We start from the raw sequence: 99,695 nt of genomic DNA, 5'->3' as shown, positions 1-99,695 counted from the left end.
AATCGGTAGACACAAGGGATTTAAAATCCCTCGGCTGTAAGGCTGTGCGGGTTCAAGTCCCGCCCTGGGCACCACCGATATTGATAATTGTACATTGTGCAATATCGAATCAGCGCGAAAGCGAAAGTCAGTAAACAGTACTCCCCGCTTGGGAGTCTGTAGTTTTAAAGCATTATCTTTTCTCATTCTTGATAATGTAAAAGAATTTGCCCAGGTGGTGAAATCGGTAGACACAAGGGATTTAAAATCCCTCGGCTGTAAGGCTGTGCGGGTTCAAGTCCCGCCCTGGGCACCACCGGTTCTAATGTATAAAAATGAGCACTTTGTGCAAATTTGCTTAACCGCCGAAAGGCGGTTTTTCTTTTCTAGTCTCCCATCACTGTTTCATTATCTCTTCTATAACCCGACAATAAGATACCCCCCTAGAGTAATGCTAAAAACTCCTTCACTTTTCGCTCGCCTTACTATTTTACCTTGTAGGCTGACGATAACTCTTACTGCGACAGTTTTACGCCCCGAAGCAATATTCCCCAAGCACGTCATCTTCTGCTTGAGAGTCATTGAGACATATTTTTTAACCCTATGATAAATAATGGATAGTGGCTCAGTGATGGCATAAAGCGTTATATCAGCGATCTCGCTTCGTCAGCCAATCATAAATGAAACGTTACCCTATGGTGCAAGAATAAACAGCTTGCATGATTTTGGTTCGTTTTATTCACACTTGCGTGCTTCTCCCTTTACTCCTTTTTTCCAGATTTCGAGAAAAACATTTTCTCGGCATAAAATTTTTTCATGGCGACTTAAAACGCATTTAATTTTTTTTCATCTTGTTGGCACATATCCTGCTTTATAAGCATCAGTAATGCTTTTTTCTCTTAAGTTCTTAATTATTTCATCCCCTTGATATGGTGGACTTATGCTAAGTTTTGAGCCGGATAGCGTTTCTTTTAGTACCGGAAATTTTATAGATGGTCAGCACTGTGTACCGACTGAGCGCGACATTGAGGTACGCCGTCCGTCTGACGGTAAAGTCTATGCAGCTATTCCTGATAGCAGCGCTGAACTCGTGTCACAGGCAGTGGAAAACGCAGAGGCAACACGTATAAGTAGCGGCTGGTCGACCTGCTCGCCACGTCAGCGGGGTGCTATCCTTAATCGCTGGGCGGATCTTATTGAGAACGACGCCCCCTATCTTGGCCAACTTGAAGCCTTAGGATCGACACGTCCCATCTCGGATGTTATTAACCACGAAATTCCCTTCACGGCTGAAGCCATCCGTTTTTATGCGGAATGTGCAGACAAATACAGTGGTGACTTACTGCCTACCCGTCAAGGCAGTTTAGGGATGTTAGTTCCTGAACCTTATGGTGTCGTCGGCGCAATTACACCCTGGAATTTTCCATTATCGATGGCGTCGTGGAAATGTGGTCCAGCACTGGCGGCGGGTAACGCGGTTGTGCTGAAACCTTCTGAGCTGACTCCTTTCTCGACCTTACGTATGGCTGAACTCGCTGTACAAGCAGGGTTACCTGCCGGGGTACTTAATATTGTTCAAGGCAGTGGTCTGACAACGGGAAGTGCACTGGTTAAGCATCCACTCGTACGTAAAATCTCCTTCACAGGATCTACGGCCACCGGGGCGCGGATTATGAGTGATGCCGGTTATAACGGTATGAAACCTGTGACTCTTGAGTTGGGTGGAAAGAGTCCACAATTGGTATTTGACGATGCAGGCGATCCTGTAGAAGTTGCTAAGCGCATTGTACGCGGCTTTACGGCAAATGGCGGTCAGGCATGCGTCGCAGGCACACGTCTTATTGTGCAGCGCGGTATTGCTCCCGCATTAATTGACCAGCTTATTGCTCTTTGCCAGCAGTTTCAGCCAGGCAATACTTGGTTAGCCTCCACCTCTTACTCACCGTTAATCGATCAACGCCAAGGTGAAAAGGTGCAAAGCGTTATTCATCATGCCTGCCAACAAGGTGCGGAAATAGTTGTGGGAGGAGAGCGTTTTGACCATACCGAGGATGGCTTGTTCTGGCAACCGACCCTATTGACTGGTGTTAGCGCTGATAATTGTGCTGTTCAAGAAGAGATCTTTGGCCCCGTGCTGACCGTGCAATATTTCGATGATGAAGATGAAGGGATATCTCTCGCCCAGCATAACATTTATGGCCTTTGCGCGGGTGTTCATACCCAAAACCTCGCCGTAGCGTTACGCGCCATGCAAGCCTTGAATGCAGGAACGGTATGGATTAACCGCTACGGACGGAGTGGCGATTTTATTATCCCTACCGGAGGCTTTATGGGCTCGGGTATTGGTAAAGATTTAGGCCGTCAGGCATTCCAAGCCTGTCAGCGTCAAAAAAGCGTGCTTATCGATTTTTAATTTCTGTCAGTCGAACGGAGACAATTTCATGGCTGTGTGGACCCCAAAATTCATTACTTTTGACTGTTACGGTACCCTGATTAACTTTGATATGGCAGGGGCTGCCCGCCGCTGTTATACCGATAGGGTGGGTGCCGATATTATGCCGGCTTTTATTACCGATTTTGCCCGTTTTCGGCTTGATGAAGTCCTCGGTGCGTGGAAACCCTATTACGATATTGTCAGCAGTGCGCTGCAAAGAACTTGTCGTAAATGGCAAGTGGAATGGCAACCGCAAGATAGCGATTTTATTTATGCCGATTGCAAAACCTGGACGGCTCATCCAGATGTCCCTGAAGGGTTGCGTAAAATTGCGCCATCAATCCCCTTAGTATTATTAACAAACTCGATGAATGATCTGATCCCTCATCATGTACCACGCCTAGGTGCGCCGATCCATATGACCATCACCGCGGAAGAAACGGGTGCTTATAAACCTGCAATGCGTGGGTTTGAATACATGCTCAATAAACTGGAATGTGGACCTGACGAGATCCTGCACGTCTCTTCAAGCCTACGTTATGACCTGATGACAGCGCATGATCTGGGGATAAAAAATAAAGTTTTCGTTAATCGTGGGCATGAACCGGGTTGTCCGGCATATGGCTATACCGAGATTAACGATATAAGTGAATTGCCGGCTGTTGTGGGTCTCTGATGGGGGAAAGCCGCATGAAATTGGAATCATTTTGGCAACATACCGCACCGGTCTTTACCGGTGAGTGCCAGAACCCCCTACCACAAAGCGCCTCGGTAGTGATTATTGGTGGCGGATTTAGTGGGATCTCGGCAGCGCGGCACTTGGCACGTCAAGGGATCGAGGTGGTAGTGCTGGAAAAAGAAACCGTGATGAGTCAGGCTTCAGCCCGCAACGGCGGGCACTGCAATACCGGTGTTGCTCAAAACTTTGCCAGTTTAGTGGCGAGTAAAGGATTAGAAAAGGCCACCGCATTCTATCGTGCCTATGATCAAGCGGTAAGCTACGTCGAATCAGTGATCGATGAAGAGGCGATTGACTGCGATTTTCGGTTGTGTGGCAAAATTAAGTTAGCCAGCAAGCCCGGCCATTTTGCCTCCTTACAGGCGGCGGCTGAACTGATGCGTAAAACGGTCGATCCTGACGTAGTGCTTCTCTCTGCCAGTGAAATTCGTCACGAAGCGAATAGCGAGGCTTTTCATGGCGGCTTGTTGCAACAGCGCGGCGGCCAGATGCATATGGGTAAATTTGGGATAGGTCTGGCTGAATCGGCAGCACGAGCAGGAGCAAAAATTTATCAGCATCATGCGGTCACTGGGCTATCGCGCTTATCAGGGTACCAGCATCGTATTGAGACAGATAAAGGCAGCATCATTGCTGATAAAGTTCTGCTTGCCACTGGCTGTTCAAACAGCGGGCCATTCCCTTGGTTTCAGCGTCGAATTGTACCGGTAGGCAGTTTCATTATCACCACGGCCCCCATTCCCAAAAAGCTACTCACCGAACTGTTGCCTCATGACCGGACCTATGTGACCTCAATGAATGTCGGTAACTATTTTCGGACCACCGTGGATAACCGCTTAGTGTTTGGGGGAAGAGCACGTTTTTCTATGAGTAATCCGACGCAAGACAGCCGCAGTGGTGCAATTTTACGTAACACCTTACATCAACTTTTCCCAGCGCTAGCTCATACACCGATTGACTACTGCTGGGGCGGCTTAGTTGATATGAGTGCTGACCGACTCCCGCATGCAGGAGAACAAAATGGGTTGTTCTACACCCTAGGCTATAGCGGTCATGGCACTCAAATGTCCGTGTTTATGGGGCGGGTAATGGCTGACTTAATAAGTGAAAAGGGCGACGACAACCCCTGGGAAAATACGTCTTGGCCTGCGGTACCGGGTTACTTCGGCAAACCGTGGTTCCTTCCTTTGACAGGGCTGTATTACAAAACAAAAGACCGGCTGTTCTGATAACAACAACAAGTATTGGGAGAGAAGTGGATGAAAAAAGATGATGAACAGTATCTGAATAGTGCTCAACTTAGTACCCTACTAAAACAAGGTGCGATGTCGCGTCGCAACGTGTTAAAGATGTTATCTGCCGGTGCGGTAATGTCGACCGGTATCATCGGTTTCCCCGATCTTGCCCTGGCTGACTCAGTACCGGTAAAGGGTGGGAAAATGCGAGCGGCTATGTCTAACGCTTCAGCGACCGATACCCTTGATCCGGCGAAAGCGAATAACAGTGCCGACTATGCCCGTCAATTTCTCTTCTACAACGCCCTGATGGAAATCGATGATACGCTGGTTGCCACACCGGCCTTAGCCTCCTCGATCCACTCTGATGATGGGATCACTTGGCAGGTCAAACTGCGCCAAGGCGTGACCTTCCATAATGGTAAAAATTTAGTCGCCGACGATGTCGTATGGTCGCTGTTACGCCATCAAGATCCGGCGGTTGCTTCTAACGTCTTCTCCTTAGCGCAGCAGTTTAAAAGTATCACAGCCGTTAATGCACAAGAAGTCGCCATTGTACTCAGTGGCGCTAATTTCGATCTGCCATTAATGTTGGCATTACCCGCATTTTTAATCATCCCGGCCAAAACAACTGACTTTACCAAAGGCATTGGCACCGGACCATTTACATGCCAAACCTTCGTTCCGGGAATGCATACTATTGGTGTTCGTAATCCGAACTATTGGAAACCGGGATTACCACACCTTGACGAAATTGAGTTACTCGGCGTCACTGACCAAGCCGCTCGCGTCAACGGACTACTATCTGGTGACCTGCATATCTGTTCTGCCATTAACCCCGGTTATGCTAAACAACTGGAGGCTTCTGGTGGACGTTGCAAGATTTTAGAGAGTAAATCGGGCATGTATACGGATCTTATCATTCGTACCGATATTGCTCCCGGTAACAACGCGGATTTTGTCATGGCAATGAAGTACTTGCAGCCTCGTGAAATGATGGTCAAAACGGCATTACAAGGATATGGTACCGTAGCCAACGATACACCAGTCCCCCCTTGGCACCCGTTATACAATGCTGAGCTCAAACCCCGGCCGATCGATCTCGATAAAGCCCGTTTCCATCTGAAAAAAGCAGGAATGCAAGGCGCTAAGGTTGAGGTGATCACTACCACAACGTTAGATGGTGCGATTGAAGGGGGCTTGATGATGCAAAATATCGCGCAACAAGCAGGGTTGAATATTAATTTACGTCGCGTCCCTTATGAAGGCTACTGGTCAGCACACTGGATGAAAGATCCCATCGGCTATGGCTCAATCAACCCGCGACCCACCTTAGATTTATCATTTTCTCAATTTTACTTATCCAACTCAGCCAACAATGAGTCGAAATGGCATAACCCTCAGTTTGACCAACTGGTCGTTGCCGCTCGCGGTGTCCAAGATCCGACAAAACGTAAACAGATGTATGACGACATGCAGAAGTTAATTTATGACGATTGTGGAACCTTAATCCCGATGTTTGTCAGCTCATTAGATGGTTACAGCAACAAAGTACAGGGGCTGAAATCTTGGCCAGCAGGCATGATGATGGGCTATCGCTTTAGTGAGAATGTCTGGTTATCGGCATAAGTGAGAGTAAGGAGTGAGCGATGAATCGTTTTATGTTGTTGCTGATTGCCCGACGTATCGGGGCGGGAATACTAACGCTGGTGATTGTCTCAGCAGTAGTATTTTTTATCACCAGCTTATTACCGGGGGATGCTGCTCAGATGATCCTTGGGCAAAATGCGACACCTGAAACGGTTGCTGCATTACGTCATGAGTTAGGATTGGACCAGCCGCTGCTGGTCCGTTATTACCAATGGTTTATTGCACTTTTCTCCGGCAACTTTGGAACCTCCTTTGTCAGTCATCTTCCGGTTGCCCAGTTGATAGCCTCTCGTATTCCTGCCAGCCTTGAATTGGCGGCCGTGACCACTGTCGTATCGGTACCTCTAGCGCTGGTGATTGGTATTACCGCTGCGATGAATAGAGATAAGTGGTTGGATAACACGCTGATGGTATGCACGATGGCCACCGTAGCCGTTCCAGAATTTTTAATCGCCACCGTAGCAGTTATGATTTTTGCGGTGCGGCTACATTGGGTCTCTGCCATGTCTTTTGGCGATCCAAACCTCGATATTCTCAGTTTTATCAAAGCCTATGCCTTGCCAGTATTAACCTTATGCTGCGTCCTAACCGCGCAGATGGCACGAATGACGCGTTCTGCAATCATTAACCAGCTAAATAGCCCATACATTGAAATGGCTGTACTCAAAGGCGTTTCGCCTATGCGTGCGGTACTGCGCCATGCGCTACCCAACGCGGCGGGGGCTATTGCTAACGCGATGTCTTTAAGCCTTTCTTATTTGTTTGGTGGGGTCATTATTATCGAAACCATCTTCAACTATCCGGGCTTGGCAAGCCAACTGGTCGATGCGGTCAGTAACCGAGATTTACCGGTGGTACAGATTTGCGTGATGCTTTTTGCAGGATGTTACTTGGTGCTTTTACTGCTTGCTGATGTCGTCACCATTGCTTTTAACCCAAAATGGAGAGGCTAATGAAATATTTACGCTCACCTTGGTACTTCTTTCTCGCTCTGACCCCAACCGGGCGTTTAGGACTGCTCATTTCTCTATTCTGGGTCGTGATTGCCCTTTTCGGACAGTATGTTGCGCCGTATTCAATTAATGATATTGGGGCTGGGCCAATGTTCGAGGGGATTTCAGCTCACTATTGGTTAGGCACTGACTATCTAGGAAGAGATATTTTAACGCGCATTATTTATGGGAGCCGCTACTCCATTGGCCTAGCTCTCACCGCGGCAATACTCGCCAGTATGGTCGGGGTGCTACTGGCACTGTTGGCGGCGGTAACGGGACGTTGGGTCGAAGAAGTTTTGGGTCGAATTAACGATGCGTTACTGGTTCTGCCCGGCAAAGTACTGTCATTAATGATTGTCGCGGTATTTGGTTCTTCATTGCCGATGTTAATCATCACGGCGGTCTTTACCTACTGGCCCGGTGCCTACCGGATTGCGTTCTCTTTAGCCAGTCAACTACGCAATATGGATTATGTTCGCGCCTCAAAACTGCGGGGAGAAAGCCGCTGGTATCTGGCGGTTCAGGATATTTTACCGAACATGATCCACTCAATGCTGACTGATTTTGGTTTGCGCTTTGTTTACATCGTCCTATTGCTCAGCGGTTTAAGTTTCTTAGGGCTGGGGGTGCAGCCACCGCAAGCGGATTGGGGCAGTCTCGTGCGCGAGAATTTACAAGGATTATTTGATGGGTCGCCAGCTATTTTAATGCCAGCCATCGCGATTGCCAGTCTGACGATTGGCGTCAACCTCTTTATCGATAGTCTACAAAACATGCGTCCATTATCACGCGCTGAGGAGGGGGTATGATTGTTAATTTTACGCCAGTGACGCCGGTCGTTGTGGTAGATAATCTACAAGTTAGTGCGATTAATCGTGGGCGAGAAACCGTTCTGGTGAGCGATATTCGCTTTTCAGTTAACAAGGGTGAAGTGCTTGCCCTTATTGGCGAATCGGGTTCAGGTAAAACCACAATTGCTATGGCCTTAATGGGCTATGCTCGCCACGGATGTCAAATCACCGATGGGCGTATTACGGTTGCGGGCCAGGATGTTCGAGCTATGACGCCTTCCGCGCTGCGTCAGTTTCGTGGCAATAAGATTGCCTACATCGCACAGAGTGCGGCATCATCATTTAATCCCGGTATCAAAATTATGGATCAGGTTATCGAACCTGTCGTGATCCATCATTTGATGTCACGGGCTGATGCCAAAGCGAAAGCCATCGACCTTTTTCGAGAATTAGCCTTACCGTCACCGGAAACGATTGGCGACCGTTATCCTCACCAAGTCTCGGGTGGACAGCTACAACGCTTAATGACCGCAATGGCATTGATGGGCGACCCGCAAGTCATTATTTTGGACGAGCCGACCACTGCACTGGATGTCACAACGCAAGTTGAAGTGCTTAAGGCCTTCCGCCGTGTCGTGACACAACGGGGCATGACGGCCATCTATGTCAGTCACGACCTCGCCGTTGTCGCTCAAATGGCCGATCAGATCATGGTATTGCAACAGGGTAAAATCGTCGAGCATGGAGCGACCAGTGAATTACTCCACCATGCTCGAGAACCTTATACTCATCAGCTAATGAATGCCGCGCAGCATCAATCTCGCCCATCGAGTTGGAATCGTCATAACGACGATGTACAACCATTACTGGAGGTCCGTGATCTGGCCGTCGGCTATGGGCCGCGCAACCCAGAAGGGATACCGAAAATTCGGATTGTTGAAGCGATCAATTTACAGCTTTGGCGTGGGCAAGCGATTGGCATTATTGGCGAGTCTGGATCTGGGAAAACGACGTTAGCCCATGCCATCGCAGGACTCAACCCAGCTTGGTGTGGCCACCTATTATTCGATGATCACTATATTTCCAACGATCTTGCCGCACGGCGGCCGAAAGAGATGCAACAGATCCAGTACGTCTTCCAAATGGCAGATACGGCACTTAACCCCGCCCATACCATTCGCGATATTTTAAGTCGCCCGCTGAAACATTTTCATCAACTGCAAGGTGCGGCGTTAGACAAAGAGATTCTCGATTTACTGGCACTGGTCAAATTGCCAACCAGTCTGTTGCATCGTAAACCTGCCTCATTATCTGGCGGCCAAAAACAACGGGTGAATCTCGCTCGTGCTCTCGCGGCTCGTCCTGACTTGATTATTTGTGATGAAGTCACTTCTGCACTGGATACCGTCGTTGCGGCGGCAATTCTCGATTTAATTGCTGAATTACGACGTAAATTGCACTTATCTGTTCTGTTTATTAGTCACGACATGCATGCCATTCGTGCAGTCTGTGATGACATTATCGTGATGAAACAGGGCCGAGTGATGACCCAAATTGCCACAGAAGATTACAACAAACCTTCAAGTCATCTCTATTTTGAACGTCTAAAACGCGCTGTTCCTGAATTACGTCAGGGGTGGCTCGATGAACACCAGGAAACGCTAAAAGCGGAATTATATAATTAGTTGAGGATGATAACGTTATGCCGGCACTTATTCAGTATGTTCAGGACAGCCTATATCTGCCCGAGTCGGCAGATGTCGTGATTATTGGCGGAGGCATTGCGGGAGCTTCTGCCTGTTGGGAACTGGCTCGTCAAGGTGTCAGCGTTGTGCTAGTGGAAAAAGGATTAATTGGTGCAGAACAATCAAGCCGTAATTGGGGCTGGTGCCGTCAACAAAATCGTGATGAGCGTGAGTTACCGCTAATTATTCATGCATTACAGCGTTGGCAAACGTTGAATGAAGAAACGGGTGAAGAACTCGGTTTTCGTCGTACCGGCTTGGTTTATGCGACCCGTAATGAGCAAGATATTGCCGCTTGGGATAAATGGAACCAGATGGCAAAAAATTACCATATCCGCAGCAATATTCTTAATGCTGAACAGGCAAAGCAGATGACACCGGGCAGCACTACCTCGTGGAAAGGGGGAGTACATTCTCCTGACGATGGCCATGCTGAACCCTCAATGGCTGCACCGGGTCTGGTTCGCGCAGCGATGCGAAAAGGCGCCCAAGTATTTCAGCAGTGTGCCGTACGTGGACTGGATATCAGTGCAGGGCGGGTCAGCGGTGTGGTGACTGAACGTGGCACGATTAAGACGTCGCGGGTCATATGCGCCGCTGGGGTATGGACGTCTATGTTTTGCCGCCGACATGGTATAGAACTCCCGCTAGGTAATGTTATCGGCACAGCATTTCGTACCTTACCCATTAAACAAGCTATTGCCTTACCTTTCTATACCGAGCAGTTTGCTGTTCGTCCACAAATGGATGGCGGCTATACCGTATCAGTATCCGGTCGTGGTCGACTGGAAGCGGGTTTTCAAGGGCTTAAATATAGCCGCCAATTCTATTCCACCTTTAAAGCGCGTCGTAAAAACTTAACGATTGTCCCTTCCTTAAAACCTTTTATTAGCGGCCCTGAAGCGCTCGCAAACTGGTCTATGGATGGCCTGTCACCCTTTGAAAAAATACGTATTCTCGACCCGGCAGCTGACCAACAGATGGTACAAGAAGGACTTGCGGCGATGGTCCGTGAATTCCCTGAATTACAAGGGGTTCGCGTTGCCCAGTCCTGGGGGGGAATGATCGATAGCACGCCGGATGCTATTCCTGTCATTTCTGAAGTCGCTCAGCTTCCGGGGTTAATTCTTTCTGCTGGCTATAGCGGGCACGGTTTTGGCATCGGTCCTGGCGCTGGCCGGCTAGCTGCTGATTTAGCGACCAATAACCCGCCGATCGTAGACCCTACACCGTACCGTTACGCACGTTTAATTGATGGTAGTGGACTTGATACACCTGGAATGATGTAAGGATAAAGCATGACAATTGAATTACGCGCAATGCAACCCGCTGATCTTGAGCAAGGTTACCGTTTAAGCCAGCAAGTCAGTTGGCCACATCGTCGGGAAGATTGGCAACAAGCCTTAGCCCATGGAGCAGGGCTCGTTGCTGAAAATGAACAACAGATCGTCGGATGCGCGATTCTTTGGCCTTGGGGTGACACTCGTAGCACATTGGGGCTAGTCATTGTCGATCCCGCCTGCCAAGGCAAGGGAATTGGTAAAAAGTTAATCGACGCGCTATTGGCGAAAGTACCTAATGGTAATGTGCGTCTTCATGCCACCGAAATGGGGCAGGGACTGTATGAAAAATACGGTTTTATCGCGCAGGGCGCTATTTTTCAGCATCAAATTGCACAACTTCCTGAGTGTGAAGTGCTTGAACTGGCAGAGGATGAAACGATACGTCCGCTTCGTGAGGATGAACTGCCGACCCTGATTGATAAGGATAATCAATCCCACGGTTTGTATCGTCCCACATTGTGGAAAGACTTATTCGTGAGTGCTGAGTCGCTGCTTGTCTTGGATAAGGCCGGAGAGATACAGGGCTATATGACATTACGTAAATTTGGTCGAGGCAATGTTATCGGCCCGCTGTTAGCTAAAGATGAACAGTGCGCCCGGAAATTATTTTGTTATGCCGCGGCCCTTTTACAAGGTCAGTTTGTCCGAATGGATACCTATGGCCATACCCCTTTTTCTGATTGGCTAGTGACACAAGGCCTCCCGGTTATTGATGCCCCAGTCATGATGGTACGAGGTCTTCCGTGGCAACGCTCACCTGAGGCGATGATCGATTTTAGTTTTATGTCACAGGCGATGGGCTAATGAGTATCGTTTATTGGTCGAGCCGTCAACGTGGCGACATCTGGCAAGCGTGGTTAGCGGCCAATGCCCCTGACCTCCCTTTTTATCAATGGCCTGAAACCGGTGATCCTTGCGAAGTTCGTTACTTAGTGACTTGGGAGATCCCTGAGGATCTTCATAAACGATTTCCAAACCTCGCGGTTATTTTTTCCGTAGGGGCGGGAGCTGACCAGTTTATGACGGCACAAATTCCTGACGGCGTCACAGTCGTAAGAATGATTGAACCAGGATTGGTCGATGATATGGCCGCTTATATTACCTTTTCAGTGGTGAGTCTACATCGCGGCATACCGCGCTATCTTCGTCAACAACAGCAGCAAGTATGGCAAAAACAGGATGTTCCGCCAGCTTCGCGCTGTCGTGTCGGCCTACTTGGGCTGGGTAACTTAGGTCAGGCCTCTGCCCGGGTACTAATGTCACTGGGTTATTCATGCTCGGGATGGAGCCGTACGCCAAAATCGATCGCTGGGATGACGAGTTATGTTGGGGATAACCAATTGGCTGAGTTTCTTAAAGCGTGTGACATTCTTGTTTGTCTACTGCCATTAACGGATCGAACACGGGGCATTCTTAATCGACAACTATTTGATCAGTTACCGCACGGTGCGGGCTTGGTGCATGCTGGACGTGGTCAACACCTGGATCATCAAGCACTGATTGATGCCTTAGAGAGCGGCAAAATCAGTCACGCGGTCGTCGATGTCACCGATCCGGAACCGCTACCAGAAGGTCATCCCTTCTGGACACAGGCAAATCTCTGGTTAACGCCACATATTGCCAGTGAAACACATGCTGAAAGCTCAGTCAGCGTATTACTCGACAACATTCGCCGTCATCAGCAAGGTAAAGCAATGAACGGTGTCGTTGATCTTAATCGGGGGTACTAGTGGACGATTTAAAATGGTTAACATTGCGTCATCAATTACATCAACATCCTGAAACTGGGTTTCAAGAAATCCAAACTTCAGCCTTGATCGCTCAGTATCTTATTGAGTTGGGACTAGAGGTTGAACAAAATGTAGGTAAAACGGGGGTTGTAGGTGTATTGCAGGGGCGACAACCGGGGGAGCGGCTAATCGGTTTACGGGCAGATATGGACGCATTACCGATGGCGGATCAAGGAGAGAGTGCTTGGCGAAGCTGTCATCCAGGAATATCTCATGCTTGCGGGCACGATGGCCACACGGTGATGTTATTGGCAGCGGCTGAACAGTTAGCCCATAACCCCAATTTTGCCGGTCGGGTCTGTTTCATTTTCCAGCCGGCAGAAGAAGGGCTAGCTGGGGCAAAAGCGATGATTGAAGAGGGGTTATTCGAGCGTTATCCGTGCGACGCTCTCTATGCGATTCATAATTGGCCTGAACTGCCGGTGGGGGAATTACGCACGCGATCTGGCCCGATCATGGCGGCGGCAGATCGCTTTGATATTAGGCTGTCTGGAGGCGGAGGACATGCTGCACAACCTCATCTAACCGCTGATACTCTGCTGGCGGCCAGCGAGTTGGTGGTGGCTCTCAATACATTGGTCTCTCGTAAAATTACGCCTCATGAATCGGCACTATTGACGGTGACGCAAATTCACGGCGGTTCTTCCCATAATATGATCCCGGGCGAGGCATCGATCACCGGTACGGTACGTACCTTCACAGCTGCGGCACGAGATATCCTTGAGCAACAAGTACGCATCAAGACTAAACAGATTGGTGAGTCTTACGGATTACAGGCGGATATTCGCTATCATCGCTATTATCCGGCGACCTGTAACACTCCTCGTGAAGCACGACTGGCATTAGAGGCTGCAGAGCAGGCTGGATTGACGGCACAGCCTGCCGAATACCCGGCACTTACTTCTGAAGATTTTTCTTTTATGTTGCAGGAAAAACCTGGAGCTTATGTTTGGTTAGGCTCCGGGCCAAGCCACCCCTTACACCACCCCTGTTTTGATTTTAATGACAAGGTCATTCCCTATGGTGTCCGCTGGTTATGTGCCATCGTGCATAAAGAACTGGGGGAAATATAGGACTTCTTTTTTTAATAAAGCATTTTAACGTCATAAATATTAGCGCCACAGAACAGCGTGATGAACGGCGTAAATAGTGACAGCCCTTACCCTTAATTGAGAGCAGGTATCGATAATGAGTGATATGGTCATGGTAACAGAAGACGATCTCTGGCTGGATCGTCGCACAAAGAGCGTCCCTCGAGGTGTGGTAACCGCCCATCCTTTAGTCATCGAAAAAGCAAAAGGGAGTGAGGTCTGGGATACTGAAGGTAACCGGTACCTGGATTTTGTTGGAGGCATTGGTGTACTTAATGTCGGCCATAACCACCCGGCGATCGTTGCAGCGATAACGCGTCAGTTATCCAACGTCTCGCATGCTTGTTTTCAGGTTGCGGCTTATCCAGGGTATATCAGTCTCGCTGAACGATTAAATCAGTTAGTGGGCAAAGAGGTTGAATGCCAAAGTGTCTTTTTCACCAGTGGTGCCGAAGCGGTAGAAAATGCAGTAAAAATTGCTCGTGGATATACACAGCGTCCAGGAATTATTGCGTTTGATGGGGCCTTTCATGGTCGAACATTATTGGCCTCGACCTTGACGGGAATGAGTAGTCCTTATAAACAAAATTTTGGCCCGTTTGCGGGGGGCGTTTATCGTCTGCCATACCCTAATGAATACCGTAATATTACTGAACAACATTGCCTACACGCGCTTGAAACATTGTTTGCCGCCCAAATTACGCCAGACCAAGTGGCCGCGATCATTATTGAGCCAGTACAGGGGGATGGTGGCTTTCTTCCGGCCCCCCCTACCTTCATGCGGGCATTACGTCAGATCACCGAACAACATGGTATTTTGCTTATTTGTGATGAAGTTCAAACAGGGTTTGGTCGAACAGGTACGCTCTTTGCTTTTGAGCAATCGGAAATTATGCCGGACTTGGTGACCGTCGCCAAAAGTCTCGGCGGCGGGCTACCGATTTCAGGTGTCGTTGGACGCACTGAGATAATGAATGGCCCACTACCGGGCGGGCTAGGCGGAACCTATGGGGGTAATGCGCTGGCATGCGCTGCGGCACTCGCCGTGCTCGATGTGATTGAGGAAGAGAACTTACTCGCCCGCAGTGTACAAGCTGGGCATAAACTTCATCAGCGATTAAACCAGCTTGCAGAAAAATATCCCTGCATCGGGACAGTACGCGGTGTAGGCTTTATGCAGGCGGTTGAGATTGTCGATCCTGATACGGGTAAAGAAGATGCGCCCTTAACGGCTGAGATCCTCAGTGCAGCGTTTCATAAAGGACTGTTGCTGATAAAATGCGGCCTACATCGTAATGTGGTGCGGTTTCTTGCCCCATTGGTAACAACCGACTCTCAATTGGAAGAAGCCTTACACATTTTCGATATGGCCCTTGCTAAAGCCACCGGGCGAGTTTGAGCCTCATTATTACTTAATATTATATCTGGTACTCACAGTATTGCTTTACTGTTAGTATCGGGTATATCAGTATAAAGAAAAGTGACGGCTCTAGAACAGAGGTACTATGAACGGTTTATTAAAACTGGATCGCTTAGATATTGCTATTCTCTCCCACCTTCAAAAAGATGGACGTATTAGTAATGTTAATTTGGCTGATGCGGTCGGCCTCTCGCCAAGTCCCTGTTTACAGCGTGTAAAAAGACTCGAAGCCTCAGGCTTAATTTCCGGTTATCAGGCACATATTAATCTTCCCAAAATTACGCAATTCATTAATGTCTTCACTGAAGTGACTCTCAAAGGTCACCGCCGCGAAGATTTCCAGTGTTTTGAACAAGGGCTTAGTCAGGTCGATGAATTGATGGAATGTCATCTAATCACTGGAGGCTACGACTATCTACTTCGATTCGTCACTCGTACTATCGAGCATTATCAAGAAGTGATTGAAAACCTACTCGATGCAGGGCTAGGCATCGAAAAATATTTTAGTTATATCGTGATTAAATCACCCATAATCAAAAACAGTGTTCCATTGGAAAGCCTCTTGAACAATGCCCTACGTGGTCGAGATATTATTCTCACCGATTAAATACCCTTAACAGGGAAATCCTCAGCGCCGTATTGGCGGACGGTAGTTTTCCCATTTTGTTGGCAAAGAAAACGCCGAAAACCTTGCCGAAACGCAAGGTTTTAGCAATTTTTTGCTCTGCAAAACGGATAACTAATACGCAATACCGTGCGGCCTGATCATTAATGGCTACTCATTCCCACCATAAACTGTGAACAATTTGATGAGCTGGATGCGGATTGGATTTGCTGTTCGTCTAATTGAAAAGCATCACCCGCTGCACTATTCAACAAGTTTTTTTGTGAGACTTCCCCGAGGAGTCGGACTTGATCAGTAGCCAGCAAATGATTATCAACCGCTGCGTTAATCACACTGCAAGTCGCATTAATAATATTGTATTTACCGACGGTAGCGGAATGCGTTAACCAACCCGTTATGCCACCTAGTACCAGCCACATACCGATTACGACAAGTTTTTTAAAAGACATCAATATTCCTTTATTAATTATTAATCACGCGTGCTTCATTCAGCAAGATGAGTGATAAGTATAAGACGTCTCACTCAATGAGGTGAAAAATTTTCTTATCACAACACACGTAGTGATAGGCAGAATCTTCTCATTAAGCAGACAAGGCCGAGATGAAAAGCCTTGAGTTTTCCCGTTAAGGGCTTCGAGTATCTGAAATTAAGGGGTGATGAGCTAAAAATTTTTCTGCATCATCTTGTTGCAACCAAAGTTGTGTTTGCTGGCGTAACAACTCAATAAATTGATTAGCGACACTGCTATTTCGCCCCATACTGGCAGAGACAATACCGACTTGAGTGATAGGAAGCGTTTCTTTAAGATTTAGTTTTTTTAGTGTTTGGCTTTTTTCCAGTAGGGGTAAGCCCGCGGTAGACCACATACTCAACATGGTGGAGTGCTCCAAAAGATATTGCATCACTTCCGGTGATGGACAGTGCAGGACTTTTTGAGGTAACGATAAATTATAGCGAGCGCAAAGCTGGGCGAGGAGTGAGTCTTGATGTGGTTCGTCCCAATCGATCCAAGGATAGGATAGCAAATGTTTGAGTGACGTCGTATGGCGTATGGGATGATTGTTGCTGGCTATAATAAAGTTACCTAGGGAATAAAGTAGCTCACACTCCAAGCCATCTTCGACCACATGATTGCAAAGAGTGATTACCGCAATATCGAGTTCTTTTTGTAGTAACTGGCGTTGTAAATAACGTGGGCGATGTTGTTGCGTAATAATTTTTACTTCAGGATATTGTTGCTGAAAAAGAAGTAAACTTTTCGCTAAGGGTCCATAACTCGCCGCGGCAGTAAAGCCAATACGTAATTGCCGCATGGCACTCCCCAATAAGTCATCAATATCCTCCCTCGCTTGGAGTAGAGCTAGATCAATGTTTTTCGCATGCCGCACTAAAACCTGCCCATATTCATTCAATTCAATCCCTCGCGAATGACGGACTAAAATCGGCATACCAATTTCTGCCTCAAGCTCGGCGATAGTTTGGCTAATGGCCGGTTGCGTCAATCCTAGAGATTTGGCCGCCTTACCAAAACTCCCTTGTACGGCAACCTCTAGCAATACCTTTAATTGCGTTAATTTCATTTTCACGACGAGCTGGCTCCTCTTTTTTAGTGCACTATTGCACAGATTTAGCTCAGTCTTAATAACTAAAGCCATAAAAAATAATTATGATTGAAGTCATTTTTGATTATGGCAGAGTGAAGTTCCTTCTCCTCAAAACGGAATTTGTTTATGACTGACAAATTACATCGAAAATCGTTATTGGCGGTGACATTAGGCAATGGTTTAGAGATCTATGACTTTGCCGTGTATAGTTTTTTTTCCGTTATTATTGGGCACCTCTTTTTTCCAGTAGGAAATGCTACCCTCTCGCTGTTACTCTCAGTGGCAACCTTTGGGATTGGGTTTTTAGTCCGTCCCCTCGGTAGCATTGTCTTAGGACAATATGCTGATCGTCATGGTCGTAAACCGGCACTACAACTTATTTTATTACTGATGGGACTGGGCGGTTTATTTGTCGCAGCAGCACCCACATGGCAACAAGTCGGGATTTGGGGGCCGGTGATACTCATTATCGGGCGGCTGATTCAGGGGTTCTCTGCCGGGGGGGAGATTGGGACTGCGACGAGCTGGTTACTCGAAGCAGGAGAAGGGCAGTCTCGTGGTCAGCGGGTAAGCTGGCAGATGGTCAGTCAAGGCGCCGCCGCCTTAGCCGGGGCGATTATCGGTTTTGTGCTAACACACTCGCTTTCGATGCAAGCACTGTATAGTTGGGGATGGCGCGTCCCTTTTATTATCGGGCTCCTCATTATTCCCCTTGGGCTGATTATCCGAAAAACGCTCCCTGAAACACAACTCACTAATGCTTCAGAAGTGCAAGCAACTTCATCCTTAGGATTGTTACTTAAACAGCATCGACGTCGATTATTTCTCGGTATTTTGCTGGTGATGAAAAGCACGACCAGTTTCTATATTATCGTTTATTATCTGCCAGCCTATATGGTCAATACGTTAGCCTATTCACCCGGTGATTCCTATTGGCTCAGTATTGGTGCGGCAGTGATTACCTTACTTGCGCCACTATTTTTAGGTCGACTTATCGATCGCGTCGCTCATTTGCGTGGCTTAATGCTCAGTAGTTTATGCGTATCAACTTTACTCACATTTCCGATCTTCTTAGCGATCATGCATCACCTTCCACTGTCGATCACCCTTAGCATTGTGGTCGTGGATCAGGTCATGGCAAACTTATACGCGATTGCGTTCTTTGTGCTGGTATTAGAATCCTTTCCTTCTGTCCTGCGTGCCTCGGCGTTATCGATTATTTATGCTTTTGGCGTCACCCTTTTTGGCGGGTTCGCACAGTTTAACGTCACCTTTTTGTTGAATATTTCGCACAACCCCCTCGCTCCGGCAGCCTATTTATTATTTTGCGGTCTGATCTCACTCGCTGCGACCTATTTCTGGAAATCCACACCATTACCACAAGGGGAGAATATTTATGTTAATTAAGGAAATTCTCGACCATGAAGCGGAAATGATAGCCCTGCGTCATGATTTTCATGCTCACCCTGAATTAGGATTTGAAGAGCATCGCACCAGCTCGATCATTGCCAAATTACTGACCGAATGGGGATATCAAGTAGATCGTGGATTGGGGCAAACCGGTGTAGTGGCGACGCTCACTCAAGGGGATGGGCGTAAACGGCTCGGCATTCGTGCGGATATGGATGCATTACCGATGCAAGAGCTGACGGATTTACCTTACGCTAGCCAATATCCGGGGAAAATGCATGCCTGTGGTCACGATGGCCATTGTGCAATACTGCTTTCCGCCGCAAAGTATTTGGCGCAGACACGTCGATTTTCCGGCACATTACATCTGATTTTTCAACCTTCAGAAGAGTCGATTGGCGGCGCGCGGGTCATGATTGAGGAGGGACTCTTTCAGCGTTTTCCCTGTGATGCGGTATTTGGTCTGCATAACTTTCCTCTGTACCCTGCTGGGCAGTTCTTTACAAAACCAGGCCCTTTGATGGCTTCCTCCGATAGCTTTACGGTAACTTTATACGGCAAAGGGGGGCATGGTTCTGCGCCGGAACATTGTCTCGATCCGCTACCTTGTGCTGCCACCATCGTTCTTGCCCTACAAACTATCGTAAGCCGAAATGTTGACCCACAAATCCCCGCGGTGGTGACTGTGGGGAGTCTTCAAGCGGGTACAACGCATAATATTATTCCTGACAGCGTAGTGATGAAAATTAATACTCGCTCGTTTTGTCCTGCTACTCGTCAAAAAATTGAGGAAAGTATCCGTCATATCGTGGCGACACAAGCAGAAAGTTACCATCTCACGGCGAAAATAGAGAAAATCTTCGGTTATCCGGCGACAATTAATCATCCGACTGAAACGGCGTTCGCGTTACAGATTGCAAGACAAACGGTCGGGGACGAACATGTCGGTGATCCAGAGGGGTTAACACCGTTAATGGGCAGCGAAGATTTTGCTTTTATGCTACAGGAAGTTCCTGGTTGTTACCTGTTACTGGGTACTGGGAATGACGACCGGGAAAACTTCTCGGTTCATCATCCTCGTTACCAGTTTAACGACCAGTGTCTTTCGATAGGAGCCAGTTATTGGGCAAACCTTGTTGAAGCCTATTTAGTCTAAGAGCCTACAGCGACCTGCGTCTTTTTGGTCGCTGTGCTTTTACGCCTTCTCGTCGCTGAGTGCGGGAGTGGCGTCAATGGAAGGATGACCGGTAATATCACGACCAGAAGGGCGTTGAAAAATACCTAACTGAAAAAAACCTGCGGTGGCATACATAAATTCAAAGATCTGAGATTGTGTCTCTTCGTATTCGTTCCAAAATACGTTGGAGGTAAAACAGTAAATTTCAATAGGAAGTCCTTCGGCAGTAGGACTCAACTGCCTGACCACAACATACATATCATTACAGATATCTTCGCGCTGACGTAAATAGCTCAAAATATAGCCGCGATAAAGCCCTAAATTGGTGATGCCATGATTCACAGAAAGTGCCAAATTTTGGCGAATGTAATCAGCAATTTTACCCTCAATGAGTGAGGGGTGATTATCGAGTCTTTCTGCTAGCGCAAGCGTAGCAAACCCAATACTGGATTGGTCAATAAAAAAGCTACGCTTAATGCGCCTACCTCCCGAGGCAAACATTGGCTGCCAATTCGTATAGGTCTCGGTAATAAAATTCTTAGTAGGAACTTGTGACAACGTGTTATCCCAATTACGAACCGTAATGGTATGTAACGCAATATCGGTAACTTCACCGCTAATATTGGCGACGGGCATTTCAATCCAATCCCCTAGCTGAATAACATGTGATGACGAAACTTGAATGTTCGCAACCAACGAGATCAGTGTGTGCTGGAACACTAGCATCAATACCGCTGCAATAGCTCCTAAACTGGAAATGATGATGCCCGGTGATTTATTGGAAAGGGTGGCGATCACTAAAATCGTGGCAATCGAGGAAACCACTATTTTGCCGATTTGTACATAACCCTTGATCGAACCCGCTTTAGACCCATGTTTCCGAAAATAAACGTCTTTGGTCGTATCCAGCAACTCATTGATCAGCATGGTAATATTGACAATAAATAATACACCGCAAAGAGTTCTAATTCCTTCAACCAAACCACTTGATAAATCAGGGATCAGTTGTGAAAGAAAGTAAACGGTGATCACTGGAATAACATTAGCCAGCCGCCGGGTAATACGTAAATCTTTCTTCTGCGTATCACGCTGAGCATGAGTATGCAGAATAAAACGTCGAACAATACCGAGTAAAAAAAACTTACAGATAACCGAGGATATAAATCCAGCCAATAACATCGATACGATGGCCAGCAACGAGTAGGTCACAGGGTTATTAAGTACCCAATGCCACAGAGAAATAAGGTCTTGCATAACAGCACTCAACGATGAACAAACGACCGGCGATCATCAATTTTTTTTAAACTTATTTCTAGTCTAAAAATGGGTTAACTTCTTTTCAGGGCGAAAACTGTGGGAAATTTGAGAAAAAGAGGGGGGTAGACAGTTAATTTAAATGAGAAGGGCACCACAATATTTCTCTTCTTGGCCTATCCACCAAATAGTCAGCGAATGATTGGTGCCAGATTCAATAATCAATAGTTCACTATCCTTAAGTATTACTATCCGTTAAGGTTACTCAGTGGTGAGGCAGTTGCCCATCCTGACTCTAGTGCTAATCATCACTTAACTGAACTATCACGGTCATTGTCATGAGTTTGTCATGATCAATTATTATGATTTTCCCCTTCTAACAATAAGGAAAACTAACGGTGAAGTTACGTTCGACACTCTTCTTACTTTTGATGCCAGCTCTCAGCCTCACGACTTATGCCGCTGAACCGACAAGTTGTACGCCAAAATCTTATGAGATGGCGCTGAAATATCAGCAACAATCGGCGGAGATCATGGCATTACAGTTACAAACCTACCGTCTTGCCACTGAACGTTTAGCACAAAAAATTGCCAAAGCCTCCCCGGCGTCTAAGCCGGCGGTAGTGCTTGATCTTGATGAAACTGTGCTGGATAACTCAGCCTTGTTAGTCCGTGATATGCAGCAATGCCATGACTTTACGACTTGGGACACTTGGGGAGAATGGGAAAAGAAAGGTCAGCCTAAGCTAATCCCGGGCGCGAAAGCCTTTCTCGACTTCGCCAATCAGCATCGGGTTAGTCTCTACTATGTGTCTGATCGCAGCCAGGATAATAAATCCTACACACTCTCTACCCTTAAAGCGTTAGGATTACCCCAAGTGAGCGAAGAGAGTGTGTTGCTTGATACTGGGAGTAAAGTGCAACGCCGTGAGTCAATCGAGAAGCATCATCAGATCATTATGTTGCTAGGGGATAGTCTCGCCGATTTCGCCGGAATATTTAAAAATCATAAACCGTCGACGGAACAACGGCAATTAGTACAAGCGCAGCAGAAACATTTTGGCGATGATTGGTTTATCCTACCGAATGCCTCTTATGGATCATGGTCAAGCGCATCCCTCGATAGCGGTAATTTAGGTAAGATTGCACGCTAACGACGCATCATTGAGTCGATCTGGCCACTGCGCAAGCGATACAAACTCTCTTGTCGCATGTGGCTAGATGTCTTATGCCCCAATGTAGGACATCTGCTAACAAGTGATGACCTTAGTAAACTTTGCGAGCGCCTCAAGGCCATCTTTATCAGCAATAGTATTGGTAATGAGCGCGGTGATTTCTGACCAATCACAAATCTTAAACAGGCTACTGCGTTGAAACTTCGTGTAGCCACCCAAGACATATTTCTTCTCGGAGTGTGCAATGATCGCCCGGTCAAGAAAGGCATCCGACGATGAAGGCGTGGAAGGCCCACTCATATTATGAAAACCATCGGTACCGATAAAACAGAGATCAACATTAATATCATTGATCATCGAAACGGCCCAGCCGCCAAATACGGATGCACTTTTTTTCCAGAGTTCGCAGCCTAATCCACTGTGAATATTCGAGTATGCCTCCGACTAGATAGGGCTCCGTAGATAATCACCCATTTGGTAACGATAGTGTTCAGCCTGCCAGTAAGGGGAGGAGGTATCTTGATAGCGGTCATCCTTGACCGAAAGCACCGACATTAATGCAGTGTTTTACATAAAGAGCAGATAATACCGTTGTGCGCGGCAGAAAACATAACATCAGGACGTTCATACTGCTGTTGACAAGCTACGCAATGGTAAACCGTACCGATCGGGGCATCATGCTGATCGTAACGAGGTTCTGTGATCCCATCCTCTTTAGCTTTTAGATAATATCTTCCCCCTGTGACGACGCCCATTATTGGGGTTAATACCGCAGCAACCACCAAGGCAATTAAGGGTGAATAAGGCATTAAGAAGTGGCCGAGCAATCCGAAAAATGCCGCAATCGACAAACCGGCTGCGGCTAAGAATGCCACCATTCCCACCGGATTAAACGCGTAGAGCATATCCTTACGGTATTCAGGATGTTTTGGTGAGAGTTTTAACAGATATTTATTCACTGCAATATCAATGGCTACGACGGTGACCCAAGCGATGGCGAAGTTGGAGTAAAACCCTAGGATATTGCCAAGCACAGAAAACATATCGCCTTCCATCAACGCCAGAGCAATCGCTAAATTCACCAGAACAAATACAATTCTGCCTGGATAATGGCGGCGTAGCCGGGTATAGGCGCTGGTCCATGATAGCGAACCGGAATACGCATTGGTCACATTGATCTTTATTTGTGAAATAACCACCAATACCACAGCGAGTGCTAAGGCCAGCCAGCCAGGTAGCATTTGGTGAAACGCAGCGCTAAATTGTTGCACGGGTTCTGTGCTATTAATGCCCGGTGTTAACGTCAGCAAATAAAAGCCAAGGAATGCACCAATTGCTTGTTTCAATGCCCCTAAAATCACCCAACCTGGACCGGCTGCGATCACCGCTGACCACCAAGCGCGATTATTGTCTGCCGTTTTGGCAGGCATAAAACGCAGGTAATCAATCTGCTCACCAATTTGCATAATCAGTGAGAGACAAATACCTGCACCAAGCATCACCGACGCAATATCGACCCCTTCTTTACCTTGTTGGCCAGTGAAACTGAAAAAATGCTCAGTGATTGAAGGCTGCTGCCAGACCAAATAGACGACGGGGCCTATCATCAAGACTAGCCACAGAGGGGTGGTCCAAATTTGTAACTGACTAAGCGCTTTCATGCCGTAAATCACCAGTGGGATCACCATTAATGTTGACACTAGGTAGCCGAGCCATAAGGGAATATGTAAGCCTAGCTGTAGCCCTTGCGCCATAATGGAGCCTTCGAGCGCGAAGAAAATAAAGGTAAAACTGGCGAAGATAATACTGGTGATCACCGAACCATAATATCCAAAACCGGCACCTCGGGTAATCAAGTCCAGATCGATATTATAACGGGCGGCATAATAGGCAAGCGGAATACCGGTAAGAAAAATAATGATTGCTGCGAAAAGAATAGCCAGTAATGCGTTAGTCGTCCCATAGGCAAAGCTGATGCTGGCCCCGATTGAGAAGTCAGCTAAGTAGGCGATACCCCCTAATGCGGTTATAGCGACGGTGGCTGCGCCCCATCGGCGAAAACTATAGGGAGCATAGCGTAGGGTATAGTCTTCTAACGTCTCATTGACCGACGATGAAGCCTGATTGGCGGGGGTAGTACCGGGTAAAGTGTGATCGCTCATAGTCAACGCCATCCTGTTAGTCATTAATAATACTGCAATTTTTACCCATTACGCTGGATCGCGACGAGAACCGATTCAAGCGTAACGGGTTGCTAAAGGGTGCTGAGTGTTTCGCTGTTCAGTCAGTAGTGGGTACCTGTGCTGTGCGGCGAGCTTGTTGCAAACGGTGTAAGGTAATATTTCTGACGGCGGCTTTACTCTCCGTAATATGGTCAGTTAGCAGGCTGAGTGCCTGCTCCGACTGTTGATGAAAAATTGCGTGAAGAATCGCGCGATGTTGTTGGTAGGTCGCAGTGATTCGATCATCGCGGGTAAAATCTAAACGCCGAATAATGCTGATTTTTTCAGTTAACTCCCGGTGGAGTAAGGTAAATTGTTTATTCTCTGTGGCCGCGACAAGTGCGTGATGAAAGGCTTCATCTTGCAACGCTACTTGTTGCCCCGTGCTAAGCACGGGAGCCTCTATCCAAAAGGCTTTTTCTGCAGCTAAGGCGTGAGAGCTACGCGAGGGGGATAGCGCGCAGAGTCGCTTGACGGCTTCACACTCCAGCAAGATCCGTAAATCGTAAAGCTCCTCGAAATAATCAAAATCGAAGGCTTTGACTTGCCAACCACTGCGAAAAATAACCTCGGCGTAGCCTTCTCGCGCCAAGCGAAATAACGCTTGGCGTACTGGTGTGCGACTGACGTTTAGGCGTTCAGCAAGTTCATTTTCACTAAATCGATCGCCGGGCAGCAGACGAAAGTCGAAAATATCTTGTTTTACCGCGTAATAGACTTTATCGGCCAAGGCCTCGCGTCGCTGTGTGTTAGACGGATGGCTCATGGTTTTCGCCCTCCAGCCACAATAATTTATCACCGGGATTAACCTGACGGCCCGGTTGTGCGGCAATGCGACTGACTTTCCCTGCTTGTGTTGCAGTGATTGTCAGTTCCATCTTCATGGCTTCAACAATGACCAGGGTTTGTCCAATCTCAACAGTGTCGCCCTCCTTGACTAAGACCTTCCAAATATTGCCGCTCATCTCTGCACAAATCGCGTTATCACTTGAGTGCATCTCGTCAGTCTCTGCCGTGACGGTAGGTATGAATGGGGCATCTACCTGTTCTTCCCATCGTGCGACTTCTTGGTCAAAGGCCGCCTGTTGCCGTTGACGAAATGCACTGATCGATGCATCGTTATCAGCCAAGAATTGCCGGTACTCACCAAAATCAAAGGTTGTCTGTTCAATGTTGACCGTCGCGCGCCCCTCGCGAAAATCATCGCGTAACTGGTGTAATGCCTCTTCGGAAACAGGATAAAAACGGACTTGATCAAAAAAATGCAGGAGCCAAGGCTGCTGGTCGGCGAATTGCGGGTTCTTGAGAAATTTATTCCAAATGGGGAGTGTGCGGCCGACTAACTGGTAGCCGCCGGGAGAGTCCATGCCATAGATGCACATGTACATACCGCCAATACCCACCGTTCCCTCGGCGGTAAAAGTCCGTGCCGGGTTATATTTAGAGCTCAATAGTCGATGGCGCGGATCTATCGGTACAGCACAAGGTGCACCGAGGTAAACATCCCCGAGGCCAAGGATCAGGTAGCTGGCGGAAAATAGCGTATCACGAACCGCTTCGCGATCACTCAGTCCATTGATACGTTGAATAAAATCGACATTATTTGGTAACCAAGGCGCTTGTGCGCAAACAGTTTCTTGGTAACGTTCGACGGCACCCAGGGTGGCGCTATCTTCAAAAGCCATTGGTAACCAAACGATGCGTGATGGAACGCTCAAGTTACTGACATCGCCCAGCTCTTCCTCTATATCGAGTAATTGCGAGATAAGGTCGGATTGATTAAGTCGTAAGCTGTCATAGCGGATTTGCAGTGATCGAACCCCCGGTGAAAGCTCCTCGATGCCATCAATGGCACGGCTATTCAGGCTGTTCATCAGCAGATGGACACGTAAACGCAAGGCAATATCGAGCACGTTATCGCCATATTCGATCAATATATAATGGTCGCCGGCTTGACGGTAATCGACCTTTGGGGTGGTCGCGGTCGCAGGGCGTAATGCCAATAGCGTAGCAGAGCCCTGTTCGTCAGCCGTCAATGTGGCAGGAGGGAAGGTTGCCGCGCTTGTTGCTCGCAGTTCATCGATGGCCGTAGATTGTGCGTGTTCACGGGCGACGGCTTCTTGTTGGCTGATCGGATAAAAGCGAATGCTATCGCCCGGTTTGAGTTGCCCCACCTTCCAGAGTTCGGCTTTCGCGATGGTCACAGGACAAACAAATCCACCTAAACTTGGGCCGTCATGGGTGAGGATCACGGGGAAATCGCCCGTAAAATTAATTGCCCCAATGGCGTATTCACAATCGTGGACATTGGAGGGGTGTAATCCAGCCTCGCCGCCATTCGGTCGGCTCCACGTTGGGGTAGGCCCAATCAGTCGGATACCTAAGCGGTTCGAGTTGTAGTGCACTTGCCATGCGCTGGCAAAGAATGCCTCAATACTCTCTTCGGTAAAAAAGTCGGGTGCGCCATGTGGTCCGTACAAGACACCAATCGCCCATTCTGTACCGTAGTGGGGGATCATTGCGGGATCCAGTGCGGTAGGTGGACTGATGGGCGCCGGTGTCGTGCACGCACTGAGCATCGGCTGTGAGAGTGGTAACATATCGGCGACGCGTAACGTGCGTCCCGCGTGGCCGCCAAATTGCCCAAGCACAAAGGTTGAACGACTGCCCAGATAGTGAGGAACATCGATGCCATTACGCACGGCAAGATAGGTCCGACAGCCGCTTTGCGCCCGCCCTAGCGTTAGAGTTTGTCCCGCTTTAACATTGATGGGCTGCCAGTAATCAACAGGGTCGTTATCGAGTCGTGCCGGGCAATTCGCGCCAGTGAGTGCGATGACTACATCGCGGTGAAAGCGCAGCGTCGGGCCTTGTAACGTAAACTCTAGCCCTGCAGCATCGGGATGATTTCCTACAATTCGATTGGCGAGGCGAAAGGCATAATCATCCATCGGCCCTGAAGGGGGAACGCCAATGTGCCAGTAACCAAGTCGTCCTGGATAATCTTGAACACTGCTGTAGGTGCCCGGTTGCAGGACTTCGATAACATTTGCATGAAAAGTAAAACTATCGAGAAAACCTGTCCATACTTGCCCCTCACGGAACACGTCCGTGGCGATGACTTGGCGTAAATAATCGAGGTTGGTGGTAATTCCCTGTAGCTGGGTCGCGGCGAGGGCACACTGTAATTTTTCCAGCGCCGCGTGACGGGTATCGGCCTGGACAATAAGTTTAGCGATCATTGGATCATAGAAGGCAGAGACTTCACTGCCTTGCTCAATGCCACTTTCAATCCGTACCCCCTCAGGGAATACCACCTCGGTTAGTACACCCGGGCTGGGTTGAAAGTTTTTTAACGGGTCTTCGGCATAGAGTCGTACCTCAATAGCGGCGCCTTGTGGCGGACGGCTTAGCCGCTGCCAATCCAATGTATCCCCTGCGGCAACTTTTGCCATACACTCCACTAAATCAACCCCGGTAACGGCTTCCGTGACGGGGTGTTCAACCTGTAGGCGCGTATTGACTTCTAAAAAATAAAAGGCATCTTGCTGGGCATCATAAATATACTCAACCGTACCTGCGCTGCGGTAGTTGACAAGCTCGCCTAAGCGCACGGCAGAAGCGAGCAGCGCCTCACGCGTGCGGGTCGGAAGATGAGGAGCGGGTGTCTCTTCTACCACCTTTTGATTTCGGCGTTGCAATGAGCAATCGCGCTCGCCCAAGGCAATGACTTTTCCTTGGCCATCCCCAAATATCTGTACTTCAACATGGCGCGCATGGGCAATGTAGCGTTCTAAAAACACGCCAGCATCACTAAAAAACTGTTCGCCAAGACGACGTACACTTTCCCAAGCCTCGCTCAGTGCCTTAGCATCATTACATAAAGTTAAGCCGATACCGCCACCGCCTGCGGTACTTTTTAGCATGACCGGATAACCAATTTCTGCCGCCGCGGCGAGGGCATGTTCGAGCGAGTCAAGGAGGGGGGTTCCCGGTGTCATGGGAACTCCTGCTTGGGCAGCGAGTTCGCGGGCACGATGTTTCAGGCCAAACTCTCCGATCTGCTGTGCGGTGGGGCCGATGAAAACAATGCCATGTTCTTCACAGGCGGCGGCGAAAGGTAAACTTTCCGACAGAAAGCCATAACCGGGCCAGATCGCTTGGGCACCACTGCGCTTAGCCGCATCGATAATTTTATCGATGCGTAAATAACTGTCACTGGCTTTATCGCCGCCAAGCGGGAGAGCGACATCGGCTAACTTGACATGCCGAGCATTACGATCGGCATCTGAATAGACGGCAACACTGGTAACGCCCAGACGCTTAAATGTCTGAATCGCTCGACAGGCTATTTCGCCTCGATTCGCAATCAGTACGGTAGAAAACATCTTATTTTTCCTCCTGAGCGGTGAGCCAATGACGCCAACCGCCAAAGGCGGTGATCTCTAGCGCATCGGTTAATTCGGCGGGCTCACAAATAAAGCCTTTCACGATCCTTCCATCCCTTAGCGTTAGGCTACCTATCCCTAATGGGGCAGGAATTTCTGCCACAAACTCCCCAAAGCGAGCGAGTGGAATGTCCCATAGCTCTACGATAATGGCTTTTCCGCTATCGCTGCGCAGTAATCCGGGTTTTTTGATGGGGCCATTAAGCAGGGCAAACAGACGGTAATTTTCAGCAGTTTGGGTCTCTTCAATGAATACCGCATTACGTGTGGTTAATTGATAATTTAAAGGCATACCGGTCAGATGTGCGCCGACAACTGCAACACGGACATGATCAGGGGATGGCGGTAATCCTGCCGCGCTGTGTGGATAAGGTTGACTTGTTGCTCCAAGTGGGAGAGCGAGCTGTTTCTGCCAGCGGCACCCAAATTCAGCTAAGGCACGGTCGTGCCAAGCGCCAGCCAGTAAGGTGATCCCCGCAGGCAGCCCATCATCGCGAAAAGGGGCTGGGAGGGCGAGGGCACTGAGGTCGGCGAGATTGGTAAAGTTGGTATAAAAACCGAGTTGCGAATTTAGCCCAATCGGATCATCGGGCATGGCGGCTAAGCGATGAATAGTCGGTGAAGTCGGCACGATCAATGCATCGAACGGCAGTAAGGTTTGTTGGATCTGACGACTTAATTCCGCACGAAGATATTCGGCACGATAGGCATCCACGGCAGAGTATTGTAAGCCTTGGCGAATCACTTGATAGACCACGGGGTCCATTTTTTCGGGTTGGTCAATCATCTCGCCAATGGCAGCGGTTCGTTCTGCTACCCAAGGACCGGCATAGAGTTGCTCGGCTAGTTGCTGAAAAGGTGAGAAATCGATAGGTTCTAGCTGTGCACCACTCAACTGTAATGCCTCTACGGCTTTCTGCCAAGCACGCTCTGCGTGGCTATCGCCAAAAAAATTCAGGGTATCGGGAATGGCAAAAATGGGTTGAGTACGAAATTGTGCGGGCGCTTTTTGTAAGGGCTGCCGGGAATAGGCCTCCTGTTCATCGTAGCCTCCCGCGATAGTGGCAACATGATAAGCCTCTGCAACGGTGAGTGCGAACAGCGAGATCGTATCATTTAGGCGGCAAGCGGGAATAACACCGCGGGCAGAAAGCCAGCCTTTGGTCGGTTTTAGCCCGACAATATTATTGAATCCTGCCGGTATTCGGCCTGAACCTGCGGTGTCAGTCCCCAAAGAGAAGGCAACTAAACCACGAGCGAGTACTGAAGCTGAACCTGAGCTTGAACCGCCACTAATATAAGCACTATCGAAACTATTACAGACCGCCCCATATGGCGAGCGCGTGCCAACTAATCCGGTGGCATATTGGTCAAGATTGGTTTTACCGATCACAATTGCCCCAGCGGCCTTAAGACGTGCGACAACTTCCGCGTCTTGGGTAGGGGTAACAATTGCCGCCGGACAAGCCGCACTCGTCGGCCATCCAGCGACATCAATATTATCCTTAATAGCAAAAGGGACCCCCCATAGCGGTAGCGAGGGGGAGAGTGTCTGCAATGTGGACAGCTGTTCATCCAACTGCTGCGGTGTAGCAAGCGTTATCCAGGCCGTGTCTTGGCGATCGATCGCGGCAAGGTGCGTATGCAGTAACTGAGCGAGATGGGGTAGACCCTGTGAAGCCTGTTCACGCCATTCTTGAATCGTGTAGCCAAAGGTTGCCGGCATAATTGAATCCCATGTTGTATACAAGATGGGATTCAACAGAGCAATAACTATGCCAAATCGCTATTTCGCTGTTTTAGTTGAGTTTCTCTTATATGGTTGTGGGCGATGCCCCTTAAACCCTCTTGAGCTTGCACTGTAAACTATCATGCTGCCACAGCAATAGTGCAGGGCTGTTCGGTTGCGATCTCCGCAGCCCCGTCAAGGTCAGAACAGCATAACAAGTTAACCCTTAAAAATGGTACGTCAACGTTAGCCAGTAACTTCTCCCTGGTTCATTAATACGGGTTGTAGAGGGGTAACCGAAGCGACTATTACCGGCAAGGTTAAGATGTTCGCTATATGTCTTATTCAGCAAATTATCGATACCGATAGTCAGGGCGAATTTATCGGTAAATTGATAGCGACTGTTGGCCGCGAGGGTGACGAATCCGGCACTGGATCCAAAATCTTTACCCACCACATTACCGTCGTTTTTCGCAACGCGATGCTGGGCACTGACAACGCGAATCAGCCCAGTGGCACTCAATGCGCCTTGCTGCCATGTTGCTCCCCAGCGTGTTTCTAACGGTGGTATTTGTGGTAAGGGACGATGCTGTTGACGGTTTTCGGCTTGGGCATAGCTGACACTAGCCTCAAGTTTCCACTGCTCCGTCCACTGATAGTCGGCACCTAATTCACCACCGAAAATCAAGGCATCAACATTCTTAACATCAGAAATACGTGTTGCAGCCGGGTGATAGCGGAAGAGGATAAAGTCCTCAACCCAACCGATATAGGCGGAGATCCAGGTATTGAGTTGTTTATCGTGATACTTTGCACCGATATCAAGCTGCATGGTTTTTTCTGGTTTCACTTGGCGAAACGCGCCAGAGCGTCCATCCGCGCCATAAGTTGGCGAGAATAATTCCCAGTAATCGGGAAAGCGTTGGGTATAACCCAGTCCGGCATAAAGCATCATTGCGGATTGAGCGGGGCTGTGCTCAACCCGTAAAAAACCGGCAGGTAACCACGTATGGCGCTCTACGGCAGTTGTTGTGCGCCTATCTTTTGCCTGTGCGAAATCAATCCGTGCACCACTGATTAACGAATTGGAGGGATTGAGTGTATACCGTAATTCACTAAACATCCCATAGTCACTAAACTGTGCATCATTACGCCATCCCTGAATCCGCTTACGGCGATGATGATTAGTTTGCATATCTGCACCGCTTTGGAGTTGAGTCTCTCCCCATTGCCAAGTTCCCATCATCCGCCCACCCATGGTTTTACGGCCGACTTCGCTACGCATTGGCATCACCATTCCTATTTGGGGATGGCGGAGTGAGAAATTATCCATGACATGGTCAGCATTATTAACGTAAACATTACTGGTGAATTCGGTGAAGGTTTCGCTGATATTCTGTTTTTGTATTTTAGCGCCGAGACTTTGGCGCTTAAACTGGGACCCATCCATACCTCTACCGGCGTAACGGGCGTTACCATTCCCTTGCCCAGCAGTCACTTCTATTAACGTTGTGGCATCGGGAGTCCAACCCAGCGTTATATCGCTGTTCCATTTTCGCCATTGTGAAGGCACCGTATTACCCTTGCCATCATGATAATCATTGGATCGAGCATGATTGCCCGTGACGCGTAAATAGCCATCTTGATGACCAAGTGTGATATCTGCATTTTGATCGTTGCGTTGGCGTGATGCGCTCAGAAGACTCGCCGTACCCTGTATCCCGGATTGAGTGAAGCTGGGGGGGAGGCGTTCAAAACGTAACGTACCCGCTGAATTCCCGGGTCCCCAAAGGACAGTCTGTGGTCCTTTTATCAGGGTCATTAGGTCAAGGTTCTCTGGTGAAATATAGGAAGAAGGGGCATCCATACGACTGCCACAGGCCCCTAACATCTCGCCATCATTGATTAACATGCGTAAGCGCGAGCCGAACATACCGCGAAAAATGGGGTCGCCGTTGGTGCCGCCATTTCTAATTTGTGAAAAGCCAGGAATAGTGTGTAAATAGTCTGACCCATCACTGGCCGGGAGAGGTTGGCGAGGGGTCTTCGTCGAGACGACAACTTCTAAAGGCGATGTGAGGGGCGCAGAAACAATCAGGGTAGATGGTTGTGTTGCTGCACGAGAAACCCAAGGCAGAGCAACGCTCAGTAATGCAAACGCGAGAGACAAAGAAAAAAAGAGGTGTTGAGACATAAAACGTCCTTTTATGCAGGCGTGAGGATGCCTAGCAAAATGAGCACTAAACGGTCACCTTCAACAGAAGGGGCTAAAGATCAGTATTTCAGGCGTTTAAGAAAAGGGGGGTGCACGAGCATGGCTTGGTAACCAGTAACCGTTGCAGCATAGGCCAATAAATCGCGGGAAGTGGCGAACCACAATAGGCGCGTAATGATGTAAAAGTGTCAGGAGAATAAGTAAGGGGATAACCGGAATATGCGCCCACAGCGAACAATATCCGCATGCTAGAGTGTCGAGCTGCTGACCTTCAATAGTTTCGGCTAATGGTTTCCCTGAGGTCGTTTCGTTAAGGCAGTGGTCACTGATCATGACAGCGAGGGGGGCCGACGAAGGAACAGGCGAAATGTTACGAGTAATGTGGCTCGAAACGGTTGGTCCCATAAAAAGCAACGCGAGGGTTAGCATCGCGAGTTGAGCGGTCCAACGCTGAACAAGAGAAGGTAGGTGCAAATTGGTCATCCTTTAACATATTGCCCGGCCATAGTACGGCAAAACAGGAAGGGTGACTACCTCTCTTAACCTGTTATCGAATTTATCGTGGTGATTCACGAGCTTAATGAATGAATTAATGATAAGTTTATTTTGATACATTTATTAACCTGTCTACTTAATAAGAAATAAAACGTTATGCAACATGCTGTATTTGCCATTTTTATGCTGCTCGCTGTATTGCTTATCGGTTGGGGAGTCGGTACGCAACTGCCCCTTTCTCTACGTCAACTGGCGATAAAGTCGTTAAGCTCGATTGTCCTGCTACTCCTTCTAAGCATGGGGCTGGATTTTGCGGAGGTTTTCAGTCAAAGCCAAATAGGGGGCACGATTATTTATCATGCTGCACTGCTCGCGGGCTTAACTACGCTGATTACCGGTGGACTGTTATTTCGCAAACCGAACGTTGTGAAAAACCAAACAGAATTACCCTCTTTACTGTCGGCATTTGGAGGGTGTTTGAAGGCGATCTCAGCGTTTATTCTGGGATTGGCAATCGGTCATTTTACCCATTTCACGTTAGGCGTAATTGGATTATCGAGTAACAGTATCCTTTATCTTATGCTGTTTTGTGTGGGGATCGATTTAGTCGGCTTTAGAGTGACAACGTTAACTCGTCAATTAGTTACCGTACCACTGCTCGCGCTACTCGGTTACGTAATAGCGGCACTTCTTTTTAGTTCTATCACTAATTTTACCTGGCAGCAGTCATTGCTCGTCGCCAGTGGATTGGGATGGTTTTCCCTGTCTGGGCCAATGGTTCATCAGTTAGTGGATGTGCAAATGGGAGCCTTAGCCTTTATGACGGATTTTTTTCGTGAATTATTGAGTATCGTCTTTCTTTATTTTTTTGGACGACGTCAACCCCTTGCCGCCGTAGGCTTAAGCGGCGCCGCAGCGATGGATTCAGCATTACCCTTTATCAAGCAAAATTGTGATGCCGCCTATATTCCTTATGCCATCTTTAGTGGGCTAGTACTGACATTAACCGCTCCCTTTTTGATCACTTTGGTCGCGACCTTACTATGAGAATCTGGCATCGTTATTGCTTGACTGTCGTGCTGATCCTGCTGGCGAGTCCCGTTTGTGCAGCACTTAACGGTCTGTTGCTGACACCTCAAAATGGTCAGCCAGCACGCCATTTACTGGTACTCCTGCACGGTTATGGCAGTAACGAACAAGACCTATTACCCATCGCCGACTTCCTGGCCGCGGATTACGCGGTCGTGAGCTTAAGGGCTCCAATTGCGCTGGGGGGTGATCATTACGCTTGGTATCGGGCAGGGGATCTTAGTCAGTCAGATATTGACGCGGCAAGCGGTCAGGTGATCGTGAGAGTCAGGCAATTACAACAACAATTGGCGATAAGCCCGGCACGAACACTCTTAGCGGGCTTTAGTCAAGGCGCAGTGATGGGGTGGAATATTGCGTTTCACTATCCGACTTCTGTTGGGGCGATAGCCATCTTTAGTGGGCATCTTCCCCCCAGCCTACCGCATACCGCACCTTTAGGTCTGTTGCCCAGTGTATTTGTCGGTCATGGGCGAGCTGACGAGAGGATACCCTTAGCACTGGACGAACAAGCAGTAGCGAGTGCTCAAAGATGGGGGTATAGCGTGGCTTTTCATCGTTATGCCCAACAAGGCCATACCATTAGCTCCCCAGAGTTAGAGGATTTCAAGCACTGGGCGCAGGCCTTTACGCCTCAAACATCTGATTGATGGAAGAAGATGGGTATGAGCCGTTGAGTAGCTGTACAAATTCGTGCTCTGCGCGCTCTACCGCTATTAAAAACTGCTCAGGGCTGAAATTTTTTTGTTGTTGTGTCACGTAAGCAATCGCTAATTCTTTGCTAGTAAAGCGTTGAGTAGAAAACATAGCCAAGCTCCTTAAGTTATTCTCAGCAGTGTAGAAGGGGTTATTGAAGAAAGAAAATGGCTTTTGAAAATGAATATAATTGGTAAAACCTTATAAATTTTATCGTCCTTCAGTCTATAAACAGTTAGGCAGCCCTTTTAATCAAAGAATCTGCATTGAAAGTCGACTATAGTCAGCGGTTTGAATAAGATTTACTACTTAGCGGGGTGCTTTTTCTTACTTGGTACATTACGCTTAGTTTTGGAGAAGAGGGAAATCAGTCTTTTGCTGATTAATTCTGGAGTCAGTTGATGAGTAAAAAAATTATTTTTACTGTGTTAGTCATGATAGCAATTGTTTCATTGGCGGTTTTTTTCCGGGTACAGAATCAAGACTTATTACTGCAAGGTGAAGTGGATGCCCCCGAAGTCATTGTTGCCTCTAAAGCAAAAGGCCGAGTGGTTGAGCGTTTGGTCGAGCGAGGGGATGATGTTAAAGCGGGACAGGTGATTATTCGCCTTGATGCTCCTGAGCTGATTGCAGAATTAAAAGCGGCAGAAGCAGCGCGTGATCAAGCTAAATACACTCTTGAAATGTCACAAAATGGCACACGTAAGGAGAGTATTCGTCAACTCACGGCTGCACTTGAGGGTGCGCGGGCTGATTATCAGAATGCAGAAGAAAACTATCGTCGTAACCAAAGCGTTGCGGCAAAAGGGTATATTTCTGCACAAGATCTTGATAATGCCCGTAACTCAAGGGATACCGCGCTACATAATATGCAAAGTGCTCAAGCCAACCTCGATGAGGGCTTGCATGGCGATCGTTGGGAGCAGCGCGATGTTTACAGCGCACAACTACAACAAGCGGAACAACAATTAGCGGAAGTCCAAGCTCAGACTGATGATCTAAATGTTAAAGCGCCTGTTGATGGTGAAGTCGGGCCTATCCCCGCAGAAGTGGGTGATTTATTAAGTGCAGGCAGTCCGCTGGTGACCTTAGTTCGATTACCGCAAGCCTATTTTATTTTTAACCTACGCGAAGACATCCTTGCCCATGTTCGCAAGGGCGATGTGATCCACCTTCGTGTTCCGGCGCTTAATAATCAGATCATTGAAGCCCGTGTCCATTACATTGCGCCATTGGGTGACTTCTCAACCAAAAGTGCCACGCGGGCAACCGGGGATTTTGATCTAAAAACCTTTGAAGTACGTTTATGGCCAACTAAACCCGTTAGCGGCTTACGTCAGGGAATGAGTGCGTTATGGCAGTGGAAACATTAAAGAAAGGCTTTCGAGCCTTTCGTCGAGCCTTCAATAGAGAAATTCGCATTAGTGCGCGAAAACCAGCGATACACTGGTTAACCTGGTGTTTCCCGTTGCTACTTTTTTGGTTACTGAGCAGTAATTTTTCAGAAGGCACTTTAATGAATTTACCGGTGGCGGTGATCGACAACGACCATAGCCAATTGTCTCGGGAATTGATTAGAAAACTTGATGCCAGTCCGCATGCAAAGCTGACCGAGTGGCAAGGGGGACTTGCTGAGTCCTTACATAAACTGCGTACCGCGCAGGATTATGGACTGCTTTACATCCCGCCCGACTTTGAAAAAAATGTACTCTCAGCGCAACAACCGAAGGTCGCTTTTTATTACAATGCGTTGTATTACGGAGCGGGGCTATACTCCACCCAAGACTTTTCCGGGTTGATTACTGCATTGAACAGCGAGTACCGTAGTGCTGTTGAGGCAAAGATTGGTAAAACGGTTCCGAGCTTACCTTCCGTTTCGTTGGTTTATCGTAGCTTATTTAACGCCAGCGGCAGTTATATTTACTATCAACAATTCGCTGCGACGATTCACTTAATTCAGCTGTTTGTCGTGACCACCATGATTTATGTCTTGTCACGCAGTAAGCCGCTTATCTATTCTGATCGTTTTGGTTGGACTTTACTGGGGAAACTCGCGCCTTACACTCTGGTCTATACCACGATTTTAATGGGGGAGATTGCGCTTTTGGTATGGGTATTTTCAGCGCGCTTTGTCGGTAATCCTTACTATATGTTTGCTGTAGCGTTCTTCTACATAATGGCGGCACAGAGCTTGGGGTTGATGCTATTCACCTTCACGCGCACGGCGATCAGCGCGTATACATTGATGGCTATTTTTGTCACCATCGCGTTGGCTTTTTCGGGGTTAGGGATGCCGGAACTGTCAATGCCTCTGCCCGCGCAGTTTATTGCGAATCTCGAACCTCTTACACATGCCTTATATGCCATGTTTGATTTGTTCATTCGTAAAGTGCCCGCTCGACCGGTGATCAGTGTTTGTGCACTGCTTGCGGTGTATCCGATTGTGGTCGGATTACTGGTGTTTCGTCGCTTACCGAAGCGGTTACGGGAACAAGAGGCGATGGTATGAGTAGCTATTGGAGTACCTTTAAAAAGGTATTGGCAGGGATGCTGGAAAAGCCAATGTGGGCGATGCTATTACTGTCTTTATGTATTATTAGTATGGTCTATGCTAAGGGGTCGGTATGGGAAATGCCGATCGGGGTGGTTGATTTAGACCATAGCTCGGCAAGCCATCTACTGATTCGTAACTTAAATGCCAGCCCCAAGCTCAGTATTGTTAGTTATGATCAATTGGACCAAGCTCAGCATGATATGGGCTATCGCAAATTATTTGCGGTGATTGAGATCCCTGTTGATTTTGAAAAGAAGATGCTGTCCGGGATTAGTGTTGCTATTCCTGTGTTTGGTGATGCCACTAACCGTCTCCCTAATGGTCAGATCCAACAGAACGTACTGGCTGCGTACCAGCAAATGCTGACCCAATATGAAGTTGAATTGATGATGAAAAATCAATTTACGCCTTCACAAGCCAGTGTGGTGCTAAGCCCAATGACCGGCTTAACTTTGCCGTTATTTAACCCAGGGATCAGTTTCGCGGCGATTATCTTTCCAGGGCTTCTGGTTATGTTATTGCAACACTCACTGCTTATTGCGAGTGTGCGGGTCTGTTTAATGATGAGCAGTGGCGGACGACCTAAAGTCTCTGTCGTGCTAGGCGCACTCTCTGCCCTTGTGCCAATCTGGTTATTTTTATCCATCGTTTTATTCGCGTTATGGCCGTGGGTGTTAGGCTATAAGCAGGCAGCATCTATTCCTGAAATTTTACTGATGACGTTCCCTTTTCTTCTAGCCGTTCTGGGGCTGGGGAGACTACTCACCGAATGTATTCGCCGTGTGGAAATGGTTTACTTGACCCTATCCTTTATCACCACGCCAGTATTTTACATCTCCGGAACGATTTGGCCGTTACAAGCAATGCCGGCACCCGTTCGCTTTATTTCGAGTATGTTTCCTTCAACGTGGGCGATCAAAGCTATTGCCGGGGTTAACCAGATGGGGCTTTCGTTGCGTGAAGCATTGCCTGATATCTGTATGCTACTGCTGCTTTTCGTTTTTTATAGCTTGCTCAGTCTTATTCTGACCGTTTTACGCGATAGACGCCTGCTCAGTAAATTAGTTCATCGCGGTACGCATCATTAATAGCAATATCTCGCAGATGGCGCGCCGTCTGCAAGATACAGGCATTGCTCTGGCTATTAACCATCAATCAGTGGTGCTTTATGATGTTCCAATAATTGTTGAAGATCTTCCACCACAATAGTTAACTTTTCGGGGGTCGGGAGTTGACTAATTTCCAGACAATAACGTTGTAATAATCCCTGTAACTGTAAAAAGGCGCGCTCTCGTTGGAGTGCCAGCTTGCTGGTGGACAACAACGTTGCACAATCTCTAATTTCTTGGTGAAACTCCGTTAAGCCTGGGAAATTATGGATAGTGATGGCATTAATCCGTCGATAAATAATAATCAAATTAATCGCCAGCTGGTAGCGAACCAAATGACGGTTATCGAGAGTGATGAGCTGTAGCAGTTGATCATACAGCGCACTAAGATGATTTCTTTTACGCCGTTGTGGATTGGTGGTCAGTGTCTGCAATGCAGTCACTAAAATATTTCTGATAAGCGCATTGGCAATATGCATTTTATGGAGATCAGGAATGATGGCGATGATCACCAGCGAGACGATGGCGCCGACAATTTGTCCCAGCCCGCTGTCTAGCGTATGGCTGAAGTTGAAGACTTCAGGGTTATTAATCGGAATCAGATTAAAAATAAACATTAATGATGCCCCACTGCCCACTATTTTATATTGAACCGCGAGGGCGAGAATAAAGACGACAAGGCCCAGTGCTATAATCAATAGCAGAAAACTCTGTTGGGTCGCAGGTAAGATCACTAAATAAAAGAGCATGCTAATCGGCAAAATGTAAATCATACCGTAGACAAAATCGAGACCTAAGGCTTTGGGACTCTCCGCCCGCATCGCTAGAGTGGTGACGATACTGGCAATAATCAAAAAGCCACTGATCGCGTTCGGGTCCATCACCAACCAAAGGATACAGCCACTGGCAGTGGTGATAAAGGTCCGCACGGCGTTGATAAAAGCATGCTTACGCTGCGCGCTACGTGCGGTAGAAATGGCATACCGCTCAATAATCTCTATTTCGATCTGATGTAACGGTTGATGAGAATGCAGACCACGTAACAAAATACGTAGCTCTTTCATTGCTTTAAGCCAAGCACTTACTGAATAAGGTGTCTGTTCGGCAGGAAGCTGATGAATGAGAAACGTGAATTGGTGTAATTTTTTATTTAACTGTTCCACAGTCTGAACATCATCTTGGAAAAGCAGATACCAATGACTACTGTATTTATCCGGACGTTGTTGGAAGTATTGATGTGTTTCATAGGTTAGGGTACAGAGGTGAAACAGAATACCGTTGATGCCTTTTAACCGACGATGCAACATGCTCGAATAATGTGAGGACTCCATGCGTAATGTTTGGCGCATGGCTTGCAGGGCCTTAGCTTGAGTAAGACGTTCACGAAAATGACTTTCAAAGCTATTTGCCTCGTCTTGGGTAAAGCATTGTGTGAGCAACTGATAGCAATTGAGGGGTAACTCTGCGACGCGTTGGTCGATGGTGCGTTTTATCGACCGCGGGAGGAAAAGTAGATCAGAAAAGATCAAACAGAGTAGGCCCAAGGTAATTTCAAAAAAACGATAAAGGGCGATTTGTACTACATCATCCGGTGTCTGCCAGGCGGTTATTAAAATAATAAATACACTGTAGCCGGCTAAGCCAAATGCATAACTGATTTCTTGTTTAACAATGGTAAATAGCCATGAAAAAAAACCGGCCCATAGACAACAGGCGAGCAGGAGCAGCACGGGTGATCGGCTAAACAATATCATAATGACGACACCGCCAACACAGCCAACTGCGGTACCAATTAACCGTAAAAAACCACGAAAACGCAGTACACCACTCATTGGCTCACCGCCACTGGCAAAAGCGGGAGATGCCGCAATAATCGCCACGGTCATCATTGACCATTTTGGCGTATCTAATTGCAGTATAAAACTCAATGCGAGTGCGAGGAGCAGCGCACAGGTTGTCTTACAGGCAAAGCGCAGCCGGTAAAAAAGTGAATTATGCATTATTTTGTAATCTAAAAAATTTTAGAAAATAGGGTTTTTGCCTGCTGGCAAGGGTAATGGTAATTAAGAAGAGGCTTAGCGGTTTGACAACATGGTGGCGTTTCCACGAGTTAATGTGGGAGCTATATTACGCATTTCCAAAAAAAGTGAAAGTATGACGCTGATCAAAAAATAGATATTTTTTTGTGGCGATTTAATTTATTTATCGTTGTTCGGGAAATATCAGCCTAGATCGCTCCTTTGCTCCTTTATCTGTAAACTGAGTGGCAAGGATGGGAAGACTCATTTCAGCAGTAAAAAACAAATATTGCATCGATATGAAGGTTCTACCTTCCCATTATTTTTTCGCCGCGAGTCCAACGCCCCTGTCGCGATATAAAAGAAATTGCTCTGACGGCGCTATTATCTCCCCTTATTGATGGCTGAAACCCTAGATATTGGCTTTTCTGAGTGAATCAATGGACTGAAAATCCTGCTAATTAGTGATTATCTAATTGATAATTATATGGAATTATTTTTTTGCAGCGTGTCTACAACATTACCCTTCGATAGACTGGCAGAACTCGCAGGGTATTAAGCCGATAAAGATGTGTTGATTGAGTCGTGATTTGTGTTGAAAAGAAGATCAAGTCATCACTCTGTGGGGAAGGTGTAAAGTAAGTGGAGTCAGTCACGACAATTTGGCGATACGCAGAGTAAAAAAAACGCTGACGGGAAATACAGTCGCCTTTATTGATAAGAATTTTTCACTATCGTAGGGTGTCGCGTGCGACACCCTGAGGGCGAACGTCGCTGTCGAGCAACAACGCATAAGGTGATGCCTTATTCGGCGACGTTTCGCCGCCGGAAATAAAATCTTATCGATTGAGATTGAGTCAGCGACTTTTATAATTAGGCTAAACACTCGGCAAAAGGACCGCTGATCCCTTTATTGCGCGGGAAATCTAAATCCCCCCATTTGCTGGTGGTGATACCTAAATTTAATAGTGATTCCAGTAAAGTCACCGCAGCACTGACGCCATCAATAACCGGTATTTCAAGCGTTTCACTTAATTCTGCGGCAAGATCCGCCATTCCCCCACAACCTAAAATAATCGCGCCGACGTTGTCTTCCTGTTTTGCCTTGAGACAATAGTCACGTACTTTTTGCTGTGCGGTACCACTACCATCTTCTAAGCTCAACACCGGTAAGTCGATGGCATGAATTGCGGCACATTGCTCATAAAAACCGTAGCGGTGCAATAGGTGGCGCGCAATAATCACGGTGCGCGGGAGTGTCGTGACAATCGAAAAGCGTGTCGCCACTAGGGTAGCAACGTGCATGGCTGCTTCAGCAATACCGATGACCGGTCCTTTAGCTAATTCACGAGCGGCTAATAACCCCGGATCGCCAAAACAGGCGATAATATGGCCTTGTACGCCTCGCGCTTCTCCCGCACGGATCTGCTGTAAAATTCCAAGGGTGGCGACCGCTTCATCGAAATGCCCTTCAATTGACGGTACCCCTTGGTGGGGACAGACAGCATCAATGTCAAGGCGATCTCCAGCAATGTGACGAGCAGTTATCGCCATTGTGTCAGTCATGGCTTGGCTGGTGTTAGGGTTTATCAATTGAATCCGATGGCGGGGCATAATGTCTCCAAAGTGAGCAGGGGGATGCTAGCTAAATGTGCAAAAAAGGCTGCATTGCACTGTAATGAATCTTAAGGGGTGACTGCAAGTTGTAATTTTTGCTCAAACTAGGTGCCTTTTTTTCCATTTTTTACTTGTGTAGGGCGGTGGGATAAGCGATTGAAATTTTTATTTCAATAAAAGCAGTATTGGTATGTTCTTTGCAAATTTGAGTCATCAGATCGATTTCGTTCACGAGGATTGCATAATGGCTCACCCAGATTCGGTATCACAACAGCATTATCCTGCCAGTTACAGCCCGAAATTGACCAATGAAGATTTGGCTCCGGTCAAAAATCCCCACTGGTCTTGGTATAATATTTTTTCATTTTGGATGTCCGATATTCACAGCATGGGTGGCTATGTCGTTGCGGCCAGTTTTTTTGCTCTAGGTTTAGCTGGCTGGCAGGTTTTACTCTGCCTGCTGGTGGGGATCTGTATTGTGCAGATTGCAGCAAATCTCATTGCGCGCCCTAGCCAAATGACGGGCGTACCTTATGCGGTGGTGTGTCGCCAAGCATTCGGTGTATTTGGGGCGAATATCCCAGCGGTGATCCGTGGACTCATTGCGTTTGCTTGGTATGGTATCCAAACGTGGTTAGCCTCAAATGCCTTATTACTGGTTCTCCTCAAATTCTGGCCAACGTTAACGCCGTTAACCGTGCCGCATTTTGTTGGTCTTTCAGCGTTAGGCTGGATCTGTTTTGCGGTGATGTGGTGTGTGCAAGCCCTAGTGTTTTGGCGTGGCATGAGAACGATTCAACACTTTATCGATATTGCTGGGCCAGCGGTTTACATTGTGATGTTAGCCCTCGCGGTCTGGATCGTCTCGCAGACGGGCTGGACAGGTATTTCACTAACACTGTCTGATAAAACCTTGACTGTTTCACAGCAGACTTGGCAGATGATCACCGCAATCTCTTTGGTCGTTTCCTATTTCTCAGGGCCGTTACTGAATTTTGGTGATTTCGCGCGTTACGGTAAATCAATGAAAGAAGTGCGCCGTGGCAACCGTTGGGGTCTACCTTTTAACTTTTTGCTCTTTTCTGTCATTACTGTAGTGATTGTGTCGGGGACTAAAAATCTGTATGGCCAGATGATCACCGACCCGATCGAAACGGTAGCACACACCGGCAATGGTTTAGTTATGGCGCTAGCACTGTTAACGATGATTGTCGCCACGGTCGGTATAAATATTGTTGCCAACTTCGTATCACCGGCGTTTGACTTCTCAAACTGTGCGCCGCAAAAAATCAGTTTCCGTATGGGAGGGATGATTGCAGCCGTTGGTTCAGTGTTATTAACGCCTTGGAATCTTTTCCAATCTCCAGAATTAATCCACTATAGTTTGGATGTGCTGGGAGCGTTTATCGGGCCATTGTTTGGTATTTTGCTTTGTGACTTTTATCTGATCAAACGTGGAAAAATTGAGGTTGATGAGTTGTTTAATGCGACAGCACAAGGGCGTTACTGGTATCAAGGTGGTATTAATGTGCGGGCGGTGCTGGCGTTAGTCCCGGCAGTGACCATTGGGCTTATCATTAGCTTTATTCCGAGCTTACATGAAGTGGCGAATTTCAGTTGGTTTATCGGTGTCGGGATTGCCTCAGCCGCGCACTATCTTCTCCATGCTCGTGAGGCAGTGGAACATCCCGCGACACCGCAATCTCTTGCGCGGTTAGTGACAGGTAAAGAATCCTAAACCTGATGTTTATCGCATAGTCGCTACACAAAACTAGCGTTATACTGCGCATCCCTTATTTTGTGGATGTCGCAGTTAATCATGATCAACACAAGCGATTTTATTGAGCAGTTATGTGAGCAGGGGTGGTACTCCCAGCAACAAGTTATCCCGGGTGAATGGGTGACTGCCTTGGCCGATCTCTGCCATAAACGGACTTTTTTACAAGCGGGTATTGGCCAAGGAATAAAGAATCTTATTAATGAAGCCATCCGCTCAGATAGCATTAGTTGGATTGATGCAAGTGAAACGGACCCTGCCGTAAAATATTATCTGTCGCTGGTCGACGAAATACAGCAACTGCTCAACCGTGAATTCTATTTAGGATTAAATGGTTTTGAAGGGCACTTTTCTCGTTACCCACAGGGTGCTTTTTATAAACCGCACTATGACTGCTTTGCTCAAGATAAGCGGCGTGCAGTGACTCTGATCTTCTATATTAATCAGAACTGGCGTCCCGATAATGGTGGCGAGCTCTGCTTACATCTTCCTGAAGGCCAAAAAATTATTGAGCCGGTTGCCGGAAGCATGGTCTGCTTTCTTTCTGAACAAATTCTCCATGAAGTCTTGCCGACCCACGTAGAAAGGATGGCGTTGACCGGTTGGTTTGTTCGTCATCAAGGGCAAGATTACTTTTACAGCTAGTAAAATACTGGAAAACGCTCTGGTAATTTTCCGAACCGTGATCAGCGTGCCATAATAGTGACTTGATTTTTTTATGTGGCGAATTTGCCTCGATCTTTTCACTTAGAAATTTTATGGAGTCGTTGTGTCACAAACGAAAACTGAACATCTCGGATTAGCTCAGCTTGCCTTAGCCATTGGTGGTTTTGCCATTGGTACGGGTGAATTTGCGATTATGGGATTATTGCCCGATGTGGCACATGGCTTAAACAGTTCAATTACCCGGGTAGGGGATGCAATTAGTAGCTATGCCTTAGGGGTTGTCGTCGGTGCGCCATTGATTGCGGTTATCTTCTCCCGTGTTTCACGCCAGCGTTTACTCATAGCATTAATGTGTCTTTTTACTTTGGGGAATGTGGCCAGTGCCTTAGCACCTGGTTATCTCTCTTTTGTTCTAATGCGGTTTATTACCGGGTTACCCCACGGTGCCTATTTTGGTGTGGCCGCTTTAGTCGCTGCATCGATGGTTCCTGCACACCAACGTGGTAAAGCCATTAGTCGGATGATGTTGGGCTTGACGGTGGCCACGCTACTCGGTGTACCGGTGGTATCGTGGATTGGCCATCATCTGAGCTGGCAATGGGCATTTTGGCTAGTGGGTGGCTGTGCGGTCCTTTCATTACTAATGATTATTCGCTATGTCCCGTTTAGCCAAGGCGATAGCGCGGCTCATCCACTGCGTGAACTAACAGCGCTAAAAAAACCTCAGGTTTTATTAACATTACTGACGGGCGCGACCGGTTTTGGCGGTATGTTTGCTGTATTTAGTTATATTACACCGACGATGATTCACCATGCGGGCATGAGTGAAGCACAAATTCCTTGGGTCATGGCCGCTTTTGGATTGGGGATGATTGTGGGTAGCTCGCTAGGCGGTAAATTTGCTGATTTAGGGGTCAAGAAAACAATTGGTTTTTCCTTATTATGGAATATCGCCATTATGGTGCTCTTCTGTTTCCTTTCACAATACGTTATCACCGGCTTCTTCGCGGCCTTCTTGATTGGTACAGCAGGGCTATTGATCCCTTCCTTACAAATTCGTTTGATGGATGTTGCCGGTGAAGCGCAGACGTTAGCCGCGGCGATGAATCATTCTGCGCTTAATTTGGCTAATGCTCTTGGTGCATTTTTAGGGGGACTAGTTATAGATGCGGGCTTTGGCTGGATTTCAACGGCATGGGTCGGTACGATCCTTGCTGTGATGGGGTTAGTGATTTTCTTACTGTCACTTCGGGTGAAAGAGTAACGATCATCCCGGTCCCCATAGGGGCCGGGAAATCATCGGACTACAACTTATGTTTTTGACGGCTACGACGTAACCGGACACCAATCACTATCAGAATAAGGATAACGATACCGACGGCAATACCCGGTACCATGTAAGGTTGTGCTGCAGCTAAAAACGGTAATCGTCCGCCTTTACGTATCCATGCGACGTCTCCGGCTTGTACCGTCACCTGTGGATTACCGTAATTATGCAAAACATAATTACTGATATCGGCCACTTGTTGGTCGGTCAATTTATCCACGTAAGACGGCGAACTGAATCCCGGCATTAAGACATCGTGATCTTGGGTGGTGCGTCTGACCCCAAAAAGAATCGCAGAGATAAGGTTATCCGGGTGGATCATGCCGGTTGCCGTATTATGGAACAGGGAAGGGTAGTCTTGATTTTGACTGCCCGCGCCGTCCGGTTGGTGGCAGCTAGCACAGTTACCACTAAACAGCTTGGCTCCGCTATCTAAGGCATTATAAGCATTATTTGGAGCATCCCCACGCACTTCGCCTTCCACACTGACCGGTTTACCATAACTATAAGCCGGGGTGCTTTCGCCAGGGGTACGGATCGGGGTGGTTTGTTTTAAATAAACGGCAATAGCGTGCAAATCGCTGTCTGGGAGATACTGTAAGCTATGCTCCACCGCTTCGGCCATTCCTGCGGCTGCTTGGTTTTTACCTACGGCACGACCCGTTTTCAGGTAACTCACTAGCTCATCTTCACGCCAGCCACCGATACCACTGATAGGATCAGATGTAATATTGGGAGCATACCAACTGCCTAATGGCGCACCCGCTAAGGCTTGATCCTGTTTTTCTGACATCAAAAAGTTACGAGGAGTATGGCAGGTATCACAGTGTTCAAGGCCATTTACCAAATAATTACCCCGATTCCATTCGGCACTTTGATTATTATCGGCTTTAAACTGCGCTGTACTTCCAAAAATGGCATTCCACGCCCCCATACTAAAACGTAAATTGAAAGGGAAAGGAAGTTTGGTTTCAATATTGGGCTGATCAACCGGTTTAACGTCATGCATAAAGTAGGCATAGAGCGCATGGACGTCTTCATCGGTCATTAAGTGGTAGGAGGTATAAGGCATGGCAGGATAGAGATGTTGACCATCAGCCCTGATACCTTCACGTATTGCTCTGGCGAACTGAGCTTCAGTATAGTGACCAATCCCTTGTGGTGACGGAGTAATGTTGGTCGAATAGATAGCCCCCATTGGCGAGGCAATCGCGTAGCCGCCAGAAAATGCTGTCTTGCTGCCAGGCGCTGTGTGACAGGCTTGACAGTCTGAGGCAATCGCCACTTGTTCACCGTGGGCAATTAAGGCCGCACCGTTATCTTGCTGGGCATCCGCGTAAGCCAACGGGGTGGTGAGTAAAGCCAGTAAGCAGGTCAGTGTTTTATTAAGACGAAAAATCATACTGTCCCCTTAAGGCGTTGAGCCATATCATGTGCCGCTTTTAAACCTAAGGCAGCCATTGTTAGTGTACTGTTGACAACACTTGCTGAGGGAATCGCGCCGCCACCGGGTAACCAGAGGTTTTCGTGATCAAAGCTACGACAGTTACCATCGACAACGGCATCCTTTGCCGATGCGCCCATGATGGTGCCACCCATAATATGGTTATTGGCATTAAGGCTAGTCGTGATAGTGAATTCTTTACCGTTAAATAATGTGCCGATATGGCGTAATTGCTCATGGGCTGCATCAGCGCCTTTGCGAACATAATCACCGACATCATAGTGGATATCTGGGCAAGCTAGGCCATGTGCATCTTTACGATCTGCGCTGAGCGTTAATCGATTTTCAGGGTCTGGTAAAGGCTCAAGACTAATTGAGAGGTCAACGCCGTGGGTTGCACGGTAGCGGATCTCCTCGTCTAACGCTTTGCCAACTAAGCCTTTTGCTAAGGCTTGTTTTGTCGCAGGCACTACGCGCGAGATATTATTGAGGATCATTTTATTCGCGGAGTAGTCACGACGGAAATCGCCATCACGGGGTCCAACCATGCAACTACTTTGTGCCGGACCTCGACCTAACCACATTGGTTCTTCGGTGAGGAAACTACAGTGAAAGCCGGAGTGATCCATCATATTGCGGCCAACCATATCCGAGCTGTTCGCAATACCGGTTGGGTTGGCCTTATTTGCCGCCAGTAGTAGCAAGCGAGGCGTTTCAATCCCGTTACAGGCGAGTGCAAACATCTTCGCAGTGGCTTTATGAGAGGCTTTTTGATTGTCCAGCCAATGCACCGCAGTAATACGGTTATTATCATCAGTATCAATTTTGTAGACCACGGATTCTGATAACACAACTGCACCTTGACGTTCGGCACGCTCAACGTGATGGATACCGTTATACATTGCCCCAATAGGACAAATTGGTTGGCAGTTATTATTGCCGCAGCACACCGGACGACCTTCCCAAGGACGGGTACTTCGCCCTTGTGGGATAGGAACTAGGTTATAACCGTGTGGGTTCACTACGCTGGCAAAATAATTATCACCGTGGGCAAAAGGAACCATATTCATCGGGTAAGGACGACTACGCTCAGAAGGTGACTGCATTTGGGGATCTTGAGGCCCTGCCACGCCAATTTCATATTCGGCTTCGCAATACCAAGGCTCTAATTCTTGATAGGAAATAGGCCAGTCACGCCCGACATTATATTTACTCTTCATCACGAAATCGCTCGGATGATGGCGCCAGCATGAGGCCGCCCAGTGCCAAGTCGTTCCCCCAACGGTACGTAAATAACCTTGTTGGAAACTTCCGGCACTCGGCCCTGTGACATTAATATAATTATTTGGCGGAAAGTAAAGAGGCGCTGGGGCAAGAGGCGATTGGGGATAAAGACCTTGGAAGTCAGAGCCAGCACGGTTAGCAAAAGGCATATTTCGCCAATTCTCGACGGCCTGAGCGCGGGTAATACGTAAGCCAGCTTCAAGAATTAGCACCGAGTAGCCCTGTGCGACCAATCGGTCAGCAATCATGCCGCCGACAATACCCGATCCAACGATGACAATATCGGCGCTCACATCGCCACTTGCAGTAAATTCTGGTTTTTTCATAGTTGTTTTTATCGTTATTTGTAGTGTGAAAAAAGGGATTACAGCGCGTCGATGACTGCGGTGCTATCAGCATCGGGCACGGGGGCTGTCCACCATAGTGGACCATTGCCGCAGTAGGTCGGCACGACCAGTCCATCACTGACCGTGCGATACATTAAGGCTTGTTGATAGCTGACCAATGTACCGTGATAATCATCACCCACCGTTCCGGTATACCATGCGGTGACAATCTGTTGCAGCAGTGTCTGTACGCCAGCCGCTTGGGCTTGACTCACCAACGCTTGCGCACTCATATCCGTCGTGATTAGTTGGGCAAGGGGCTGTAGCTGCTGAGCAAATGTCGCGTCCCGTTTAACGAAAGCGTTATAAAAATGCGCGGCTAATTCAGCATTAATCTGTTTATGTTCGGTAATGGTTTGCGTAATGCGGATAAAGGCGAGGATTGGGTCGCCCTGAGAAGCCGTATTTTGTGCAAGGGCCGATAGGGGTAAGGCAGTGACAAAGCAACCTGCTGTAACGATAAGCGAATTTTTGAGAAATTGACGGCGATTGGTATCGGTACCAATTGAATCATTGTCCGAGTGTGGCGTAGTAGGTGTCATAGTCTTCACAACATAATGTGATAAAGTTCACATAATATAGTGAAATGCGTCGTAGATGTAAAAACATTATAATCAATGAGGATAAAAAAAGCAGAGGCAAACGGGGTCGCTTACCTCCGTTATATTACTGCCTGTGGGAAGAGACCTTTTGATGTATCGCTTCGCTGGATCCTGCCAAACCAACCAAGGTGACTGTACACTGATAACGCTGGTAACGATGCTCAATTGAATCTAATACATTAACACTCGACGCATCCCAAACTTGCGCCGCAGACAGATCGATAATGACCTCTTTTGGATCATTGGCATAATCGAAGTGTTCATATAAATCATTACTACTGGCGAAAAAAAGCGGTCCTGTGACATGATAAGTGACCCGCTCTCCCCCTGTAGAGAGAACACGCTGTGCAACCGTTAGATGGCTAATACGCCGGGTAAACAGTAGCGTAGCAAAAATAGTGCCTACCACAACTCCCAAGGCAAGGTTACTTGTCCAGATGGTGATAACCACGGTGACCGCCATTATTAGGGTCTCGGTAACGGGTAAACGGCGCAGGGTGTTAGGGTGCAGGCTATGCCAGTTAAGGGTTTTTAATGCGACAATCACCATAATTGCGGCCAGCACTACCATGGGGATTTTAGCCATGACTTGACTCAATACACTGACTAATAGTAGAAGAACTGCGGCGGCGACAATGGTGGAGACTCGACTCCGTGCCTTCCCCAATTCAACATTGACGATGGTTTGACCGATCATTGCACAGCCGGCAATCCCACCATAAAAGGCGGCAAAAATATTCGCGATTCCTAGTCCCCAGGATTCACGATGTTTATTTGATCGGCTATCGGTCAGTTCATCCACCAACTTAGCGGTAAGCAGAGATTCCATTAATCCGACTAATGCAACACTGACGGCAGCAGGCCAAATAATATTAAGCGTGTGCCAATTTAATGGAACTTGTAGAGCGTTAATACCGGGTAAACCGGGAGTCATCGACCCTTCATCCCCAACATTAGGTAAGGTGATGCCGCCATAAACGCTAATCGCCGTTAATAGCACAATAGCGATCAGGGGAGCGGGAATGGCTGTAAAGAGGCGTGGCAATCCAAGCACGATAAGCAGAGTAATCGCGAAGAATACCCATACCATCGCCCCATGTCCTAGAATATGCGGCATTTGAGCCATAAAAATTAAGATGCCTAAGGCATTAACAAAACCCGTCATTACAGCCTGCGGGATATAACGCATCATCCTTGCAAGTCCGAGCACTCCGAAGAGGATTTGCAGCCCACCGGCTAGCACCACCGTCGGTAAAATATAGTTAACCCCTTGTGCGGCCACCATTGGACCTATCACTAAAGCCACTGACCCCGCAGCGGCACTCACCATAGCAGGGCGTCCACCAATCAATGATAACGTAAAGCAGATCACTACCGAGGCGATTAAACTGACTTTAGGGTCCACCCCAGAGACCACAGAGAACGAGATAACCTCGGGAATTAGCGCGAGGGCAGTCACAATCCCCGCCAGACTTTCATTGACCAGTAATACCGGGGATGACAACACTGATTTGACACGATCTGCTTTACATATAGAACTGGGTTCCATTTATTTAACCTTGTTAAAAACGGATGATTTTTTACGGATAGGCGCTATTTGTCATGCTTACCTGAAAAGAGGAACCTTAGAACAGGGATCCTCAAGTGAATTTCATAGAGTATAAACGATACGCCAAAAACCATCACTAGGCCTGTAAAAAATCCCAGTATATTGTTATGAATACTTGGGCCGATAAATAAGCCGTAAATTAAGGTTAATGGGTGATGCACAAGGTAAATAAAAAGCGAAGCATTCACTAAATAGCGGATAAAAGGTGAAGGAGTATTGAGTAAACGAAAGCCGCTACTAAAACAAAAATTAAGCATGCAGATGCCCATAAACATTGAAATGATGGCATCGAGTTCGTAGAGCCATCCATCACCCGAGCTGTATTGTTGATTTAAGTGATAAGCAGAAAATGCGACGATAGTTCCTAGCCAGAGTAGGGGATGGGGCTTGAGAAAAAGAGCTTTTATTGAATGGATCTGCCATGCCAACGCACCTAGCATAAAGAAAGGGAGATAAAATAATACCTGCATCACGACGATATTCATCAAGGCATCTTTCATGGCTAACGGAAAAGTGAGTAACAGTAAGCGACGCAGTAGGCACCATATCAGAACGCAGCTACTTAATCCGCCAATCACCTTGGTCCAGCCAATCTGCTTATTTTCCCAGCGTTCAGTATGCGTTGCTAAAAAACGGAATAATTGATAACCGATCAGCGTTAATAAACAGAGGATTAATAAGAACCATAAATGAGAGATAAGCTCCCAACAAAGGATATTGTATTTTTGGTAGAGGGTAAATTGTGACCAATGGGGAAACTTTGCCGAGACATTTTTTATTAAAAAAAATTGTGGAACGGTAATTAACGGAATCGCTGCTAAAAAAGGGATACCCACACGTTCTAGGCGTACTTTTAACCAACGTTTAGGCGAGTATCGTAAATAAAGCATATAAGAAAAATAGCCCGAAATAACGAAAAATACCTCCATACGAAAAGAGTGAATAAATTCGTTTAATAAGGTCAATCCAAACGAAGAGGTTGGGCTATTTACCGTCCAATGCTGCGTTGAATAGATGAGCGATATATGAAAAGGAACGCCAAGTAACATTAGAATGGCGCGGATCGAATCAAGGAAATATTCACGTTGCTGCGGTTGGGTAGACATCATCTATACTCATCGTCAAAGAGTGCAAAGGGCACGATTTCGGCTAAGATTACGTTAAGTATATCAGACAACCTTGTGTCGCACTGGGTTTCGTAAAACAATCCTAAAAACGCACTGATACGATTAAAAAGAAACTATAACGAGAAGATGACTGTCGCAAAGTTAAGGAATCAATTATTATAAGGATAGTCAGTTTAGGAACACATTTTTAAGGGGGCGATGTGCTCATCAAGAAAGATTCTACATATACAGGACGGCAACTCAAATGGGTTGGCGCAGCAATACTTGTCGCACTCTACACTAGCAACAGTTGGGCATTTAATCTCGATGATGTTGCTCAACAAGCGAAGTCGCTCGCACAAAAAGGTTATCAAGCACCGAATAGCAATCTGCCGTCGCAGCTGCGGGAATTGAAATACGCAGATTATCAACAAATTCAGTATAAACGTGATAAAGCCTATTGGTCGCAGCTTCACACTCCGTTTAAGCTCGAATTTTACCATGAAGGTATGTATTTTGACCAACCTGTCAAAATAAATGAAGTGACCGCCTCTACGGTACATGAAATTAAGTATGATCCTGCCGATTTTGATTTTGGTAATGCTCCTCATGATCCGGCAATTCTGAAAAACTTAGGTTTTGCAGGATTTAAAGTCCTTTATCCACTAAATAGCCGTAAAAAAGAAGATGAAATTAGTAGCTTCTTAGGGGCGAGTTATTTCCGTGTTATCGGAGCGGGACAAACCTACGGGTTATCAGCACGTGGGCTAGCGATTGATACCGCAGTACCTGCGGGTGAAGAGTTTCCTCGTTTCAAAGAGTTTTGGATTGAACGTCCAAATGCTAATGATAAGCAATTGACGATTTTTGCCTTATTAGATTCGCCACGGGCAACCGGCGCTTATCGTTTTATTATCCACCCTGGTAAAGAGAGCACTGTCGATGTGCAATCTCGCGTCTATTTACGTGACAACGTCACAAAGTTAGGGATCGCGCCCTTAACCAGTATGTATCTTTTCGGGGCTAACCAACCCTCGCCAATCGTCAATTACCGTAATGAACTGCATGATTCTGATGGTTTATCAATCCATAACGGCAATGGTGAATGGATTTGGCGTCCAATCAATAATCCTCGTCGTTTAGGTGTCAGTATTTATCAAGTCGATAACGTTAAGGGTTTTGGATTATTACAACGTAATCGTGACTTTAGCCATTACCAAGATCTCGATGATCGCTATGACCTACGTCCGAGTGGCTGGGTTGAGCCGATGGGTGATTGGGGTAAAGGGCATATCGAATTAGTTGAAATTCCGACTAACGATGAAACCAATGACAATATTGTCGCTTTCTGGAGCCCAGATACGCTTCCGGCACCCGGTAAAGAGCTGGCATTCGATTATCGCCTGCATTTTACTCGCGATGAATCTGCGCTGCATGATAATAATGTCGCGTGGGTACAAGACACGCTGCGTTCGACTGGTGATGTTAAACAATCGAATCTTGTTCGCCAACCTGATGGTTCCATTGCTTTCTTAGTTGATTTTGTCGGTAAAAATTTGAGCAAGCTACCGAGCGATGCGAAGATAGCGCCACAAGTGAGTATTGGGAACAACGGCGATATCGTCGAGCAAAGTGTCCGCTATAATCCAGTGACAAAAGGCTGGCGCTTGACCCTTCGTTTACGTGTGAAAGATCCTAAACAAGTCACGGAAATGCGTGCAGCCTTAACGACTAACGATAAACCATTGACCGAAACCTGGAGCTATCAGCTACCTGCCAATGAATAAATCAACGTTTAATCCCAAACAGTATGTTGACACTCTGCCGCTTGATGCGGCAGAGCAGTCCTCACTGATCGCTTCTTCTACTATGGAAGAGAGTTTTTCTCAGTTCCATCACCAGCTTGGGCAGGATCACACTGCTAGCGAGCGTGAGGAAGACGCGGCATTATCCTCGGTCTCTTCACGAGTGAAAATGGCATGGCCAGGCGCGACTAACCACGATGCGCAGTTTGCTGAAGATTCGCTGCAACGCACGACGTTAAAGGCGATGCCAAAGGTTAAACGAGCTCTCATGTCACCGGATATTTGGGAAACTAACCCGATTACCCGTGCATGGCGCTCACTGCGGGGAAAATCACGCAAGCATCGTGAACAACTACAAGATGCCCCCACACGCAATTCCGAAGAAAAATGGCGATTTGTTGGCATGCTACGCCGCTATATTTTACTGTTTCTGACGCTAGCACAAACCGTCGTCGCAACGTGGTATATGAAAACCATTTTGCCTTACCAAGGGTGGACATTTGTCGATCCTACTCGGCTTTTTACTGCGGATTGGAAAATATCGATTTTGCAGGTGCTGCCTTATGTCTTACAGACCGGCATTTTATTTTTATTTGCGATACTTTTCTGCTGGGTTTCCGCGGGCTTTTGGACTGCCTTGATGGGCTTCTTACAGTTGCTGATCGGTAAGGACAAATACAGTATCTCTTACAGTACTGTTGGCGATGAACCCTTGAATCCCGAGAACCGCACTGCGCTTATCATGCCGATTTGTAATGAAGATGTTCAGCGTGTATTTGCTGGATTACGTGCCACATGGGAGTCAGTCGTTCGCAGTGGTAATAGCGAGCATTTCGACGTCTATATCCTCAGTGACAGTTATGATGCGGATATTGCGATTGCCGAACAGAAAGCCTGGATGGAACTGGTGCGTGATGTCGGTGGCGCAGGGCAGATCTTCTACCGCCGCCGCCGCCGCCGGGTTAAACGTAAGAGTGGTAATATCGACGATTTTTGTCGCCGATGGGGCCAAAACTATGCCTATATGGTGGTACTCGATGCCGATAGCGTCATGAGCGGTGAGTGTCTCTCCGGCTTAGTGCGCATGATGGAAGCCAACCCTAATGCTGGGATTATTCAATCCTCGCCTAAGGCTTCTGGAATGGATACGCTTTACGCGCGTTGCCAACAGTTTGCGACGCGGGTGTATGGTCCATTATTTACTGCCGGTTTGCATTTTTGGCAATTGGGCGAATCCCACTACTGGGGACACAATGCTATTATTCGTGTGAAGCCGTTTATTAAGCACTGTGCGTTGGCACCCTTGCCGGGCGAGGGATCTTTCGCAGGCTCGATCATGTCCCACGACTTTGTAGAAGCTGCTTTGATGCGTCGCGCCGGATGGGGGGTGTGGATTGCCTACGATCTACCGGGTTCTTATGAAGAGCTTCCACCAAACTTACTGGATGAGTTGAAGCGTGACCGCCGCTGGTGTCACGGCAACTTAATGAACTTCCGGTTATTTATGGTAAAAGGAATGCACCCGGTTCACCGTGCGGTATTCTTAACAGGGGTTATGTCATACCTCTCAGCCCCCCTTTGGTTTATGTTTTTGGCGCTATCTACGGCGCTACAAGTTGTTCACTCGTTGGTGGAACCGACTTACTTCTTACAACCACGACAGCTCTTCCCTGTTTGGCCGCATTGGCGTCCGGAACTGGCGATTGCACTGTTTTCAACCACACTGGTTCTCCTGTTCTTACCGAAGATGCTTAGTGTGTTATTGATCTGGTGTAAGGGGGCTAAACCTTATGGCGGCGCTTTCCGTGTTTTTCTGTCGTTAATTTTAGAAATGCTATTCTCGGTATTGCTTGCACCGGTGCGAATGTTGTTCCATACCGTGTTTGTGGTGAGTGCATTTTTAGGATTGAAAGCCGTTTGGGTCTCACCTCAGCGTGATGATGACTCTACACCTTGGAGTGAAGCATTCCGCCGTCACGGTTCACAGATGCTGTTGGGTATCGTATGGGCTGCTGGTATGGGGTACTTAGATCTTAACTTCCTATGGTGGTTGGCACCGATTGTTGTATCGCTGATTTTATCTCCGTTAGTCTCGGTGATCTCGAGTCGTGCAACGATAGGGATGGCATCCCGCCGGGCTAAGCTCTTCTTAATTCCTGAAGAGTACCAACCGCCGCAAGAACTGGTCGACACCGACAATTATGTACTGCTTAATCGTCAACGTGTCTTAGACGATGGCTTTATGCATGCGTTATTCCATCCTTCGTTTAATGCACTGGCCACGGCGTTGGCGACTGCCCGACATCGACACAGCGATTTGTTGGAGCATGCGCGTGAACGTCAGATCGACCAGTTACTGAGTGAATCGCCTGAGAAAAGTAACGCCAATCAGCGTTTGTTAGCAATTAGCGATCCGGTTGTGCTTGCACGACTACACTATCGTTTATGGCAACAGCAGGATAAATATCGTCAATGGCACGAAAGTTATGCCAAAGTAAAATTTAATCCTGACGCACTGCAAGTCAACTGAAATCAAGGCGGCTAAGGCCGCCTTGATAAACAGTGAACAAGGCTCACACTATGCATTTATGGCAACGGAAACTACTGATCGGAGCATCCATAGTGATGCTGACGGGCTGTGGTAGCATTATTAGTCGAAGTGTTTCTGGACAAGGGCAGGGACATCAATATTATCCGGGAGTACAGTGGGATTTGCGCCAAGGGTATTGGCGCTTTCTCACTATTCTTGATTTGCCGCTTTCTCTGATTGTCGACACCTTTATGTTACCCATCGATGCCAAACACGGTGATTACCCTTAATTACCAGCGCTCAGAGTCGCTATTGTCGTCTTCCCACTCATCGGCAGCGACTCTTCCTTCCTCGGTATCGGTAGACGGGGCTAGCTGAAATTCGCCTTCATCCCATTCATGAAGCGTATTTTCTGGCTGCCATTCAGCAAGGATTTCGTCTTCGTCGTATTCATTATCCCAAATAGCTTGTGCAGCTTCGTCGAAATAGAGCGGCAGGCATTCGCTAGGTTCATCATTGTGATCGGAAAATGCAGCTTGCCACATAATATCGCCATCTTGCATAACATACTTTTGTAATGAAAACTGGCTAACCGCGGCACTGAGTTCATCAACCTCAGGGTGATCAGCTAAAAAAGTCTCTTTCGCAACACTGATTGCTTCGTCTAATGTGGTGAATAAATCCATGACCTTAACCTCAATCTCAATAGGAATAGATGAAGCATAGATCATATTTTTCGCTGTGAAGGGTTCGGCAGAAAATTTTATTTATTAGCGATTTATCCTTTAAGAATGTAGGGGTAGGGCTTGGGGTAGCTCGGTCTATCGGGTATGATAAGCGCCGTTTTCATTTCCCTAAATAAAAAGGACGAACACCATGCCAGTGTTACATAACCTTGTTTCTAATAAAGAACTTAAACAGCGTTTAATGGAAGAGACTGAGCCGCGTACGACGGTTTCTTTTTATAAATACTTCACTATTGACGATCCTAAGGATTTTCGTGACCGTCTGTACCAGACTTTTTTGGCACTTAAAGTGTTTGGTCGTGTCTACATTGCTGCTGAAGGGATCAATGCACAAATTAGTGTTCCAGCCAGTCGATTTGAGGCGATGAAGCAGCAAATATTTGACTTTGACCCGGCATTACAGGGGCTGCGCATGAATATCGCGTTGGACGATGATGGTAAATCGTTCTGGGTATTGCGGATGAAGGTTCGTGAACGTATCGTTGCGGACGGTATCGACGACCCAAGTTTCGATGCCAGTAACGTCGGGGCCTATCTTAAAGCCGATCAAGTTAATGCCATGCTTGACGATCCTGATGCAGTCTTTGTCGATATGCGGAATCACTATGAGTATGAAGTCGGACACTTCGATAACGCGATGGAGATCCCCGCAGACACATTCCGCGACCAGTTACCGATGGCTGTTGATATGCTTACTGAGCAAAAAGACAAAAAAATCGTGATGTATTGTACCGGTGGGATCCGTTGCGAGAAAGCGAGTGCGTGGATGAAACACCAAGGGTTCGATAATATTTACCATATCGAAGGGGGTATTATTGAATATACTCGCAAAGCCCGCGAGCAAGGCTTACCTGTGCGCTTTAAAGGCAAGAACTTTGTGTTTGATGAGCGGATGGGAGAGCGGATCTCTGATGACGTTCTCGCCCATTGCCACCAATGTGGGGCCTCTTGTGATACTCATGTCAACTGTTTAAATGATGGCTGTCATTTACTTTTCATTCAGTGTGAAGCCTGTGCCGTGAAATATCGTGGCTGTTGTAGTCCAGAATGTTTGGAAGAGTCAGCATTGACGCCAGAAGAACAGCGCCAGCGTAGAGCGGGGCGTGAAACCAGTAATAAAATTTTCAATAAGTCTCGGGGATTATTGCGAATGACATTACCGACTCCGTTAGGCAAAGACGACGCATAATTAATCGCCCCTGCCAGCAGGGGCGATAGCATATCGTTGTGTTAAAACTGTAATGCCGCGGTTAAATCACCCATCTTGGCATGTCCATTCTTCACTAATGCTTGATCCCGAGTTTTTACTCCCGGCAGGGGAGGAAGATCGTACACTCGAGTAATGAAGCGTAGAATCGATGCCGTATCATATTGGGTATGATCAACATGCCCGCGCCGTGCGAAAGGTGAGATGACGAGAGCCGGGATCCGCGAACCCGGTCCCCAACGGTCACCTTTCGGTGGTGCTACTGGATCCCACCAGCCGCCATTTTCATCAAAAGTGATGATCACGACGCTATTTTTCCACTGTGGACTCGCTTTAAGCTGATTAATAATGTGGGCAATATGACGGTCGCCAGCCTCAACATCAGAGTAGCCTGCATGCATATTCAGGTTACCTTGAGGTTTGTAGAAAGTCACAGGCGGTAATTGACCCGCCGCCATATCGGCAAGGAAACGGTTGGTAGCTGCCGAATCCCCTAAACCGCCATCACGTAAATGTTGTTTTCTGGCCTCAGGATGTGCAGGGCCAAGATTTTCAAAATAGTTGAAAGGCTGATGATGTAGCTGAAAATCAGGACGAGGTGGAAACTCCGTACTGTCTTTTTTATCATCAATGGCAAACTGCCAGCCACCAGCGTACCACGCCCAGTCTATTCCTTTCTCGGTCAGTCTGTCGCCAATATGGGCATGTTTTTGTGCTGGAAGCACATTGGGCTTATTGGGATCCGCATAATCAGGACGTTGTGGGTCTCGACTAGCAGAAGGCCAAAAAGGGGGTTGCATTGTGTTAACGGCATAACCATCCGGCGTGATTTGGCTTGGTCCAAATTTGGGGATACCGGTTAGAGCGCTGGTCGGCGAGTCGGCTAAGGGTTTTAAGCGACTATCGGTCGGATCATCGCTCATCAATTCTGCAATTAATCCTTTTGCCGGTGAGTGTGTCACATCGGGATAGAAAGGCGCTTCGGCACACACAAGGTATTGATGGTTCAAAAATGACCCGCCAAACGCGCCTTGGAAGAAATTATCACATAATGTGTATTCGCTGGCTAACGACCATAACCGTAGATTATATGCGCTGTCGCCGTAGTAGCCCATGGTTAACGCGCCTGAGTCAGCCCATGCAACAAAACGGTCATTCTTCCCACCATTAATTTGCATTTGATTTTGGTAGAAAACATGCCATAAGTCACGAGTCACAACACCTTGCGGTAAGGCTTCTTGATCATCGCCCTGCAGAGCAAACGGCTTGTTTGGCAAATTATTGAGATAAGCAGCATCTTGCTCTATTTGATAGTTTTGGTGATTGACGACCTGAGGATTCGGTACCATGCCTTTCCAAATAGGGGGCAAGTGAGATAATGGGGTACCGTCCCGATCGTTTTGCAGGGTAGCTTGTTCGCTCAACTGATTCAGCGGCTGTTGTGTTCCCGGGAAGTTAGCAAATAAGTTATTAAAACTACGGTTTTCAGCATAGATCACGATAACGTTTTTGATATTGTCGCGTAGCAGTTGTGACTGCTGTGATTCGCTGTAATCGGCGAGAGGACGCACTGAAGCCGTTTTTTGTGTGCTCGCCTGTGCCCCCGCAAGAGGGAGAAGTGTTGAACTGACGCCTAAGGCCGAAGCGCCGGCTAATAAGCGTCTCCGTTGCGGATTTTCAGGTGCTTGCGTTTTTTTTGATTCAGGCGTGGAGGAGGTTGTAGTCTTCGACTTCATGCAGTGCCCTTGTTGTCGTCATAAGTATTAGCGTCACCATACTGCGGGTCAGTGACGCTTTTATGACAAAGCTGTGCTGCTAACAGTTTTTTTCAAAACGCTTTAAACGAAAAGGTTCAATCACGGTATCCACTTCGTTGCCAAGTGCAAACTGGCTCGCAATTTCACCGAGTGCCGGCGCACATTTAAAACCATGTCCACTCAAGCCGCTGATGATTAATCCTGTTTTGTCGTTATCTAAATAATCGATAATAAAGTGGCCATCTGGCGAGTTGTCGTAGCTACAGGCCAAGCCGTATAAGCAGGCACTTTGTCCCGGTAAAAATTGTTTTAAGAAGGAAAAACATTCGCTACCGTCGGTGGGGTATTGGCCAAAGGGTAAGCACTCTGCGGCATCATTTAAAGGCTGTCCGCCGTCATGCCGAGCGACTTTTAGCTGATCATCTTCAGCGGGAAAGCCGTAATACTGACTACCATCGGTTAACTGGGCAGTAAAAGCCGGGAAATTCGCATGCTGGCTAAATCGACCATCGGATTGAAACCAAGTCATCACTTTACGTACCGGTGAAATAGGGATGTTGGGGTGGAGTTTTTTCACCCAGCTCCCAGCGGTTACTATTATTTTACGTGCAGTGTATTCACCGTCTGCGGTCGAGACACGGTAGAGGTCATCATAATGGCTGATTTCATTAACCGAGCAGTTAAAAAGCTGAGCACAACCCTGTTCTTGAGCTAAACGTATCCACTGTTCAACCGCTTTTTCACTATAGAGGTACCCGGCATTTTTATCCAATACCCCATGATAATTTTCCGGGACGACGAAAGTCGCCCAGCGCTGCATAATCTCGCTGGCACTAAGAGGTTCAACGTCAACAGACCAGGTTTTTGCACATTCAATAAGGGTGGGGATTAAGGGGGAATCGACGGGAGCTAAGGAGAGTACACCGCAAGGTGTGAGAAGTGAAGTCCCCGTGGTTTTTTCAAGCGCCTCCCAGAGCACTTTACTGCGTTGAAGCAACGGTAAGTATTGATCACCTTCGGCGTAAGCATAGCGGATAAGGCGGGTTTTACCGTGGTGGGAGCCATGATGATGGGGCGGGTGGTGAGCGTCGATCATTAACACATTAAGGTTATTAATTGTTGCGTAACAGCCTGCTGCAGCCCCAACTGAACCGCTTCCCACAATAATGACATCATAAATCATTGCATTGCTCCGCTATTTTTTTTGCAGCATAGCAGAGTCAACAGGGGAGGACAAAAAAAAGGCACCTTGTCGGTGCCTTTGAGAATTAATGCTTAGATCTGACTGGCTGAGTCTCTGATTCTTCAATACGGGCAATGCCGGCTTCGAGCAGAGAAATAAACTGTCTGGCAACATCTGTTGTTATCCAATACGCTGGACCTATATCGGCATCTTGTTCTGTTTGTTGGGCTGACGAGACTGAGTGTAGGCGGATCATCATCGCATCATAATCTTCAACAGTACTGATATCCCAACCGACTAACGGATGTGTTTGGATCACATTATTTTCTTTTTCCATCTTAACCTCCATAATCGTCAAACATTGGTGAAGACTGAGGTCACAAGTGTCCCGTTAGTTACACAGGAAAAAGAAGTATAGCATGAATTTTCCGCCTTGCAGATTATTCGTTAATCACTTGCCAGCCCAAGGTTTCTCCGGCTAAGAAAGGGATCAATTGCTCATTTCCTACTGGAATATGGGAAGGTACGGTCCACGTTGTGCGTTGTAAAGTTATTGTCTGCTCATTAACCGGCAGTTGGTAGAACGTTGGGCCGTTGATTGAGCAGAAGGCCTCAAGATGCTCAAGGGCCCCTAATTCGTCAAATACAGTGGTATAGGCGGCTAAGGCAGTCGGAGCATTAAAGACACCGGCACAACCGCAACTTGATTCTTTGCGCGACTGGATATGCGGTGCGGTGTCCGTCCCTAAAAAGAATCGACGATCGCCTGAGGTGACAACGTCACGCAGTGCTTGTTGATGGACATTACGTTTAAGGATTGGTAAGCAGTACAGATGAGGACGAATGCCACCGCTGAGCATATGGTTACGATTGAACATTAAATGTTGAGGGGTGATGGTTGCGGCCAGTGCACCTTCACTCTCTTGAATATACTGCGCCGCATCACGTGTCGTAATATGCTCCATCACTACGCGCAGTGCGGGAAAACGCTGACGTAAGGGAATTAATACTTGGTCGATAAATTTTGCTTCACGGTCAAAAATATCGACATGTTGATCAGTAACTTCTCCGTGGATCAGGAGTGGCATACCGATTTCTTCCATACGTGATAGTACGCCAGCGATGTGATCAATACTGGTCACTCCATGACTGGAGTTGGTGGTGGCATGTGCGGGATACAGTTTGGCCGCGGTAAAGACCTGACGAGTGAAACCCAGTTCAATTTCATCGGCGGATAAGCTATCAGTTAAATAGCACGTCATTAACGGTGTAAAGGTGTCAGAGGTCGGCAGCGCCTCAAGGATACGTTGACGATACTGTTCGGCGGCATGAACAGTCGTGACCGGCGGAACTAAATTTGGCATAACAATCGCTCGCCCAAAATGTGCACTGGTATAAGGTAAGACCGTATGCAACATTTCGTCATCACGAAGATGGATATGCCAGTCATCGGGACGGCGAAGGGTTAGCGTGTCAATAGGGGATTTCATTGGTGTAAGCTCCGGCTAATAGGTCGACGATTGGGGCGTTCAGGCCGGGAACAAAGCATAAAGGCCGCTGCGGAATATTGCACTCTTTTTTTATTAATTTATCGAGAACATCAAGGCCATTGACCGATGCTTCGTCACGAAACTGGGAAATTACCTGGCCATATAGCCAGGCGTAAATCATAGCGTCATGCATTGACAGGACAAATTAAGGCGCGAGGGGGATCACCAGCTGACCCGGCTTAACTTCAATACCGGTGGCAAACTTCTTCGCTAACGACTCAGCTTTTGAACGGTCATCACTCAGTACCCACGCAGGTTGCTTGTTAAAGTAATCGCGCAGGGATGTTGCTAATATAGGCCTTAGACTTTCAACAATCCCTTCGACTTTCTGTGGTTCAGCCTGTATGTCGATAATGGTGATATCGTGCAGATATACCGCCCCTTGTTCACGGTTAAACACGGGGACAGCGCTCATTTTGATTTGTAAATCGGCATCTTGTTGGCCGAATAGAGAGGCAAAATGAATTTTAGCATGCCCCGATAGCACAACCTGATTGGCGATAGCACGGCCTACTTCAGCATGTAGAGTATCCAGGATAATATGAGCGTTAGCCAATCCATTGATACCAATATCCTTTTCGTAAGACGCGTGTTTACTTAGGCTATGGTTAATTTCTTGTTCAGTGAGCGTATACGCCGCAAAATGATCACAACCTGCTAAGAGCAGGCTACATCCGATAACAACCGCAGAAAAACACTTACGCATAAAAACCAACCTCTAATGGGCTAAATCAAACAGTAATGGAATTGCCGTCTGGGTTGAAAGCGCATCACGCCATTCAGCAACGGCCTTTGGCCAACGAATCTCTTTGACTAAGGTCAGATTACGCAGTAAAGGGAAGAGGTGAATATCGTCATAAGAGAGCGTGCCATTTACTGCATGTGGCGCGACGATGATTTCTGCTAAACGTAGCAAATCTTGATTAATTTTTTCAACCAGTGTTGCTCGTTGCGCGATTAGGGCTGCAAAATCACCCACATAGGCTTGTTTTTTTTCTGTGAAATAGTCACGAGAGGATGCAGTCAAAAACTCAGCAAAATCCGTGGTAGGCATAATCGGCAGTAATAGTTTATTGACGTAGACGCCGACATCGGAGAGCCACTGAGCCAGTGCGGGCGATTGTTGTTCGGACAACATAGGCGTAGCAGACCGTGATTCGATATAGTCAACAATATCCAGGCTTTCACCCATCGCGCTATTATCATCTTTGACTAAAATGGGTAACATTTTTTTCCCAATCAATTGATGGGGGATGATTTCATCATCATTAAGCAGAAAGGAGAGTTCTACCGGCTGCTGATGTAAGCCAAAAATCATTCGTGCTTTTACACAGAACGGGCAGTGGTCATAAACATAGAGATGCATAATCGATCCTAGTGTTGAGAGTTTAATGTTTTATCGTTGATAATTGTACGTCAGGACAAGACTTCACCAAAGCATGAAATTATTCTCACCGTCTTTACGGGTGGCATTAATTAGCAAATAATCACCCCCTTGTTAGAGTATTGCGGGAGATATCATGTTTGGCTATCGTTCACCGAGCCCAAGAATATCGCTGACATCTGAGCGGATGCGTATCAGAACTGTCGGAGAAAGAGACAGCTGGTTATTGACGGATTACTATCAGGAAAATAGGGATTTTCTTATTCCTTGGGAACCATTACGCGATGAGAGCTATTTTCATCATCATGGTTGGGAGGCGAGATTATCGCTAATGTGCCTCCAACAAAAGCAGGGGGAAGCCTTCTATTTCCTGATGATGGATAAGGATGAGCGGCAAGTATGGGGGGTAGCGAACTTTACGCAACTGATCCACGGTTGTTTTCAGGCCTGCTATCTCGGGTACTCACTGGCAGCCACCCAGCAAGGTAAGGGATTGATGTTTGAAGGGTTATCAACGATGATCCCCGCGTTACAAAAACAGCAGCATCTTCATCGTATCATGGCCAACTACATGCCTCATAATCACCGTAGTGGTGCGCTTTTACAGCGACTGGGTTTTGAAAAAGAGGGGTATGCCAAGGATTACCTTAAAATTAACGGTCGGTGGGAAGACCATGTGCTAACAGCACTGATTACAGCTTCAAAAAATTAAGGGGTGATAGTCATGCCTTGTAACAATCTGAACTGATTATTTTAAGGAATGGCAGTACACTAGCCACAATTTCAATGTGATACCTCGATTATTGTTGATTATTCAGGATGCTTTTTTTTTATGAATTTACTTAAATCACTGGCGGCCGTGAGTTCGATGACACTCTTTTCACGGGTGCTGGGTTTCGCACGTGATGCCATTGTTGCCCGAGTCTTTGGGGCTGGAATGGCAACGGATGCGTTCTTCGTCGCCTTTAAGTTACCGAATTTATTACGCCGTATTTTTGCTGAGGGCGCGTTCTCTCAAGCATTCGTTCCCATTTTGGCGGAATATAAAAGTAAGCAGGGCGAAGAGGCGACACGTATATTTGTCTCTTACGTCGCCGGGCTCTTAACATTAGTTTTAGCTTTAGTGACCCTTGCAGGGATTATTGCCGCCCCTTGGGTGATTTACGTCACTGCGCCGGGTTTTGCTGATACCGCGGATAAATTTGCCCTCACGACTGCATTATTACGTGTTACTTTTCCTTATATTTTATTGATCTCGATTGCCTCGTTGCTAGGGGCTATTCTGAATACTTGGAACCGTTTTTCGGTACCGGCCTTTGCGCCAACACTGCTAAATGTCAGTATGATCGGTTTTGCATTAATGGGGTCACGCTATTTCCATCCGCCGGTGATGGCATTGGCATGGGCTGTGGTCGTGGGAGGCGTATTACAGCTTGGTTATCAGCTTCCTCATCTTAAGAAGATAGGTATGTTGGTGCTACCGCGTATTAATCTTAAAGATGCCGGGGTCTGGCGTGTCTTACGTCAAATGGGGCCAGCGATCTTGGGCGTATCGGTCAGCCAAATTTCATTGATTATTAATACGATTTTTGCCTCTTTTTTGGTTTCAGGTTCAGTGTCTTGGATGTATTATGCCGACCGCTTGATGGAGTTCCCATCAGGGGTGCTCGGTGTCGCGTTAGGGACTATCTTGCTGCCATCGCTCTCCCGTAGTTTCTCTAGTGGTAATTTCGACGAATACTCCCGGTTAATGGATTGGGGCCTTCGCTTATGCTTATTGCTGGCACTACCCAGTGCAGTTGCCTTGGGGATCTTGGCCGGTCCATTAACCTCAGCACTATTTCAATATGGTAAATTCTCTGCCTTTGACGCCGCCATGACTGAGCGTGCATTAGTCGCGTATTCGATTGGTTTAGTGGGACTGATTGTGGTGAAGGTACTTGCCCCGGGGTTTTACTCTCGCCAAGATATTAAAACACCAGTAAAAATCGCAATCGTCACATTGATCATGACACAAGTGATGAACCTTGCGTTTATCGGGCCACTTAAGCATGCGGGCCTCTCTTTATCTATCGGTTTGGCGGCTTGTTTAAATGCAGCATTACTTTATTGGCAATTGCGTAAGAAAAAATTCTTTATTCCACAGGCCGGGTGGGGAGTCTTTTTGGTCCGGCTCATTATTGCCGTTGTTGTGATGGCCGCCGTGCTGATCGGGGTCTTACAGCTTATGCCAGCGTGGGGCCAAGGATTAATGGTTGAACGCTTGTTGCGTCTTACTGTTGTGTGTGTGGCAGGGGGTCTTAGTTTCTTTGTGACCCTTGCACTACTTGGATTTCGCGTTAAAGATTTCTCTCGTCGCAGTCTCTCTTAACCTTAACGCTGGGTGACCGGATGTCCATCCGGTCCATAAAAATGTTGGGTTTGTAGGGGGTGTAAGACCGTTAACACCTGTTCTGTCCAGGCCAGTTGTTGGTGCAGCATTAATGCCGTATGTTGATTTTGTTCGGCAAGATGTTGCGCCAACGGCGCAATTCTCTGCCAAAGGGTTGCTAAACTAGGGTAAGCTGAATAGGGCGATGCTAGATCTAGTTGTGTTTCGACCTCTGCTCGACGTTTCTCGACAAAGGCAAGCGTAACAAGGAGTGATTGTTTGTCCTCGCTTAAACTCACTAATTGGCGACTATCTGGCATTGCGGCCATTAACTGTTTTTGTTCTTCTTCCATAATGCAGCGTAACGAGGCCAATACTTGGTAAAGGCTGTTTAAAATCGCGACTAATGGAGTGCTACGCTCAGGCATCATCGTTCTCCTCAGCGGCTGCCATCAGTGCATCGGCAATTTTGCCCGCATCCATTTTGTAACGTCCTTCCGTAATTGCTTGTTGTAATCGTTGTACTTTCTTAAGGTCAATATCTGCGTAGCTATCTTGAATAAGGTGCGATAACGAGGGGCTTAAATCAATGCGAGTGCTCTGTTTAGTTGAGCGTTGCGCAGGGGGGCTTTGTTGTTCTGTTCCTATGGTACGGTTTCGCATTTGACCTTGAAGGCCATCATGGTTAATTCCCGTAATCCCCGACATTTTTTCGATTGTCATACTCTGTCCTTGCATAAAAATAGCAATAATAAAAAAAGCTTACTCTGACTATCGGATCGAAAATGAAAAACTTGATTAATTTTATTCGGTGATTATTTCATTATTACCTCATGGTTAGCGTTAACCGTTGCGGTCACTGGTTGTCCATTATCAAGACGTACACGAATTGACTGATTTACGCCGGCATTTTGTAGCGCCGTCCCACGTGTTGTAATCTGAAACCCACGCCCCGCTAATGTTATCGGAATGTATTGGCCTTTTTTAATCACCCAAGGCTGCCGGAATTGATGTTCGGTCAATATGTCGCCTGCTGAAATAGTTCGTAAGGCGACCAATGGTAAAGGGAGTGGTGTCAACCAAGCCTGAGCCGGTAATTTGTCGATCCGTCCGAATTCAGGGCGGACATTATGAGCGGTGAGAAGCTCTCCCTGTTTGACGAGCGTTCGGCTACGGTAGTATTGACCACACACTTTAACCTCTACACGTAATACCGAGACATGTTGTCCACAATGGGCACTTAGCGTCAGGATCCCCCAGCGACGGCTTTGAGCGGGTAAACGTAATAGAGGTTGCGAGCATGGGGGTTGAGGGGGACTTACTTTAAGTACGTTGACACTCAGGGTTTGAGCGTATTCTGGCTCTCGTTGTTTGAAAAACGTTAGCACCTGTGTAGACAGAGTGTCTGCGTAAGCATTGACGGTGAGTAATCCACTTAGTGCTATCCAGCAATGTTTCACATGACTCTTCCCATAAAAAATAAGAAGTGTACTGATCGACGGCACGCATCAACCTTGGAATTACTCGACGTTTTAGAGGTTATTCTGACGATTCAATCTGTAATCATTAATGTATTCTGCAAAATATTCAGTGAGTAAGGATACCATAATGAATAATCGTCTCGATCAATCGTTTCACTTTGCCAGTACGGCATTGTCGCTGCGAACTCAGCGACAAGCGATATTGGCAGCTAATATCGCTAATGCAGATACTCCCGGCTATCAAGCCAGAGATATTCCTTTTTCCTCCTCGCTTAAACGTGCATTACGTGGTGAACGCTCAGCGTCACAAAGCGTCAGTCTGTACCTCACGGCGCGGGGGCATATCGCCGCAAACGCCTCCGTAACGCCACCATTACCCCTGATGTACCGCGTTCCCGATCAGCCTTCAGCTGATGGAAATACGGTGGATATGGACAGAGAAAGAGTAACCTTTGCTGAAAACAGTTTGAAATACCAGACAGACCTCACTTACCTCTCGAATCAAATAAAATGGATGAGTAGTGCTATCCAAGGATAAGGAACAGTAGGATGCTCTCAATATTTGATATTTCCGGCTCAGCATTACGCGCGCAATCTCAACGACTCAACGTCAGTGCCAGTAACTTGGCGAATGCAGATAGTGTCACGGGGCCTGACGACCAACCTTATGTTGCTAAACAGGTTATTTTTCAAACCGAACCTCTTATTGGTCAGGCTATTGGCGGTGTAAAGGTATCGGGCGTTGTGGAGGATCCCTCGCCCATGAAGCTGGTTTACCAGCCGGAGCACCCCCTTGCTGACGATAAGGGCTATGTGAAAATGCCGAATGTCGATGTTGTCGCGGAAACGGTTAATAGCATTTCCGCATCACGTAGTTATCAAGCCAATGTTGAGGTGCTCAATACAGTAAAAAGCCTCATGCTAAAAACATTAACACTTGGCCAATAGAGGAGCGCTTTATCATGTTATCCTCCTTACCCCAAACAAAGACTCTCACTACTGCGCCACTATTAGGGGCGACACGGTCTGAAAGTTCAAGTGCGGACTTACAGAACCAATTTCTTACTCTACTTATCGCTCAACTCAAAAATCAAGATCCCACCAACCCGATGGACAACAGCCAATTAACGACACAATTGGCGCAAATCAATACTTTAGCGGGTATTGAAAACTTAAATACCACACTGTCTTCCATTTCAGGGCAAATCAATGCCAACCAGTCGATACAAAATACGCTGTTGATTGGTCATGGCGTTATGGTTCCTGGTGATGCGTTATTGGTGGGTGAAGAGGTTACGACCCCTTTTGGTTTTGAAACTAATGCCGCTGCCACGGCGGTAACCGCCACAATTAAGGATAGCGGGGGGAACGTTGTTGCCCAACTAGAGCTAGGGGGCATGAATGCGGGGGTTCATACCTTCCAATGGGATGGCACGCTGGAAGATGGCAGTACTGCAGCCTCTGGTCAATATACTGTCTCTATTGATGCATCCAATGAATCCGGAGCGCTGACCGCGACACCTCTAAGTTATGCCATGGTTTATGGCGTAACCCCCACAGCGAGTGGAGTGGTGCTTAATCTTGGGACTTATGGCTCAGCGAGCTTGGATCAGATCAAACAAATTCTTTAACCAGTAGGAGAGTATTATGTCTTTTTCTCAAGCAGTGAGTGGATTAAATGCCGCCTCAAGTAATTTGGATGTGATTGGCAACAATATCGCTAACTCCGCCACCAGTGGCTTTAAAAGTTCGAGTGCAGCGTTCGCCGATATGTTCGCCGGCGGCCAAACGGGGCTTGGTACTAAGGTTTCAGCCGTTATTCAAAATTTTAGTGATGGTTCGATTAATTCGACCGGTCGTAATTTAGATATTGCGCTTTCTGGAAATGGGTTCTTTCGCTTGGAAGACAGCAATGGGTCGATAGCGTATTCACGAAATGGCCAGTTACAACGTAACGCTGATGGTTATTTAGTCAATACTGAAGGGTTATATGTCACAGGGTACCCGGCGACTGGGACACCGGCAACCGTACAAACCGGTGCGAATCCCGTTCCTCTTGTTATTCCTACGACTCAACTTCCGGCTAATGCGACGACACAAGCCTCTCTTCAAGCAAATCTGAATTCAGCAGATGCTCTTCCAAGCATCGTACCTTTTGATGCCAAAGACGTGAACAGTTATAACGCGAAAAGCAGTATGACCGTATACGATAGCCAAGGTAATGAGCATCAACTGGATCTCTATTTTGTAAAAACCGCCGATAACCAATGGCAAGTCTACCCATTAGATAGCAGTACGGGAAACTCATCGGCAGATTTTACGATGACCTTTGATCAAAATGGACAATTGACCAGCGATGCACTGCAATCTATTACGATACAGGGGTCGAATGGTGCCGCGCCTAATCAAGTATTCACTCTTAATTTTGCCGGCACCAGTCAGCAAAATAGCGGTGAAAGCCAATTTGGTAACCCAAAACAAGATGGATATGCCCCCGGTGATCTAACAGGATTTACTATTAATAATGACGGTACGATTATTGGTAGTTATTCCAATCAACGAACGCAAGTGATGGGACAAATTGTACTCAGCAGCTTTACTAATAGTGAAGGGCTTGAGCCGATGGGAAACAATGTGTGGAGGGAGAGCGCGGCTTCAGGCCAACCCGCCGTAGGCACTCCGGGCAGCGGTAACTTCGGTACGATGACAGCGGGTGCGCTTGAGGCCTCTAATGTCGACTTAAGTAAAGAGCTGGTGAATATGATTGTGGCCCAGCGAAATTATCAGTCCAACGCGCAGACCATAAAGACCCAAGATCAGATATTAAACACCCTGGTTAACCTTCGTTAATGGACGACATCATTCATGGATAGGATGATCTATACCGCCCTGAGTGGCGCAAACCAAACCCTTGCTTTACAAGCGGTTACTGCTAATAACCTTGCCAATGTCTCAACTACAGGGTTTAAGGCGCAGCTGGCCAATTTCCGTTCTGTGCCCATTGCAGGAACATCACTGGCCACACGAAGTTTTGTCAGTGCTTCTACTCCAGGAGCTGATTTCACCCCCGGTCGGTTGATCAGCACTGAACGAACCTTAGATGTGGCCTTATCGCAAAATAATTGGTTAGCAGTCACCTTACCGGATGGGGGGGAAGCGTATACCCGAAATGGAAGTCTGCAAATTTCCGCACAGGGGAACTTAACCTTACAGGGCTATCCGGTGGTCGGCGAAGGGGGGGCGATTACGATTCCTGAACATGCACAGCTCAGTTTAGCCCCTGATGGAACGATTACCGCCTTAAACGCTGGCGACTCGCCAAATGCGACGGTATCCATTGGCCGTCTGAAAATTGCCCATGCTGAACCGAGTGAGATCGCGCGTGGAGAGGACGGCTTATTTCGACTTTCCGCCAAGAAAATCGCAGAAAGCGGTGGTGGGCCACTGCCTAATGATCCGCAAGGTCGAGTCATGGCTGGCATGCTTGAGGAGAGTAATGTCAATCCTGTACAAGCAATGGTGACGATGATCAACCATGCACGTCGCTTTGAAATGCAAATGAAGGAAATTAGCCATGCTGAGCAAAATGAGCAGAAGGCTAACCAATTGCTATCCCTGACCAGTTGATAAGGATTGATCATGATTCGCGCTTTATGGATTGCGAAAACAGGGCTCGATGCCCAACAAACTAATATGGATGTCATTTCTCACAACCTTGCGAACGTCTCGACTAATGGCTTTAAGCGCTCACGCGCCGTATTTGAAGACCTGCTTTATCAAACCCTACGTCAGCCGGGAACTCAGTCATCAGAACAAAATACATTACCGTCTGGCCTACAAATTGGCACGGGTGTTCGCCCTGTCACCACCGAGCGTCTGCATTCACAAGGTAATTTGTCGAAAACCGATAATGCTAAAGATGTGGCGATTAATGGGCAGGGCTATTTTCAAGTTTTGTTACCCGACGGCAGCGCCGCGTATACCCGCGACGGTTCATTCCAAGTTGATCAGAACGGGCAACTGGTAAATAACGCGGGTTATCCAGTTCAGCCGGGGATAACCATCCCTGCTGACGCGTTGGGTATCACCATTTCAAAAGATGGCATTGTAAGCGTGACACAGGCCGGACAAACACAGCCTGCTCAAGTTGGACAGCTCACATTAAGCACTTTTATCAACGATGCAGGGCTTGAGAGTAAGGGGGAAAATTTATATCAAGAAACACAAGCCTCCGGTGCGGCGACCGAGAGCACCCCAGGGCAAAATGGTGCCGGTTCGCTTTACCAAGGCTATGTTGAAACCTCGAATGTCAACGTAGCCGAAGAGTTAGTCACCATGATCCAAACGCAACGTGCTTACGAAATTAACAGTAAAGCGATCAGCACATCCGATCAGATGTTACAACGTCTAACACAACTCTAATACCCCTTGGGCGTAGCAGTGCGCCCAACATAAAACAGGAGATAATGGTGAAAATGCGCGGGTTTTATTACGGGCTAGTTGGGTTGTGCCTGAGCAGTCTTTCCGGCTGTGCGCTTGTTCCTCATTCACCATTAGTGAAAGGAGAGACGTCAGCCAAACCGACCTTACCGTTACAGCCAGTGATCAATGGCTCGATTTTCCAGACGGTTGCGCCAATGAATTTTGGTTATCAGCCCCTATTTGAAGACCGGCGTCCCCGCGCCGTTGGCGACACATTAACCATTATCCTACGTGAAAATGTGAGTGCGAGTAAGAGTTCTAGCAGTAATGCCTCGCGTAAAGGAAGTGGTCAATTTGGGCTAACAGTGGTGCCGCGGTCGCTCAGTGGCTTGCTAGGGGGTGATAAAGCCAATTTTGATGGGGCAGGAAGCCATGACTTTATGGGAAAAGGCGGGGCCTCTGCGAATAACACCTTTACCGGTACTCTTACCGTTTCAGTGTCTGACGTCTTGGTGAATGGGAATTTACAGGTTGTGGGTGAAAAGCAGATAGGAATCAATCAAGGGACTGAATTTATTCGTTTTTCTGGCATCGTCAACCCACGTACTATCAATGCGGATAATACCGTGTTATCGACAGCTGTAGCGGACGCAAGAATTGAATATGTCGGCAATGGTTATATCAACGACGCGCAACAGATGGGCTGGTTACAACGTTTCTTTTTAACCATTGCACCACTGTAAGGGAGGGTGGCGTGCGAAAGATTATTATTATGTTCATGGCACTGTGCATCAGTTTAACCACGAGCGCACAGACATTGCGTATTAAAGATATTACTCAAGTACAAGGCGTGAGAGATAACGCATTAATCGGATATGGGCTGGTGGTCGGATTGGATGGCACGGGCGATCAAACCACACAAACCCCTTTTACCACGCAATCCATGAGTAATATGTTATCCCAATTAGGGATCACATTACCTAGTGGTACCAATCTCCAGTTAAAAAATGTGGCTGCGGTGATGGTGACGGCTAAGTTACCGGCATTTGCTCGTCAGGGACAGAAAGTCGATGTTGTAGTCTCTTCTATGGGGAATGCCAAAAGTTTACGAGGCGGGACCTTACTTTTGACGCCACTAAAGGGGGTCGATAATCAGGTTTATGCACTCGCCCAAGGAAATATTTTAATTGGCGGAGCGGGGGCGCAAGCTGGGGGAAGTAGCGTTCAAGTCAACCAGTTAAATGGTGGGCGTATTAGTGGCGGCGCGACGGTTGAAAGAGAATTAGTTCAAAACTTTGGTGATAAAAATCAACTGGTTTTGCAACTTTCTCAGCAAGATTTTACGCTAGTACAACGGGTAACCGATGTGATTAACCAATATAGCGGTTATCCTGCTGCCAGCCCTCTGGATGCGGGAAGTATTGCCGTGAAAGTCTCGCCCACACGCTCTTCACAAGTCCAACTGCTAGCGGCGTTATTGGATTTACCTGTCACCTTGCCGACAGCACCTGCAAAGGTTGTGATTAATTCCCGTACAGGCTCAGTCATTATGAATCAGCAAGTGAGCATTGCACGCTGTGCGGTTGCGCAGGGTAATTTATCCGTGACGATTGATAGCAGTACCAAGGTCGATCAGCCCGATACCCCACTGGCGGGAGGAAAAACCGTTGCTAGCCCACAAACAACGATTGCAATGCGTGAAAAAGGAGGGGCTTTACATAAAGTGAAAGCCAGTGCATCGCTCAATGATGTCGTGGCAGCACTCAATACGTTGGGGGCTAGCCCTACAGAATTAATGTCACTTTTACAAGCGATGGATAGTGCGGGTTGCCTGAATGCAGAGTTGGAGATTCTCTAATGAATACCCTTGTTAAGACCGGTTGGGATGTTAACGAACTCAATGTGTTGCGTAATACCACTTCGCAGTCTTCACAACAGCGTACGGCGAGGGTCGCGCATCAGGTAGAAGGCATATTTTTGCAGTTAATGTTACGAAGTATGCGTCAAACGCTCCCCGGTGGTGATTTACTGACTAGCTCATCACAACAACTTTTCACTTCATTGTATGATCAACAGCTCGCGCAAACCGCACCGCAAAATTTGGGGTTAGCGGCGTTGATCGAAAAACAGATGCAATCCGTCACGCCGCCTTCACACGAGGCTGGCATGCGTGTTTATCCATTGGATGCGGAGCGTCGTTTCTTTCAGCGAGCAGTACAGATTGTCGACCGGCATGTCGACAATTTGGCGTCGCTCGCGCAACCGATGCGTCATTTTATTCAGCGACTTCTTCCATATGTTAAAAATGTCAGTCGCACTACTGGGATCCCTGAAAAGCTAATCCTTGCACAGGCGGCTCTGGAATCGGGATGGGGACAACGACAAATTACCACCGATCAGGGCGCGCCAAGCCATAACCTCTTTGGTATCAAGGCGGGGAACCGTTGGCGAGGGCCAACCACGACCACTATCACGACCGAATACCGAAATGGTAAGGCAGAAAAAGCGACAGCGCCTTTTCGCGTTTACGCCTCTTGGCAGGAAGCCTTGCAGGATTATGGCGAGCTATTAACCACTCAACCGCGCTATCAGGCTGTTACGCGTGCACGTACTGCTGAGCAGGGCGCGTATGCACTGCAACAGGCCGGTTATGCGACAGATCCTCACTACGCCCAGAAATTATTGGCGATTATTCGTCAGTTGAGTGGCCTGTCTGCACCATCATTAGGCGATGCACGTATCGATATCGACAAATTATTCTGAGTATTTGTAAAGTTGACCTTGTTTTTAACCGATAACGCGATGGGGGAATGTGAGGTCAAGGTATCAGTATGTTTAATCGAGTAAGGAAGAGAGATGTCGAGTTTAATTAATACGGCAATGAGTGGATTAAGTGCCGCTCAACAGCTTTTAAACAGCACTGCGAACAATATCAGTAATTACACTATCGCCGGCTATAACCGGCAGACAACAATTATTTCTGAAGCACAGAATAGTTTTAATGGCAACAGTTGGTACGGAAATGGGGTTATCGTGAATGGTGTTCAACGGCGATATGATGCATTAATCGATAGCCAATTACGCAATGCCAGTGCCAAGAATAGTGCACAAAGCACACACTATATTCAGCTTTCTTCCATCGATAAACAGATGGCTCTTGAGGGAAATACGCTGAATGACGGATTAGCCACTTTCTTTGACGCCTTACAAAATGTGGTCAACAACGCTGCAGATCCTGCTGCGCGGCAAACCGTCATGTCTCAAGCCGCGGCATTAACCAATCAGTTTACCAATACACAAGCGAGGTTGGATCAGCAACAGCGCGATATCAATACACAACTGCGCGATGAAGTCGCAACAATTAATCGTTATACGCAGCAAATAGCGACGTTAAATCAACGTATTGCACAGTTATCGCAGTCGGGAGATATTCCTAATAATTTACTCGACCAACGTGACCAAGCTGTCCGCGAGCTCAATGAACACGTTGGTGTGAACGTGGCGATGCAGGATGGCAGTATGGTGGTGAGTATTGCTAACGGTTTTACGTTGGTCAATGGAACAAAGTGCTATGAGCTCGAAGCGGTAACGGCGAATGCAGATCCTGATCAAGTAACGATCGGGTATCGAGATAAGAATGGCGATAAAGTCGAACTCCCAGAAAGGATGTTTAAGGACGGGGCGATAGGTGGGCTATTAGCCTTCAGAAGCGATGAGCTAACGCCACTGCAAAATCGATTAGGTCAGTTGACGTTAGCCTTTGTGACAGCGATTAATGACGTCCAGCTCCAAGGTTATGATCTTAATGGTGAGCAAGGCGAGTCACTTTTTACTATTGGTCAGCCTGTTGTGAAAACCAATGCGTTAAACCAAGGTGATGCGACGCTGAATGCGGTATATACCGACCCGCAACAAGTACAGGCTTCCGACTACCAGATCGTGTTTAAAGAGGGCAATTGGCAGGTAACCCGATTAAGCGATAATCACTCGGTGCAGGTTGAGGCCGATGCCGGGGATAACGGTACGGCATTACACTTCGATGGGCTGACGATCACAGTCACTGGGACGCCGGTAGAGAATGATCGCTATTTATTGCAGCCCGTTAAACAAATCACCCATCAATTTGCGCTGAATTTTACCGACCCGAATAAGCTGGCCGCCGCTGAAGATCTTTCAGGGGAAAGTGATAATCGCAACATGCAAAAAATGCTCGATTTACAGTCGCAAAAATGGGTAGGGGGAACACAGACTTTTAACCAGGCTTGGGGATCGGCTGTCAGTTTTATCGCGACACAAACGAAGAGTTATGCCTCAGCGGCTGATGTATCGGCAGCGATTATCACACAACTTACGGCTCGCCAGCAGGCCGTATCAGGGGTTAATTTGGACGAGGAATATGCCAATTTAACGCACTATCAGCAGTATTACATCGCCAATACACAGGTACTGAATACCGCCAGTGCGCTATTTGATGCCCTGATTAGCGTTCGTAGTTAGCCTATAGCCTAGGAGTGAGTAGTATGAGAATAAGTACGACCTTTATGTTTCAACAGCAGACAAAAAGCATTAGCCAAACTCAGGTTGACTGGCTTGCCGTGGGCGAACGTCTCTCATCGGGCAAACGGGTGGTTTATCCCTCTGATGACCCTATTGCTACATCGCAAGCACTAAGTATTCAACAAAACCAACGCACCCAACAACGATTTGGTATGGCCCAACAGTTTGCACAAACGACCATGGGTGCGGAAGCTGCCGTGTTCTCTTCATTAACTGATAATATTCATGCTGCGATCAGTGATGTGATCTACGGGGCAACGGGCACCTTAAATGATGAAGACAGGCAATCGGTTGCAGTAAAATTAGAAGGGGTGCGTAATCAACTATTAACGTTAGCTAACACGCAGGATAGTAGTGGTCGTTATTTATTTGCCGGGTATAACACTGCACAGCCCCCCTTTATTAAGGAGAATGGAGGAGTGGTGTATCAAGGTGGTGAGCAACCCATTGTTCAGCAAGTGGATACACAGCGGGTGATGACATTGAGTCATACGGGAAAACAGGTATTTCTTTCAGCCCCTCCTAATCCTAAGTTAGAGCCCGACGGCACATTAGGGGATACAGACCTATTTTCAGTCTTAGATAATGCGATCGCTGCACTAAAAACGCCGATGGCCGATGCCGATGACTCAACACGTGCTGCCCTGCAAGAGGCGATGAATAGCGCTAACCGTGGATTGAACAATAGTTTAAATAATATTCTGGCGTTACAGTCAGAAAACGGGACACAATTGGCTGAATTAGCATCGCTAAATACGCTAAGTGCTAGTCAAAATCTTATCGCGGAAAGTCAATTGAGTCAGTTAGTGGACGCCGATATTACGCAAACAATCTCCGAATATTATATGAAGCAGACAGCCCTACAAGCGAGTTACACGGCTTTCACTCAGATGTCGAAACTTTCTCTCTTTCAATTAAATAAATGATTGAAAAAAAACACCCGCTTCAGGCGGTAATGCCGATCAGTTAAGGATCAGTTGAACGATCCAGTGGCTGTGTAAAAATCCAGAAACGTTCTTCGTTTCTGGATTTTTTTATGCGCATTGCTCAGGCTCTTGAACTCGTTTCCTGCTACGACTCTACCCGTAACCCCCTGACTTCTCTCGGTGATGTTCTGGATCCCGAGCTCGTCTCCCGCTGTCTGGCCGAATCAGGTTCCGTTACCCTGCGTAAACGCCGTCTCCCGTTGGAAATGATGGTCTGGTGCATCATTGGCATGGCGCTCGAACGCGAAGAACCCCTCCACCAAATCGTGAACCGGCTGGATATTATGCTCCCCGGCAACCGGCCCTTCGTTGCACCCAGCGCGGTTATCCAGGCTCGTCAACGCCTGGGAAGTGATGCCGTTCGCCGCGTGTTTACCCAAACGGCGCAGCTGTGGCACAACTCCGTCACCCATCCACACTGGTGTGGTCTGACATTACTTGCGGTGGATGGTGTCGTCTGGCGCACCCAGGATACGCCAGAAAACGATACGGCCTTCCCGCGGCAGACCTATGCCGGGCAACCGGGGCTTTATCCGCAGGTGAAAATGGTCTGCCAGATGGAACTGACCAGTCATCTGCTTACGGCTGCCGCCTTCGGTACGATGAAAGAAAGCGAGTATACGTTGGCAGAAAAATTGATAGAACAAACAGGTGATAACACACTGACTTTACTCGATAAAGGCTATTACTCTCTGGGGCTGCTGAATACCTGGCATCAGGCGGGTGAGAGCCGCCACTGGATGATCCCGTTGAAAAAAGGGGCGCAGTACGAAGAGGTGCGAAAACTCGGTAAAGGCGATCATCTGATAAGGATGAAAACCAGTCCTCAGGCCCGGAAAAAGTGGCCTGATCTGGGTGAGGAAATGACGGCTCGCCTTCTGACGTTTACCCGTAAAGGCAAAGTCTGCCATCTGCTGACCTCAATGACAGATGCCATGCGGTACCCGGGGGGAGAAATGGCCGATCTCTACGGCCACCGTTGGGAAATCGAACTGGGTTATCGTGAAATTAAGCAGACGATGTTACTGAGTCGGTTAACGCTGAGAAGTAAAAAACCAGAGCTTGTCGAGCAGGAGTTATGGGGGGTATTGCTAGCCTATAATCTTGTTCGTTATCAGATGATTAAGATGTCTAAAAACCTAAAGGGTTATTGGCCGAATCAGCTAAGCTTCTCAGACTCGTGCAGTCTGGTGATGAGGATGTTGATGACGCTTCAGGGCGCATCACCGGGCCGGATCCCAGAACTGCTGCGTAATCTGGAGAGTATGGCGCAGATGGTGAAGCTGCCGATAAGAAGAGAAAGGGCCTTCCCAAGAGTGGTAAAGGAGAGACCCCGGAAGTATCCAAAAGCAGAGGGAAAAAGCCAGTCAGTTGCTTAACTGACTGGCATTACCGCTTCAGGCGGGTGTTTTTTGGATCAGCTAATCACTTAACTTGCTTTAGTCACACCAGCCGATGCCTGATGACGGGCAGCATGTGCGCCTGCAGCGCCTTTGCCGGTAAACTGGAACGCTGGGCGGACCCAATCGCTCTGTTTTGGCGGTTCTGAAACCCACGCAGGTGCTTCGGCTTTCGTGACCGGGGAAGTAGCCACTAAACGTCCAGCGGTAACGGCAGCATCTACTGTCGCTTGTACGGGTTCAGGAAGTGCTTCTGGCGTAGGCGATTCAACCTTTTCTTCGACAGCCGGTGCTGATGCAACGATAGTCTGGGCGCTTGGTGCATGCGCTTGCTGCTCTGCGACTAATGTCGGTGCGACAGTTGGCTCAACCGTAGTAGTTGTCATGTCAGCTTGCGGTGTTACTACCGCTTGCTCGACTACAGGCTCGGCAGCCGTCACTGCAAGATCATAACGAATCCACACTTTCCCTGAAGCCATTTCTGGCGCGGATGCCGCACTGCTCACGGCCATCGGTGATTGTTGTGGATAACGGTCGTCACGATAACGACGGCGACGTTGTCCACTCACTCGCAGATGGCGAGGTGAACGGCGAGAGCGTCGTGGCGCAACGTTATCTTGGTTTTCGGTTGGTGCAGGGCGTGCGACTGTCGGCTCGTTCTGAGCGTTCATCTCAACATTCTGTTCAACCTGTGGGGCGATGGTTTGCACTGGGGCAGCAACGCCATTATCGGTAACCCGAACTTTTTGTTGCAGAGCACGAGGTTGGCGGCGTGGCGTAATTTTAATCTCACGCGGCTGCTCTTCGTTACTCTCGGTCTCTTTTTGCAGCGTTTCAGAGGCTTCAGGCTTCAACGCTTCTTGTTGCTGACGACGTTCTTCTTGACGACGACGTTGACGTTCCGCACGTTGTTCACGACGCTGTTGTTCGCGTTGTTGACGAACTTCATCGCTCACTGCGTTTTCTTGACGTGGGGTACGCTCTTGACGTTGATCATTATCTGCTGAGGCTGGTTGTGCACGATTTGCCGTGCGACGATTATCCTCTTGCTGTCCATTGGACGATACGTCTTTCTGAGTTGAACGCGTCGAACGGTCGGTTCTGTCGTTACGATCGTAGCGATTTGTATTGCGGCGTTGATTGTTGCGACGATCAAATTGCTGCGTTTTTTCGTCTTTTCTTGTTGACGATTCGGCATTATTTGTCGTTTGTACGTTCGTAGCCTGAGGGGTTACTTCGGTCTCTGAACCATTGAAAAAGGCTTTAATGCCTTTAACCAGACGACTAAAGAAACAACCCGCTGTTTTTTGAGGCGTTACCGTTTCTGGTGTTGCCGAAGGTGCGGCCGACACAGGCGGCGTGTCAGGCATAACAAAGGCTGCCAGTGCAGGTTGCTCTGGACGACGACGCTCAGCGGTTTCTTCTTCTGATGGCAGTGCCATTTCAGTTTCGTGCAGTTTAGGTAAATGGTAACTGAGCGTATGCGTCTCTTCACCTTTACGTACCCGTAACACAGAATAATGAGGAGTTTGCATTTTGTCGTCAGGGACGATAACGGTTTTCACTCCGCCTTGACGGGTTTCGATCGCGTTTACGGCTGAGCGTTTTTCATTTAATAAGTAAGAAGCAACTTGCACCGGGACGATGGCATGAACTTCTTTTGTATTATCTTTTAACGCTTCTTCTTCGATCAGACGAAGGATAGAAAGTGCTAACGACTCATTGTCACGGATGGTTCCGGTGCCACTACAGCGTGGACAAACATGATGGCTAGATTCACCGAGAGAAGGGCTTAAACGTTGACGCGACATCTCCAGCAAGCCAAAGCGCGAGATATGGCTGATTTGAATACGAGCACGATCTTGGCGCACAGCGTCGCGTAATTTATTTTCCACTGCACGTTGATGGCGCGCAGGCGTCATATCGATGAAGTCGATGACAATCAGGCCACCTAAATCACGTAGACGCAGTTGACGTGCAATTTCATCGGCAGCTTCGAGGTTAGTATTGAACGCGGTCTCTTCGATATCGCCACCACGTGTAGAACGTGCTGAGTTAATATCAATAGCCGTTAAGGCTTCCGTCGTATCAATAACAATAGATCCACCGGAAGGCAGTCTCACTTCGCGTTGGAAGGCCGATTCAATCTGCGATTCAATTTGATAATGACTAAATAATGGGATCTCGCCTGAGTATAATTTAATTTTACTGGTAAAATCTGGACGACCCAGCGCGGCAATATGTTGACGTGCCAATTCTAAAACACTTGGGTTATCGATGAGAATTTCACCAATATCTTGGCGTAGGTAATCACGGAAAGCACGTACAATGACATTACTTTCTTGGTGAATTAAAAAGGGAGCCGGTCGGCTATTTGCTGCTTTTTGAATCGCTTCCCAATGCTTAAGACGGAAATTCAAATCCCACTGTAGCGATTCTGCAGATTTGCCCACGCCAGCTGTGCGGACAATGAGTCCCATACCATTAGGAATATCTAGCGAAGAGAGTGCTTCTTTTAACTCACTGCGATCATCGCCTTCAATTCGCCTTGAAATACCACCTGCCCGCGGGTTATTCGGCATTAATACTAAATAACTTCCCGCTAAACTGATAAATGTGGTTAAGGCCGCGCCTTTATTACCGCGCTCTTCTTTATCAATTTGAACAATAACTTCTTGGCCTTCACGCAGGACATCTTTGATATTTGGACGACCGTGGCCAGAATAATTATCGGGGAAATATTCGCGAGAGATTTCTTTTAACGGGAGGAAACCGTGGCGTTCAGCACCATAGTCTACAAAAGCAGCTTCTAAACTCGGTTCAATACGAGTGATTTTACCTTTATAAATATTTGCTTTTTTTTGTTCATGACCTGGACTTTCGATATCCAAATCATAGAGTTTTTGTCCATCTACTAGTGCAACACGCAACTCCTCCTGCTGAGTTGCGTTAATGAGCATTCTTTTCATTTACATATTCTCGTCATTTTCATTTTTGAAAAGCTGCGGGCATTACTGCGATGAGCGAGTTATCCGATGGCTTCGTGTCTGTAGGCAATCACGTCAGCCTCACGGCTGTCGATCGCTTAAGAAGCGCATAAAGTCGGGGAAATGTTACTAGTTACTAATTAGCTTCACAGTTCCATAGAGATCATCTCTTCCCAAAAAACGGGGAGAGGGCAATACCCCATCTCGTTCAGGCTGCAGTCCGCAGCCCGCTAAATATCTGAATCCACGTAACGTCTTATGCCATTGCAGCGTATTGTCTCTTCAGATAAAAATTCAACTTAGTTGCTTTGCGATGCAAAGTTCTGCAATCGTTGAGCCTAAGCATTATTCCATTGCTCGCCTTCATATAGCAAGGTGACTTTCGCGTTGTGAATCACTTTATTTATTATTTGAGCAATTTAACGGATAAACCTTAAAATGGCTGTTCAAAAAGAAAGCGTTATACATGTGCGTCGCCGCGATTCGTAGAATAAAACAGTAGCGATAAATCAGGAGTCTCTTTACACTTGTCACTATGAAAACAGAACATAATGGCGTACAGCTGATTGCCATCACGTCGGAACACGACGGACAGCGAATTGATAACTTTTTGCGGACTTTTTTGAAGGGTGTCCCAAAAAGTATGATTTATCGAATTTTGCGTAAAGGCGAGGTTCGTGTGAATAAAAAAAGGATCAAGCCAGAGTACAAACTGATTGCTGGAGACGAGTTGCGTATCCCACCAATTCGCACATCAAGCCGTGAAGCTCCTGAGGTATCTCCCAAACTTGAGCGCGTTGCGCAACTGGACCGTGCCATCTTATTTGAAGATGATGCGATATTAGTCCTTAATAAGCCTTCTGGTACGGCCGTTCACGGTGGCAGTGGGCTCAGTTTCGGTGTTATCGAGGGGTTACGTGCGTTACGTCCTGATGCGCGCTTTTTAGAGTTGGTTCATCGATTAGACCGCGATACTTCAGGTATTCTTTTGGTGGCGAAAAAACGTTCTGCGTTACGATCACTGCATGAACAACTCCGCGATAAAACAATGCAGAAAGATTATTTGGCGCTAGTGCGCGGCGAATGGCCATCACACGTCAAATCGGTAAAGGCGCCGTTGTTAAAGAATATTCTGCAAAGTGGTGAGCGTATTGTGAAAGTGAGTAGTGAAGGGAAGCCTTCAGAAACTCGCTTCAAGGTGGAAGAGCGTTTTGGATTTGCAACCTTAGTGAAAGCCAGTCCAGTGACTGGACGAACTCACCAAATTAGGGTGCATACGTTACATGCTGGACATCCGATTGCTTTTGACGATCGTTATGGTGTGGCCGTGTTTGACCAACAACTTACGCACACCGGATTATCGCGTCTCTTTTTACATGCGGCAGCGTTAACGTTCACCCATCCTACGACAGGCGAAACGCTTAGGGTAGAAGCACCGCTTGACCACGGACTAAAGCAATGTTTAACCGTGTTACGTCAGAAAAAGAATGCATAATTCCCAGAGGATTATTGGGTTAGCGGATTAACACCGATTTCCCGTAATATGCGTGTAAGTGCGATTAAAGGTAAGCCAATAAGTGTATTGGGGTCATCACCGGCCATTTTTTCAAATAATGTGACCCCTAGACCTTCAGATTTGAAACTCCCTGCACAATGCAACGGTTGCTCTTTATGCAGGTAGCCCCAAATTTCTGCATCGGTGAGTGAACGAAAAAAGACGTCGTAGGTTTCTAAGGACTGATACCATCGATTTTGACTGCCATCATAGACGGCTAATCCGGTGTGGAAGGTCACGCATTGCCCTGAGGAAGAACGTAACTGAGCGTAAGCCTGTTCTTCGGTATAGGGTTTGCCGAGGACTTGATTATTTAAGCTGCCTAGCTGGTCGCAGCCAATAATAATCGCATCAGGGTACGTTTCTATTAAGGCAGTGGCTTTCATTTTAGCTAAGCGCAACACTTGCGTAGCAATAGGCTCGTTTGGCTCGCCAGATTCGTCAATATCAGGACTGACAGAGAAGAAAGGAAGTCCGAGTTTGTCTAAAACAGCTTGGCGAAATGGGGACGAGGAAGCCAGTACAAGGTTATATGGCATATTTTTTTCATAATCTATAGCGAATTAGGTCAACACATCTTAAACTATCTGCCGCACTGGTTGCGAATTTCTCAGTTAAAGATGCGGGTCATTGGCCTTTTTCTTTGACTCTTTATCATTACAAAGTTAATATGCGCGCCCTATGCAAATAGTAAAATTACCTCTAACGCTGGATCTGCAACGTACTGCTCAAAAACGCCTTGATTATCAAGGTGTCTATGTGGCGGGTGCTTTAGAACGTTTAGCCGATACAGTGGTTAGTGTGGATACGGATGTTTCGTGTACGATGTCTTTTGGCATAGACAGCCAGCGCCTAGCCGTTCTTGAAGGTACGGCTGACGTAACGGTAACATTATGCTGTCAACGTTGTAATAACACGTTCACACATCCGGTCCACGTAAAATACCTCTTCAGTCCTGTTCGCAATGATGAGCAGGCAGAAGCGTTACCAGAAGATTATGAGCCGGTTGAAGTCGATGAGTTTGGCGAAGTCAATTTGCTTGCGGTGATCGAAGATGAACTTATCCTCGCGTTACCTGTCGTTCCGGTACATGATTATGAACACTGTGAAGTGTCCGACGCGGACATGGTATTTGGCGATTTGCCAGCTGAGGCAGAAAAACCAAATCCATTTGCCGTATTAGCAAGTTTAAAGCGTAAGTAATAGGAGTAAGGTCCATGGCCGTACAACAGAATAAACCAACCCGTTCCAAGCGTGGCATGCGCCGTTCACACGATGCACTGACTACGTCTGCTCTGTCCGTAGATAAAGTTTCTGGCGAAACTCATCTGCGTCACCATGTGACTGCTGACGGTTACTACCGTGGTCGCAAGGTAATTGCTAAGTAATTCTGGCCGCGAAGCTAGGTATTACTTTGACACGTGTGACCCTGGCTGTTGATGCCATGGGCGGGGACTTCGGTCCTCACGTGACAGTGCCTGCTGTATTGCAGGCACTGGGCACCTACCCCTTTCTAGAGATTTATCTTGTCGGTTTTCTCGACACCCTCCAGCCATTACTTGTCAAAGCAGATTCCTCTTTGCTTACACGTTTGCATTGTGTTAATGCTGAATCTGTTATTACCAGTGATGTTAAGCCTTCATTGGCTATTCGCCAAAGTAAAAACAGCTCTATGCGTCTTGCTCTTGAATTAGTTAAAGAGAATAAGGCTCAAGCCTGCTTGAGTGCTGGCGATACGGGGACTTTGATGGGATTGGCCCTAATGCTGCTTAAATCGCTGCCTCAAATCCGCCGTCCAGCATTAATGGGACTTTTACCCAACCCTTCTCAAGGACAGATGGTCATTTTGGACATCGGTGCAAATCTCGACGCTGACTGCGAAATGTTAGTACAGTTTGCTTTGATGGGACATGTTGTCGCTGAGCAGATGTTGGGTATCGCCACTCCCCGCATTGCCTTACTGAATGTTGGTCAAGAAGAGAGCAAAGGAAAAGAATCTATTCGTCAAGCCGCGAAAATATTACGGCAACAGAGTGCGATCCGTTATACTGGCTTTTTAGAAGGAAGCGAATTACTAACAGGTCGAGCTGATGTGGTGGTTTGTGATGGGTTCAGTGGCAATGTGGCATTGAAAACGTTAGAAGGAGCCATCCGGTTCTTTCTGCGACGAACTGAGGAAAGTCACTCAGTTTGGCGACGGCTGACCCAAACACTGTTTTCGCGTAGTACCGATAAGATTGATCCAGACAAGCACAATGGTGCCTTTTTATTAGGGTTGTCGGGCGTGGTCATTAAAAGCCATGGGGCAGCGAATCAGCAAGCCTTTTTAGCGGCGATTGAACAGTCAATATTGACCGTGCAACGGCAACTCTCACAACGAGTGGCTGGTCAATTAGCCACTGTAGTAGCCAGGAGTGACAAAACATAAATGTTTAGCAAAATTATGGGTACGGGTAGTTATCTACCTGAGCAAATCCGCACCAATGCCGATTTAGAAAAAATGGTAGACACGTCCGATGAATGGATTGTCACTCGTACCGGTATCCGTGAACGTCGTATTGCCGGTGTCGATGAAAATGTTGCCACCATGGGCTTCCATGCCGCACAAAGAGCCATTGATATGGCGGGTATTGATAAGAACGATATCGGCTTAATTATCGTTGCAACGACATCTTCCAGCCACGCTTTTCCGAGCTCTGCCTGTATGATCCAGCAGATGTTAGCGATCGCAGATTGTCCGGCTTTTGATTTAGCAGCGGCGTGTGCCGGCTTTACCTACGCGTTAAGCGTTGCTGATCAATATATTAAAAATGGTGCGGTTAAACATGCACTAGTTATCGGATCTGATGCATTAACTCGTACTTTAGACCCAGCAGACCGTGGAACGGTCATCTTATTTGGCGACGGTGCGGGTGCAGTGTTACTTGGACAAAGTGAGAGTGCGGGAATTATTTCAACGCATTTGCATGCAGACGGTAATTTTGGAAAATTGCTATCCCTCAGTTATCAAGACCGCGCACATCAAGAACAGCCCTCCTATTTAACGATGGCAGGTAATGAAGTGTTTAAGGTTGCGGTTACTGAACTTGCCCACATTGTCGAAGAAACATTGTCAGCAAATGGGATCGATCGCTCTGAACTGGATTGGTTAGTGCCTCACCAAGCCAATCTACGTATTATCAGCGCCACAGCTAAAAAATTACAGATGGGGATGGACAAAGTTGTTGTCACCCTCGACCGCCACGGTAATACCTCTGCGGCATCTGTGCCGACTGCACTGGATGAAGCCGTGCGTGATGGGCGAATTCAACGGGGGCAACTGATTTTATTAGAAGCCTTTGGTGGTGGTTTCACTTGGGGCTCTGCCCTGGTTCGTTTTTGATTGACAGGTATCTTTATGACACACTTTGCTTTTGTTTTTCCGGGTCAAGGTTCACAGACGGTAGGTATGTTGGCGGAGTTAGCCGCTGAGTATCCGATTATCGCAGCCACTTATGCTGAAGCATCAGAGGCCTTAGGTTATGACCTTTGGCAATTGGTGCAGCAAGGCCCTGCTGAAGAACTTAATAAGACTTGGCAAACCCAGCCTGCGTTACTCGCGGCATCTGTCGCGCTATTCCGTTTATGGGAGCAACAAGGTGGCGAAAAGCCTGCGTTGTTAGCAGGACACAGCTTAGGGGAATACTCGGCGTTAGTTTGCGCGGGTGTGATTGGCTTTGCTGACGCGATCCGTTTAGTTGAACTGCGTGGCAAATTGATGCAAGAAGCCGTGCCAGAGGGTACTGGTGCGATGCAGGCGATTATTGGTCTTGATGATGCAGCCATTCGCCAAGCCTGTGAAGAGAGTGCACAAGGACAGGTAGTTTCCCCTGTAAACTTCAATTCCCCGGGACAAGTTGTTATTGCGGGCAACAAAGAAGCGGTTGAACGCGCTGGCGCTGCATGTAAAGCGGCAGGGGCGAAAAGAGCATTACCTCTTCCAGTAAGCGTACCTTCGCATTGTGCATTGATGAAGCCAGCAGCAGAAAAATTAGCGTTGGCCTTGAGTGAGATCACTTTTCATCAACCAAAAATCGCAGTGGTGAACAATGTTGATGTAAAATGCGAGACGGATGCAACAGCAATTCGTGAAGCACTTGTCCGTCAACTTTATAGTCCGGTTCGCTGGACCGAGAGTGTGCAATATATTGCCGCGCAGGGCGTGACACAGTTAATGGAAGTAGGCCCAGGTAAAGTATTGACAGGACTGACAAAACGAATCGTTGATACGTTGTCGGCGTCAGCGATCAACGATCCTGCTGCATTGAGTGCAGCATTGATTAAAGAATAAGAGGAAAAACATGAACTTCAATGGTAAAATCGCGCTCGTTACGGGTGCCAGTCGTGGTATTGGCCGCGCAATCGCTGAAAAATTAGTGGCAGGTGGTGCTACGGTCATTGGTACTGCAACCAGCGATAATGGTGCTGAAGCTATCAGTGCTTACCTTGGGGATAAGGGCAAAGGACTGGTTTTGAATGTCACAGATGCGGCATCAATTGATGCGCTATTACAACAAATTCGTACAGAATTTGGTGAAATTGACATTTTAGTTAATAATGCAGGCGTAACTCGTGATAACCTATTAATGCGCATGAAGGATGATGAGTGGCAGGATATTCTTGACACGAACCTGACATCTGTTTTTAAACTATCAAAAGCAGTCTTGCGTGCCATGATGAAAAAACGCATGGGAAGAATCATTACCATTGGTTCGGTTGTCGGAACAATGGGTAATGCGGGCCAAGCTAACTACGCTGCTGCAAAGGCGGGGTTGATTGGTTTTAGCAAATCACTGGCGCGAGAAGTTGCGTCACGTGGTATTACTGTGAACGTTGTGGCACCAGGTTTCATTGAAACTGACATGACGCGAGCACTGAATGAAGATCAACGCTCTGGTATTTTGGCAGAAGTTCCTGCTGCCCGTTTAGGGGAGCCTCAGGAAGTTGCTAACGCTGTGGCCTTCCTCGCCTCTGACGAAGCAAGTTACATCACTGGTGAAACTTTGCACGTTAATGGTGGGATGTACATGGTCTGATCTGCTGCAAATTAATATTTTTGCGATTTTTTGTGCAAAAAATACTAATTTGTGGTCAGAAAAGCAGGGAAGTAGTTGCATCTTTTTAAACATTTTATAAACTACGAAAACCGTCGCATTAGCGAGTTTTGATAGGAAATTAAATAGTATGAGCGATATCGAACAACGCGTTAAGAAAATCATTGCCGAGCAACTGGGTGTTAAAGAAGATGAAGTGATCAACTCTGCTTCTTTCGTAGAAGACCTGGGTGCTGATTCTCTTGACACCGTTGAGCTTGTAATGGCTCTGGAAGAAGAGTTTGATACTGAGATTCCAGACGAAGAAGCTGAGAAAATCACTACCGTACAGGCAGCGATCGATTACATCAATAGCCATCAGGGCTAATGAACACCTTCAGGCGGTCACTCGACCGCCTGAGTTTTATTCCGTCCCAAGAAAAATAATTATTCCCCTCCCTGGAGGACGAACGTGTCTAAGCGTCGTGTAGTTGTGACTGGTCTTGGCATGTTGTCTCCTGTCGGCAATACAGTAGAGTCTACCTGGAATTCTCTCCTAGCCGGTCAGAGCGGCATCAACCTGATTGACCATTTTGATACTAGTTCTTATGCAACGCATTTTGCAGGATTAGTGAAAGATTTTAATTGTGATGAGATTATCTCGCGTAAAGAACAGCGTAAAATGGATATGTTTATTCAATACGGTGTAGTTGCGGGAGTCCAAGCATTGCAAGACTCTGGAATTGAAGTAACCGAGCAAAATGCCCATCGTATTGGTGCAGCGATTGGTTCGGGGATTGGTGGACTAGGTCTCATTGAAGAAAACCACGCAGCGTTAGCCAAAGGTGGACCACGTAAAATCAGTCCATTTTTTGTTCCTAGCACCATTGTGAATATGGTTGCAGGCCACCTAACCATTATGCATGGCCTAAAAGGCCCCAGTATTTGTATTGCAACGGCATGTACTTCAGGTGTTCATAACATTGGCCATGCTGCACGTATGATCGCTTATAACGACGCTGACGTGATGATTGCCGGTGGTGCAGAAAAGGGCAGTACACCATTAGGAGTAGGCGGCTTTGGGGCTGCACGCGCACTCTCAACGCGAAACGATAATCCGCAAGCGGCCAGTCGCCCTTGGGACAAAGATCGCGATGGGTTTGTACTCGGTGATGGTGCGGGAGTGCTGGTTCTCGAAGAGTATGAGCATGCAAAAGCCCGTGGTGCAAAAATTTACGCTGAACTCGTTGGCTTTGGAATGAGCAGTGATGCTTATCACATGACCTCCCCGCCTGAAAATGGTGAGGGTGCCGCGCGATCAATGCAGAATGCATTGATCGATGCAAAGCTCAATGCGAGTGATATTGGCTATATTAATGCCCATGGAACCTCCACGCCTGCGGGTGATTTAGCAGAGTGTCAAGCGGTTAAATCGGTATTTGGTCATGAAACTAAGGTAATGGTCAGCTCGACAAAGTCGATGACGGGGCATTTATTAGGGGCAGCGGGTGCGGTAGAGTCCATTTATTCGATTCTCGCTCTGCGTGACCAAGCGATTCCACCGACCTTGAATCTGGATAATCCTGATGCAGGGTGCGATTTAGATTTTGTTCCCCACACTGCACGTCAAGTGACAGGATTAGAGTACGCGTTGTGTAACTCTTTTGGGTTTGGTGGTACTAACGGCTCATTGATTTTCCGTAAAGTCTAAGTTGTAAATAGTTTAAAAAGCCCGTTTACGGGCTTTTTTTTTGCCAAAGATGGGGCGTAACGTATGCAGTTAATCAATGGCGTTTACACTATACAGCTTTCTAGTCTCGATAGAGGACTACAATTTGGTGATGGCTGCTTTACTACAGCACAGGTCAAAAATGGCCAAGTCTGCCATCTGGCGCTACACCTTGCTCGATTACAAAGAGATAGCCAGCGCTTAGGGATCCACTTTGAGTTATGGTCTTTATTAAGGCAAGAAATTGAGACCTTTGTGAAGAATACCGACTCGGGAGTGGTTAAAATTATTTTAACAAGAGGAGTAGGGGGACGCGGATACAGTTCTCTCGGTTGTAACGCAACGCAACGCATCCTTTCCTTAGCCCCTTATCCTAGCCATTACCGTGATTGGCAACAGCAGGGCGTGTCTTTAGTGACCAGCCCAGTGAATTTGGGGATGAATCCAAATCTCGCGGGGATAAAACATTTAAATCGACTCGAGCAGGTGTTGATCAAACAACATCTTGATGCTGAGCATGGCCAAGAGGCATTAGTCCTTGATTACCAGAAAAATATAGTTGAATGCTGCGCAGCTAATATTATTTGGCGTCGGGGTAACAGACTCTATACTCCAGCGTTAGTTAATGCCGGTGTGGAAGGCATAATGAAAGGGTTAGTTATTGAAGCCTTACACACAGCAGGGTACCATTGCAGCGAGGTCACACAGCCGCGTGAAGTGCTTGAGCACGCTGATGAAGTGATTATATGTAATGCATTAATGCCAGTGCTTCCTGTAACCCGCATCGACCAGTGGCAGTATCAACCCGGTAACGTAATGGCAACCCTTATTCAATTAGGATTCACTGCGAGTTAAGTTATGCAGAAAAAAAGTAAAGGCCTCTTTGGCTTGGTAGTCTTATGTGTGATTTTGGCGGCAACAGGTCTGTGGCAGGTCAAACGTTTTGCGGCACACCCCTTATTAATTCAACAAGAAACTTACTATACCCTACCGGCTGGAGCAGGCCGCGTTGTCTTAGAGCAACAACTTGAATCACAACATATTGTTCCGGGTAGTCCGTGGTTTGGATGGTTATTAAAAATTGAACCTGATCTCGCAAAATTTAAGGCGGGCACATATCGGTTAACGCCAGGTATGAATGTACGTCAATTACTGCTGTTGCTGGCAAGCGGTAAAGAGGCACAATTTCCGATCCGTTTTGTGGAAGGTCAACGTATAGAAGATTGGCTGAAAACCTTGCGTGATGCACCGTGGATAACGCATCAGTTAAGCGATGATCAACTGAGTACCGTGGCGAAAGCTCTCGCTATGCAGCCTTCCGAATTGGAGGGGGGATTTTACCCGGATACTTATTATTACACCGCGAAACGGACAGATATTAGCTTATTGAAGCAAGCACGTACCCGTATGGTGCAATTACAACAAAAAATTTGGGCGAATCGAGATCCCGATTTACCGTATAACGATCTCAATCAATTAGTCACTATGGCATCGATTATTGAAAAAGAGACAGCGATACCTGATGAGCGGGGTAAAGTCGCCTCGGTGTTTGTCAATCGCCTTCGCAAAGGGATGCGTTTGCAAACAGATCCGACGGTTATCTACGGTTTAGGCAGTGACTACAAAGGGACACTTACCCGAGAAGATTTAGTCAAGCCGACTGCCTACAATACCTATGTGATTCCTGCACTTCCGCCAGGCCCAATTGCTATCCCAAGTCGAGCCTCGTTAGAAGCGGCGGCACATCCTGAGAAGAGCGACCTATTGTACTTCGTTGCAAACGGTCAAGGTGGACATACCTTTACCTCAACGTTGGCTAATCATAATCAGGCTGTAAAAGCATGGCGTAAAGTTGAAAGTGAGCGAAAAACCAGTGAAAAGTAAGTTTATTGTGATTGAGGGCCTAGAGGGGGCGGGCAAAACATCCGTTCGCCATCATGTCGTGGAAGAGCTGAATGCACAGGGAATTACTGACATTGTTTTTACACGTGAGCCAGGTGGTACGCCATTAGCCGAAGCCTTACGGAATTTAGTAAAAGAAGGCGTAGAAGGGGAGAATATAACCCCTAATGCCGAGCTACTACTTCTGTATGCCGCACGCGTACAACTGGTTGAGACGGTAATAAAACCAGCGTTAGCGAGAGGTGCGTGGGTCATTGGTGATCGTCACGATTTATCTTCACAAGCTTATCAGGGCGCTGGGCGAGGGTTAGATAGCACGGCGATGATGACAATCAAGCAGGCAGTATTGGGTGATTTTTCTCCGGATATGACATTATACCTTGATGTGACACCAGAAATTGGACTCCTTCGCGCGCGTCAGCGCGGAGAGCTTGATCGTATTGAACAAGAATCATTAGCTTTTTTTCATCGAGTCCATCAGCGTTATCGCGAACTGGCTGCTGCTGATCCGACTATTTTAATTATTGACGCAACCCAGCCTCAGCAACAGGTTCAACAGGCGGTTAAGGTGCGCTTGCGTGAATGGCTCAAGGAACAGCCGTAATGCAGTGGTTTCCCTGGCTGACACCGTACTATAAGCAAATTATCCAGCAGCACCAGATTGGACACGCCCATCCCGCACTGTTGTTACAGGCGCACGCAGGGATGGGGGTTGACGCATTGGTCTGGGGGATTGCGCGGTGGCTACTGTGTGAAACGCCCCAGGAACATAAGGCTTGTGGTCATTGTCATGGCTGTCAGCTTATGTTGGCCGATAATCATCCTGACTGGTATCCCCTTGCAGTAGAAAAAGGGAAAAACATTATTGGGATTGATGTGGTACGCGAAACCTGTGAAAAAATTTGGCACTCACCGCAACAAGGTGGTGCACGCGTTATTTGGATTGAAAATGCTCAGCAACTTTCTGAATCTGCGGTAAATGCATTGCTTAAAACCGTAGAAGAGCCGCCGGCGAATTGTTGGTTTCTGTTTAGTACCCCACAAGCTAGTCAACTGCCCGCAACATTACGAAGCCGTTGTGTACAAGTCACGCTGACTCCTCCGAATGAAGCACAGGGCTTGGCATGGTTAGCTCGTGAGCATCCACTTCCTCAGCCCGAATTACAGACGGCATTACGCTTATCGGGGGGAGCGCCTGCACAAGCGCTGGCATTCATCGAATCCCCACGTTGGCAGGAACGTAGTGCACTGGCTGAGGCATTACAATCAGCGTTACCACAGCAACCGATGCTGCTCCTTCCATTATTGGTGGGTGAAGCATGCACTGAAAAAATTTATTGGCTAATGGCTTACTTACTTGATGCCTTAAAATTACAGCGTGGCGGCGCTGCGTGGCTTACCCACATAGAGAATCAGGCAGCCAGTCAATATCTTAGCACCCTTATGGATGAACTGAGTTTACAGGCAATACTTAGGCAATGGCGAGAGTGCCACACTTTGTTAACGCAGACACCGCAAGTGAATGCTGAACTTGTGGTCAGCGATGCCTTGTTAGTCTGGGAAACGGCATTACAAAAATAATCTTTTTGTTATCGAGATAATTATGTTTTTAGTAGATTCGCATTGCCATGTTGATGGCTTAGATTATGAAAAAGAGCATCAAAACCTAGCGGAAGTGATTGAGAAAGCGGCTGCGCGTGACGTGCGCTTTATGTTGGCTGTCTCCACAACCCTGAGTCAATTCCCGGCGCTACAACGCTTAACAGCTGATTTTGACCAAATTGCGCTGTCATGTGGGGTTCACCCTCTTAATCTTGATGATAATTGGGATGTAGAGCGTTTGCACCAGCTGGCAAGTGACCCGAAGGTGGTGGCACTCGGTGAGACTGGGCTCGACTATTTTTATCATAAAACACCGGAGCTTTGGGCTATTCAGCAACAGGCTTTTCGTGAACATCTGCAAGTGGCGTGTAAACTCAATAAACCCGTCATTGTGCATACACGCGATGCCCGTGAAGATACTGTTCGGTTACTGGCTGAAGAGCACGTTGATCGCTGTGGGGGGGTGTTGCACTGTTTTACCGAAGATCGCGAGACGGCGAAGCAATTATTAGATCTTGGGATGTATATCTCATTTTCAGGAATTTTGACCTTTAAGAATGCTGAACAAATCCGTGAAGCTGCTCGTTTCGTCCCTCTTGATCGAATTCTTGTCGAAACCGACTCGCCTTATCTCGCACCGGTTCCTTACCGTGGTAAAGCGAACCAACCGGCCTATACTCGTGACGTCGCGGAATACTTAGCGGTGGTGAAAGGGGTAACGGTTGATCAGGTTGCAGAGCAAACAACGGAAAACTTTGCTAAATTATTTAATATTGCTGGCGAGCGACTCGCTCTATCATAAGATGACTGACCGTGAACAACGGGAATAATTAAAGGAATGATTTAATATGGCAGAAGAAACGATTTTCAGTAAAATTATTCGCGATGAAATTCCAGCACAAAAATTGTATCAGGACGACCTGGTGACGGCATTTCGTGATATTTCACCTCAAGCGCCGAGTCATATATTGATTATCCCTAACGTGCTTATTCCAACCATGAATGATGTAGCCCCTGAACATGAATTAGCATTAGGCCGCATGATGACCGTTGCGGCTAAACTTGCCCAGCAAGAAGGGATTGCTGATGATGGATACCGACTGATTATTAATTGTAATCAACACGGTGGCCAAGAGGTGTACCATATTCATATGCACCTGTTAGGTGGAAAACCTCTCGGGCCGATGCTTTCACGCTAAAACGAGGGACGGACTATGCGTGTTTTATGTATGGCGTTGCTTGTGGCAATCGGTACTGTTTCCTGCAGCAGTAAGCCGGCAGCGATTACTATTTCACAACCATTAGTGATGGGCCCAGAAGTCTTATCGGCAGGGATCATTGCAGATGCCCCCGTGATGAATGACGAACAAGCTCCTGCTGCAACGACACGGGTTTATAATGATCGAGATGTCCCGCTCACGATTCATTACCGCTATTTTTGGTATGATCAGCAAGGCTTAGCTATCCCTTATTCTCCGAGGACGCAATCAATCGCGATACCCGCGCATAGTTCGAGTGAATTACTTTCTTCTTCTGGCAGCGTGAATGCGCGTCAGGTTCGTATCTATATTTCCCTCTGAGGACGCTACCATGACAAGATATTTGAAATACAGTAGTTCGCTATTTTTTGCCTGTCTGCTTAGTGGGTGTGTGCTTAATCAATCGCAAAAACCTGCACCGGTGGAACAAGGTAATGGAACGACGACGCCACCGTTAAGCCACCACCCTGAACAGAAAACGCCAACAATACAGAATCCACCGCCGATAACTGCGCCAACGACACAGCCTCAGCCAGTACCGGAAGTACCGAAAACGACGTCTATTGACTGGGCCGCGACGCTGCAACCTTTAGTGGCCAATATGGAACACACTAAGGGGATCCCTGCGGGAAGTGTATTATTAGTTGATCGGATTAAAAACAGCACCAATGGTTCAATTCAAACCGACAATGCTAATAGTGCGCTTAATCAAGCCCTCTCTGGCTCTACATTTTCATTAGTCACGGCTGACCAATTAGCGCAAGCTAAGAAAACCTTGGGTATTTCTCCCAACGATAGCCTTAATTCTCGTGGTAAAGCCATTGGTTTAGCTCGTAATTTAAATGCACAATACGTTCTTTACACGACGACGCGTGGTGATGTTAGAGCTGCACGAGTACAAATGCAGCTGATGTTGGTGAGTACGGGTGAAATTATCTGGACAGGTAGTGCTAAAGCCAGCTATTAATCCTCATTGGTCACTGTTGCCAGGATTGTCTGGCAATAGTTGGCGGACGAGTGAAGGGGATGACCTCGTACAGCGCTTACCGCCGCAACCTCCTATTCCTTTTGTTAATCGCCAGCGGGAATACCGCATTTTGCAAAAACTCGGGTCAGCCCCGTTCAGCACTTTCGCCAAAAAATTTCACGCCGGCGTGCTAAGTGTGGCATGGGTAGAGGGGGAGCCATTGCCTCCCTCCGCTTTTATCCCTGAAAATACTGAATTACTTGCTGTGTGTAAGAGTTTGCATCGTCACCCGCTGTTTGGCTATCGGCTACCAGTGTTACCGTTATTACAACGTTACTGGCAGGTATGTCAGCAACGTAATGCTACTTGGCTGAAAATACTACAACGATTACGCCATCAAGGTGAGCCTCGTCCTTTACGACTGGTACCCCTGCATATGGATCTCCACCCCGGTAATGTGATTCAAACTGCACAGGGGTTAGCGCTTATTGACTGGGAATACAGTGCAGACGGTGACATAGCCCTTGAGTTGACGACCTTATGTCTGCAAGATCCTTCTCGCACAAATGCGTGGATAGCGGCGTATGCCGATGCCTTCAACCTCAACCCCGATTCGCTTCGTTTGCAGTGTCGACGCTGGAAACCTTGGTTACAGCTGCTTCAAGCGAGTTGGTGCCAACTGAGAGCAGAACAAACGCAGCAGCTGTCCATGCAACAACTCGCCGCCGAGCAATGGCGACAGCTTTCACTATATTGAATTGAGTATGATAGGACATGACATGACTTCTACCCCTGGCCCGTTGATGTTAGACGTTGAGCGCTATGAACTTGACGCTGAAGAACGAGAGTTATTACAACATCCGCTAACTGGTGGAGTGATCCTCTTTGCACGTAACTACCATGATCCGGAACAACTCGCACATCTGGTCAAGCAGATCCGACAAGCCTCACATACACGTCTACTGGTGGCAGTGGATCAAGAGGGCGGTCGTGTTCAACGCTTTCGTGATGGCTTCACTTCGTTACCTGCGATGCAATCTTTTTTAACTTTAAGCAAAAATCACCATGAAGCTATGCATATTGCACGGGAAACCGGTTGGCAAATGGCAAGTGAAATGACCGCGATGGATATTGATTTGAGTTTTGCACCTGTACTCGATTTAGGTCATATCAGCACGGCGATCGGGGATCGTGCATTTAGCGATAATCAGCATCAATTACTACCAGTAGCGGCAGCCTTTATGGACGGTATGCACAGTGCCGGGATGAAAACGACAGGAAAACATTTTCCGGGTCACGGTGCGGTAGTTGCAGACTCACATAAAGAAACGCCGATTGATTTACGAGAAGCCAGCGAAATTCGGCAAAAAGATATGGCTATTTTTCGTTATTTTATTGAGCAGGGAGCCGTTGATGCCATGATGCCGGCCCATGTTATTTATCCCGCGCTCGATCATCGCCCTGCAAGTGGCTCACCCTACTGGCTGAAAGATATCTTACGTCAGGAACTCGGTTTTAAAGGGATTATTTTCTCTGATGACTTGCATATGGAAGGGGCCGCGGTAATGGGAAGCTATCCAGAGCGTGCAAGACAATCATTGAACGCAGGTTGTGATGCGATTCTGGTTTGTAATCATCGTCCAGGAGTGATTAGCCTATTAGATAATCTACCGATTACTGCAGCGTCAGGGCTTGAACATCTTTACCACCAAGGACACTTTGAGTGGAAAACACGGCATAATCATAGTCGTTGGTCTACTAACCATCAACAGTTGGCCGCCTTTCAGCAACGCTGGTTGGACGAAAAACAAAAACAGCTCGCGAAGTAATCTTTTGGGGGACAGCTCAGGCTGTACCCCGAATCCCTCAATTTTATCCTACCAAGCAATTAAATTTATGCATCTGTGTTAATCAACTTGATTCAAGTCAAATTTATTACGCTGAACAATCTGAGCATGCTATGCTGAATTTAGTTAATACTTTTACTTTATAACCCTATGTTAACTAAGTTTATTCTTAACATTTATTTAACTAGGTACGATGAATGTTTGGGGGTCAAGTGACTACAACGAAACAAAAAATTGTGATTATAGGTGGCGGTGCAGGTGGTTTAGAGCTCGCGACGCAATTAGGGAAGAAATTAGGCCGTAAAGGGCAAGCTGAAATTACTCTCGTTGACCGTAACCCTACTCACCTGTGGAAGCCGTTATTACATGAGGTAGCAACTGGGTCTATGGATGAAGGGATCGATGCACTGAGCTATCTGGCACACGCTTATCATCACCATTTCCAATTTCAGTTGGGCAGTCTAGTCAATATCGATCGCGAATCCAAGCAAGTGGAGCTGGCTCCTATTCATGACGCGCAAGGAAACTTGTTGGTGGATACTCGC

At 47.4% G+C, this 99,695-nt stretch carries 92 protein-coding genes, 1 tRNA gene and 1 pseudogene (1 of these 94 running past the window's edge); 63 read left to right on the top strand and 31 right to left on the bottom strand.

The genetic code is table 11. The annotated features are described in order from the left end of the window. Positions 1-208: 208 nt before the first annotated feature. From HGT73_RS04720 to HGT73_RS04655, 14 genes are all read left to right on the top strand, one after another. Positions 209-295: transfer RNA gene (locus HGT73_RS04720), tRNA-Leu, on the top strand. A gap of 624 nt (positions 296-919) precedes the next feature. Next, positions 920-2,392 (top strand): aldehyde dehydrogenase family protein, encoded by a 1,473-nt coding sequence (locus HGT73_RS04715; RefSeq protein WP_214212492.1) that lies wholly within the window; start codon positions 920-922, stop codon positions 2,390-2,392. Between the two features lie 28 nt (positions 2,393-2,420). After that, positions 2,421-3,089 (top strand): haloacid dehalogenase type II, encoded by a 669-nt coding sequence (locus tag HGT73_RS04710; RefSeq protein ID WP_214212491.1) that lies wholly within the window; start codon positions 2,421-2,423, stop codon positions 3,087-3,089. 14 nt (positions 3,090-3,103) lie between these two features. Then, positions 3,104-4,381, top strand: coding sequence for an NAD(P)/FAD-dependent oxidoreductase (locus HGT73_RS04705; protein WP_214212490.1), 1,278 nt, complete (start codon positions 3,104-3,106; stop codon positions 4,379-4,381). Positions 4,382-4,411: 30 nt separating this feature from the next. Next, a complete protein-coding gene (locus HGT73_RS04700) occupies positions 4,412-6,016 on the top strand; it encodes an ABC transporter substrate-binding protein (protein WP_214212489.1) in 1,605 nt (534 codons plus the stop codon). Positions 6,017-6,036: 20 nt separating this feature from the next. Further along, positions 6,037-6,990 carry an ABC transporter permease gene (locus tag HGT73_RS04695; protein ID WP_214212488.1) on the top strand — a complete coding sequence of 318 codons (954 nt, stop codon included), beginning with the start codon at positions 6,037-6,039 and terminating at the stop codon, positions 6,988-6,990. Beyond that, the gene (locus HGT73_RS04690; protein ID WP_214212487.1) at positions 6,990-7,841 is read left to right on the top strand and encodes an ABC transporter permease; all 852 of its coding nucleotides are present in this window, start codon (positions 6,990-6,992) and stop codon (positions 7,839-7,841) included. Before HGT73_RS04695 ends, HGT73_RS04690 begins: the two co-directional genes overlap by 1 nt. Next, the gene (locus HGT73_RS04685) at positions 7,838-9,508 is read left to right on the top strand and encodes an ABC transporter ATP-binding protein (protein ID WP_214212486.1); all 1,671 of its coding nucleotides are present in this window, start codon (positions 7,838-7,840) and stop codon (positions 9,506-9,508) included. The genes HGT73_RS04690 and HGT73_RS04685 overlap by 4 nt, the downstream gene beginning before the upstream one ends. Before the next feature lie 17 nt (positions 9,509-9,525). Continuing rightward, on the top strand, positions 9,526-10,857 hold the full coding sequence (locus HGT73_RS04680) for an NAD(P)/FAD-dependent oxidoreductase (protein WP_214212485.1): 1,332 nt from the start codon (positions 9,526-9,528) through the stop codon (positions 10,855-10,857). Positions 10,858-10,866: 9 nt separating this feature from the next. Beyond that, positions 10,867-11,715 carry a GNAT family N-acetyltransferase gene (locus HGT73_RS04675; protein WP_214212484.1) on the top strand — a complete coding sequence of 283 codons (849 nt, stop codon included), beginning with the start codon at positions 10,867-10,869 and terminating at the stop codon, positions 11,713-11,715. Continuing rightward, positions 11,715-12,641 (top strand): 2-hydroxyacid dehydrogenase, encoded by a 927-nt coding sequence (locus HGT73_RS04670; protein ID WP_214212483.1) that lies wholly within the window; start codon positions 11,715-11,717, stop codon positions 12,639-12,641. Before HGT73_RS04675 ends, HGT73_RS04670 begins: the two co-directional genes overlap by 1 nt. Beyond that, the gene (locus HGT73_RS04665) at positions 12,641-13,774 is read left to right on the top strand and encodes a M20 aminoacylase family protein (protein WP_214212482.1); all 1,134 of its coding nucleotides are present in this window, start codon (positions 12,641-12,643) and stop codon (positions 13,772-13,774) included. Before HGT73_RS04670 ends, HGT73_RS04665 begins: the two co-directional genes overlap by 1 nt. A gap of 115 nt (positions 13,775-13,889) precedes the next feature. Beyond that, positions 13,890-15,191 carry a 4-aminobutyrate--2-oxoglutarate transaminase gene (gabT, locus tag HGT73_RS04660; RefSeq protein ID WP_214212481.1) on the top strand — a complete coding sequence of 434 codons (1,302 nt, stop codon included), beginning with the start codon at positions 13,890-13,892 and terminating at the stop codon, positions 15,189-15,191. Between the two features lie 106 nt (positions 15,192-15,297). Continuing rightward, positions 15,298-15,819, top strand: coding sequence for an Lrp/AsnC family transcriptional regulator (locus tag HGT73_RS04655; RefSeq protein ID WP_214212480.1), 522 nt, complete (start codon positions 15,298-15,300; stop codon positions 15,817-15,819). Positions 15,820-15,980: 161 nt separating this feature from the next. Here the strand turns inward: HGT73_RS04655 and HGT73_RS04650 are convergent, their stop codons facing one another. Both HGT73_RS04650 and HGT73_RS04645 read right to left on the bottom strand, forming a co-directional pair. Next, on the bottom strand, positions 15,981-16,286 hold the full coding sequence (locus HGT73_RS04650; protein ID WP_214212479.1) for a hypothetical protein: 306 nt from the start codon (positions 16,284-16,286) through the stop codon (positions 15,981-15,983). Between the two features lie 175 nt (positions 16,287-16,461). Beyond that, the gene (locus HGT73_RS04645; protein WP_241607147.1) at positions 16,462-17,418 is read right to left on the bottom strand and encodes a LysR family transcriptional regulator; all 957 of its coding nucleotides are present in this window, start codon (positions 17,416-17,418) and stop codon (positions 16,462-16,464) included. A gap of 150 nt (positions 17,419-17,568) precedes the next feature. On the opposite strand from HGT73_RS04645, the gene HGT73_RS04640 reads away from it, so the two are divergent. Together HGT73_RS04640 and HGT73_RS04635 are read left to right on the top strand one after the other, a co-directional pair. Then, positions 17,569-18,849, top strand: coding sequence for an MFS transporter (locus tag HGT73_RS04640; RefSeq protein WP_214212477.1), 1,281 nt, complete (start codon positions 17,569-17,571; stop codon positions 18,847-18,849). Continuing rightward, the gene (locus HGT73_RS04635) at positions 18,839-20,008 is read left to right on the top strand and encodes a M20 aminoacylase family protein (protein ID WP_214212476.1); all 1,170 of its coding nucleotides are present in this window, start codon (positions 18,839-18,841) and stop codon (positions 20,006-20,008) included. Before HGT73_RS04640 ends, HGT73_RS04635 begins: the two co-directional genes overlap by 11 nt. A 39-nt stretch (positions 20,009-20,047) precedes the next feature. On the opposite strand, the gene HGT73_RS04630 is transcribed toward HGT73_RS04635, so the two are convergent. After that, positions 20,048-21,283 (bottom strand): mechanosensitive ion channel family protein, encoded by a 1,236-nt coding sequence (locus tag HGT73_RS04630; protein ID WP_214212475.1) that lies wholly within the window; start codon positions 21,281-21,283, stop codon positions 20,048-20,050. Between the two features lie 431 nt (positions 21,284-21,714). Here HGT73_RS04630 and HGT73_RS04625 point away from each other — a divergent pair, with 431 nt between their 5' ends. Next, entirely contained in the window at positions 21,715-22,437 is a 723-nt protein-coding gene (locus HGT73_RS04625; protein WP_214212518.1) for a 5'-nucleotidase, lipoprotein e(P4) family, read from the top strand. A 96-nt stretch (positions 22,438-22,533) separates the two neighbouring features. Here HGT73_RS04625 and HGT73_RS04620 read toward each other — a convergent pair. From HGT73_RS04620 to HGT73_RS04590, 7 genes and pseudogenes are all read right to left on the bottom strand, one after another. Then, positions 22,534-22,869: pseudogene (locus HGT73_RS04620) on the bottom strand (DeoR/GlpR family DNA-binding transcription regulator); the annotation flags it as partial. Positions 22,870-23,012: 143 nt separating this feature from the next. After that, positions 23,013-24,620 (bottom strand): purine-cytosine permease family protein, encoded by a 1,608-nt coding sequence (locus HGT73_RS04615; protein ID WP_214212474.1) that lies wholly within the window; start codon positions 24,618-24,620, stop codon positions 23,013-23,015. Positions 24,621-24,738: 118 nt separating this feature from the next. Further along, positions 24,739-25,446, bottom strand: coding sequence for a GntR family transcriptional regulator (locus tag HGT73_RS04610; protein ID WP_214212473.1), 708 nt, complete (start codon positions 25,444-25,446; stop codon positions 24,739-24,741). Continuing rightward, on the bottom strand, positions 25,430-29,068 hold the full coding sequence (gene uca, locus HGT73_RS04605; RefSeq protein ID WP_214212472.1) for an urea carboxylase: 3,639 nt from the start codon (positions 29,066-29,068) through the stop codon (positions 25,430-25,432). The genes HGT73_RS04610 and uca overlap by 17 nt, the downstream gene beginning before the upstream one ends. A gap of 1 nt (position 29,069) precedes the next feature. After that, positions 29,070-30,854, bottom strand: coding sequence for an allophanate hydrolase (gene atzF / locus HGT73_RS04600; protein WP_214212471.1), 1,785 nt, complete (start codon positions 30,852-30,854; stop codon positions 29,070-29,072). Positions 30,855-31,083: 229 nt separating this feature from the next. Then, a complete protein-coding gene (locus tag HGT73_RS04595) occupies positions 31,084-33,051 on the bottom strand; it encodes a TonB-dependent copper receptor (protein ID WP_214212470.1) in 1,968 nt (655 codons plus the stop codon). Positions 33,052-33,147: 96 nt separating this feature from the next. Then, the gene (locus tag HGT73_RS04590) at positions 33,148-33,555 is read right to left on the bottom strand and encodes a DUF2946 family protein (protein ID WP_214212469.1); all 408 of its coding nucleotides are present in this window, start codon (positions 33,553-33,555) and stop codon (positions 33,148-33,150) included. Between the two features lie 168 nt (positions 33,556-33,723). On the opposite strand from HGT73_RS04590, the gene HGT73_RS04585 reads away from it, so the two are divergent. After that, a complete protein-coding gene (locus HGT73_RS04585; RefSeq protein WP_214212468.1) occupies positions 33,724-34,614 on the top strand; it encodes a lysine exporter LysO family protein in 891 nt (296 codons plus the stop codon). Beyond that, on the top strand, positions 34,611-35,306 hold the full coding sequence (locus tag HGT73_RS04580; RefSeq protein WP_214212467.1) for an alpha/beta hydrolase: 696 nt from the start codon (positions 34,611-34,613) through the stop codon (positions 35,304-35,306). Before HGT73_RS04585 ends, HGT73_RS04580 begins: the two co-directional genes overlap by 4 nt. Here the strand turns inward: HGT73_RS04580 and HGT73_RS04575 are convergent. Next, positions 35,284-35,463, bottom strand: a complete 180-nt coding sequence (locus HGT73_RS04575) for a YdiH family protein (protein WP_214212466.1) — start codon at positions 35,461-35,463, stop codon at positions 35,284-35,286. The two genes, HGT73_RS04580 and HGT73_RS04575, sit on opposite strands and share 23 nt — an antisense overlap. A gap of 290 nt (positions 35,464-35,753) precedes the next feature. On the opposite strand from HGT73_RS04575, the gene HGT73_RS04570 reads away from it, so the two are divergent. From HGT73_RS04570 to HGT73_RS04560, 3 genes are read left to right on the top strand one after another with little or no spacing between them, the layout of a single operon-like run. Beyond that, positions 35,754-36,725: an HlyD family secretion protein gene (locus tag HGT73_RS04570; RefSeq protein ID WP_214212465.1), complete on the top strand. Its 972-nt coding sequence runs from the start codon at positions 35,754-35,756 to the stop codon at positions 36,723-36,725. Then, a complete protein-coding gene (locus tag HGT73_RS04565; RefSeq protein ID WP_214212464.1) occupies positions 36,707-37,861 on the top strand; it encodes an ABC transporter permease in 1,155 nt (384 codons plus the stop codon). Before HGT73_RS04570 ends, HGT73_RS04565 begins: the two co-directional genes overlap by 19 nt. Next, the gene (locus HGT73_RS04560; protein WP_214212463.1) at positions 37,858-38,994 is read left to right on the top strand and encodes an ABC transporter permease; all 1,137 of its coding nucleotides are present in this window, start codon (positions 37,858-37,860) and stop codon (positions 38,992-38,994) included. The genes HGT73_RS04565 and HGT73_RS04560 overlap by 4 nt, the downstream gene beginning before the upstream one ends. 56 nt (positions 38,995-39,050) lie before the next feature. Here HGT73_RS04560 and HGT73_RS04555 read toward each other — a convergent pair whose 3' ends face one another. Together HGT73_RS04555 and HGT73_RS04550 are read right to left on the bottom strand one after the other, a co-directional pair. Continuing rightward, complete coding sequence (locus HGT73_RS04555; RefSeq protein ID WP_214212462.1) at positions 39,051-41,015, bottom strand: FUSC family protein; 1,965 nt, start codon at positions 41,013-41,015, stop codon at positions 39,051-39,053. Between the two features lie 891 nt (positions 41,016-41,906). Then, the gene (locus HGT73_RS04550; RefSeq protein WP_214212461.1) at positions 41,907-42,647 is read right to left on the bottom strand and encodes an aspartate/glutamate racemase family protein; all 741 of its coding nucleotides are present in this window, start codon (positions 42,645-42,647) and stop codon (positions 41,907-41,909) included. 247 nt (positions 42,648-42,894) lie between these two features. On the opposite strand from HGT73_RS04550, the gene HGT73_RS04545 reads away from it, so the two are divergent. From HGT73_RS04545 to HGT73_RS04535, 3 genes are all read left to right on the top strand, one after another. Continuing rightward, entirely contained in the window at positions 42,895-44,388 is a 1,494-nt protein-coding gene (locus tag HGT73_RS04545; protein WP_214212460.1) for an NCS1 family nucleobase:cation symporter-1, read from the top strand. Between the two features lie 81 nt (positions 44,389-44,469). After that, positions 44,470-45,072, top strand: a complete 603-nt coding sequence (locus HGT73_RS04540; RefSeq protein WP_214212459.1) for a 2OG-Fe(II) oxygenase — start codon at positions 44,470-44,472, stop codon at positions 45,070-45,072. 124 nt (positions 45,073-45,196) lie between these two features. Beyond that, the gene (locus HGT73_RS04535) at positions 45,197-46,357 is read left to right on the top strand and encodes an MFS transporter (RefSeq protein ID WP_241606878.1); all 1,161 of its coding nucleotides are present in this window, start codon (positions 45,197-45,199) and stop codon (positions 46,355-46,357) included. A gap of 40 nt (positions 46,358-46,397) precedes the next feature. Here the strand turns inward: HGT73_RS04535 and HGT73_RS04530 are convergent, their stop codons facing one another. The 5 genes from HGT73_RS04530 to mdoC all read right to left on the bottom strand — a co-directional run bounded on the left by HGT73_RS04530 (position 46,398) and on the right by mdoC (position 52,851). Next, the gene (locus HGT73_RS04530; RefSeq protein WP_214212458.1) at positions 46,398-47,822 is read right to left on the bottom strand and encodes a cytochrome c; all 1,425 of its coding nucleotides are present in this window, start codon (positions 47,820-47,822) and stop codon (positions 46,398-46,400) included. Beyond that, positions 47,819-49,474: a GMC family oxidoreductase gene (locus HGT73_RS04525; protein ID WP_214212457.1), complete on the bottom strand. Its 1,656-nt coding sequence runs from the start codon at positions 49,472-49,474 to the stop codon at positions 47,819-47,821. The genes HGT73_RS04530 and HGT73_RS04525 overlap by 4 nt, the downstream gene beginning before the upstream one ends. A gap of 38 nt (positions 49,475-49,512) precedes the next feature. Next, positions 49,513-50,076 (bottom strand): sugar dehydrogenase complex small subunit, encoded by a 564-nt coding sequence (locus HGT73_RS04520; RefSeq protein ID WP_214212456.1) that lies wholly within the window; start codon positions 50,074-50,076, stop codon positions 49,513-49,515. Between the two features lie 124 nt (positions 50,077-50,200). Next, positions 50,201-51,685 carry a SulP family inorganic anion transporter gene (locus HGT73_RS04515; RefSeq protein ID WP_214212455.1) on the bottom strand — a complete coding sequence of 495 codons (1,485 nt, stop codon included), beginning with the start codon at positions 51,683-51,685 and terminating at the stop codon, positions 50,201-50,203. A 44-nt stretch (positions 51,686-51,729) separates the two neighbouring features. Then, positions 51,730-52,851, bottom strand: coding sequence for a glucans biosynthesis protein MdoC (gene mdoC / locus HGT73_RS04510; protein WP_214212516.1), 1,122 nt, complete (start codon positions 52,849-52,851; stop codon positions 51,730-51,732). A gap of 221 nt (positions 52,852-53,072) precedes the next feature. On the opposite strand from mdoC, the gene HGT73_RS04505 reads away from it, so the two are divergent. Genes HGT73_RS04505 through HGT73_RS04495 form a run of 3 tightly spaced genes read left to right on the top strand, consistent with a single transcriptional unit; the run spans position 53,073 to position 57,476 of the window. Next, positions 53,073-54,638: a glucan biosynthesis protein G gene (locus HGT73_RS04505; protein WP_214212454.1), complete on the top strand. Its 1,566-nt coding sequence runs from the start codon at positions 53,073-53,075 to the stop codon at positions 54,636-54,638. Next, entirely contained in the window at positions 54,631-57,186 is a 2,556-nt protein-coding gene (gene mdoH / locus HGT73_RS04500; protein WP_214212453.1) for a glucans biosynthesis glucosyltransferase MdoH, read from the top strand. The genes HGT73_RS04505 and mdoH overlap by 8 nt, the downstream gene beginning before the upstream one ends. Positions 57,187-57,236: 50 nt before the next feature. Continuing rightward, positions 57,237-57,476 (top strand): YceK/YidQ family lipoprotein, encoded by a 240-nt coding sequence (locus HGT73_RS04495; protein ID WP_214212452.1) that lies wholly within the window; start codon positions 57,237-57,239, stop codon positions 57,474-57,476. Here the strand turns inward: HGT73_RS04495 and HGT73_RS04490 are convergent, their stop codons facing one another. Then, positions 57,477-57,872 carry a MysB family protein gene (locus HGT73_RS04490; RefSeq protein WP_214212451.1) on the bottom strand — a complete coding sequence of 132 codons (396 nt, stop codon included), beginning with the start codon at positions 57,870-57,872 and terminating at the stop codon, positions 57,477-57,479. Positions 57,873-58,062: 190 nt separating this feature from the next. On the opposite strand from HGT73_RS04490, the gene trhO reads away from it, so the two are divergent. Continuing rightward, positions 58,063-59,121: an oxygen-dependent tRNA uridine(34) hydroxylase TrhO gene (gene trhO, locus HGT73_RS04485; protein WP_214212450.1), complete on the top strand. Its 1,059-nt coding sequence runs from the start codon at positions 58,063-58,065 to the stop codon at positions 59,119-59,121. Between the two features lie 41 nt (positions 59,122-59,162). On the opposite strand, the gene acpA is transcribed toward trhO, so the two are convergent. From acpA to grxB, 7 genes are all read right to left on the bottom strand, one after another. Then, positions 59,163-60,875, bottom strand: a complete 1,713-nt coding sequence (acpA, locus tag HGT73_RS04480; protein WP_214212449.1) for an acid phosphatase — start codon at positions 60,873-60,875, stop codon at positions 59,163-59,165. Between the two features lie 79 nt (positions 60,876-60,954). Beyond that, a complete protein-coding gene (gene solA / locus HGT73_RS04475; protein WP_214212448.1) occupies positions 60,955-62,079 on the bottom strand; it encodes an N-methyl-L-tryptophan oxidase in 1,125 nt (374 codons plus the stop codon). An 85-nt stretch (positions 62,080-62,164) separates the two neighbouring features. Then, on the bottom strand, positions 62,165-62,416 hold the full coding sequence (gene bssS, locus HGT73_RS04470) for a biofilm formation regulator BssS (RefSeq protein ID WP_214212447.1): 252 nt from the start codon (positions 62,414-62,416) through the stop codon (positions 62,165-62,167). A gap of 103 nt (positions 62,417-62,519) precedes the next feature. After that, a complete protein-coding gene (gene pyrC / locus HGT73_RS04465; RefSeq protein WP_214212446.1) occupies positions 62,520-63,569 on the bottom strand; it encodes a dihydroorotase in 1,050 nt (349 codons plus the stop codon). Beyond that, on the bottom strand, positions 63,553-63,750 hold the full coding sequence (locus HGT73_RS04460) for a hypothetical protein (RefSeq protein WP_214212445.1): 198 nt from the start codon (positions 63,748-63,750) through the stop codon (positions 63,553-63,555). Before HGT73_RS04460 ends, pyrC begins: the two co-directional genes overlap by 17 nt. Positions 63,751-63,774: 24 nt before the next feature. Then, positions 63,775-64,335 (bottom strand): lipoprotein, encoded by a 561-nt coding sequence (locus HGT73_RS04455; RefSeq protein ID WP_214212444.1) that lies wholly within the window; start codon positions 64,333-64,335, stop codon positions 63,775-63,777. Positions 64,336-64,347: 12 nt separating this feature from the next. Continuing rightward, positions 64,348-64,995: a glutaredoxin 2 gene (grxB, locus tag HGT73_RS04450; protein WP_214212443.1), complete on the bottom strand. Its 648-nt coding sequence runs from the start codon at positions 64,993-64,995 to the stop codon at positions 64,348-64,350. A 154-nt stretch (positions 64,996-65,149) separates the two neighbouring features. Between grxB and rimJ the strand changes: the two genes are divergently transcribed. Both rimJ and murJ read left to right on the top strand, forming a co-directional pair. After that, entirely contained in the window at positions 65,150-65,725 is a 576-nt protein-coding gene (gene rimJ, locus HGT73_RS04445) for a ribosomal protein S5-alanine N-acetyltransferase (protein ID WP_214212442.1), read from the top strand. 120 nt (positions 65,726-65,845) lie between these two features. Then, positions 65,846-67,384, top strand: a complete 1,539-nt coding sequence (murJ, locus tag HGT73_RS04440) for a murein biosynthesis integral membrane protein MurJ (RefSeq protein ID WP_214212441.1) — start codon at positions 65,846-65,848, stop codon at positions 67,382-67,384. 2 nt (positions 67,385-67,386) lie between these two features. Here murJ and flgN read toward each other — a convergent pair whose 3' ends face one another. The 3 genes from flgN to flgA form a co-directional block, all read right to left on the bottom strand. Continuing rightward, positions 67,387-67,815 (bottom strand): flagellar export chaperone FlgN, encoded by a 429-nt coding sequence (gene flgN, locus HGT73_RS04435; RefSeq protein ID WP_214212440.1) that lies wholly within the window; start codon positions 67,813-67,815, stop codon positions 67,387-67,389. After that, positions 67,805-68,107, bottom strand: a complete 303-nt coding sequence (gene flgM, locus HGT73_RS04430) for a flagellar biosynthesis anti-sigma factor FlgM (protein ID WP_214212439.1) — start codon at positions 68,105-68,107, stop codon at positions 67,805-67,807. Before flgM ends, flgN begins: the two co-directional genes overlap by 11 nt. A gap of 92 nt (positions 68,108-68,199) precedes the next feature. Continuing rightward, the gene (flgA, locus tag HGT73_RS14980) at positions 68,200-68,889 is read right to left on the bottom strand and encodes a flagellar basal body P-ring formation chaperone FlgA (protein WP_214212438.1); all 690 of its coding nucleotides are present in this window, start codon (positions 68,887-68,889) and stop codon (positions 68,200-68,202) included. 103 nt (positions 68,890-68,992) lie between these two features. On the opposite strand from flgA, the gene flgB reads away from it, so the two are divergent. The 12 genes from flgB to HGT73_RS04365 all read left to right on the top strand — a co-directional run bounded on the left by flgB (position 68,993) and on the right by HGT73_RS04365 (position 80,209). Then, positions 68,993-69,403, top strand: a complete 411-nt coding sequence (gene flgB / locus HGT73_RS04420; RefSeq protein ID WP_214212437.1) for a flagellar basal body rod protein FlgB — start codon at positions 68,993-68,995, stop codon at positions 69,401-69,403. Positions 69,404-69,414: 11 nt separating this feature from the next. Beyond that, positions 69,415-69,813: a flagellar basal body rod protein FlgC gene (flgC, locus tag HGT73_RS04415; RefSeq protein ID WP_214212436.1), complete on the top strand. Its 399-nt coding sequence runs from the start codon at positions 69,415-69,417 to the stop codon at positions 69,811-69,813. A 14-nt stretch (positions 69,814-69,827) separates the two neighbouring features. Further along, positions 69,828-70,496: a flagellar hook assembly protein FlgD gene (gene flgD, locus HGT73_RS04410; RefSeq protein ID WP_214212435.1), complete on the top strand. Its 669-nt coding sequence runs from the start codon at positions 69,828-69,830 to the stop codon at positions 70,494-70,496. 16 nt (positions 70,497-70,512) lie between these two features. After that, on the top strand, positions 70,513-71,715 hold the full coding sequence (flgE, locus tag HGT73_RS04405; RefSeq protein WP_214212434.1) for a flagellar hook protein FlgE: 1,203 nt from the start codon (positions 70,513-70,515) through the stop codon (positions 71,713-71,715). A 15-nt stretch (positions 71,716-71,730) separates the two neighbouring features. Next, positions 71,731-72,492 carry a flagellar basal body rod protein FlgF gene (locus HGT73_RS04400; protein ID WP_214212433.1) on the top strand — a complete coding sequence of 254 codons (762 nt, stop codon included), beginning with the start codon at positions 71,731-71,733 and terminating at the stop codon, positions 72,490-72,492. A gap of 12 nt (positions 72,493-72,504) precedes the next feature. Continuing rightward, positions 72,505-73,287, top strand: coding sequence for a flagellar basal-body rod protein FlgG (gene flgG, locus HGT73_RS04395; RefSeq protein WP_214212432.1), 783 nt, complete (start codon positions 72,505-72,507; stop codon positions 73,285-73,287). Between the two features lie 44 nt (positions 73,288-73,331). After that, positions 73,332-74,030, top strand: a complete 699-nt coding sequence (locus HGT73_RS04390) for a flagellar basal body L-ring protein FlgH (RefSeq protein ID WP_214212431.1) — start codon at positions 73,332-73,334, stop codon at positions 74,028-74,030. A gap of 29 nt (positions 74,031-74,059) precedes the next feature. Next, the gene (locus HGT73_RS04385; protein WP_244968457.1) at positions 74,060-75,145 is read left to right on the top strand and encodes a flagellar basal body P-ring protein FlgI; all 1,086 of its coding nucleotides are present in this window, start codon (positions 74,060-74,062) and stop codon (positions 75,143-75,145) included. Further along, positions 75,145-76,050, top strand: a complete 906-nt coding sequence (gene flgJ, locus HGT73_RS04380) for a flagellar assembly peptidoglycan hydrolase FlgJ (RefSeq protein ID WP_214212430.1) — start codon at positions 75,145-75,147, stop codon at positions 76,048-76,050. The genes HGT73_RS04385 and flgJ overlap by 1 nt, the downstream gene beginning before the upstream one ends. Positions 76,051-76,143: 93 nt before the next feature. Continuing rightward, a complete protein-coding gene (gene flgK / locus HGT73_RS04375) occupies positions 76,144-77,784 on the top strand; it encodes a flagellar hook-associated protein FlgK (RefSeq protein ID WP_214212429.1) in 1,641 nt (546 codons plus the stop codon). 23 nt (positions 77,785-77,807) lie between these two features. Further along, the gene (gene flgL / locus HGT73_RS04370) at positions 77,808-78,770 is read left to right on the top strand and encodes a flagellar hook-associated protein FlgL (RefSeq protein WP_214212428.1); all 963 of its coding nucleotides are present in this window, start codon (positions 77,808-77,810) and stop codon (positions 78,768-78,770) included. Between the two features lie 110 nt (positions 78,771-78,880). Then, the gene (locus tag HGT73_RS04365) at positions 78,881-80,209 is read left to right on the top strand and encodes an IS4 family transposase (RefSeq protein WP_214212427.1); all 1,329 of its coding nucleotides are present in this window, start codon (positions 78,881-78,883) and stop codon (positions 80,207-80,209) included. Between the two features lie 50 nt (positions 80,210-80,259). Here the strand turns inward: HGT73_RS04365 and rne are convergent, their stop codons facing one another. Continuing rightward, the gene (gene rne / locus HGT73_RS04360) at positions 80,260-83,199 is read right to left on the bottom strand and encodes a ribonuclease E (protein WP_214212426.1); all 2,940 of its coding nucleotides are present in this window, start codon (positions 83,197-83,199) and stop codon (positions 80,260-80,262) included. A 553-nt stretch (positions 83,200-83,752) separates the two neighbouring features. Here rne and rluC point away from each other — a divergent pair. After that, entirely contained in the window at positions 83,753-84,712 is a 960-nt protein-coding gene (gene rluC / locus HGT73_RS04355; RefSeq protein ID WP_214212425.1) for a 23S rRNA pseudouridine(955/2504/2580) synthase RluC, read from the top strand. A gap of 11 nt (positions 84,713-84,723) precedes the next feature. Here the strand turns inward: rluC and HGT73_RS04350 are convergent, their stop codons facing one another. Next, positions 84,724-85,311 (bottom strand): Maf family protein, encoded by a 588-nt coding sequence (locus tag HGT73_RS04350; protein ID WP_214212424.1) that lies wholly within the window; start codon positions 85,309-85,311, stop codon positions 84,724-84,726. Positions 85,312-85,453: 142 nt separating this feature from the next. Here HGT73_RS04350 and yceD point away from each other — a divergent pair, with 142 nt between their 5' ends. The 19 genes from yceD to HGT73_RS04255 form a co-directional block, all read left to right on the top strand. Beyond that, positions 85,454-85,975, top strand: a complete 522-nt coding sequence (gene yceD / locus HGT73_RS04345) for a 23S rRNA accumulation protein YceD (protein WP_214212423.1) — start codon at positions 85,454-85,456, stop codon at positions 85,973-85,975. 14 nt (positions 85,976-85,989) lie between these two features. Then, positions 85,990-86,160, top strand: a complete 171-nt coding sequence (gene rpmF / locus HGT73_RS04340) for a 50S ribosomal protein L32 (protein ID WP_048911991.1) — start codon at positions 85,990-85,992, stop codon at positions 86,158-86,160. Positions 86,161-86,186: 26 nt separating this feature from the next. Further along, positions 86,187-87,200, top strand: a complete 1,014-nt coding sequence (gene plsX / locus HGT73_RS04335; protein WP_214212422.1) for a phosphate acyltransferase PlsX — start codon at positions 86,187-86,189, stop codon at positions 87,198-87,200. Next, the gene (locus tag HGT73_RS04330) at positions 87,201-88,154 is read left to right on the top strand and encodes a beta-ketoacyl-ACP synthase III (RefSeq protein WP_214212421.1); all 954 of its coding nucleotides are present in this window, start codon (positions 87,201-87,203) and stop codon (positions 88,152-88,154) included. It begins immediately after the preceding gene. A 15-nt stretch (positions 88,155-88,169) separates the two neighbouring features. Beyond that, positions 88,170-89,102 (top strand): ACP S-malonyltransferase, encoded by a 933-nt coding sequence (fabD, locus tag HGT73_RS04325; RefSeq protein WP_214212420.1) that lies wholly within the window; start codon positions 88,170-88,172, stop codon positions 89,100-89,102. Between the two features lie 10 nt (positions 89,103-89,112). After that, positions 89,113-89,847 (top strand): 3-oxoacyl-ACP reductase FabG, encoded by a 735-nt coding sequence (fabG, locus tag HGT73_RS04320; RefSeq protein WP_214212419.1) that lies wholly within the window; start codon positions 89,113-89,115, stop codon positions 89,845-89,847. A 148-nt stretch (positions 89,848-89,995) separates the two neighbouring features. Then, positions 89,996-90,232, top strand: coding sequence for an acyl carrier protein (gene acpP / locus HGT73_RS04315; RefSeq protein WP_028685983.1), 237 nt, complete (start codon positions 89,996-89,998; stop codon positions 90,230-90,232). 84 nt (positions 90,233-90,316) lie between these two features. Next, positions 90,317-91,555 carry a beta-ketoacyl-ACP synthase II gene (gene fabF, locus HGT73_RS04310; protein ID WP_214212418.1) on the top strand — a complete coding sequence of 413 codons (1,239 nt, stop codon included), beginning with the start codon at positions 90,317-90,319 and terminating at the stop codon, positions 91,553-91,555. 63 nt (positions 91,556-91,618) lie between these two features. Beyond that, positions 91,619-92,428, top strand: coding sequence for an aminodeoxychorismate lyase (gene pabC / locus HGT73_RS04305; protein WP_214212417.1), 810 nt, complete (start codon positions 91,619-91,621; stop codon positions 92,426-92,428). Between the two features lie 3 nt (positions 92,429-92,431). Then, a complete protein-coding gene (gene mltG / locus HGT73_RS04300) occupies positions 92,432-93,457 on the top strand; it encodes an endolytic transglycosylase MltG (RefSeq protein ID WP_214212416.1) in 1,026 nt (341 codons plus the stop codon). Next, positions 93,447-94,079, top strand: coding sequence for a dTMP kinase (tmk, locus tag HGT73_RS04295; protein ID WP_214212415.1), 633 nt, complete (start codon positions 93,447-93,449; stop codon positions 94,077-94,079). The genes mltG and tmk overlap by 11 nt, the downstream gene beginning before the upstream one ends. Then, complete coding sequence (holB, locus tag HGT73_RS04290) at positions 94,058-95,056, top strand: DNA polymerase III subunit delta' (RefSeq protein WP_244968437.1); 999 nt, start codon at positions 94,058-94,060, stop codon at positions 95,054-95,056. The genes tmk and holB overlap by 22 nt, the downstream gene beginning before the upstream one ends. Before the next feature lie 22 nt (positions 95,057-95,078). Continuing rightward, on the top strand, positions 95,079-95,879 hold the full coding sequence (locus HGT73_RS04285) for a YchF/TatD family DNA exonuclease (protein ID WP_214212414.1): 801 nt from the start codon (positions 95,079-95,081) through the stop codon (positions 95,877-95,879). A 46-nt stretch (positions 95,880-95,925) separates the two neighbouring features. Continuing rightward, complete coding sequence (gene hinT / locus HGT73_RS04280; RefSeq protein ID WP_214212413.1) at positions 95,926-96,276, top strand: purine nucleoside phosphoramidase; 351 nt, start codon at positions 95,926-95,928, stop codon at positions 96,274-96,276. Between the two features lie 15 nt (positions 96,277-96,291). Then, on the top strand, positions 96,292-96,657 hold the full coding sequence (locus HGT73_RS04275; protein WP_214212412.1) for a YcfL family protein: 366 nt from the start codon (positions 96,292-96,294) through the stop codon (positions 96,655-96,657). A 10-nt stretch (positions 96,658-96,667) separates the two neighbouring features. Beyond that, positions 96,668-97,303 carry a penicillin-binding protein activator LpoB gene (gene lpoB, locus HGT73_RS04270; RefSeq protein WP_214212411.1) on the top strand — a complete coding sequence of 212 codons (636 nt, stop codon included), beginning with the start codon at positions 96,668-96,670 and terminating at the stop codon, positions 97,301-97,303. After that, a complete protein-coding gene (thiK, locus tag HGT73_RS04265) occupies positions 97,263-98,060 on the top strand; it encodes a thiamine kinase (protein ID WP_241623073.1) in 798 nt (265 codons plus the stop codon). The genes lpoB and thiK overlap by 41 nt, the downstream gene beginning before the upstream one ends. Positions 98,061-98,106: 46 nt before the next feature. Beyond that, the gene (nagZ, locus tag HGT73_RS04260) at positions 98,107-99,132 is read left to right on the top strand and encodes a beta-N-acetylhexosaminidase (protein ID WP_214212512.1); all 1,026 of its coding nucleotides are present in this window, start codon (positions 98,107-98,109) and stop codon (positions 99,130-99,132) included. A 230-nt stretch (positions 99,133-99,362) separates the two neighbouring features. Continuing rightward, positions 99,363-99,695 carry the beginning of an NAD(P)/FAD-dependent oxidoreductase gene (locus HGT73_RS04255; protein ID WP_214212410.1) on the top strand. 972 nt of this gene lie beyond the right edge of the window, so 333 of the gene's 1,305 nt are visible here — the first part of the coding sequence; the start codon lies at positions 99,363-99,365; its stop codon lies beyond the right edge, outside the window.

Origin of the sequence: Rosenbergiella australiborealis, from assembly GCF_018494035.1 — a bacterium.
Taxonomy (GTDB): domain Bacteria; phylum Pseudomonadota; class Gammaproteobacteria; order Enterobacterales; family Enterobacteriaceae; genus Rosenbergiella; species Rosenbergiella australiborealis.
This window is presented reverse-complemented; position numbering and strand designations above follow the sequence as displayed.

Excerpts from the sequence above, each read along its gene's own strand:
- HGT73_RS04715 (WP_214212492.1), top strand. The coding sequence starts at position 920 with ATGCTAAGTTTTGAGCCGGATAGCGTTTCTTTTAGTACCGGAAATTTT.
- HGT73_RS04710 (WP_214212491.1), top strand. The coding sequence starts at position 2,421 with ATGGCTGTGTGGACCCCAAAATTCATTACTTTTGACTGTTACGGTACC.
- HGT73_RS04705 (WP_214212490.1), top strand. The coding sequence starts at position 3,104 with ATGAAATTGGAATCATTTTGGCAACATACCGCACCGGTCTTTACCGGT.
- HGT73_RS04700 (WP_214212489.1), top strand. The coding sequence starts at position 4,412 with ATGAAAAAAGATGATGAACAGTATCTGAATAGTGCTCAACTTAGTACC.
- HGT73_RS04695 (WP_214212488.1), top strand. The coding sequence starts at position 6,037 with ATGAATCGTTTTATGTTGTTGCTGATTGCCCGACGTATCGGGGCGGGA.
- HGT73_RS04690 (WP_214212487.1), top strand. The coding sequence starts at position 6,990 with ATGAAATATTTACGCTCACCTTGGTACTTCTTTCTCGCTCTGACCCCA.
- HGT73_RS04685 (WP_214212486.1), top strand. The coding sequence starts at position 7,838 with ATGATTGTTAATTTTACGCCAGTGACGCCGGTCGTTGTGGTAGATAAT.
- HGT73_RS04680 (WP_214212485.1), top strand. The coding sequence starts at position 9,526 with ATGCCGGCACTTATTCAGTATGTTCAGGACAGCCTATATCTGCCCGAG.
- HGT73_RS04675 (WP_214212484.1), top strand. The coding sequence starts at position 10,867 with ATGACAATTGAATTACGCGCAATGCAACCCGCTGATCTTGAGCAAGGT.
- HGT73_RS04670 (WP_214212483.1), top strand. The coding sequence starts at position 11,715 with ATGAGTATCGTTTATTGGTCGAGCCGTCAACGTGGCGACATCTGGCAA.
- gabT (WP_214212481.1), top strand. The coding sequence starts at position 13,890 with ATGAGTGATATGGTCATGGTAACAGAAGACGATCTCTGGCTGGATCGT.
- HGT73_RS04655 (WP_214212480.1), top strand. The coding sequence starts at position 15,298 with ATGAACGGTTTATTAAAACTGGATCGCTTAGATATTGCTATTCTCTCC.
- HGT73_RS04650 (WP_214212479.1), bottom strand. The coding sequence starts at position 16,286 with ATGTCTTTTAAAAAACTTGTCGTAATCGGTATGTGGCTGGTACTAGGT.
- HGT73_RS04645 (WP_241607147.1), bottom strand. The coding sequence starts at position 17,418 with ATGAAATTAACGCAATTAAAGGTATTGCTAGAGGTTGCCGTACAAGGG.
- HGT73_RS04640 (WP_214212477.1), top strand. The coding sequence starts at position 17,569 with ATGACTGACAAATTACATCGAAAATCGTTATTGGCGGTGACATTAGGC.
- HGT73_RS04635 (WP_214212476.1), top strand. The coding sequence starts at position 18,839 with ATGTTAATTAAGGAAATTCTCGACCATGAAGCGGAAATGATAGCCCTG.
- HGT73_RS04630 (WP_214212475.1), bottom strand. The coding sequence starts at position 21,283 with ATGCAAGACCTTATTTCTCTGTGGCATTGGGTACTTAATAACCCTGTG.
- HGT73_RS04625 (WP_214212518.1), top strand. The coding sequence starts at position 21,715 with ATGCCAGCTCTCAGCCTCACGACTTATGCCGCTGAACCGACAAGTTGT.
- HGT73_RS04615 (WP_214212474.1), bottom strand. The coding sequence starts at position 24,620 with ATGAGCGATCACACTTTACCCGGTACTACCCCCGCCAATCAGGCTTCA.
- HGT73_RS04610 (WP_214212473.1), bottom strand. The coding sequence starts at position 25,446 with ATGAGCCATCCGTCTAACACACAGCGACGCGAGGCCTTGGCCGATAAA.
- uca (WP_214212472.1), bottom strand. The coding sequence starts at position 29,068 with ATGTTTTCTACCGTACTGATTGCGAATCGAGGCGAAATAGCCTGTCGA.
- atzF (WP_214212471.1), bottom strand. The coding sequence starts at position 30,854 with ATGCCGGCAACCTTTGGCTACACGATTCAAGAATGGCGTGAACAGGCT.
- HGT73_RS04595 (WP_214212470.1), bottom strand. The coding sequence starts at position 33,051 with ATGTCTCAACACCTCTTTTTTTCTTTGTCTCTCGCGTTTGCATTACTG.
- HGT73_RS04590 (WP_214212469.1), bottom strand. The coding sequence starts at position 33,555 with ATGACCAATTTGCACCTACCTTCTCTTGTTCAGCGTTGGACCGCTCAA.
- HGT73_RS04585 (WP_214212468.1), top strand. The coding sequence starts at position 33,724 with ATGCAACATGCTGTATTTGCCATTTTTATGCTGCTCGCTGTATTGCTT.
- HGT73_RS04580 (WP_214212467.1), top strand. The coding sequence starts at position 34,611 with ATGAGAATCTGGCATCGTTATTGCTTGACTGTCGTGCTGATCCTGCTG.
- HGT73_RS04575 (WP_214212466.1), bottom strand. The coding sequence starts at position 35,463 with ATGTTTTCTACTCAACGCTTTACTAGCAAAGAATTAGCGATTGCTTAC.
- HGT73_RS04570 (WP_214212465.1), top strand. The coding sequence starts at position 35,754 with ATGAGTAAAAAAATTATTTTTACTGTGTTAGTCATGATAGCAATTGTT.
- HGT73_RS04565 (WP_214212464.1), top strand. The coding sequence starts at position 36,707 with ATGGCAGTGGAAACATTAAAGAAAGGCTTTCGAGCCTTTCGTCGAGCC.
- HGT73_RS04560 (WP_214212463.1), top strand. The coding sequence starts at position 37,858 with ATGAGTAGCTATTGGAGTACCTTTAAAAAGGTATTGGCAGGGATGCTG.
- HGT73_RS04555 (WP_214212462.1), bottom strand. The coding sequence starts at position 41,015 with ATGCATAATTCACTTTTTTACCGGCTGCGCTTTGCCTGTAAGACAACC.
- HGT73_RS04550 (WP_214212461.1), bottom strand. The coding sequence starts at position 42,647 with ATGCCCCGCCATCGGATTCAATTGATAAACCCTAACACCAGCCAAGCC.
- HGT73_RS04545 (WP_214212460.1), top strand. The coding sequence starts at position 42,895 with ATGGCTCACCCAGATTCGGTATCACAACAGCATTATCCTGCCAGTTAC.
- HGT73_RS04540 (WP_214212459.1), top strand. The coding sequence starts at position 44,470 with ATGATCAACACAAGCGATTTTATTGAGCAGTTATGTGAGCAGGGGTGG.
- HGT73_RS04530 (WP_214212458.1), bottom strand. The coding sequence starts at position 47,822 with ATGATTTTTCGTCTTAATAAAACACTGACCTGCTTACTGGCTTTACTC.
- HGT73_RS04525 (WP_214212457.1), bottom strand. The coding sequence starts at position 49,474 with ATGAAAAAACCAGAATTTACTGCAAGTGGCGATGTGAGCGCCGATATT.
- HGT73_RS04520 (WP_214212456.1), bottom strand. The coding sequence starts at position 50,076 with ATGACACCTACTACGCCACACTCGGACAATGATTCAATTGGTACCGAT.
- HGT73_RS04515 (WP_214212455.1), bottom strand. The coding sequence starts at position 51,685 with ATGGAACCCAGTTCTATATGTAAAGCAGATCGTGTCAAATCAGTGTTG.
- mdoC (WP_214212516.1), bottom strand. The coding sequence starts at position 52,851 with ATGTCTACCCAACCGCAGCAACGTGAATATTTCCTTGATTCGATCCGC.
- mdoH (WP_214212453.1), top strand. The coding sequence starts at position 54,631 with ATGAATAAATCAACGTTTAATCCCAAACAGTATGTTGACACTCTGCCG.
- HGT73_RS04495 (WP_214212452.1), top strand. The coding sequence starts at position 57,237 with ATGCATTTATGGCAACGGAAACTACTGATCGGAGCATCCATAGTGATG.
- HGT73_RS04490 (WP_214212451.1), bottom strand. The coding sequence starts at position 57,872 with ATGGATTTATTCACCACATTAGACGAAGCAATCAGTGTTGCGAAAGAG.
- trhO (WP_214212450.1), top strand. The coding sequence starts at position 58,063 with ATGCCAGTGTTACATAACCTTGTTTCTAATAAAGAACTTAAACAGCGT.
- acpA (WP_214212449.1), bottom strand. The coding sequence starts at position 60,875 with ATGAAGTCGAAGACTACAACCTCCTCCACGCCTGAATCAAAAAAAACG.
- solA (WP_214212448.1), bottom strand. The coding sequence starts at position 62,079 with ATGATTTATGATGTCATTATTGTGGGAAGCGGTTCAGTTGGGGCTGCA.
- bssS (WP_214212447.1), bottom strand. The coding sequence starts at position 62,416 with ATGGAAAAAGAAAATAATGTGATCCAAACACATCCGTTAGTCGGTTGG.
- pyrC (WP_214212446.1), bottom strand. The coding sequence starts at position 63,569 with ATGAAATCCCCTATTGACACGCTAACCCTTCGCCGTCCCGATGACTGG.
- HGT73_RS04460 (WP_214212445.1), bottom strand. The coding sequence starts at position 63,750 with ATGATTTACGCCTGGCTATATGGCCAGGTAATTTCCCAGTTTCGTGAC.
- HGT73_RS04455 (WP_214212444.1), bottom strand. The coding sequence starts at position 64,335 with ATGCGTAAGTGTTTTTCTGCGGTTGTTATCGGATGTAGCCTGCTCTTA.
- grxB (WP_214212443.1), bottom strand. The coding sequence starts at position 64,995 with ATGCATCTCTATGTTTATGACCACTGCCCGTTCTGTGTAAAAGCACGA.
- rimJ (WP_214212442.1), top strand. The coding sequence starts at position 65,150 with ATGTTTGGCTATCGTTCACCGAGCCCAAGAATATCGCTGACATCTGAG.
- murJ (WP_214212441.1), top strand. The coding sequence starts at position 65,846 with ATGAATTTACTTAAATCACTGGCGGCCGTGAGTTCGATGACACTCTTT.
- flgN (WP_214212440.1), bottom strand. The coding sequence starts at position 67,815 with ATGATGCCTGAGCGTAGCACTCCATTAGTCGCGATTTTAAACAGCCTT.
- flgM (WP_214212439.1), bottom strand. The coding sequence starts at position 68,107 with ATGACAATCGAAAAAATGTCGGGGATTACGGGAATTAACCATGATGGC.
- flgB (WP_214212437.1), top strand. The coding sequence starts at position 68,993 with ATGAATAATCGTCTCGATCAATCGTTTCACTTTGCCAGTACGGCATTG.
- flgC (WP_214212436.1), top strand. The coding sequence starts at position 69,415 with ATGCTCTCAATATTTGATATTTCCGGCTCAGCATTACGCGCGCAATCT.
- flgD (WP_214212435.1), top strand. The coding sequence starts at position 69,828 with ATGTTATCCTCCTTACCCCAAACAAAGACTCTCACTACTGCGCCACTA.
- flgE (WP_214212434.1), top strand. The coding sequence starts at position 70,513 with ATGTCTTTTTCTCAAGCAGTGAGTGGATTAAATGCCGCCTCAAGTAAT.
- HGT73_RS04400 (WP_214212433.1), top strand. The coding sequence starts at position 71,731 with ATGGATAGGATGATCTATACCGCCCTGAGTGGCGCAAACCAAACCCTT.
- flgG (WP_214212432.1), top strand. The coding sequence starts at position 72,505 with ATGATTCGCGCTTTATGGATTGCGAAAACAGGGCTCGATGCCCAACAA.
- HGT73_RS04390 (WP_214212431.1), top strand. The coding sequence starts at position 73,332 with ATGGTGAAAATGCGCGGGTTTTATTACGGGCTAGTTGGGTTGTGCCTG.
- HGT73_RS04385 (WP_244968457.1), top strand. The coding sequence starts at position 74,060 with ATGTTCATGGCACTGTGCATCAGTTTAACCACGAGCGCACAGACATTG.
- flgJ (WP_214212430.1), top strand. The coding sequence starts at position 75,145 with ATGAATACCCTTGTTAAGACCGGTTGGGATGTTAACGAACTCAATGTG.
- flgK (WP_214212429.1), top strand. The coding sequence starts at position 76,144 with ATGTCGAGTTTAATTAATACGGCAATGAGTGGATTAAGTGCCGCTCAA.
- flgL (WP_214212428.1), top strand. The coding sequence starts at position 77,808 with ATGAGAATAAGTACGACCTTTATGTTTCAACAGCAGACAAAAAGCATT.
- HGT73_RS04365 (WP_214212427.1), top strand. The coding sequence starts at position 78,881 with ATGCGCATTGCTCAGGCTCTTGAACTCGTTTCCTGCTACGACTCTACC.
- rne (WP_214212426.1), bottom strand. The coding sequence starts at position 83,199 with ATGAAAAGAATGCTCATTAACGCAACTCAGCAGGAGGAGTTGCGTGTT.
- rluC (WP_214212425.1), top strand. The coding sequence starts at position 83,753 with ATGAAAACAGAACATAATGGCGTACAGCTGATTGCCATCACGTCGGAA.
- HGT73_RS04350 (WP_214212424.1), bottom strand. The coding sequence starts at position 85,311 with ATGCCATATAACCTTGTACTGGCTTCCTCGTCCCCATTTCGCCAAGCT.
- yceD (WP_214212423.1), top strand. The coding sequence starts at position 85,454 with ATGCAAATAGTAAAATTACCTCTAACGCTGGATCTGCAACGTACTGCT.
- rpmF (WP_048911991.1), top strand. The coding sequence starts at position 85,990 with ATGGCCGTACAACAGAATAAACCAACCCGTTCCAAGCGTGGCATGCGC.
- HGT73_RS04330 (WP_214212421.1), top strand. The coding sequence starts at position 87,201 with ATGTTTAGCAAAATTATGGGTACGGGTAGTTATCTACCTGAGCAAATC.
- fabD (WP_214212420.1), top strand. The coding sequence starts at position 88,170 with ATGACACACTTTGCTTTTGTTTTTCCGGGTCAAGGTTCACAGACGGTA.
- fabG (WP_214212419.1), top strand. The coding sequence starts at position 89,113 with ATGAACTTCAATGGTAAAATCGCGCTCGTTACGGGTGCCAGTCGTGGT.
- acpP (WP_028685983.1), top strand. The coding sequence starts at position 89,996 with ATGAGCGATATCGAACAACGCGTTAAGAAAATCATTGCCGAGCAACTG.
- pabC (WP_214212417.1), top strand. The coding sequence starts at position 91,619 with ATGCAGTTAATCAATGGCGTTTACACTATACAGCTTTCTAGTCTCGAT.
- mltG (WP_214212416.1), top strand. The coding sequence starts at position 92,432 with ATGCAGAAAAAAAGTAAAGGCCTCTTTGGCTTGGTAGTCTTATGTGTG.
- holB (WP_244968437.1), top strand. The coding sequence starts at position 94,058 with ATGGCTCAAGGAACAGCCGTAATGCAGTGGTTTCCCTGGCTGACACCG.
- HGT73_RS04285 (WP_214212414.1), top strand. The coding sequence starts at position 95,079 with ATGTTTTTAGTAGATTCGCATTGCCATGTTGATGGCTTAGATTATGAA.
- hinT (WP_214212413.1), top strand. The coding sequence starts at position 95,926 with ATGGCAGAAGAAACGATTTTCAGTAAAATTATTCGCGATGAAATTCCA.
- HGT73_RS04275 (WP_214212412.1), top strand. The coding sequence starts at position 96,292 with ATGCGTGTTTTATGTATGGCGTTGCTTGTGGCAATCGGTACTGTTTCC.
- lpoB (WP_214212411.1), top strand. The coding sequence starts at position 96,668 with ATGACAAGATATTTGAAATACAGTAGTTCGCTATTTTTTGCCTGTCTG.
- nagZ (WP_214212512.1), top strand. The coding sequence starts at position 98,107 with ATGTTAGACGTTGAGCGCTATGAACTTGACGCTGAAGAACGAGAGTTA.